Source organism: Pseudonocardia cypriaca (genome assembly GCF_006717045.1).
Classification (GTDB): domain Bacteria; phylum Actinomycetota; class Actinomycetes; order Mycobacteriales; family Pseudonocardiaceae; genus Pseudonocardia; species Pseudonocardia cypriaca.
In genome coordinates this window covers 736,369-851,711 of sequence record NZ_VFPH01000003.1, presented here as the reverse complement: position 1 = coordinate 851,711, position 115,343 = coordinate 736,369, and the positions used below count along the sequence as shown (strand labels likewise).

General features: G+C 73.1%; 101 protein-coding genes and 1 tRNA gene (2 of these 102 only partly in view). 57 read left to right on the top strand and 45 right to left on the bottom strand.

From position 1 onward, the window contains the following. The 4 genes in view from FB388_RS35745 to sp36 are tightly spaced (at most 34 nt apart) and all read right to left on the bottom strand, a layout consistent with a single transcriptional unit that may run on beyond the window. On the bottom strand, positions 1-1,373 hold the 5' portion of the coding sequence (locus FB388_RS35745) for a hypothetical protein (protein ID WP_142107087.1). It extends 700 nt beyond the left edge of the window; 1,373 of the gene's 2,073 nt are visible here — the first part of the coding sequence; its start codon is at positions 1,371-1,373; its stop codon lies beyond the left edge, outside the window. Positions 1,374-1,405: 32 nt separating this feature from the next. Next, complete coding sequence (locus FB388_RS35740; protein WP_142107086.1) at positions 1,406-1,972, bottom strand: hypothetical protein; 567 nt, start codon at positions 1,970-1,972, stop codon at positions 1,406-1,408. A gap of 34 nt (positions 1,973-2,006) precedes the next feature. Further along, entirely contained in the window at positions 2,007-2,471 is a 465-nt protein-coding gene (locus tag FB388_RS35735) for a RidA family protein (RefSeq protein ID WP_142107085.1), read from the bottom strand. Between the two features lie 4 nt (positions 2,472-2,475). Further along, positions 2,476-2,655, bottom strand: a complete 180-nt coding sequence (gene sp36, locus FB388_RS35730; RefSeq protein WP_142107084.1) for a Sp36 family protein — start codon at positions 2,653-2,655, stop codon at positions 2,476-2,478. A gap of 72 nt (positions 2,656-2,727) precedes the next feature. On the opposite strand from sp36, the gene bagA reads away from it, so the two are divergent. Then, positions 2,728-3,756 (top strand): ATPase BagA, encoded by a 1,029-nt coding sequence (gene bagA / locus FB388_RS35725; RefSeq protein ID WP_142107083.1) that lies wholly within the window; start codon positions 2,728-2,730, stop codon positions 3,754-3,756. Next, complete coding sequence (gene bagB / locus FB388_RS35720) at positions 3,753-4,904, top strand: ATPase BagB (RefSeq protein WP_142107082.1); 1,152 nt, start codon at positions 3,753-3,755, stop codon at positions 4,902-4,904. The genes bagA and bagB overlap by 4 nt, the downstream gene beginning before the upstream one ends. A gap of 72 nt (positions 4,905-4,976) precedes the next feature. Here bagB and FB388_RS35715 read toward each other — a convergent pair whose 3' ends face one another. Beyond that, positions 4,977-5,336, bottom strand: coding sequence for a WhiB family transcriptional regulator (locus FB388_RS35715; RefSeq protein WP_142107081.1), 360 nt, complete (start codon positions 5,334-5,336; stop codon positions 4,977-4,979). 150 nt (positions 5,337-5,486) lie between these two features. Here FB388_RS35715 and FB388_RS35710 point away from each other — a divergent pair, with 150 nt between their 5' ends. From FB388_RS35710 to FB388_RS35685, 6 genes are all read left to right on the top strand, one after another. Continuing rightward, on the top strand, positions 5,487-7,868 hold the full coding sequence (locus FB388_RS35710; protein WP_246122697.1) for a transglycosylase domain-containing protein: 2,382 nt from the start codon (positions 5,487-5,489) through the stop codon (positions 7,866-7,868). A gap of 251 nt (positions 7,869-8,119) precedes the next feature. Beyond that, positions 8,120-8,293: a hypothetical protein gene (locus FB388_RS35705; RefSeq protein ID WP_170225990.1), complete on the top strand. Its 174-nt coding sequence runs from the start codon at positions 8,120-8,122 to the stop codon at positions 8,291-8,293. A gap of 110 nt (positions 8,294-8,403) precedes the next feature. After that, positions 8,404-10,422 carry a bifunctional MFS transporter/dTMP kinase gene (locus tag FB388_RS35700; protein WP_142107079.1) on the top strand — a complete coding sequence of 673 codons (2,019 nt, stop codon included), beginning with the start codon at positions 8,404-8,406 and terminating at the stop codon, positions 10,420-10,422. Next, positions 10,419-11,570 (top strand): DNA polymerase III subunit delta', encoded by a 1,152-nt coding sequence (locus FB388_RS35695; protein ID WP_142107078.1) that lies wholly within the window; start codon positions 10,419-10,421, stop codon positions 11,568-11,570. The genes FB388_RS35700 and FB388_RS35695 overlap by 4 nt, the downstream gene beginning before the upstream one ends. Before the next feature lie 32 nt (positions 11,571-11,602). Continuing rightward, positions 11,603-14,368, top strand: coding sequence for an ATP-binding protein (locus FB388_RS35690; RefSeq protein WP_142107077.1), 2,766 nt, complete (start codon positions 11,603-11,605; stop codon positions 14,366-14,368). A gap of 95 nt (positions 14,369-14,463) precedes the next feature. Further along, complete coding sequence (locus tag FB388_RS35685) at positions 14,464-14,667, top strand: hypothetical protein (RefSeq protein ID WP_142107076.1); 204 nt, start codon at positions 14,464-14,466, stop codon at positions 14,665-14,667. Here the strand turns inward: FB388_RS35685 and FB388_RS35680 are convergent. Further along, positions 14,640-15,599: a helix-turn-helix transcriptional regulator gene (locus FB388_RS35680; protein WP_142107075.1), complete on the bottom strand. Its 960-nt coding sequence runs from the start codon at positions 15,597-15,599 to the stop codon at positions 14,640-14,642. The genes FB388_RS35685 and FB388_RS35680 overlap by 28 nt on opposite strands. 55 nt (positions 15,600-15,654) lie before the next feature. Here FB388_RS35680 and FB388_RS35675 point away from each other — a divergent pair, with 55 nt between their 5' ends. Further along, entirely contained in the window at positions 15,655-16,782 is a 1,128-nt protein-coding gene (locus FB388_RS35675; RefSeq protein WP_142107074.1) for an epoxide hydrolase family protein, read from the top strand. Here FB388_RS35675 and FB388_RS35670 read toward each other — a convergent pair. Beyond that, the gene (locus FB388_RS35670) at positions 16,770-17,474 is read right to left on the bottom strand and encodes a class I SAM-dependent methyltransferase (protein ID WP_142107073.1); all 705 of its coding nucleotides are present in this window, start codon (positions 17,472-17,474) and stop codon (positions 16,770-16,772) included. The two genes, FB388_RS35675 and FB388_RS35670, sit on opposite strands and share 13 nt — an antisense overlap. A gap of 115 nt (positions 17,475-17,589) precedes the next feature. On the opposite strand from FB388_RS35670, the gene FB388_RS35665 reads away from it, so the two are divergent. Continuing rightward, positions 17,590-17,666 (top strand) — tRNA-Thr (locus FB388_RS35665). 310 nt (positions 17,667-17,976) lie between these two features. After that, positions 17,977-18,915 (top strand): GlxA family transcriptional regulator, encoded by a 939-nt coding sequence (locus tag FB388_RS35660; RefSeq protein WP_170225989.1) that lies wholly within the window; start codon positions 17,977-17,979, stop codon positions 18,913-18,915. A gap of 721 nt (positions 18,916-19,636) precedes the next feature. Here FB388_RS35660 and FB388_RS35655 read toward each other — a convergent pair. The 3 genes from FB388_RS35655 to FB388_RS35640 all read right to left on the bottom strand — a co-directional run bounded on the left by FB388_RS35655 (position 19,637) and on the right by FB388_RS35640 (position 25,068). Next, entirely contained in the window at positions 19,637-22,357 is a 2,721-nt protein-coding gene (locus FB388_RS35655; RefSeq protein WP_142107071.1) for a hypothetical protein, read from the bottom strand. A 1,016-nt stretch (positions 22,358-23,373) separates the two neighbouring features. Beyond that, on the bottom strand, positions 23,374-24,522 hold the full coding sequence (locus tag FB388_RS35645; protein WP_142107070.1) for a hypothetical protein: 1,149 nt from the start codon (positions 24,520-24,522) through the stop codon (positions 23,374-23,376). Positions 24,523-24,597: 75 nt separating this feature from the next. Next, on the bottom strand, positions 24,598-25,068 hold the full coding sequence (locus FB388_RS35640) for a hypothetical protein (protein ID WP_142107069.1): 471 nt from the start codon (positions 25,066-25,068) through the stop codon (positions 24,598-24,600). Here FB388_RS35640 and FB388_RS35630 point away from each other — a divergent pair. Both FB388_RS35630 and FB388_RS35625 read left to right on the top strand, forming a co-directional pair. After that, the gene (locus tag FB388_RS35630) at positions 25,058-30,766 is read left to right on the top strand and encodes a hypothetical protein (RefSeq protein WP_170225988.1); all 5,709 of its coding nucleotides are present in this window, start codon (positions 25,058-25,060) and stop codon (positions 30,764-30,766) included. The genes FB388_RS35640 and FB388_RS35630 overlap by 11 nt on opposite strands. Beyond that, a complete protein-coding gene (locus FB388_RS35625) occupies positions 30,763-31,338 on the top strand; it encodes a hypothetical protein (RefSeq protein ID WP_142107066.1) in 576 nt (191 codons plus the stop codon). The genes FB388_RS35630 and FB388_RS35625 overlap by 4 nt, the downstream gene beginning before the upstream one ends. A 402-nt stretch (positions 31,339-31,740) precedes the next feature. On the opposite strand, the gene FB388_RS35620 is transcribed toward FB388_RS35625, so the two are convergent. Both FB388_RS35620 and FB388_RS35615 read right to left on the bottom strand, forming a co-directional pair. Further along, complete coding sequence (locus FB388_RS35620) at positions 31,741-34,182, bottom strand: ATP-binding protein (protein ID WP_170225987.1); 2,442 nt, start codon at positions 34,180-34,182, stop codon at positions 31,741-31,743. 349 nt (positions 34,183-34,531) lie between these two features. Continuing rightward, positions 34,532-35,527 (bottom strand): NAD(P)/FAD-dependent oxidoreductase, encoded by a 996-nt coding sequence (locus FB388_RS35615; protein ID WP_142107064.1) that lies wholly within the window; start codon positions 35,525-35,527, stop codon positions 34,532-34,534. 91 nt (positions 35,528-35,618) lie between these two features. Between FB388_RS35615 and FB388_RS35610 the strand changes: the two genes are divergently transcribed. From FB388_RS35610 to FB388_RS35580, 7 genes are all read left to right on the top strand, one after another. Continuing rightward, complete coding sequence (locus FB388_RS35610) at positions 35,619-36,197, top strand: helix-turn-helix domain-containing protein (protein ID WP_170225986.1); 579 nt, start codon at positions 35,619-35,621, stop codon at positions 36,195-36,197. Positions 36,198-36,301: 104 nt separating this feature from the next. Then, complete coding sequence (locus tag FB388_RS35605; protein ID WP_142107063.1) at positions 36,302-36,595, top strand: hypothetical protein; 294 nt, start codon at positions 36,302-36,304, stop codon at positions 36,593-36,595. A 58-nt stretch (positions 36,596-36,653) separates the two neighbouring features. Beyond that, the gene (locus FB388_RS35600; protein ID WP_170225985.1) at positions 36,654-37,250 is read left to right on the top strand and encodes a TetR/AcrR family transcriptional regulator; all 597 of its coding nucleotides are present in this window, start codon (positions 36,654-36,656) and stop codon (positions 37,248-37,250) included. A gap of 72 nt (positions 37,251-37,322) precedes the next feature. Then, on the top strand, positions 37,323-38,501 hold the full coding sequence (locus FB388_RS35595; RefSeq protein WP_142107062.1) for an MFS transporter: 1,179 nt from the start codon (positions 37,323-37,325) through the stop codon (positions 38,499-38,501). Between the two features lie 15 nt (positions 38,502-38,516). Continuing rightward, positions 38,517-39,182: a maleylpyruvate isomerase family mycothiol-dependent enzyme gene (locus FB388_RS35590; protein ID WP_170225984.1), complete on the top strand. Its 666-nt coding sequence runs from the start codon at positions 38,517-38,519 to the stop codon at positions 39,180-39,182. 83 nt (positions 39,183-39,265) lie between these two features. Beyond that, positions 39,266-40,210 carry a LysR family transcriptional regulator gene (locus FB388_RS35585; protein WP_142107060.1) on the top strand — a complete coding sequence of 315 codons (945 nt, stop codon included), beginning with the start codon at positions 39,266-39,268 and terminating at the stop codon, positions 40,208-40,210. Positions 40,211-40,299: 89 nt separating this feature from the next. Beyond that, a complete protein-coding gene (locus tag FB388_RS35580; RefSeq protein ID WP_142107059.1) occupies positions 40,300-41,298 on the top strand; it encodes a Gfo/Idh/MocA family protein in 999 nt (332 codons plus the stop codon). 10 nt (positions 41,299-41,308) lie between these two features. Here FB388_RS35580 and FB388_RS35575 read toward each other — a convergent pair whose 3' ends face one another. From FB388_RS35575 to FB388_RS35565, 3 genes are all read right to left on the bottom strand, one after another. Continuing rightward, complete coding sequence (locus FB388_RS35575) at positions 41,309-41,542, bottom strand: hypothetical protein (RefSeq protein ID WP_142107058.1); 234 nt, start codon at positions 41,540-41,542, stop codon at positions 41,309-41,311. Beyond that, positions 41,542-41,793, bottom strand: coding sequence for a hypothetical protein (locus tag FB388_RS35570; RefSeq protein WP_142107057.1), 252 nt, complete (start codon positions 41,791-41,793; stop codon positions 41,542-41,544). The genes FB388_RS35575 and FB388_RS35570 overlap by 1 nt, the downstream gene beginning before the upstream one ends. A 281-nt stretch (positions 41,794-42,074) precedes the next feature. Beyond that, a complete protein-coding gene (locus FB388_RS35565; RefSeq protein WP_142107056.1) occupies positions 42,075-42,374 on the bottom strand; it encodes a hypothetical protein in 300 nt (99 codons plus the stop codon). Between the two features lie 164 nt (positions 42,375-42,538). Here FB388_RS35565 and FB388_RS35560 point away from each other — a divergent pair, with 164 nt between their 5' ends. Together FB388_RS35560 and FB388_RS35555 are read left to right on the top strand one after the other, a co-directional pair. Continuing rightward, positions 42,539-42,889: a response regulator gene (locus tag FB388_RS35560; RefSeq protein WP_246122696.1), complete on the top strand. Its 351-nt coding sequence runs from the start codon at positions 42,539-42,541 to the stop codon at positions 42,887-42,889. A 44-nt stretch (positions 42,890-42,933) separates the two neighbouring features. Continuing rightward, positions 42,934-46,416, top strand: coding sequence for a GAF domain-containing protein (locus FB388_RS35555; RefSeq protein WP_170225983.1), 3,483 nt, complete (start codon positions 42,934-42,936; stop codon positions 46,414-46,416). Here the strand turns inward: FB388_RS35555 and FB388_RS35550 are convergent. Together FB388_RS35550 and FB388_RS35545 are read right to left on the bottom strand one after the other, a co-directional pair. After that, a complete protein-coding gene (locus FB388_RS35550) occupies positions 46,394-47,047 on the bottom strand; it encodes a response regulator (RefSeq protein ID WP_142107053.1) in 654 nt (217 codons plus the stop codon). The two genes, FB388_RS35555 and FB388_RS35550, sit on opposite strands and share 23 nt — an antisense overlap. 69 nt (positions 47,048-47,116) lie before the next feature. Continuing rightward, positions 47,117-48,385: an MFS transporter gene (locus FB388_RS35545; RefSeq protein WP_142107052.1), complete on the bottom strand. Its 1,269-nt coding sequence runs from the start codon at positions 48,383-48,385 to the stop codon at positions 47,117-47,119. A gap of 96 nt (positions 48,386-48,481) precedes the next feature. Between FB388_RS35545 and FB388_RS35540 the strand changes: the two genes are divergently transcribed. Further along, positions 48,482-48,976: a pyridoxamine 5'-phosphate oxidase family protein gene (locus FB388_RS35540; RefSeq protein ID WP_142107051.1), complete on the top strand. Its 495-nt coding sequence runs from the start codon at positions 48,482-48,484 to the stop codon at positions 48,974-48,976. Positions 48,977-49,009: 33 nt separating this feature from the next. On the opposite strand, the gene FB388_RS35535 is transcribed toward FB388_RS35540, so the two are convergent. Then, a complete protein-coding gene (locus tag FB388_RS35535) occupies positions 49,010-50,020 on the bottom strand; it encodes a LacI family DNA-binding transcriptional regulator (protein WP_142107050.1) in 1,011 nt (336 codons plus the stop codon). A gap of 110 nt (positions 50,021-50,130) precedes the next feature. Here FB388_RS35535 and FB388_RS35530 point away from each other — a divergent pair, with 110 nt between their 5' ends. Next, positions 50,131-52,428 (top strand): beta-xylosidase/alpha-l-arabinosidase, encoded by a 2,298-nt coding sequence (locus FB388_RS35530; RefSeq protein ID WP_142107049.1) that lies wholly within the window; start codon positions 50,131-50,133, stop codon positions 52,426-52,428. 57 nt (positions 52,429-52,485) lie between these two features. On the opposite strand, the gene FB388_RS35525 is transcribed toward FB388_RS35530, so the two are convergent. After that, positions 52,486-52,917, bottom strand: coding sequence for a tautomerase family protein (locus tag FB388_RS35525; RefSeq protein WP_142107048.1), 432 nt, complete (start codon positions 52,915-52,917; stop codon positions 52,486-52,488). Between the two features lie 119 nt (positions 52,918-53,036). Between FB388_RS35525 and FB388_RS35520 the strand changes: the two genes are divergently transcribed. Next, the gene (locus tag FB388_RS35520; RefSeq protein ID WP_142107047.1) at positions 53,037-53,978 is read left to right on the top strand and encodes a LysR family transcriptional regulator; all 942 of its coding nucleotides are present in this window, start codon (positions 53,037-53,039) and stop codon (positions 53,976-53,978) included. Between the two features lie 44 nt (positions 53,979-54,022). On the opposite strand, the gene FB388_RS35515 is transcribed toward FB388_RS35520, so the two are convergent. Then, entirely contained in the window at positions 54,023-56,020 is a 1,998-nt protein-coding gene (locus tag FB388_RS35515) for a TPM domain-containing protein (RefSeq protein ID WP_211362434.1), read from the bottom strand. A gap of 13 nt (positions 56,021-56,033) precedes the next feature. Here FB388_RS35515 and yczE point away from each other — a divergent pair, with 13 nt between their 5' ends. Together yczE and FB388_RS35505 are read left to right on the top strand one after the other, a co-directional pair. Then, complete coding sequence (gene yczE, locus FB388_RS39765; protein WP_170225982.1) at positions 56,034-56,660, top strand: membrane protein YczE; 627 nt, start codon at positions 56,034-56,036, stop codon at positions 56,658-56,660. Positions 56,661-56,716: 56 nt separating this feature from the next. After that, positions 56,717-58,129, top strand: coding sequence for an MFS transporter (locus FB388_RS35505; RefSeq protein ID WP_142107046.1), 1,413 nt, complete (start codon positions 56,717-56,719; stop codon positions 58,127-58,129). Here the strand turns inward: FB388_RS35505 and FB388_RS35500 are convergent. Further along, the gene (locus FB388_RS35500) at positions 58,056-59,276 is read right to left on the bottom strand and encodes a multidrug effflux MFS transporter (RefSeq protein WP_246122695.1); all 1,221 of its coding nucleotides are present in this window, start codon (positions 59,274-59,276) and stop codon (positions 58,056-58,058) included. The genes FB388_RS35505 and FB388_RS35500 overlap by 74 nt on opposite strands. Positions 59,277-59,442: 166 nt before the next feature. Between FB388_RS35500 and FB388_RS35495 the strand changes: the two genes are divergently transcribed. Next, a complete protein-coding gene (locus tag FB388_RS35495) occupies positions 59,443-60,435 on the top strand; it encodes an alanine racemase (RefSeq protein WP_142107044.1) in 993 nt (330 codons plus the stop codon). A gap of 3 nt (positions 60,436-60,438) precedes the next feature. Here the strand turns inward: FB388_RS35495 and FB388_RS35490 are convergent, their stop codons facing one another. Next, complete coding sequence (locus FB388_RS35490) at positions 60,439-60,861, bottom strand: pyridoxamine 5'-phosphate oxidase family protein (protein ID WP_142107043.1); 423 nt, start codon at positions 60,859-60,861, stop codon at positions 60,439-60,441. A 49-nt stretch (positions 60,862-60,910) separates the two neighbouring features. Here FB388_RS35490 and FB388_RS35485 point away from each other — a divergent pair, with 49 nt between their 5' ends. Beyond that, positions 60,911-62,074 carry a pyridoxal phosphate-dependent aminotransferase gene (locus tag FB388_RS35485; RefSeq protein ID WP_142107042.1) on the top strand — a complete coding sequence of 388 codons (1,164 nt, stop codon included), beginning with the start codon at positions 60,911-60,913 and terminating at the stop codon, positions 62,072-62,074. On the opposite strand, the gene FB388_RS35480 is transcribed toward FB388_RS35485, so the two are convergent. From FB388_RS35480 to FB388_RS35465, 4 genes are read right to left on the bottom strand one after another with little or no spacing between them, the layout of a single operon-like run. Further along, positions 62,025-63,122, bottom strand: coding sequence for a sensor histidine kinase (locus FB388_RS35480; RefSeq protein WP_142107041.1), 1,098 nt, complete (start codon positions 63,120-63,122; stop codon positions 62,025-62,027). The two genes, FB388_RS35485 and FB388_RS35480, sit on opposite strands and share 50 nt — an antisense overlap. Further along, positions 63,119-63,790, bottom strand: coding sequence for a response regulator transcription factor (locus tag FB388_RS35475; protein ID WP_142107040.1), 672 nt, complete (start codon positions 63,788-63,790; stop codon positions 63,119-63,121). Before FB388_RS35475 ends, FB388_RS35480 begins: the two co-directional genes overlap by 4 nt. Positions 63,791-63,810: 20 nt before the next feature. Then, on the bottom strand, positions 63,811-65,472 hold the full coding sequence (locus FB388_RS35470; protein ID WP_142107039.1) for a serine hydrolase domain-containing protein: 1,662 nt from the start codon (positions 65,470-65,472) through the stop codon (positions 63,811-63,813). A 57-nt stretch (positions 65,473-65,529) separates the two neighbouring features. Then, complete coding sequence (locus FB388_RS35465) at positions 65,530-65,805, bottom strand: helix-turn-helix domain-containing protein (RefSeq protein ID WP_142107038.1); 276 nt, start codon at positions 65,803-65,805, stop codon at positions 65,530-65,532. Between the two features lie 33 nt (positions 65,806-65,838). Between FB388_RS35465 and map the strand changes: the two genes are divergently transcribed. Beyond that, a complete protein-coding gene (gene map / locus FB388_RS35460; RefSeq protein ID WP_142107037.1) occupies positions 65,839-66,618 on the top strand; it encodes a type I methionyl aminopeptidase in 780 nt (259 codons plus the stop codon). A 39-nt stretch (positions 66,619-66,657) separates the two neighbouring features. Further along, positions 66,658-67,530, top strand: a complete 873-nt coding sequence (locus FB388_RS35455) for an MOSC domain-containing protein (RefSeq protein WP_142107036.1) — start codon at positions 66,658-66,660, stop codon at positions 67,528-67,530. 26 nt (positions 67,531-67,556) lie between these two features. Here the strand turns inward: FB388_RS35455 and FB388_RS35450 are convergent, their stop codons facing one another. Continuing rightward, entirely contained in the window at positions 67,557-68,813 is a 1,257-nt protein-coding gene (locus tag FB388_RS35450) for an amidase (protein WP_211362433.1), read from the bottom strand. A gap of 72 nt (positions 68,814-68,885) precedes the next feature. Between FB388_RS35450 and FB388_RS35445 the strand changes: the two genes are divergently transcribed. The 3 genes from FB388_RS35445 (at position 68,886) to FB388_RS35435 (ending at position 72,659) form a co-directional block, all read left to right on the top strand. Beyond that, complete coding sequence (locus tag FB388_RS35445; RefSeq protein WP_142107034.1) at positions 68,886-70,484, top strand: acyl-CoA synthetase; 1,599 nt, start codon at positions 68,886-68,888, stop codon at positions 70,482-70,484. 155 nt (positions 70,485-70,639) lie between these two features. Next, the gene (locus tag FB388_RS35440; RefSeq protein ID WP_211362432.1) at positions 70,640-71,632 is read left to right on the top strand and encodes an MBL fold metallo-hydrolase; all 993 of its coding nucleotides are present in this window, start codon (positions 70,640-70,642) and stop codon (positions 71,630-71,632) included. A 58-nt stretch (positions 71,633-71,690) separates the two neighbouring features. Further along, positions 71,691-72,659 (top strand): LysR family transcriptional regulator, encoded by a 969-nt coding sequence (locus FB388_RS35435; protein WP_142107032.1) that lies wholly within the window; start codon positions 71,691-71,693, stop codon positions 72,657-72,659. 18 nt (positions 72,660-72,677) lie between these two features. Here the strand turns inward: FB388_RS35435 and FB388_RS35430 are convergent, their stop codons facing one another. Beyond that, the gene (locus FB388_RS35430; protein ID WP_142107031.1) at positions 72,678-73,700 is read right to left on the bottom strand and encodes a LacI family DNA-binding transcriptional regulator; all 1,023 of its coding nucleotides are present in this window, start codon (positions 73,698-73,700) and stop codon (positions 72,678-72,680) included. A gap of 140 nt (positions 73,701-73,840) precedes the next feature. On the opposite strand from FB388_RS35430, the gene FB388_RS35425 reads away from it, so the two are divergent. Genes FB388_RS35425 through FB388_RS35395 form a run of 7 tightly spaced genes read left to right on the top strand, consistent with a single transcriptional unit; the run spans position 73,841 to position 82,299 of the window. Further along, complete coding sequence (locus tag FB388_RS35425; protein WP_211362431.1) at positions 73,841-74,932, top strand: ABC transporter substrate-binding protein; 1,092 nt, start codon at positions 73,841-73,843, stop codon at positions 74,930-74,932. Continuing rightward, a complete protein-coding gene (locus FB388_RS35420) occupies positions 74,933-76,474 on the top strand; it encodes a sugar ABC transporter ATP-binding protein (RefSeq protein ID WP_342787955.1) in 1,542 nt (513 codons plus the stop codon). After that, positions 76,467-77,462, top strand: a complete 996-nt coding sequence (locus FB388_RS35415; protein ID WP_142107030.1) for an ABC transporter permease — start codon at positions 76,467-76,469, stop codon at positions 77,460-77,462. The genes FB388_RS35420 and FB388_RS35415 overlap by 8 nt, the downstream gene beginning before the upstream one ends. Before the next feature lie 8 nt (positions 77,463-77,470). Further along, entirely contained in the window at positions 77,471-78,448 is a 978-nt protein-coding gene (locus FB388_RS35410; protein ID WP_142107029.1) for an ABC transporter permease, read from the top strand. A 26-nt stretch (positions 78,449-78,474) separates the two neighbouring features. Next, positions 78,475-79,569, top strand: a complete 1,095-nt coding sequence (locus FB388_RS35405; RefSeq protein ID WP_211362430.1) for a mandelate racemase/muconate lactonizing enzyme family protein — start codon at positions 78,475-78,477, stop codon at positions 79,567-79,569. Next, on the top strand, positions 79,566-81,854 hold the full coding sequence (locus FB388_RS35400) for a GMC family oxidoreductase (RefSeq protein WP_142107027.1): 2,289 nt from the start codon (positions 79,566-79,568) through the stop codon (positions 81,852-81,854). The genes FB388_RS35405 and FB388_RS35400 overlap by 4 nt, the downstream gene beginning before the upstream one ends. Before the next feature lie 25 nt (positions 81,855-81,879). Further along, on the top strand, positions 81,880-82,299 hold the full coding sequence (locus tag FB388_RS35395) for a VOC family protein (protein WP_142107026.1): 420 nt from the start codon (positions 81,880-81,882) through the stop codon (positions 82,297-82,299). A 5-nt stretch (positions 82,300-82,304) separates the two neighbouring features. Here FB388_RS35395 and FB388_RS35390 read toward each other — a convergent pair whose 3' ends face one another. Beyond that, the gene (locus FB388_RS35390; RefSeq protein WP_142107025.1) at positions 82,305-83,120 is read right to left on the bottom strand and encodes an NAD(P)H-binding protein; all 816 of its coding nucleotides are present in this window, start codon (positions 83,118-83,120) and stop codon (positions 82,305-82,307) included. 104 nt (positions 83,121-83,224) lie between these two features. Here FB388_RS35390 and FB388_RS35385 point away from each other — a divergent pair, with 104 nt between their 5' ends. Beyond that, positions 83,225-83,620: a winged helix-turn-helix transcriptional regulator gene (locus tag FB388_RS35385; RefSeq protein WP_211362506.1), complete on the top strand. Its 396-nt coding sequence runs from the start codon at positions 83,225-83,227 to the stop codon at positions 83,618-83,620. Here FB388_RS35385 and FB388_RS35380 read toward each other — a convergent pair. Further along, a complete protein-coding gene (locus tag FB388_RS35380; protein WP_142107024.1) occupies positions 83,609-85,552 on the bottom strand; it encodes an acyl-CoA dehydrogenase family protein in 1,944 nt (647 codons plus the stop codon). The genes FB388_RS35385 and FB388_RS35380 overlap by 12 nt on opposite strands. Beyond that, positions 85,549-86,178, bottom strand: coding sequence for a TetR family transcriptional regulator (locus FB388_RS35375; RefSeq protein ID WP_142107023.1), 630 nt, complete (start codon positions 86,176-86,178; stop codon positions 85,549-85,551). The genes FB388_RS35380 and FB388_RS35375 overlap by 4 nt, the downstream gene beginning before the upstream one ends. 56 nt (positions 86,179-86,234) lie before the next feature. Between FB388_RS35375 and FB388_RS35370 the strand changes: the two genes are divergently transcribed. From FB388_RS35370 to FB388_RS35355, 4 genes are all read left to right on the top strand, one after another. After that, positions 86,235-87,524 (top strand): acetyl-CoA C-acetyltransferase, encoded by a 1,290-nt coding sequence (locus FB388_RS35370; RefSeq protein WP_142107022.1) that lies wholly within the window; start codon positions 86,235-86,237, stop codon positions 87,522-87,524. Next, on the top strand, positions 87,521-88,843 hold the full coding sequence (locus FB388_RS35365; protein ID WP_142107021.1) for a 3-oxoacyl-ACP reductase: 1,323 nt from the start codon (positions 87,521-87,523) through the stop codon (positions 88,841-88,843). Before FB388_RS35370 ends, FB388_RS35365 begins: the two co-directional genes overlap by 4 nt. After that, positions 88,843-89,715, top strand: a complete 873-nt coding sequence (locus FB388_RS35360) for a MaoC/PaaZ C-terminal domain-containing protein (RefSeq protein WP_142107020.1) — start codon at positions 88,843-88,845, stop codon at positions 89,713-89,715. The genes FB388_RS35365 and FB388_RS35360 overlap by 1 nt, the downstream gene beginning before the upstream one ends. 84 nt (positions 89,716-89,799) lie before the next feature. Beyond that, entirely contained in the window at positions 89,800-91,350 is a 1,551-nt protein-coding gene (locus FB388_RS35355) for an adenylate/guanylate cyclase domain-containing protein (protein WP_142107019.1), read from the top strand. A 4-nt stretch (positions 91,351-91,354) separates the two neighbouring features. Here FB388_RS35355 and FB388_RS35350 read toward each other — a convergent pair whose 3' ends face one another. Further along, complete coding sequence (locus tag FB388_RS35350; RefSeq protein ID WP_142107018.1) at positions 91,355-92,260, bottom strand: LysR family transcriptional regulator; 906 nt, start codon at positions 92,258-92,260, stop codon at positions 91,355-91,357. A 122-nt stretch (positions 92,261-92,382) separates the two neighbouring features. Between FB388_RS35350 and FB388_RS35345 the strand changes: the two genes are divergently transcribed. Both FB388_RS35345 and FB388_RS35340 read left to right on the top strand, forming a co-directional pair. Further along, positions 92,383-93,204 carry an NAD(P)H-binding protein gene (locus FB388_RS35345; RefSeq protein WP_142107017.1) on the top strand — a complete coding sequence of 274 codons (822 nt, stop codon included), beginning with the start codon at positions 92,383-92,385 and terminating at the stop codon, positions 93,202-93,204. A 7-nt stretch (positions 93,205-93,211) separates the two neighbouring features. Next, on the top strand, positions 93,212-93,721 hold the full coding sequence (locus FB388_RS35340; protein ID WP_142107016.1) for an anthrone oxygenase family protein: 510 nt from the start codon (positions 93,212-93,214) through the stop codon (positions 93,719-93,721). 57 nt (positions 93,722-93,778) lie between these two features. On the opposite strand, the gene FB388_RS35335 is transcribed toward FB388_RS35340, so the two are convergent. Further along, positions 93,779-93,985 carry a DUF397 domain-containing protein gene (locus FB388_RS35335; protein WP_142107015.1) on the bottom strand — a complete coding sequence of 69 codons (207 nt, stop codon included), beginning with the start codon at positions 93,983-93,985 and terminating at the stop codon, positions 93,779-93,781. A 21-nt stretch (positions 93,986-94,006) separates the two neighbouring features. Further along, positions 94,007-94,852: a helix-turn-helix domain-containing protein gene (locus FB388_RS35330; RefSeq protein WP_142107014.1), complete on the bottom strand. Its 846-nt coding sequence runs from the start codon at positions 94,850-94,852 to the stop codon at positions 94,007-94,009. A gap of 310 nt (positions 94,853-95,162) precedes the next feature. Here FB388_RS35330 and FB388_RS35325 point away from each other — a divergent pair, with 310 nt between their 5' ends. Further along, positions 95,163-96,062, top strand: a complete 900-nt coding sequence (locus tag FB388_RS35325) for a DMT family transporter (RefSeq protein WP_142107013.1) — start codon at positions 95,163-95,165, stop codon at positions 96,060-96,062. Here FB388_RS35325 and FB388_RS35320 read toward each other — a convergent pair. The 7 genes from FB388_RS35320 to FB388_RS35290 all read right to left on the bottom strand — a co-directional run bounded on the left by FB388_RS35320 (position 96,059) and on the right by FB388_RS35290 (position 102,446). Continuing rightward, positions 96,059-97,180 carry an epoxide hydrolase family protein gene (locus FB388_RS35320; protein WP_142107012.1) on the bottom strand — a complete coding sequence of 374 codons (1,122 nt, stop codon included), beginning with the start codon at positions 97,178-97,180 and terminating at the stop codon, positions 96,059-96,061. The genes FB388_RS35325 and FB388_RS35320 overlap by 4 nt on opposite strands. Positions 97,181-97,216: 36 nt before the next feature. Beyond that, entirely contained in the window at positions 97,217-97,999 is a 783-nt protein-coding gene (locus FB388_RS35315) for a putative hydro-lyase (protein WP_142107011.1), read from the bottom strand. Then, positions 97,996-98,874, bottom strand: a complete 879-nt coding sequence (locus tag FB388_RS35310) for a 5-oxoprolinase subunit C family protein (RefSeq protein ID WP_142107010.1) — start codon at positions 98,872-98,874, stop codon at positions 97,996-97,998. Before FB388_RS35310 ends, FB388_RS35315 begins: the two co-directional genes overlap by 4 nt. Further along, complete coding sequence (locus FB388_RS35305; protein WP_142107009.1) at positions 98,871-99,476, bottom strand: 5-oxoprolinase subunit B family protein; 606 nt, start codon at positions 99,474-99,476, stop codon at positions 98,871-98,873. The genes FB388_RS35310 and FB388_RS35305 overlap by 4 nt, the downstream gene beginning before the upstream one ends. Further along, positions 99,473-100,243, bottom strand: coding sequence for a LamB/YcsF family protein (locus tag FB388_RS35300; RefSeq protein ID WP_142107008.1), 771 nt, complete (start codon positions 100,241-100,243; stop codon positions 99,473-99,475). Before FB388_RS35300 ends, FB388_RS35305 begins: the two co-directional genes overlap by 4 nt. Next, entirely contained in the window at positions 100,240-101,457 is a 1,218-nt protein-coding gene (locus FB388_RS35295) for an NRAMP family divalent metal transporter (protein WP_142107007.1), read from the bottom strand. Before FB388_RS35295 ends, FB388_RS35300 begins: the two co-directional genes overlap by 4 nt. A 416-nt stretch (positions 101,458-101,873) precedes the next feature. Continuing rightward, positions 101,874-102,446: an SACE_7040 family transcriptional regulator gene (locus FB388_RS35290; RefSeq protein WP_142107006.1), complete on the bottom strand. Its 573-nt coding sequence runs from the start codon at positions 102,444-102,446 to the stop codon at positions 101,874-101,876. 86 nt (positions 102,447-102,532) lie between these two features. Between FB388_RS35290 and FB388_RS35285 the strand changes: the two genes are divergently transcribed. Next, positions 102,533-104,347, top strand: a complete 1,815-nt coding sequence (locus tag FB388_RS35285; RefSeq protein WP_142107005.1) for an ATP-binding protein — start codon at positions 102,533-102,535, stop codon at positions 104,345-104,347. Here FB388_RS35285 and FB388_RS35280 read toward each other — a convergent pair. Further along, entirely contained in the window at positions 104,323-104,997 is a 675-nt protein-coding gene (locus FB388_RS35280) for a response regulator transcription factor (protein WP_142107004.1), read from the bottom strand. The two genes, FB388_RS35285 and FB388_RS35280, sit on opposite strands and share 25 nt — an antisense overlap. A gap of 25 nt (positions 104,998-105,022) precedes the next feature. Continuing rightward, positions 105,023-106,273, bottom strand: a complete 1,251-nt coding sequence (locus tag FB388_RS35275) for an MFS transporter (RefSeq protein WP_142107003.1) — start codon at positions 106,271-106,273, stop codon at positions 105,023-105,025. Positions 106,274-106,338: 65 nt separating this feature from the next. Here FB388_RS35275 and FB388_RS39760 point away from each other — a divergent pair, with 65 nt between their 5' ends. Further along, positions 106,339-106,770, top strand: coding sequence for a hypothetical protein (locus FB388_RS39760; RefSeq protein ID WP_170225981.1), 432 nt, complete (start codon positions 106,339-106,341; stop codon positions 106,768-106,770). Between the two features lie 75 nt (positions 106,771-106,845). Here the strand turns inward: FB388_RS39760 and FB388_RS35260 are convergent, their stop codons facing one another. Then, positions 106,846-107,391, bottom strand: coding sequence for a three-helix bundle dimerization domain-containing protein (locus FB388_RS35260; RefSeq protein ID WP_142107001.1), 546 nt, complete (start codon positions 107,389-107,391; stop codon positions 106,846-106,848). Positions 107,392-107,525: 134 nt separating this feature from the next. On the opposite strand from FB388_RS35260, the gene FB388_RS40100 reads away from it, so the two are divergent. The 5 genes from FB388_RS40100 (at position 107,526) to FB388_RS35235 (ending at position 114,263) form a co-directional block, all read left to right on the top strand. Then, a complete protein-coding gene (locus FB388_RS40100) occupies positions 107,526-109,070 on the top strand; it encodes a carboxyl transferase domain-containing protein (protein ID WP_142107000.1) in 1,545 nt (514 codons plus the stop codon). A gap of 86 nt (positions 109,071-109,156) precedes the next feature. Beyond that, complete coding sequence (locus tag FB388_RS40095) at positions 109,157-111,136, top strand: ATP-binding protein (RefSeq protein ID WP_142106999.1); 1,980 nt, start codon at positions 109,157-109,159, stop codon at positions 111,134-111,136. Beyond that, entirely contained in the window at positions 111,136-112,284 is a 1,149-nt protein-coding gene (locus tag FB388_RS35245) for an acyl-CoA dehydrogenase family protein (protein ID WP_211362429.1), read from the top strand. The genes FB388_RS40095 and FB388_RS35245 overlap by 1 nt, the downstream gene beginning before the upstream one ends. A gap of 115 nt (positions 112,285-112,399) precedes the next feature. Further along, positions 112,400-113,848 carry a fused MFS/spermidine synthase gene (locus FB388_RS35240; RefSeq protein ID WP_142106998.1) on the top strand — a complete coding sequence of 483 codons (1,449 nt, stop codon included), beginning with the start codon at positions 112,400-112,402 and terminating at the stop codon, positions 113,846-113,848. Between the two features lie 25 nt (positions 113,849-113,873). Next, positions 113,874-114,263: a hypothetical protein gene (locus FB388_RS35235; RefSeq protein ID WP_142106997.1), complete on the top strand. Its 390-nt coding sequence runs from the start codon at positions 113,874-113,876 to the stop codon at positions 114,261-114,263. Between the two features lie 26 nt (positions 114,264-114,289). On the opposite strand, the gene surE is transcribed toward FB388_RS35235, so the two are convergent. Further along, positions 114,290-115,090, bottom strand: a complete 801-nt coding sequence (gene surE, locus FB388_RS35230; RefSeq protein ID WP_142106996.1) for a 5'/3'-nucleotidase SurE — start codon at positions 115,088-115,090, stop codon at positions 114,290-114,292. A 124-nt stretch (positions 115,091-115,214) separates the two neighbouring features. On the opposite strand from surE, the gene FB388_RS35225 reads away from it, so the two are divergent. After that, positions 115,215-115,343, top strand: partial view of a MaoC family dehydratase gene (locus FB388_RS35225; RefSeq protein WP_142106995.1) — the 5' end (the start) only. Its footprint extends 324 nt past the window's final position; 129 of the gene's 453 nt are visible here — the first part of the coding sequence; it begins with the start codon at positions 115,215-115,217; its stop codon lies off the right edge, out of view.

The following is a 115,343-nucleotide window of genomic DNA, read 5'->3' as shown; positions in this document are numbered from 1 at the left end:
TCTTCGACGGGGCGGAGCGGCGGGCGGTGGTCCGCGACCGGCTGCGGAGCCGAGTCGGGCCCGGTTCGCCTGCCCAGCGGGATCGGGTGGGACGCTGCCCGCGAGATCGGTGTGACGGTTGGCCGGGGCCGGCTGCCACGCGACGGCAGTGGCGTGGGTGGAGGCGTCGAGCGGGACTCGTCGCGCACCGGGAGTGGCCGGGGCGCCGCGAGCGGGTGCGGCGAGGGCGGTTCCGGGAACGCCTCTTCCTCGGTGCGAGCCGCCGGGTCGTCGTCGCCGTCGTCACCGTCGTGCCGGTCGACCTCGTCGTCGGTGTCGTCGTCGGCGTAACGGCTGCTGCGCGCGTAGCCGCCCGGCAGGTCGTCCTCGTCGCCCTCGTCGTCGGTGTCCTCGTCGGCGTGGTCGTCGTCGTGCTCGTCGTGCTCGTCGTGCTCGTCCTCGTCGTGCTCGTCGTCGAGCAGGTGCCCGTTCTCGGAACCGAACGGCGCGGCGGGCGCCTCCTCCGGCTCCCGCTCGCCCGCGGCCTGCAGCCGGGCGGTGGCGGTGGCGGAGTCGTCGGTGGGGGTGGCGTCGTCGTCCCGGGGCTCGCGCTCCTCGGTTCGGACCGGCTCGCTGCGGTACCGCGCTGACGGTGCGGGCGGCTCGGGCGCGAGCGGGTGGGGTTCCGGGACGAACCTGCGGGGCGGCCGGTCGGCCGGTGGGGCGAACGCGTGCCGTTCCACCGGGGGCGCGAGCTGCGGCTGCGCCTGCGGTGCAGGCCGCCACGGCCGGTCGTCGGTCACCTCGCTGCGCAGTTCCACGGCGGCCTGGAGCGCTGCGGCGTGGTAGGCGGGCGCCGGTCCATTGGCCGGGAGCACCTCGACCGACGCGGGTGCGCCTGCCCGCTCGAGGGCCGCGCCGAGCTGGTAGGCGAGAACGTCGGCCCGGCGGGTGTGGTCGTGCACCCGCACCACGACGACCGGGTGCGGGAGCGGCCCCGGTGCCGCGCCGGCGGGCGTGAGGCGCCGGGCGAGCAACACGCTGCAGCCGGTGAGCGGACGGGCCGGGAAATCGCGCACCGCGCCTGCGACGGGATCGTCGTGGCGGGGTGCGGCGAACCGGTGCTCGGTGCCGGTCTCGGGCTGGGGCGGCGGGAGCGCGGCGGCGGGTCCGAGGTCGGTGCGGGCGGTGCGCGCCGCAGCGACCAGGGCGGACCGGACCTGCGGCGGCAGCACGGCTCTGGCGGCGACGAGGCTCGCGGTGAGCATCTCGACGGCACGGGCGTCCTCGCCGAGTGCGACGAGCTCGCGTGCCCAGCGCAGCAGGTCGTCGTCGACCCGCCCGGCCAGTGCCAGCAGCAGGTCGTGCGTCGTGTCCGACGTCGGGTCCTCCACCTGGCCTCCTCCCGTAGTGCCGGACGCTCCCCTCACGCGCCGACCAGCGCCGTGGCGGATCGCCACAGCGACCTGGATCCGATGATGGCTGCCTCGTGGTAGGAGGAGCGCTGCCCGTGCGGTGGGAGCACCTCCACGCACGGTGTGCGGTCGCCGTGGGCGCGCATGACCCGCTGGAGCGTCCCGGCGAGCGCCCACGGCCGTTCGCCGCCGATCACCAGCAGGATGCGTTGCGATTCGCGCCACGACTGGCGGACCTCGACGCAGCCGGGGTGGCCGCGGACGACCGCCAGCACGGCGAGCGCGGCCGTGTCGACGGCGCCGTCGCCCGGCTGGAACGTGGCGCGCGTCGGCGGCGGTTCCGGGGCGGGCAGCACCGCGTCGAGCAGCGGGTGCGCCGAGCCGACGGCCGTCTCGAGCAGCTCGCGCTCGGGGTCGGTGATGCCGACGCGGTGGCGCAGCAGCTCCCGGGGCAGGGTGGAGCCGAGCACCTCCCGCCCGTCGTCGGCGAGCCAGTCGCGCATCCGCCACAGCAGCTCGTCGGGGAGCCGGCCTGCGAGCCGCAGGAGCAGCTCGTGGCACGCCGCGTCCGCGTCCATCTGCCTCAGCTCCCCTCCTGCGCGCCCACGGAGCTCACGAGTCCGCCAGCTCCACGACCAGCTCGACCTCGACCGGTACGCCCAGCGGAAGCTCGGCCACGCCGACGGCGGACCGCGCGTGCCTACCGGCGTCGCCGAAGATCTCGCCCAGCAGGTTGGACGCGCCGTTGATCACCTTGGGCTGGTCGGTGAAACCGGGCGCCGACGCGACGAACCCGACGACCTTGACGACGCCGGCGACCGCGTCGATGCCCACGAGCGCATCGATCGCGGCGAGCGCGTTCAACGCGCAGATCCCCGCCAGCCCGGCGGCCTCCTCGGTGCTGAGCTCGGCGCCCACCTTGCCCAGCGCGACGGGCTTCCCGTCGACGAGCGGCACCTGGCCCGCGGTGAACACCAGCGAGCCGGAGCGGCGGGCGGGGATGTAGGAGCCCGCGGGTGCGGGCACGGCGGGCAACGCGATGCCCAGCTCGTCGAGGCGCTCGCTCGGCGTGGTCACGGCGTCAGCCCCGCGCCGGGCGCTTGAACCACGCCACGAGCTGTTCGGGGTTCGCGCCGGTCGTGACGGTGACGAGCTCCCAGCCGTCCCGCCCGAAGTTGTTGAGAATGGCCTGGGTGCTGTGGATGAGCACGGGGGCGGTGAGGTATTCCCACCTGACGTCCGACGAACCGGGGGAGGTCATGACAGGTCACTGTAGCCAGCGCCTCACCCGCTCGAACCGGCCGGTCGCGCCGGGCCTACGTAACCTGGAACGGTGACCTCATCCGGGTGGCAGTCGGCGCTTTCGGAGGCGCGCCTGCACGTCGTGTCCGGCAAGGGCGGTACCGGCAAGACCACGGTGGCCGCCGCGCTGGCGCTCGCGCTCGCCTCCAACGGCAGGCGCACCCTGCTCGTCGAGGTCGAGGGCCGGCAGGGCATCGCGCAGCTGTTCGACACGCCCCCGCTCCCGTACGAGGAGCGCCGGATCGCGATCGCGCCGGGTGGCGGCGAGGTCAGGGCGCTCGCCGTGGACGTGGAGGCGGCGCTCCTGGAGTACTTCGAGCTGTTCTACCGGCTCGGGATGGCGGGGCGGACCCTGCGCAGGATGGGCGCCGTCGAGTTCGCCACCACCCTCGCCCCCGGGCTGCGTGACGTACTGCTCACCGGCAAGGTCAAGGAGTGCGTCAACCGGCGCGACGCCGACGGGCGCCCGGTGTACGACGCCGTGGTGCTCGACGCGCCGCCCACCGGCCGGGTCGTGAAGTTCCTCGACGTCACGAAGGCGATGGCCGACCTGGCGCGCACCGGCCCGATCCACAGCCAGGCTGCAGGCGTGGTGCAGGTGCTGCACTCCCCGCTCACCGCCGTGCACCTGGTCACGCTGCTGGAGGACCTGCCGGTCACCGAGACCCTCGAGACCGTGGACGAGCTCACGGCCGCCGGGTTCCCGGTGGGCGCGGTGATCGTCAACCGGGTGCGCCCGCAGTGGCTCCCCGACCGGTCGGTGGCCGCGGCGGCGGGCGGCCGGGTCGACTCCGGTCGCATTCGCGCCGGTCTCGCGGCTGCCGGCCTCGACCTGCCGGCCGACGTGATCGACGGGCTCGTCGCCGAGACCGTGGAGCACGCGGTGCGGGTGCACGGCGAGGCCGCGGCGCTGGCCCGGTTGGAGGAGGCCGCCGCGCTCCCGCGGCTGGAGCTGCCCCAGCTCGTGGAGGGCCTCGACCTCGGGTCGCTCTACGAGCTGGCCGAGGCGCTGTGCGAGCAGGGCGTGGGTGGTCCGGCGCGCTCGGAGGTGCGCTCGTGAGCCCCCGCCCCGCCCCCGCGCTCGACGTCGACACGCTGCTGGACGACCCGGACACCCGCATCGTGGTGTGCTGCGGCTCCGGCGGCGTCGGCAAGACCACCACGTCGGCCGCGCTCGCCATCCGGGCGGCCGAGCGGGGCAGGCGCACCGTGGTGCTCACCATCGACCCGGCGCGCAGGCTGGCGCAGGCCCTCGGCATGGAGGCCCTCGGCAACGAGCCCGGCCGCGTGGCGGGTGCGCGGGGCGACCTGCACGCGATGATGCTGGACATGCGCCGGACCTTCGACGAGATGGTCCACACGCACGCGGAGCCCGAGCGCGCCGAGGCGATCATCGCCAACCCCTTCTACCAGACCATCTCCTCCTCGTTCTCCGGCACGCAGGAGTACATGGCGATGGAGAAGCTGGGGCAGCTCGCGGCCACCGGCGAGTGGGACCTGATCGTGGTCGACACGCCGCCGTCCCGGTCGGCACTCGACTTCCTCGATGCGCCGCAGCGCATGTCCACCTTCCTCGACGGCCGGATGATCCGGCTGCTCTCGGCCCCGGCGCGGGCAGGCGGGCGAGGGCTGCGCAAGCTGGTCGGCGCGGGGTTCTCGCTGTTCGCGAAGGCCGTCTCGACGATCCTCGGCGGGCAGATGCTGGCCGACGCCTCGGCGTTCGTGCAGGCCTTCGACACGATGTTCGGCGGGTTCCGGGAGCGGGCCACGGCCACCTACGCGCTGCTGCGCTCGCCCGGCACGGCGTTCCTCGTGGTGGCCGCCCCCGAACCGGACGCGCTGCGCGAGGCCGCCTACTTCGTCGACCGCCTCGCCGCCGACGACATGCCGCTCGCGGGGCTGGTGCTCAACCGCACCCAGCCGGTGCTGGCCCACCTCTCCGCCACGAAGGCCCGCGCCGCCGCCGAGGGGCTGCGCTCAGCGCCGCTCGCGGCCGCCGTGCTGCGGCTGCACGCCGACCGCGTGGACCTCGCCGACCGCGAGGAACGCCTGCTCTCCCGGTTCACGGGCGCCCACCCCGGTGTGGCGGTGGCCCGGGTGCCTGCGGTCGCAGGCGACATCACCGACCTGGACGGCCTGCGGGAGGTCGGCGAGCGGCTGGCGGGCTCGGCGGACTCCTCCGCCGCGCAGCTGCGCTCGGCCCGCTGACGCACCTGCCGTCCGCCGACGCACCGGCGAAGAGGTGCGCCGGCCGGCTGAAGGCCCAGCTGACCTGGGACCTCAGGCCGTTTCGTCCAGACCTCGTTGGTGCCGTTCGTGCTCCGCCGCCCTCGCCAGCTGCTCGGCCGTCTCCTCGGCCACCGACTCGTAGTGGGCGGTGCGGGCGTCGTGCAGCAGTGCGGCCCACGACGAGACGTCCGGCCGGGCGCGCAGCAGCGCGCGGCGCTCCCGTTCCGTCATACCGCCCCACACTCCGAACTCGATGCGCTGGTCGAGCGCGTGGGCGAGGCACTCGGTGCGCACGGGGCAGGCTCGGCAGAACAGCTTCGCCTCCCGCTGCCGCGCCCCTGCTACGAAGAGACCTTCGGCGTCGGCCGTCCGGCACCGTGCAGCCCCCCGCCAGTTCCACCGGCCCGTCATGGTCGCCCCTTCCCCGATCCCGTGCACGTCACGACCTGCACAGACGGATTCTCGGAGCCTGCGGTTCCACCGGAAACCGAGCAAAACTACTCAATCGCGGTCGGGTGATCTCCACTGCTCCATCCGGAGGCCCGCGTACCCTGGCGCTCCGTGAGCTTCCCGCGCCAACTCGCCCGGCCGATCGGCCTGCTGCTCGGGCTCGGGCTGATCGCCGGTGTCGTGGTCGCAGGGATGGCCTTCCCGGTCACCGCAGGGGTCGGGCTCGTCATGAGCGACACGGGCGACAGCGTCAACACGGTGTCGGCCGACCTCGTGGACGGTCCGCTGCCGCAGACCACCACCGTCACAGACTCGTCGGGCGCTCCGATCGCGCGGTTCTTCGAGCAGGGGCAGAACCGCCACTCCGTCACGGCGGACCAGATCTCGCCCGCGATGAAGGCGGCCATCGTCGCCATCGAGGACCGGCGGTTCTACCAGCACAACGGGGTCGACTGGCAGGGCACGCTGCGCGCGCTCGCGGCCAACTCGGCGTCCGGCACGGTCGTACAGGGCGCGTCCACGCTCACCCAGCAGTACGTCAAGAACTACATGCTCTACGTCGCCGCCGAGTCCGAGACGGAGCGGCTCAAGGCCACCGAGCAGACTCCCGCGCGCAAGCTCAAGGAAGCGCAGATCGCACTCCAGATGGAGCAGCGGCTCTCCAAGGACGAGATCCTCACGCGCTACCTCAACATCGTGTCGTTCGGCAACGGCGCGGCCGGGATCGCGTCGGCGGCGCGCACGTACTTCGGCACCACACCCGACCAGCTCACGGTGCCCCAGGCGGCGCTGCTCGCCGGGATGGTCAACAGCACGTCGGCGTTCGACCCGGTGACCAACCCGCAGGCGTCGATGGAGCGGCGCAACCTGGTCATCCAGCAGATGCGCGACCAGCAGATGATCGACGACGCGCAGGCAGAGGCGGCGCTCGCCAGCCCGCTCGGGGTGGTCAACCCGCTCAACACCCAGCCGAACGGCTGCATCGGCGCCGGCGACGCGGGGTTCTTCTGCAAGTACGTCGCCGAGTACCTCACCGAGGCCGGCTTCTCGCTCGAGCAGCTCAACCGGGGCGGCTACACGATCAAGAGCACGCTCGACCGCAACGTGCTCGACCGCATGAAGGCCTCGCTCGACGCGGAGGTCCCGCCGAAGCAGCCGAACGTCGCCAACGTGATGTCGGTGGTGCAGCCGGGCACCGACAAGCACCGCGTTCTCGGGATGGCGTCCAGCCGCACGTTCGGCCTCGACGCCGAGGAGGCGGAGACGAGCTACGGGCTGCCCTACGAGCCGGTCAATCTGGGCGCCGGCTCCACCTACAAGATCTTCACGGCGGCCACTGCCCTCGAGAAGGGCATGGGCATCAACTACGAGCTCAGTGTCCCGCCGAGCGGGTACGCATCGCCGATCTACGTCGATGGCGCCGGTCGGCCGCTGCCGGTCCGCAACTCCAACGAGAACATGCCGGAACGCATGTCCCTCACCGACGCGCTGGCGCAGTCGCCCAACACCGCGTTCATCAAGCTCGAGGAGTTCACCGGCGTCCCGCCCGTCGTCGACATGGCGGTCCGGCTGGGCATGCGTTCGCTCGCCACCACGCCGTTCGTCGACCCGCGCACGGGCCGGCCGACCGACCGCTCGATCGCCGAGGTCACCAAGGCGCAGAACCTGGCCTCGTTCACCCTCGGCGTCAGCCCCACCAGCGTGCTGGAGCTCGCGAACGTCGGCGCCACGCTCGCCAGTGCGGGCAAGTGGTGCCCGCCCAGCCCCATCGAGTCGATCACCGACGTCACCGGCAAGCCGGTCGCGGTCACCGAGGCGCCCTGCGAGCAGGCCGTCGAACCGGGCCTGGCCAACGCGATGTTCAACGCGCTCAGCAAGGACGACCTGCCCGGCGGCACCGCCGCGGGCGCCGCCCGCCAGGTGGGCTGGAACCGGCCGATGGCCGGCAAGACCGGCACCACCCAGCAGCACAAGTCGGCCGCCTTCATCGGGTTCGTCCCCCAGATGGCCGGCGCGGTGATCACGTTCGACAACTCCCGCTCGCCCCGCCCGCTCTGCGACGGCGCCGGCTCGCCGTTCCCGTGCCGCAGCGGCAACATCTTCGGCGGCAAGACACCGGCGGAGACGTGGTTCGGCGCGATGAAGCCGCTGCTCGACCCGCTGCCGCCGCTGGCGCTCCCGCCCGTCGAGGACAGGTTCCTCGAGGGCGGTGAGGAGTCCCGCGTGCCCGACGTCATCGGCGACTCCGAGAACGAGGCGCGCGAGGAGCTCGAGCGCGCAGGCTGGAAGGTGTCGGTCCGCCAGGTCGACAACGCAGCCGACCGGGGCACGGTCGTCGGCCAGAACCCGCGGGAGTCGGCGCTGCCCGGCGAGACCGTCGAGCTGAGCGTGTCGAGCGGGGAGGCGCCGCCCGCTCCCGAGGCACCCGGCGAGGACGATGACGACGGAGACGACAACGGGGACGACGGCGGCGACGGCGGCGACGGCGACTGAGCCGCGAAGTTCAGGAAAGCCACGTTCAGGGCTTTGCAGGCCCGGAATGTGGCTTTCCGGAACTTCCGAGAGCCGGGAGCCGCTTCGCCTGTCGGGGTGAGTGCCGCACCGGTACGTGCGGCGTTCCTCGATCGGGGTGGCGTCCGCGCCTAACATCCGGCGGCGTGACTGCCTGCTCGGATGGCTCGTCGTCCCCCCGGGACGTGCCAGCCGACGGCTCGCCCCCGGAACGCAGGCCCGGGTCACCCCGGTTGCCGCCCGATCCGCCGCCACGCCCGCGGATCGTCGAGGAGCCCGGCATCCTCGGGCTCTCCCGCCTGACGCGCGGACGGTTCGGCTCGCGGCTGTTCAACCTGTTCTTCCTGCTGGTGTTCACCGTGATCGTGATCCAGATGATCTCGGCGATCCTCGACCATCCCTGGTGAGAGGGTTGCCCGCCGGTGTCCCGGCTACCCTGGCCGACGACAGCGGCAAGCGCGGGAGGAGGTGAGGAGCGATCGCCACCGAGTCCGCTCCGCCCCACCCCGCGGTGGGGGTGCCGCAGCTGTCGGCGTCCACCTCCCAGCGCGTCCGCAGCGTGCTCGCCATCCCGGCGTTCCGCAGGCTGTGGCTCGTCACCTCGGTGGCGGGTGTCTGCGACTGGATGAGCCTGCTCGCGCTCTCCGCGCTCGCCACCCAGCTCACCAGCGGCTACACGGCGCAGAGCTTCGCGCTCGGCGGCGTGGTGGCCACCAAGCTGTTCCCGGCGCTGGTGCTCGGGCCGCTCGCGGGGGCGCTGGCCGACAAGTTCGACCGCCGCCGCGTGATGGTGGTCTGCGACCTGCTCCGGTTCGCGCTCTTCGTGTCGATCCCCCTCGTCGGGTCCCTGTGGTGGCTGTTCGTCGCCACGTTCCTGATCGAGATCTGCGCCCTGTTCTGGATCCCGGCCAAGGACGCGTCGGTGCCGAACCTGCTGCGCAGGCCCGACCAGGTCGAGACGGCCAACCAGCTCAACCTCGTGATGACCTACGGCGTCGGCGTGATCACCGCGGCGAGCCTGTTCGCCGTGGTCACCCGGGTGGGCGGGGTCGTCGGCGGCAGCGGTTCGGCGCTGCCGACCGTGTTCGTCACGCTCGTCATGAGCGGGGCCGCGTACCTCGTCATCGCGCTCACGGTCTGGTTCCGGATCCCGGAGATCTCGGGGCGCCCCACGGAGCGCAGGGCGGCCGGCCCGAGCTTGGTCGCGATGCTCCGCGACGGCGCGTCGTTCGTGGTGCGCACGCCGCTGGTCCGCGGGCTGGTCATCGGCATCGTCGGCGCGTTCGCCGCGGGCGGCACAGTGGTCGGCTCGGCCACCCTCTACGCGGCCAGCCTCGGAGGCGGCAACGCCGCCTACGGCGTGCTGTTCGCGTCGGTGTTCGTCGGGCTGGCCTTCGGGATGGGCGCTGCGCCGCGGATGGCCCGCCGCATCCCGCACAACCGCCTGTTCGGCGCGGCGATCGTCGCGGCCGGCCTGGCGCTGGTGCTGGTGTCGATCGCGCCGCACCTGTTCGTGGCGATCGGGGCGGTAATGCTGGTCGGCGGTTTCGCCGGCATCGCCTTCCTCACCGGTCTCACGATCATCGGATCGCAGGTCGCCGACGAGGTCCGCGGCCGGATCGTCGCGTTCGTGCAGTCGATCGTGCGGCTCACGCTGCTCGGCTCGATGGCGCTGGTACCGGTGATCGTCGGCCTCGTGAGCGCCCGCCAGGTCGACTTGTTCGGCTACCCGATCCTGGTCGACGGCACCCGTGTCGTGATGCTGGCGGGCGGTGGCGTGGCCGCGGTCGTCGGGATGCTCGCGTACCGGCAGATGGACGACCGACGCACCGAGCCGATCCTCCCCGACCTGCTGGCCGCCCTGCGCCGGGGCGAGCCGCGCCACGGCGCAGGCGTGCTGATCGCCGTGGAAGGCGCCCCCGCCGAGGAGACCACCGAGCAGGCGGCCCGGCTCGCGCAGCGGCTGCGTGCGGCCGGCTACCTGGTGGTCGAACCCGATGGCGGGGAGCGCGACCGGGAGCGGTGGACGGCCGCCACGCGGGAGGCGGCGCTCTCCGGCGAGCGGGCGCATGCGCTCGCGGCTGCCGCCGTGCAGGCCGACCAGGTGGAACGCGTGATCCGGCCTGCGCTGGCCGAGGGGGCGGTGGTGGTCGTCGACAGGTTCCTGCTGAGCCCGCTGGTGCAGTTCGGGGTGGCGGCCGACCGCGCGTCGTCCGACGGCGCCCAGCCCCAGCTCGACCCGCGGGAGCTGGAGAGCCTCGCGGCATGGGCCACCGGCCGGCTGCGCCCCGACGTGTCGGTGCTGCTCGACCGCGCACCTGTGGAGTCCGCACCGCAGGTGGGTGGCCTTGCGGGTGAGGAGCACGTCCGCGTGCAGCGGCTGCTCACCCGAATGGCGGCTGCCGAGCCGCACCGCTACGTGGTGGTCGACCCCGACGGCTCGCCCGACGAGGTGGCGGACCGGGTCTTCTCCGGGCTGGCGGCGATGCTCCCGGAGCCGCCCACCCGCTCCGGGGACCCGGCGGTGGCGTGGTGACCGTCTGGGACGAGGTGGTGGGGCAGCCCGCCGCCGTCGCCGAGCTCTCCGCAGCGGCGTCCGACCCCGCGGCGATGACCCACGCGTGGCTGTTCACCGGGCCGCCCGGTTCGGGACGGTCCGTGGCGGCCCGCGCGTTCGCGGCTGCGCTGCAGTGCCCGCTGCACGGGTGCGGGCAGTGCGCCTCCTGCCACACGGTTCTGGCGGGCACCCACTCCGACGTGCGGGAAGTGGTGCCGGAAGGCCTGTCGATCTCGGTTCGGTCGATGCGCCTGCTCGTGCAGTCCGCCGCGCGCCGCCCCGCTACCGGCCGGTACCAGATCCTGGTCATCACCGACGCCGACCGGCTCACCGAGAACGCCGCCAACGCGCTGCTCAAGTCGATCGAGGAGCCACCGGAGCAGACGATCTTCCTGCTCTGCGCGCCGTCGGACCACCCGGAGGACGTCGCCGTCACCATCCGGTCGCGGTGCCGGCCGGTCCCGCTGCGCACGCCGTCGGCGCCTGCCATCGCCGACGTGCTGGTCCGCAGGGACGGGATCGACCCGGAGACGGCGAGCTGGGCGGCGTCCGTCGCCGGCGGGCACGTCGGGCGGGCGCGCCGGCTCGCTCGCGACCCCGCCGCCCGCGCTCACCGCGAGCTGGTGCTGGGGCTGCCGCTGCGGGTGCGCAACCTCGGTGACGCGTTCTCCTACGCCGCCGACCTGGTGCGCGACGCCAAGGCGGAGGCCACCGAGCTCAGCGAGAGCCGCGACGCCGTCGAGCGCGAGGAGCTCGCCGTCGCGATGGGCGCCGGGGGCACCGGCAAGGGCGCCGCGGCGGCCGCGCGCGGGGCGAAGGCGGCGGAGCGCGACCTGGAACGCCAGCAGAAGTCGCGCAACACGCGCACCCAGCGGGATGCGCTCGACCGGGCCCTCGTCGACCTGGCCGGATTCCTCCGGGACGCGCTCGTGGTGGGCAGCGGGGCCGGGGTTCCGCTCACCCATCCCGACCGCGACGCCGACGTGCGCCGGGCCGCAACCGACTGGTCCCCCGAGTCGGTGCTGCGCCGGCTGGAGGCCGTGCTCGCCTGCCGCTCCGCGCTCGACCAGAACGTGAAGCCGGAGATCGCGGTCGAGGCGATGATGACGGTGCTGCAACGCGGCTGAGAGTGTCGTCGCCGTCCGGCAGAATCATCCGAGTGGGGCACCCGGCGGACACGGTCATCTCGGCGCGCGAGGCCGAGGTGCTGGCCGCCGTCGGTGAGCACCTGAGCAACGCCGAGATCGCCGCCCGGCTGTTCATCTCCGTCCGCACCGTCGAGAGCCACGTCTCGTCGCTGCTGCGCAAGCTCGGCGCGGAGGACCGCAGGGCGCTCACGCTGATCGCAGGTGAGCGCTCCGGAGCCCCCGTCGCGCCCCGGCGGGTGCCTGCGGCCCTCCCGCCCGCGCTCACGTCGTTCGTGGGGCGGGTCCGGGAACGCGCGGAGCTGGCGGCAGCACTCGACGGGCAGCGGCTGGTCAGCGCGGTCGGGCCCGGTGGGGTGGGGAAGACGCGGCTCGCGCTCGCCGTCGCGGCCGACGTCACCGACCGGTTCACCGACGGCGTCTGGTACGTCGACCTCGTCCCGGTCACCGACGCCTCGATGATCGCGTCCACGATCGCGGCAGCACTCGGCCTCGACGAGCAGCAGGGCCGCACCCGGCAGCAGACCGTGCTCGAGTGGGCCGCCGGCAGGCGCGCGTTGCTGCTGCTGGACAACTGCGAGCACCTCCTCGACGCCGTCGCCGATCTCGTGGAGCGGCTGCTCGCCCACGCCCCGCAGGTCACGGTGCTCACCACGAGCCGGGCCCGGCTGCTGCTGCCGTTCGAGCGGGTGTTCCCGGTGGAGGGGCTCGCGGTCGGCGCCGACGCGGGGGAGGCGGTGGCGCTCTTCGAGGAGCGGGCCGCGGCGGCCGGTGTGGTGCTCGGCCCGGAGGAGCGGCGGCGCATCGCCCGCATCTGCCGTGGTCTCGACGGGGTGCCGTTGGCGATCGAGCTGGCGGCGGCGCGGCTGCCCGCCCTCGGCGTCGACGGGCTGGAGGCCGGCCTCGCCGACCGGCTGCAGCTGCTCACCGGCGCCCGGCGCGTCGACAGCAGGCACCGGTCCCTCCGCTCCACGCTCGACTGGAGCTACGCCCTGCTCGACCCGCAGGCCGGGGAGGTGCTGCGCCGGGTCGCGGTGTTCGCGGGACCCTTCCGCGCGGAGAGCGCGGCGGCGGTCGCGGGGATGAGGGCGCGCGAGGTCGCCGCCCACCTGGCTGCGCTCGCCGACCACAGCCTCCTGGTGCCCGTCTCGGCGGCCGACGGCACGCGCTACCGGGCGCTGGAGACCGTGCGCCAGTACGGCGTGGAGCTGCTGGAGGACGAGGGGGAGCTGGCTGAGTGCCGCTCCCGGCACCTGAGCTGGGCGTGGGCCGCGGGAGTGGAGCTGCTCGCCGACGAGGTGGTCGACAACCCGCGCTGGCGGGCCCGGTTCGACCGGCTCGCCGACGAGCTGCGGGCCGGCCTCGGCTGGGCGGTCGCCAGCGGCTCGAAGGACGCCCACGAGGGCAAGATGCTGCTCGCCACGCTGTGCCACCGGCGCGGAATCGCGAGCGAGGCGCAGTGGCGTTTCGAGCAGGCGGCCGCGCTGGCGCCCGACGACCGGCGCGCAGCGGACGCCCTCCACCTCGCGGCCGGGGTGGCGGCCAACAGGCTCGCCGGAGACGATGCGCTCCGGCTGCACCGGGAGGCAGCCGACCTCTGCCTCCGCTCCGGCGACACCGCGGCGGCGGCCCGCAACCTCGCGCGGGCCGCCGAGCTGTGGAACCGGGCGGCCGGCACCATCACCGGCCGCCCCCACGAGCTCGTGCCCCGCGAGCTGCTCGACGAGGCGTGGCGCCTGGCAGGCGACGACCTGGTCACGCGGGCCCGTCTCGGGGCGGCGGAGGCGTTCGCGATCCCGGAGACCGACGAGACGAGCGCCGATGTCGTCGCAGCCGCACTGGCGGCCGCGCGCCGGTCGGGCGACGTGATGGCCGAGAGCTCCTCGCTCGACCGGCTCACCACGATCCAGCTCTCCCGCGGAGAGGGCCGGGCCGCCCTGGCGAGTGCGCTCCACCGCATCGAGCTGCTCACGCCGCAGGTGCTCGACCCGTGCATCGGGTTCGAGCTGTCCGACGCCCACGTCATGGCCGTCGAGTCGGCGATCGCGGCGGGCGACCTCGCCGAGGCGCGCAGGCTCGCGGAGCGGATCCGCGACCTCCCGCTGCACCGCGAGGACGCCCACGTCGCGGTGGCCCGGTTGATCGTGGTGTGCGCGCTGGAGGGCGACTGGCAGCGGGCGCTCGCCGCGGGCGACCGGTTCCGCGAGGGCTGGGAGCGGGCCGGGAGCCCCCGCGTGCCCACGCTGCGGCGTGCCGCGCGGGCGATGGCCATGGTCCACGGCATGCGCGGCGACACCGCTGCCCGCCTCGAGTGGATGCGGATCTTCACCGCGCTCGTGCCCACCGCCCGCCAGAACCACGACCAGCACTCCAGCGCGTTCTTCGAGTCGTTCATGCTGCTGCACCTGGGCCGTGCGCGCGAGGCCGTGGAGTGCCTGAGGATCCCGCCGCACGAGCTGAGGCGCTGGTACCAGAGCATCTGGCGGCCCTGGTACGCCGCCGCCTGGGCCGAGGCGGGCGTGCTCGCGGGAGAGCCGGACGCCGCCGAGCGCATCGAGTCCGTCCGGGCCACCACGGCCGAGAACGCGGTCACGGCTGCTCTGGTCGAGCGGGCGGCAGCGCTCGCCACCGGCGATCGGGCCGGCATCGTGGCCGCTGCCGAGGCGCTAGACGCCGCGGGCTGCCGCTACCAGTGGGCCCGCAGTCTCGTCCTCGCAGGTGGGGCCCACCGGGAGCGGGGTGCGGCGGTGCTGGCCGAGATGGGCGCCATCGTGCCCTGAGCGGGGCCTACGTGCCACGCACGGACCCGGAATCAGTGGCGGCTCCGTGGTTCGCACGGATGTTGCGGAGGCGGCGGCGGACGATCGTCTGATGCATGCTGAACCAGCTCCACACCGCCGCTGACCTCGCCGCCGACCACCGCCGCACCTTGCAGGCCGAGGCGGACGCCTACCGGCTCGCCCGCACGGCCCGGCTCGCCGCGCCGGCCACAGGCACTCGGCCCGCCGCCCGTCGCGGCTGGCTCCATTTCCTGCGGCCGCGCGGCGGAGCTCAGCGGGTCGGCAGGGCGCCCGCGTAGCGAGCGGCGAGCGTCCGAACGTGGTCGACCAGCTCGGGAGGCTCCGTGACGTGGAAGCCGAGCCCGAGCATCCCGATCCACACGGCCACCATCTCAAGACTGTCACCGCCGGTGACGAGCACGCTGCGGTGCTCGTCGACGGTCTCCACCACCCCGACGGTCGGGTTGATGCGGGCGAGCACCTCCTCGGCGGGCGCGTCCACCTCGATCCGCGCGTGCACCGCCCAGCCGGTGAACGCGACCTCACGCAGCACGAACGCGGTGTAGTCCCCACCCGGGAGCGGGTCGGGAGTGAACCGGGCACCGCCGGGCACCTTGAGCCGCAGCCAGTCGGCGCGGTAGGTGCGCCACTCGCGCGTGCGCCGCTCCCGCGCCACCACGTACCACCGCTGCTGCCAGCTCACCAGCCGGTACGGCTCCGCCTCCACGTGCTCGTCATCGCGGTACACGAACCGGATGCCGGTGCTGTCGCGCACCGCCACCGCCAGCTCGGTGAGCAGCGCGGGGTCGACGGGCGGGGCGGCCACGTTCGTCGCGGTGTCCGCCGGACCGGTCGACGTGCTGTCGTGCAGGGCCCTGACCCGGCGGCGCAGCCGGGACGGCAGCACGTGCTCCAGCTTCGCCAGTGCCAGCGCGCTCGACTCCTCGATGCCGCGCACCGCGGTGACCGCCTGCAGGCCCACGGCGATCGCGACGGCCTCGTCGTCGTCGAGCAGCAACGGCGGGAGCTTGCCCTGGTGGCCGAGCCGGTACCCGCCGCGCGGCCCGCGGAAGGTGTCGATGGGGTAGTCGAGCGCTTTCAGCCGCTCGACGTCTTTGCGGACGGTCCGTTCGCCCACGCCGAGCCGCGCGGCCAGGTCCGCGGCCGGCCACGTGCGAGGCGTCTGGAGCAGCCCGAGCAGGGCCAGCAGGCGGCCGGAAGTTTCTCGCACAACTCCTCCGAGTACAGGAACGAACCGTGCCGGTACTGCCGATAGCGTAGCCAACATGACGAACACCGAGACGCTCTCCACCCGCTCCTTCGAGGTTGCGATCCCCCAGGCCGACCTCGACGCCCTGCAGCACCGCCTCGAGATCACCCGCTTCCCGGAGGCGGCCCCGGGCGACGACTGGACGTACGGCACGCCGGTCGCCTACCTGCGCGAGACGGTCGAGCACTGGCGCTCGGCGTTCGACTGGCGGGCGCAGGAGAAGCGGATGAACGAGTTCCCGCACTTCCTCACCGAGGTCGACGGCCAGACCGTCCACTTCGTGCACGTGCGCTCGGCCGTCGAGGACGCGACCCCGATCGTCCTCACCCACACCTACCCGGGCTCCTTCGCCGACTTCCTCGACGTGATCGGCCCGCTCACCGACCCCGAGGCGCACGGCGGTCGCCCCGAGGACGCCTTCCACGTGGTGATCCCCTCGATCCCCGGCTTCGGCTTCAGCACCCCGCTGGCCGAGGGCGAGTGGACGATGGCCCGGGTGGCCCGTACCTGGGACAAGCTGATGCGCGGGCTCGGCTACGACTCCTACGCCGCGCACGGGAGCGACGGCGGAGCGATGGTCTCGCGCGAGCTCGCGATCCTGAACCCGCCCGGGTTCCTGGGCGCCCACGTGCTGCAGCTCTTCTCGTTCCCGTCCGGCGACCCCGCGGAGTTCGAGAAGATGACGCCTGCCGACTACGCGGCCCTGGAGTTCGCGGGCTGGTTCCAGACCGTCAACGGCTACGCGCTGATGAACGCCTCCCGTCCGCAGACGATCGCCGCGGCGCTCTCCGACTCGCCGGTCGGCCAGCTCGCCTACAACGAGCTGTTCGAGAACTTCGGCAACGGCACGAGCCTGGTCAGCCGGGACCAGGTGCTGATGCAGGTGACGCTCTACTGGCTCACGAACACCTCCGCGACGGCGGTGCGCTACCACCACGCCGAGCGGAACGCCCAGCCCGTCGTCAACCACGGCCCGATCGGCGTCACGGTGTTCGCCGACGACTTCAAGTCGATCCGGCCGTTCGCCGAGCGGGACAACACCAACATCGTGTCGTGGACCGAGCGGCCGCGCGGCGGCCACTTCGCGGCGATGGAGGTGCCGCAGGACCTGGCGGAGGAGATCCGCGCCTTCTACCGCGCCTGAGGCATCCGGAAGAAGATCATGGGGTTGTCGCCGGGCCCGCGTACCGGCGACAACCCCAGCTCCTCGCGCAGCCCGGTGAGCGTCTCGTAGACGCCCCGGGCCTTCGCGCGTGACGGGGTGAAGAACGGTACTCCCCGCCCGTCCAGCCAGCGCACCACGACCCTGCCCTCGTGCAGTGGGAGCGTGGTGCGGAAGTGGTAGACGTCGTGCACGCTCACGGGGACGCCGGACGGGACCCGCGGGAACAGGTGCTCCAGGTACCAGCGGGCGAACCGGCTGCTGTGCGCGGCGTCGACGAAGAGGTAGCCGGTGTCGGCCGGCACCCGGTCCAGAGTGTCCTCGATGGCGCCCTGCACGAACGTCCAGCGCCCGTCGGCCAGCTCCGGCGGCACGTTATGAACGACGTTGTCGATCCGGTCGAAGCTGTGCAGCGCCCCCGACCCGTTGTCGCGCAGCGCGCTCAGGATCCACGACGTCGACCAGCCGTGGAACGTGCCCAGCTCCACCACGACCGCGGGCCGGGTGGCCCGCAGCAGCAGGTAGGTGATCTCCGCCTCGAGGTCGTCGAGCTGCGGGGTCATCCGCGAGCCCATCGACTCCGCGTACTCCCGCTGCTGCTTCCCCACCGCCGCCAGATCGCCCGCGTACTCGCGGTACAGCGCGGCGACGTACGCCAGGTCGATCTTCTCCAACGGACGGCCTCCAGCGCTCGGTACCGGCCCGCCACTGTATCCGCCGGTCAGCGGGTCACCGGGCCGGGCGACAGGGCGCCGGAAGCCGGTCGCTACACTGGGCCGCGCACCACCCGCCGCCTTAGCTCAGTCGGTTAGAGCGACGCACTCGTAATGCGTAGGTCTGGGGTTCGACTCCCCAAGGCGGCTCCACAGCAGGGCCTCGCAAGAGGGTCTTGATGACTTCAGGTGGACCCAACACACGCTTATCCTGGCTTCAAGGCCTGGGCATCAGGGTCACACAGCCACCGACAAGAACGGCGACGTTCGGACGGCGCTGTCGGAGCTCGCGCTCCTGCGCTCCACGCATGCCGTTTCATGCCGAGCGTTCAATGCGTCGCCGGGTACGCGCAGGCTCCGCGCAGATCGCGTATGTGACACGCTCCGAGCCCCGCATCCGATGGCCGGTAGCTGGCCGGGGGATGGCCTGGCAGCAGTTGATCACGTCCCGCACAGTCGGTCCGTGCTGGGGGAAGAACACACTCGGCAACGCCCGCCGGCCGGTGCCCGGCACGTGGTGGCGATCCTGGCGACGCCGACCACATCGCTCGTCGAGCTGGCGACGCCCACCGACGTGTTCACAACGGGACGGGCCCGCGGGCGCTACGAGGTGCGCATCTGCGCGATCGAGCCGGGCCGGATCGAGCTCGGGTCCGGCTTCTCGGTCGAGGCACCACACCCTCTGGACGATCTCGCTGCGGCCGACACGGTCATCGTCCCGGGTGGCCCGGACCGTCCACACGATCTGCCGCCCGCTCTCACGCGCGCCCTCCATGCCGCGGCCGCCCGCAGGGCTCGGATCAGCGCAATCGGCTCCGGCACCTTCGTCCTCGCCGCGGCGGGATTGCTCGACGGGCGCAGTGCGACCACTCGCCTCGATCTCGCCGACGACCTGCGGCAGAAGTTCCCGCAGGTCCACGTCGACGCCTCCGCGCCGATCTCGGCCGATGACGGCATCAGCACGTGCGCAGGGGGCGCCTCGACCGTCGAAATGTGCGTCGGGCTCGTGCGACAGGATCACGGCGCGGCCACGAGCGACGGTCGCGTCCACGTCGACGACCTCGCCGAACTCCTCGAATGGGCAACCGCACGCCTGGACAAGCCGCTCACCCTCGCCGACATGGCGCGGGCCGCGCGGGTGAGCGCACGAACGCTCGCCCGACGATTCGCGGCGGCGTTCGGCACGACCCCGACGCAGTGGCTGCGCACCCAGCGACTGCAGCGCGCCCGGCACCTCCTCGAAACGACCTCCGAGCCGGTCGAGCGAATCGCCCGGCTGACCGGCTTCGGCAGCACGAGCAACTTCCGCCTGCAGTTCGCGAAATCAACGGGTCTGTCTCCGCAGGCGTACCGCCGCCGCAGGCGAGCCCGGCCACACGACGTTTCGAGCCCTGTCGAGTAGGGCCCAGCTTCAGCCGATCCTCATCAGGGAACGCGCGGTCACAAGTATCGCCGATCGGGTCGCCGCCGGACCCAGCCGATTCTGATCTCCGGAGGTCCTCGGGCGTACGGCGATGAGGTGACATTCACGGTCTGATTCCGCGACCGCGAGGACGGATACGCCGGGGTGACCTGGCCGGCCTGGCATTGTGCGCACATCTCCCCGGAGAAGCCGGGAGCGGCTCGCGAGGAATGTCGGACCGCGGGGTGACGACCCGGGATTCGTGCAGGAATCCGGGCGGGCGGGGCCCCGCCGTCGCGGTCGTGGGCACGGACGCGGTTGGTTCGCCCGGCAGGACACGGTGTACACACCTCGGGCATCGGGTGGCGGCATCCGGTACGGCTCATTCGGAAGATTCCGGCATGCGGTGATTGATCGAAGGTCGGTACGGCGACGAAGCATCGCTGAATCGCATCCAACGCGTCGCCCGCGTGGCGCGGGCGCGTGCCGGGCATCTGTCGCGATCGGTCGTATCCCCTCGGATCGGCTGGCGTGGTCTTCGCACGCACTTCAACCGGTCGGCGGCCGATCCGGCCGGCTGCGGGGACCGTCGGTCGCCGGTCCGTGATGTCGGGAACCCGGCGATGGCTGTCCAGATTCTGCCTTCCGGGGCCACAGGGCCGGCGGTAGCCTCGGCGTCACTTCCACCTGCTCAGCAGGGTGTTGGGCCAGCGTTGCAGACTCAGTCGCAACGCACACGGGTTCCAGCCACCGCGGTGTCGCAGGCCGGAAGTACGGGTTTCCGTCGACCGTTGATGTCCCGCGGTCGAGGGGCCTCTGAGGCCGGTTGTCTCGTTGCTCGACTCAGTCGCAACGAGCGAGGCCCGCTGTCGCGCCGTTTCCGGCCGCGACACAGGAACGTTCGGGTTCCTGCTTTCTTCTGCTCTCCGCGATCTGATCGCGATCCATCTCCCGCGAACCCCGCGGAACCTCCGATCCAGGAAGTAGGTCCGGCATGTGGCGCCAGTCCGCACACGACGGTGAGGCCTCGGGCCTCCCCGTGTGCGCCGGCGTCGTGGTGCGGCTGCGGTTCTCGTGGCGGGACCGGCTCTGGGGCGCGTTCCGCTGGACTCTCGGGTTGGCCGGAGCCGTCGTGGTGCTGTGGCTGGGTGCGGCATTCCTCGCCGCGACTCCGGCCGCCGCCGCGGTGACCGTTCCGGCGGTGATCGCTCAGCAGGGCCTGGTGAAGGGAGGTGGCATCAGGCCCGCCGGTGGAGGCGACGGTGACTCCGATTCCGGCTCGGGCTCCTCGGACGGCGACTCCGACTCTTCTGGCAAGGACAGCGAGAAGAAGGAGAGCGACTCCGGGAAGAAGTCGGAGAAGAAGGACTCGGACGAGAAGAAGTCCGACGAGAAGGACTCGGACGAGAAGTCGTCGGAGAAGAAGTCGTCGGAGAAGAAGTCGTCGGAGAAGAAGTCGTCGGAGAAGAAGGCGTCGGAGAAGAAGGCGTCGAAGGAGAAGGAGTCCGACGAGGAGGACTCGGACCGGAAGAAGTCCGAGAAGAAGGACTCCCAGAAGAAGGACTCGCAGAAGAAGAACTCCGACGAGGACTCGAACGAGAAGAAGTCCGAGAAGGAGCACTCCCGGAAGAAAGCGTCGGAGAAGGACGCGGAGTCGGAGGAGCGTGAGTCCGGCAAGAAGGATGGCGAGGGCCGGTCCGAGGGCGCCGGCGCTCGCGAGGACGACTCGCGCGACGGCCGTCGCGATGGTGAGAACGAAGAACGGTCCGAGATCCGGCGCGAGAACAAGGACGATCAGCCGCGGCGGCAGAACGCACAGGAACGCCCCGAAAAGCGCGACGCCGAGAGCAACGAGGACGGGGAGCGGACCGATCAGGACAAGGGGCGGGACGGCGATGACACCGTCGCCAAATCTGCGGACGACTCCGCCCGGAACGTGAGTCGGAGCCCGCGCCCCCGCGCCGGCGACGACGGCCAGGACGGCCGTGCCGCCGACACCGAACGCGCCGACGACGACGATCGGGCCGGCGACGACTCGGACGCGGTGAACGGTGAGCAAACCGGCGCGGACGACGACGATGACGTGTCCGTCCGGAAGGCCGCCGACGACGACACGAGGAGCGGCCGGGCTGCCGAGAAGGCCCGTGCGGGGCGCGGGGTCGAGGAGGCGCTGGCGCGGATCAGCGACCGGGTGACCGAACGGCGTGATCGTGAGGAGTCCGATCGTGCGGACGACGATGACGTGTCCGTCGTGGACATCGACGCCGGAGCAGCACGGGACGAGAGCGGCTCCCGCGACGGCAACGAGGAGAAGCGTCGGCTCCGCGACGGATCGCGGAAGTCCGTCGGCGGCGAGCGCGCCGACGACTCGGGCGAGAAGCGGTTGCGGTCCGCGATCGAGGATCGCGTGCGCGAGGCCGTCCGGGAGGCGGAGTCCGACGAGGGGGACGAGGACGACGCGCCCACGCGCCGGGAGGACGAGGAGTCGGCGGAGCGTGACGTGGTTCGTCTGGTCGCTGATGCCGTCGATCGGGTGAGCGAGCTGGCGGACCGGGCTCGCGAGGACGGCGACGACTCCGAGGACCGTGACAGTGCCGGCGCGCGGGAACTCGTGGACGACGCCGTGCGCTCGGCCGCGGACCGGTCCGAGATGTCCGAGGACGACGTCCGCAGGATCGTCGACACCACGCGTGAGGAGTCCGCGGGCGCAGATCGGGACCGCACCGGCGAGGACGAGCGCGTCCAGCCGTTGGCGGACACCGCCGGGCTCACCGACGACCACGAGGAGACGTGCGGCGGCGGCGAGGAGTGCGCGGCCTCCGGCTCGGAGCTGCAGGCGGTCTCCCTCCTGAGCGCTCGCGACCCGCCGGCGGAGCGCCGGGAGGCGGATGACGAGGACGCCGACGACGATCGGGACGACGACGATTCGGCCGAGCGGACCGAGCGGGTGCTCGAGGACCGGATCGAGGTCGACAAGAGCGAGGAAGAGCTCGCCGAGGAGGGGAAGAAGCTCGCCGCGGGCAAGTCCACGAAGGCCGACTACGACAAGAAGGCCGCCGAGCACGCGGAGCTGGAGAAGCGGGCCGCGGAGAACCGCGAGGAGGCCTCGGACGACGAGGTCGAGCTGGTCGACGAGGTCGTCGACGGCCACCGCGAGCTGTCCCAGCGGGAGAAGGAGCTGGCGGCCGAGGAGAGGAGCGTCGCTTCGGGCGCGGTCGACCGCGACACGCACGAGGAGAACGTCGCCGACTTCGAGGAGCGGCGGGACGACGTATACGAGGCCACCGAGGAGTTGATGGAGGCCACCGACCGCGAGGTGCGGACGGTGTCCGAGGACGACCTCGACGGTGAGGGCGCGTCCGCCGGCTGCGACTCCGATGGGGCGTTCGTCGGCTGCGGGTCGGCGAGTGAGTCGGCGGATGGTGAGCGGGACTCGGAGCAACGGCTGTGCCTGTCCGGGGTGTCGAGCTGCGGGGCGTCGTCTTCGTCCGGGGGGTCGAAGGCGGAGGCATCGTGTGACGACTCCGGTTGCGGGAGCAGCGCGACCAGTCGCGGCGCCGATGGTGAGGTCACCAGCGCGTCCGCCAGATGCGACGGGAGCGCGCGCGGGTGCTCGCAGTCGAGCACGGCGACCCGCGAACGAGCGAGCGCGGACTGTGAATCGGACGGCGGCTCGTGTCGGAGCGGGTCCGGAGGACCGACCAGGGACACAGGTGCGCCCTCCCCGGGCTCGGAGCGCAAGACGGCGGCGTCGGCATCGTGCAGCGGCAAGTGCGGTGTGACGACCGCTGCCGACCGCGACGGGGCCGAGGCCTCCTGTGAGACCGCGGGTGGCAGCTGCGACAGTCGCAGCAAGGGCTCGGCCTCCGACAACGGCTCCCAGGATCGGGACGTGCGCGCCGTCAGCATGACCGACGTGAAGGTGCGTGCGGAAGGCGGCGGAGCGGCCCGCTGCGAGGGCAGCGGCGGCTGCCGCACCTCCAGTGCCGTGGACCTGGGCGAGGACGGCGAGACGGTCGTCGCCGACGCCGAGGTCCGGTGTGAGAGCGGCTGCACCGGAGCGGCCAGCACCACCGGCGACGCCCATGAGGCAGGCACGACGAGCGAGGCGGGTCCCGAGACGGCCGGCGCCGCCGACAAGGACACTGCTGCCCGGGTCACGACCGCCGAGGCCGTGACGGCGGAGGCGACCAGCAGCGGCAAGGCCGGATGCACCGTCTCCGGCGGGGCGTGCGCGGCGGGGAGCGGGGCCGAGGCCGGCGCCGACGCCGACGCCGCGGTCGAGGTCGACTGCGGGGCGGGCTGCACCGGCCGGGGCACCGCCGTCACGAGCGGCGGGGCGTCCGAGAAGCCGTCCGGCACGGTGCGGCAGAGCAATGCGGCGGCCAGCTGCGTCGCCCGGGGCGGGTCCTGCGAGGCAGCAGGCGAGACCCGGCTCGACGGCGGTACGGCTGCGGATCAGTCGGACCTGGCGGCGGCGAGCACGGCCAGCGCGAGCGTGGACTGCGGCGATGCCGGCGGCTGCTCGGGCGAGGCCGGCGCGAAGACCGGCGGAAAGGTGACCGGCGTGCCCGCCCTCGCGGGCGGGGCGGCGCCGGTGCGCGAGACCAGCGCGGCGTCGACGTGCGCCGCCGCCGACGGTGGGTGCGTCACGGACTCGGCGTCCCACGTGAGCGACGCTGCTGCGAGCCCCACCCCTCGGTCGCAGCAGTCGCGCGAGGCTTCCGGCCGGACGGTCCCCTCCGCCGGCCGGGAGCTGAGCGCGGGCAGCGAGGCCGGGGCGCGGGTCGAATGCGCGGCGGCGACCTGCACGGGCCGCGGGTGGAGCACCACCTCTGGCGCCGCCTCGGGCGACGTGGCCGGAGTGCGCAGCAGCACGGGATCGTCGTCCTGCACCGCACGAGGCGCCGGCGGTGGCTGCTCGACCGCGACCGACACGACGGTCGCCGACCGCGAGCCGTCCTCCGACGGCGTGGTCGCAGCCGTGTCCGGTCCGGTCAGCGTGTCGCACGCGACCGCGTCCGTGGAGTGCAGCGGCGGCACCGGCGAGTGCGGCGGGACGGCGGCGTCGTCGACGAGCGCGCGGGACACCGGGATTTCGCCGCACGCACGTGGCACGTCGGCCACGGCCGAGTGCACGGTGAACGGTGGCGGCTGCTCCGGCCAGACGAGCTCCGCGGCGTCCAGCGCCCCGGACTTCGTGGTGACCGACCCGAACACCGGCCTGCCGGTGGCGGGCCAGCCGACGGCCGGTCCCTCTTCGACGTCCTCCTCGAGCGCGAGCGTGGTGTGCGCGGCGGGCACGGCCTGCTCCGGCTCGGTGCGCACGAGCACGACGGCGTGGGACGGCGCGGTCGCGAACGGCACGCCCCGCACTTCGGAGGGCACGGCGTCCTGCACGGGCGCGACCGGCGGCTGTGAGGTCCGCTCGGCGTCGAGTGCCTCCTCGGGTCCCGGTGCCGCGCTCGCGCTGGCCGGGGATGGGCAGCAGGTGAACGCGGCCCGGCTGCCGGCCGGCCCGTCCGCGGCGTCCGCCGCCGGTGCCGCCATGACGTGTGCGGGCGAGACCGCCTGCACCGGCAAGGTCGCGAGCGCCGCGACCGCCACCGACCCGGTGGTTTCGCCCGACCCGCGTGGCTCGCACTCCGAGGGGTCGTGCGAGGGCGTGTCGGGTGGGGTGTGTCAGGCCGTCACCAACTCCGGTGCCTCGTCCGGCCCGGACGCGAACGTGATCGTGCCGCTGGTGGCGGAGCGCTCCACGGCGAACGCGACCGTCACCTCGGGCACCACGGGTGAGCAGGCGCCGGCGGAGCAGCCGCAGGACGGCACGCCTGTGCAGGACCAGCCTGCGACGCTGCCGGTGCCGACCGCGCCAGGGTCGAGCGCGAACTCCGGTGCGCCGACGGTGCCGGGCGCCTCCAGCTGGACGATGGCGTCGGCGACCCTGGACTGCGCAGCCGGCACCGCCTGTTCCGGCACGGCACGCACCTCGGCCGCCGGCAGCGACGGCCCGATCTCGGTGACCGGGGCGAACGGGGCGCGCGGTCCTCCGGAGGGCAGGTCTACCACCAGCGCCACCTGCGCAAGCAGTTCGTCCGGCTGCCAGGCGCAGACCAGTTCCACCGCGGCGAGCGGCCAAGTGGTGGCCGACATCGTCGCCGAAAAGCAGAACGCCATCGTCGAGCAGCTGGCCGACCAGGCCGCGCAGGCGACATTGGTGGCCGCCTACGCCGCCCGCATCGCCGCGCAGGCAGGCGCCACCCCAGAACAGAAGAAGGCAGCTGCCGACGCAGCCGCAGCCGCGCAGCTGGCCGGGAAGGCCGCCGCCCAGGCCGCCGAGGTGGCCAGGAAGCCGGTGACCGGCGCCCCCGCCGCCGTGTCGGAGTCCTCGGCGGCCGCGCTGTGCGCCGGGCAGGGCTGCACCGCCGGCACGACCGGAGCCACATCCGGCGCGCCCGGCACGTCGACCACGAACGGCACGTGCACAGCAGCGGCCTCGGGCTGCATGGCAGTGAGCGACGCCAGCGCCTCCGTCCACCGTGGCCCACGCCAGGCCGGCGCGCCCGCCCCGGGTGTTTCCGGCAGCGGCCAGGCCGGGTCCCGCCTCACCTGCCCCGAGGCCGGCTGCACGGGCACGGTGACCAGCAGCGCGTCCGCGCACGCCGCCTCGGGCCGGATCAACGCCACGGCGACCGCGACCTGCGCGGTGACCAGCGGCTGCCAGGCCGATGTCAGCGCCTCGGTCGGGGCGGGCTTCGTCGACGTCACCGCGGGTTGTGCGGGCACCGGCTGCCAGACCCACACCGCCGGCAACGCCCGTGCCGCGTGGCTCGGTGGGCACAACACGGCCGATGCCCGCTCCGACTGCACGGCCGGGGCGAACGGGGAATGCGCGAGCTCTGTGCAGGTCGCGGCGAACGCGGACTACGCGCTGGCCGGTGCCAAGTGCGCGGGTACGCCGGGTTCGAGTTGCAGCCACAGCTGGTCGGTGGTCGCGTCGGATCACGCGGCGCACACGTCGGGATCGTGGGCACGGGCCGCCGCGCGCGACTCCGGCGGCGGTGCGACTGGCGCCGGCGGCGGCTGGGTGTATGCGCAGGCGGACGCCGGTGACGGGTACTCCATCGCCGGAGTCGGCTGCTCCAACCAGGCACGCTGCACGAAGTTCTACGCGGCACACATCGAGTTCGACATCAGCTGGGGCCAGCAGCAGACATACGAGCAGGACGGCGGAATCTGGAACGCCCGCCGGCTCGGCGACTGCGCCGGATCGCGGGGCAGCGGGTGCGGCCTCTTCCGCAACGGCAACAACGTGCAATGCACGGGCGACTGCTCGAACTTCCGGCAGACGGTCTCGAACCCCAGGTTCACCCTGCTCGTCCCTGCGGGCTGGAAGATCCAGGCCGCCGAAGCCGCATACCCGATTGCGAAGCTCGACCCCGCCACCCAGCGAAAGGCCGAACAGACCGGCCGTGACCTGCGCGTGTACGACCGGACCAAGACGCGCGACGTCCCCGACAACCAGATCATCAAGGCGCACCGGCACACCGAGAAAGCGAAGCAGCGGATGGAGGCCGAGGCGGACCAGACCGCCGCCACCGCGCGCGAGCAAGCCGTGGCCAACGGAGCCAGCCCGGCTCGGGCCGACAAAGCCGCCCAGAACTACCGGGCCAGCTACTTCGACGCGGTCGCGGGGACAGCCGTGGATCCCCGCGGCCACGTTCCCGCCGTGGTCGCCAAGGGGCAGGCGGGCGCGATGGGCGAGCTCAAGGCGGCTGTCGATCACAAGCTCCGGTTCGACGCCCTCCAGGCGGCGGGCGACAGAGCGGCGGAGGCCTTCGAGGCCAAGTACACGGCCGCGCAATCCGACGACAGGGACGCGCGCACCGTCGTCAACACCGCCGCGGCCGCGAATGCCAGCATGCAATCCGCGCTGGAACTGGCCGGTGAAGCCGCTGCCCTCGGTCGCGACTTCGCAATGCGACACGGCGCGACGGCGGGACAAGCGGACAAGTCCGGCCGGCTGTTCCAGAACGACTACATCGACGTGGTCAACGCCGCTCCGCAGCGGGGCAAGCTCAAGATGCTGGCGGCCCAGAACCACAGCGCCATCACCCGAGCCGCCGAGGACGTCTGGCGCGGTGCCGGTGTCGGGCTCAACCGGCCCGATGTGCCCGACAACCACCTCCAGCCCATCCTCGACCACGAGGAGGCGGAGGCGGCCGCGACCGTTGCGGCCGGTGTTCAGCGAGCCGGCGAGCTCGCATACCAGGAGGCTCTGCTCAGCGGCATGAGTGCCGGCGAAGCAGAGAAGGCCCGATCCACTGCCGTCGAGGATTACCGGACCGATCTCGGTCTCGAGATCAGCAAGATCGGGGTCGAGACGTTCGGCAAGGCGGTCGCCCCGTCCTACGTGATCGATCGGGCCGGCGGCGGAACCGGGGCGATCGAGCCTGCAACGACGGACATCCTCGCCCACCCCGCCCTCGCCGACGGGCAGGTCGACGGTCGTGAGGACGACGGTCTCACAGCGGCCGTCGACGCCGTCGTAGCCGCGTCGACGGGCCCTGCCGATGCGCTCGCCGACCTGGCGCCCTACATCCCCTACGACCCGATGACCCGCCACGGAGACCGGCGAACGGAGCTGCTGTCCGACCCGCGGGTGGTCGACGCACTCGTCCCGGGCGGGACCGCCGAGGAGGCCCTCGACGAGCTGAAGAGCCGCCAGGGCTATCTGGCCTTTGCGCGCGGGCAGCAGGAATCGGTCCACGCCATGGTCGGCGACTTCAACGACTTCGTCAGCGACTACGACGCGAAGGTCGCCGCGGCCCGCGAGCGCGGAGGGGCGAGCCCGGACGAGGCTCTGCTGCTGGACATCCAGTACGGGCAGATCGTGGCCGCGCAGGCGCAGCTCAACTCGGAGATCCTCGAGAACCGGGCCGACGTGCGCGAGAAGATGGGTGCCCTCATCCCCGTCGACATCGCCATCGCCGAGGCCAGCGGGAACGCCGCGGCCGCGCAGAACCTGAGGGCGGCCGCCGCGAACCTGGACAAGATCCGGGCGATCGAGTTGGCGGTACCCCGAGGAGCCGGCGCGGAAGATCTGAACCGCGCTTCGGACCTGGTCATCGACCTGGGCACGCTGGGAGACCTCGGCTACGCGGACGTCCGCGACTCGCTTCTCACGAGCCGCCCGGCCGGCGGCATGCGACTGCCCTCCAGCGGTGCCCCGGACGCGCAGCTTGCCGCGGTAGCCGCCATCGCACTGCCCGACTTCGCGGAGCGGATCTCCGGCAACCCGGAGAACCGAGTCCGTCAGGTCTTCGAGGCCCAGAACCGTGACGAACGTGCGCGATTGGCCGCGCACTACACGTCGGCCGAGTTCGAACGGCTCGTCGCCGGTGACGTGGAGAGCCTCGTCGGCCTTTATTTCCCGGCATCTCCCAACGAGACGCCGGAACAGAAGGCGAAGCGGCACGACGATTTCATGCTGCTCGTCGAGAACGGTCAGATCAAGGACTTCGAACGTGTCACGAGGTTCCTGTCCGCCAAGGACAAGGAGATCCTCGAAGACGTCAATCCGGATGCGGGTGTGCGCTTCTACCTGCGCCTTGGCGAGAAGGCCACAGGGCTGGCCGACAGCACGGCCTCCGGGATCGAGGAGAAGCTCGGCGTCACAACGAAGGACACAGTCTTCGGCAATGCCATCCGGGACGTCGGGTCGATCGCCGGTTATGCGCCGGTCGGAATGATCCGGATGGGCGAGTGGGCCGTCCAGTCCGGGCAGTACTACGCCGGTGTGCAGCGAGCGGCATTCGACCCGACCGGCCCTCACTTCGACGCCGTGACCGAAGCACGGATCAAGCCACGGCCCGGTGACACCTGGGACAAGTCCTTCACCCGTCGGGATCCGTTCCTCGGGAACATGTTCGTCACGCCGACGGCGAACATGGCGCGCCGCTGGGGGCCCGCGATCTTCCAGGGCGACTTCGACAAGGTCATCAACGGGGACCCGAGTACCGGCCTGATGGGATACCGGGATCACCCGATCCTCGCGTTCTTCGAGGACATCACACCCTTCTCGGTCGTCGGCGGGGCCGCATCCACGGGTCTGCGCATACCCGCTATGGCCGCGACCTCGGCGGCACGTACGGCCGCCCGAGCCTCGACCGTCGCCCGTGCCGGCGCCCTGCATGCGGTCGAGCTGGCCGAGAGTGGCGTGAAGAAGGTCCGGACCCATGGTGTGGAGGTCGAGCTCGACAGTCTCCGGCCTTCCGAGCGCGCTGCTGTCGCGGCACACGACGACCCGCTCGTAGCCGCTCTCGAACGTCTTTCGCAGAAGCGCGACGGGCGACCGGACGGCGCGACCGACTACTTCGGTTCGCAGCTGTACCGGATCCAGAACCTGGACCACGCCGCGGACGTGGCCGCTCGGCGCGCCGCCGAACACGGTCGCAGCACCTCACGTGCTGGCCTGCCAGGGCGTCCGGCGGATTCCTCGCACGGTCTCCTCTCGGCCGACTACACGGTGCGATGGCCTGCGAATGTGCTGCGCCTGGCCGATCGACCTGACTTCGACCTCGAGAGGCAGGTCAACGACGCGCTCTCCGGTTTCCGGATCGCTACTGACCGCCAGCTGGAGCTGAGCCCCTCTGCCGGGGGTGGGCCCGGGACCGGCGAACGGTTCGGCGCCCGCCGCGATCACCCGAGCGATCGATATGAGCGCCCTCCGCCCCTCGGGGCCGACGCTCCTGACTCCGGGCCGGAAGCGCCCCTGCGGGCCGGCGGCCAGGACGACTCCGACGAACGTGGTGTCCAGCGAGCCGGCTCGTCGCCGATCCCCGACGGTGCGGTCACGTCGCTCGAATCGGACCCGTCACCACCGCGCCCCGATGGTCACCGGCAGGTCGGTACTGCACCCAGCGGCGACCGGGAAGCGCAGCCGCTCGATGGCGTCCGCTCCACCGGTGTCGAAGACCGAAGCGTCCCCGACGGTCATCACCACCCGGACACGACAAACCGCACCACCACCTTCGACAAGTCCAGCCCGGAGTACCAGCGGATTCGCGAGCAGGACTTCGACGAGCTCGTCGAGCAGAACAAGGTGCTCCGTAATGAGGGTGCTGAGCAGGTCAGGGCGATGAACGGTGGCCAGGATCCCGACCTCGACAAGGGGCGACGTCCGAACAACCGGGCCCTCACCACGCTTCGATATCGCGCGGACAACGGGCAGATCATCGACCTCCACGGTTACAGTGGCGGCCCGGGTGATTGGTCGCCGTCCGACGCGACCCCGAAGGCTCCGCAGCAGCGCTGGCGCCTGTTCGAGACCAAGACGGCGGCGCCGTACGACGGGAATTCGCCGACCAAGCGAGGAAGCAAGGAGTGGGACCGCGACAAGGACTCCGAGGCGGCCCTGCTCGAGGAGCTGGCTCGACGGCAACTCGAGGCGGCGAGCGGGCTCAGCCGACGTGAAGTCGACGCAGCGATATTCAAGGCTGTCAGAAGCGTCGAGAACGACATCAAGTTCCGTCGGAAGGAATATTCCGATGGCACTCCGGGGGAGGCAGAGCGAGCGAGGGACCGCGTCGAGAAGACGATCGAGATCCTGAACAGGAACGCTCGTCGCAATGCCGAGCGCAATGGAGTTGATTACACTCCGTTCACCGTGGACGACATCAAGGGCGACGTCCGGCTCGTCGTCGACCTTCCCTCGGGTCGTCCGGATCCACCCGGCACGCAGATCTGCGACTCCTGCACCAGTGTCATGTTGTCCTACGAGGAGGCATTCCCGGGCGCGAAGGGGCGCTTCGAGGTCCGCGACCTCGCCCAGGAGAAGCTCTACGGATGAGCATCGAGGAGCAGGCTGCAGTCGAGGCGATCCGCGCCGCGTTCCGTCGTGTGATCTCAGAGGGCTTGAAGCCGGAGTTCATGGCGGGCGCGTCGGACGACCAGATCGACGCCATGGCGGCCGCACAAGGTGTCATGCACGTCCCCGCAGCCGTACGGGAGGTCCTGCGGTTGATCGGTCTCCAGCACGGCTTGTGGTTGGCTGGGAGTTCGATCGGTGTCACGGTGGTCGGGGAGAGTGCGAAGCGGAACGCGCTGGCCACGCTCCGAGGTCTCGAGGACAACCCACTGGCTGACGCGGAGCAGATGCTCGTCCTCGTGGAGCACCAAGCCTACAGCTATCACGTGGTGGACGGTGCCGACCTCAATGAGCCCGACCCGCCGGTGTGGCTGATCGTCGAGGGCGATGAGGCTCGGAAGTTCTGGTCCAGCGTCACCGACTGGTTCGACGGCACGGCGCCGGACGCCGACGAGTACCGCGCGAAGCTCCGGATGATGCGACGGTTCGGCCACAGCTCGACGCCGCCGTGGGCGCAGTACATCCGGCTCGACGAGGACCAGCAGACGTCGTGACCGGGCCCTCTCCATCTCCGCCGTGCGCTGAACCTGGTGTTCCTCACCGGCTTCGCGCTGTTCGCGCACGTCAGCGCGACGGCCTTGGCGTGCATCCTCGGGATCGGCCTGGTGGGCGTCACGATGAACCCGGCGATGGGCGTGCGGGTGCAGCGGGCAGGCAACGTCGGCCCGCTGGTCACACGATCACGGCTCGTTCGTCACCGGCGGGGCCATCGTCAGCTCCGCCGTCGGCGCGCTCCCGATCGACGGGTTCGGGCTGCGTGCGCCGCCCTGGCTCGGGGCCGGGCTCGCGCTGCTCGGGATCCTGACGCTGGTGCCCGACCTCGCCCGGCCGGCATCCCGGACGTGCGTCAGGGCCAGGTCGTGGCCTGAGCGCCGCCTTCCGGCGGTGCCTGTCGGTCAGGCCACGCAATCGTCGAGGCGGGCACGGATCTCGGCGGTGCTGAACTCCTCGTCCACGGTGATGTCCGAGCCGAGGTCCGCGAGGATCTCCAGCGCGGCCTGCCAGTGCCGGCGTGCCTCCCCCCGCCGGCCCAGCGCGAGGTGGGCGCGGGCGATGCCGTCGTGGGAACGGGCCTGGTCGATGGGTTGTCCGAGGTCGGTGGCGAGCTCGAGGGCCCTGCTGTGGCGGGCCAGTGCCTGCTCGACCCGCCCTGCGGCGCAGTCGAGCCGTCCCGTTCCGTCCAAGGCCTCGAACACGCCGTTGACGTTGCTCAACCGTTCGGCCAGGCGGAGGCCCTCCGTGTAGGCGTCCTCGGCCGGTCCGTGGTGGCCCAGCACCCGGTGGACCCATGCCCGACCGAGCAGGGCGTGGAGTTCGCCGAGGGAGTTGCCGGTCTCACGAGCGAGCGCATGCGCCTGCTCGAAGAAGCCGGCCGCCCGCTCGTACCTGGTGCCGGGGTCGGACCCGTCGGGCGCAGCAGGCTCGCCTTGGGTCAGATGCAGCCAGCCGAGGCGGTACAGGGCGTCCGTTTCTCCGCTTCGGTGCGCGATCCGACGACTGATCTCGAGCGCCCGGCGGACGTGGTCGATGGCGGCCTCGTGGCCGCCCTGCAGGCTCGCGAGGAAACCGACGCCGAGCAGCGCGTCCACCTCGGCCCGGCGGTTGCCGATGGAGCGTGCGATGGCCAGCGCACTCCGGTAGTGGCCGGCCGCCACGGGGGTCCGGCCCCGCCGGCGGTCGACGTGGCCCAGGCTGGTGAGCACGTCCGCCTCGCCTGCCGCATCGCTGTTGCGGCGAGCGATGGTCAGCGCCTGCTGGTGCAGTACTTCCGCCTCGGCGTAGCGGTCCCGCGTGCGCAGATACCGATCCAGGGTGGTCGACAGGTGCACGGGGTGGCCGCGTGGGCAGAACTGGGCGGCATACCGGGCAGCGGTGAGCAGGTTGGGCAGTTCGAGGTCGAGCCACGCGGCGGCCTCGACCGGACCGGGGAAGTCGGGTGTCGGGGTGGCGGACGGGGGTGTCGGTGGGCGCCGTTCACGTTCGTAGGGGTACAGCACGTCCATCGCCACCGATGCGGTGTGGCTGTAGTAGTCGAACATCCGGCCGAACGCGGTCATGCGATCCGGCTCCTCGCGTTGCGCCGCCGCTGTGGCGTGGGAGCGGACCAGGTCGTGGAACGCGTACCTGCCCGGCACCAGCTCCTGCAACAGGTTCACGTCGAGCAGGTCGTCGAGCAGCCGCGCGGCTCGGCCCTCCGTGACGTCGACCAGCGCCGCGGCCACGTAGACGTCGAAGCTGGATTCCGGGAGGGGGCCGCACAACCGGTACGCGCGTTGCAGCTCGGGGTCGAGCTGCAGGTACGACATGTCCAGCGCCGCGGTGACGCTTCGCTCCCCCAGTTCCAGCTCGCCGAGCCGTTCCTGCCGATCACGTAGCCGCTCCAGCAGGTGCCCCACCGCCCACGTCGGACGCGACCGCAGCCGAGCGGCCGCGATCCGCAGAGCCAACGGCAGGCGCCCGCACAGCTCGACGACATCGTCGACCCCCGCGTCCTCGGCGTCGACCCCCGCGGAGCGTGCGAACAGCGCGACCGCATCCGGTTGCGGGAGCACATCCAACGAGACCGTCAGTGTGTGATCCAGCTCGACCAGCCGGCGTCTGCTGGTCACCAGGGCCAGCGATCCAGGGGTGGCCGGCAGCAGCGGACGCACCTGTGCCTCGCTGAGCACGTCGTCCAGCACGACCAGCATCTTCCGATCGGCCAGCCGGCTGCGGTACAACGCGGCCCGATCCTCCGTGTGCGCCGGGATCTGTTCCGCCGGCACTCCCAGCGCCCGCAGCAGCCGGTCCAGGGCCTCGCCCGGCTGGACGGGGTCCACACCCTGCGTGTAGCCGTGCAGGTTCAGGAAGAGCTGCCCGTCGGGGTACTCGCCCGACAACCGATGCGCAGCGTGCAGCGCCAGGGCGGTCTTCCCGATCCCGGCCATCCCGTCGATCGTCACGATCACCACCGAGCCCATGTCGTGAGCTCGTTCGAGATCACTCAGCTCCAGCGACCGGCCGGTGAACAGCGGAGGCGCCGCCGGCAACTGCCGCAGCACGGGCATCCCGACCCGCTCCGACGGCTCGCCGTGTGCCGGAGACGGCGAACACGGTCGGGCCGCCTCCGCCGGTTCGCCCCCGGCCGGTTGCGCATGTGCTGCGGCGGCAAGCTCCTCCAGCTGGGCCGGCCCCAGGTTCAACGCCTCGATCAGCCGGCGGAGCGTGAAACCCTGCGGCCGCATCGCCGCGCCCGTCTCCAACCGGCGGACCGTGCGCACGCTCAGCCCCGCCCGGTCGGCGAGCTGCTCCTGGGTCAGCAGCGCCCGCGCTCGCCAAGCCTGCAGCAGCGCTCCCACGCCGGCACCGCCGTCCGGCGGGGGAGAAGGGTTCGTGGTCACCCCCCACCCCAAACTCTCGATCGGGCCTCCAGCTCGTGATCTATGGCCCACCATATCTTCGGGCGCAGGTCACTGATCCATGCAAGGCAACGGCGAGATCCGGCTGCGCGACGTTCAACCCGGTCACCGAGGAAATCACGGCCATCAACGCGATGCAGACCGCGATCAGGATCGAGCGGCGCCGCCGCGCGTCCGTGACCGTCGGGCCGGTCCTCGAATCGGGGTCGACCGGCGTGAGGAGTTCGTGTCCACGGCGTCCTCACCGATGGCGCGCGGCAGCGACGCCGGAGCGGGAACGCTGCGGCGGTCAGGTCGGGGTGGTCGCGCGCTGTGCAGCGGCCAGTGCAGCGTCGGTGTCGGCAGCGGCGAGGTCCGCGTTCATGTGGGCGCCGGCCAGGGCTCCGGCCGCGGCGGAGGCGCCGACCTGCGCTGTCAGGTCGGTGGCGTTGCCCGCGACCCACACCCCCGGTACGGCAGTGGTGCCGGCCATGCCGCTCACGAGGCGGCGACCCATGCCGGCCGGCATGTCCTCCATCGGCAGCCGGAGGTCCTCGAGACCCTCGGTGCGGGCCAGCATCGTGGTGGCCACGGCCAGGATGCGCCGCGGTACGAGGTGCCCGTCGTCGAGTCGCACGCCGGTGATGCCGTCCTCGTCGGACTCGACGCCGGAGACCGGCGTGTCCACGATGCGGATGTTGCGGGCGGCGAAGCGGGCGCGGGTGTCGCGATCCAGGTCGGTGGCGCCGGTGAAGTACACGAGATCGTCGGTCAGCTGGCGGAAGAGCAGGGCGTGGTGGATCGAGGGCGGCCCCACCGCGAGGATGCCGATGGGCTCGTCCCGCACCTCCCAGCCGTGGCAGTACGGGCAGTGCACGAGACCGCGACCCCAGTGCCGGGCCAGGCCGGGGATGTCCGGGAGTACGTCGCGCAGTCCGGTGGCGACCAGCGTCCGGCGTGCGTGCACGGTGCTGCCGTCGGCCAACTGCACGATGAAGCCCGGGTCTCCTTCGCCGTGGTCGCCCGGGGACGCGGAGATCACCTCACCCGTGACGACCCGGCCCCCGTACCGGCGCACCTCCTCCCGCCCGCGGCGCAGCAACTCGGCGGGAGGTGTTCCGTCCATGCCGAGCAGGCCGTGTACGCCCTCGGCCGGCGCGTTGCGCGGGCTGCCACTGTCGATGACGACCACCGAGCGGCGGGAGCGAGCCAGCACGAGTGCGCCGTTGAGGCCTGCGGCTCCGCCGCCGATCACGACGACGTCGACGATGCCACCCGGCAGTGTGTCGGTGGTTTCCGCAGGCATGCCGCGCTCCTTCGCCTCGGAGGGGGTTCGCGAGATTCGAGCCACGTCGAGACGTTAACGCCGCTTGCCGGCCAGGCATACGATCCTGCTCATGACGCAAGAGGATGACGATCTGGACGGCCTGGTGCGCAAGCGCATCCGTGCCCTGCGGGTGGCGCAGGGCTGGTCGCTGGACGAGCTGGCCGCCCGCGCACGACTGAGCCCGTCCTCGCTCAGCCGGATCGAGAACGGCCACCGGCGTCTCGCTCTTGACCAGCTGGTCACCCTCGCGCGGGCTCTCGACACCTCGCTCGACCAGCTGGTCGAGACCGCCACCGACGACGTCGTGTCGCAACCGATGATCGACGGCACCCACGGGTTGATGCGGTGGCCGATCAGGTCGGAGCCCGGCATGATCGTCATGCGTCAGCGCCTGACCGATCCGCCACCGGACAACCCCGCCCGCATGCGCGCGCACCCCGGCCGCGAGTGGATCGTCGTCCTCTCCGGCACCGCCGTACTGCTACTGGGCCACCGCCGGTTCCGCGTCGAGACCAACCAGTCCGCGGAGTTCCCCACCATGCTCCCGCACGCGATCGGCGCCGAAGGCGGGCCGTGCGAAATCCTGGGCATCTTCGATCGGGACGCGCGGCGCGGGCATCGCGCCGACAAGGGCGCTCCACCTGGGTGAACGCCGTCGGCGGGTGCGCACTCCGTGCTCTGCGCCGGGTCCGTCATCCGGTCGGGGCGCTCCGCAGCCGTGGTTGCTCGCGCAGCAGCTCCACTGTCGCGAAGGTGAACTTCCACGTCGATGTTCCGCTCGACGCAGTCGACGACCGCTTGATCGGCGTGGTCTGCCCGGTGAACGTGCCCGTGCTCGTCGGGGAGTCGGGCGGCTCCGCGGCCATGCTCGACGCGCCGAGGCGGGGCACGTCGGCCGAGGAGACCCAGCAGTTCGTACGCGTCCTGATCGCGCACGATCAGCTCGCGTTCGACTCGGGGGCGGCCCCGCAGCGGCACCCCTCCCACGTCGTTCGGGACAGGGATGACGGGCAGAAGGAGCTGCGTCGCGTCGCTTTCGCCTGCTGACGCCGGGGGGCCCAGCTGTTTTGAACTGGGCATTACAGAACGTGTTAGGGTGCTCCCCGTGCCCCGACCCAGGACGTTCGACGAGGACAGTGCGGTCGATGCCGCGATGCGCACGTTCTGGGCCAACGGCTACGAGGCCACCACCACGGAGGACCTCTGCGCCGCCACCGGCCTTGGGCGCAGCAGCATCTACAACACGTTCACCAGCAAGCACGAGCTCTTCCGCAGGGCGCTGCTGCGCTACGTCGAGATGACCACGACCGCGCAGCTCGCCCTCGTCGAGGACGAACGACGCTCGCCGGTGGAGCGGCTGCGGGCCCTGTTCACGGCGGTGATCGACGGTGAGGTCGCCACGCGGCGGGACGGACGCAGCCTGGGCTGCCTCACCGTCAACACCACGGTGGAGCTCGCCGGTCGCGACCCGGAGGCCGCCGAGATCCTCGAGCGCGACAGCGGGCGGCGGGTCGCCGCGCTGCGCCTCGTCATCGGTGCCGGGCAGCGCGCCGGTGAGATCACGTCCGGGCGCGACCCGGAGGCGCTGGCCCGCTACCTGACCGCAGTGATCGGCGGGATGCGCGTGGCCGGTCAGGGTGGCGCGAGCCGAGCCGACCTGCAGTCGATCGCCGACGCCGCCATGGATGCCCTGACCGGCTGATCGTCGCACCCGCAGCGGGACGACGCTGCACGCCCAAGTTATGGATAGATCAGTACAAAATGAGGAGGAATCGTGCCCCGTGCCGTGTACGTGCTGGCCCTCGGCATCTTCGCCATGGTCACGAGCGAGTTCGTGGTCGCCGGGCTGATGCCGCAGATCGCGGTGGGCCTGGACGTCTCGATCCCCCAGGTCGGGTACCTGATCACCGCGTTCGCCGTTGCGATGGCCGTCGGCGGCCCCGTGTCGACGATGCTGGTCGTGCGGCTGCGCCCGAAGCCGGCGTTGCTGCTGCTGTTCGGGCTCTTCCTCGCCGGCAACGTGGCGGCGGCCACCGCATCCGGCTACCCGATGATGCTGCTCGCGCGCCTGGTCAGCGGTGCAGCGTCGCAGGCGTTCTTCGGCGTCGCGATGTCGGTCTGCGCCGTGCTCGTTGCACCCGAGGTGCGCGGCAGGGCGATGTCGGTCGTCCTGAACGGGCTCATGCTGGGCACGCTGCTCGGGTTGCCGCTGGCCACGTTCGTCGGTGAGGCGTACGGGTGGCGCGCGGCGTTCTGGGCGATCTCGGCGCTCACGGTGTTCGCGGCGCTGTGCACGGTCGGTGGGGTACCCGCACTCGGGAAGATCGCGAGCGGCCCGCTGCGCCAGGAGATGGCCGTCTTCCGTCGGCGCAGGCTCTGGCTGAGGCTGTCCACCAGCCTGCTGGTGATCGGGGCGACCTTCTCCGCGTTCACCTTCCTCAACCCGATCCTCACCGGGATCAGCGGCTTCACCACGGGCGCCGTCCCGCTGCTGCTGGTGGCGTACGGCGCCGCCACCGTCGTGGGGAACACGATCGTCGGGCGCCTCGCCGACCGGCACGCGCTCACCGTGCTGCTCTGCGGGCTCACGCTGAACCTCGCGTTCCTCGCAGGGTTCGCGCTGTTCGCACACGTCGGCGCGGCGGCGGTGGTGTGCATGCTCGGGGTCGGGCTGGTCGGCGTGACGATGAACCCGGCGATGGTCGTGCGGGTGCAGCGCGCCGGGAACGTCGGGCCGCTCGTCAACACGATCCACGGCTCGTTCATCACCGGCGGCGTCATGGTGAGCTCGGCCGCCGGCGGGCTCGCGATCGACGGCTTCGGCCTGCGCGCGCCGCTGTGGCTCGGGGCGGGGCTCGCGTTGCTCGGGATCCTCACGCTCGTGCCCGACCTCGTCCGGAGGGCCGCGCCACGGGCGCAGCACGACGCGGTTGTGGCCCGGGTGGGGAGCTAGGTGCCACACTACGGCGTGGCTGACGTCGGGCCGCTCGTCGCGACGGAGCGCCGGGCGCTGGCTGACTTCCTCGACACGCTGGCGCCCGCAGACTGGGATACCCCGTCCCTGTGCCCCGCGTGGCGGGTGCGGGACGTCGTGGCGCACATCGTGCACGGCCCCACCGAACCGCACGCCGCGACCCTTCTCGCCGTGGCGCGCGGCGGGTTCCGGGTCAACCGCGTGGTGGCCGAGACCGCGCGCCGGTGGGGACAGCAGGAGCCGGCCGCGCTGGTCCGGCGCCTCCGGGAGATCGTCGACGACACGCGCTCGCCGGTGTTCGTCACGGGCACCCACGTGCTCGCCGACCTCGTCGTGCACGAGCTCGACATCCGCAGGCCGCTCCGCCGAACCCGGCCCATGACGCCGGAGGCGTTCCGGATCACCGCGGACCTGATGGTGGGGACCGGTGGCCCACTCGCTGTCGTGTTCGCCCACCCCCCGCGCCGAACGGTTCGGGGCCTGCGCCTCGTCGCGGAGGACCTCGACTGGTCCCACGGTGAGGGGCCCGAGGTGCACGGGTCGGCCGAGGCCCTGCTCCTGGCGATGACGAGCCGCCCGGTCGAACGGGGCGAGCTGACGGGGCCCGGGGCGTCGACGCTCCTCGATCGGCTCTCGCACGCCCGCCGTGACCACGTTTGATCTCCCCGGCGAGCTCGAACAGCACCTCTCGTACGAGGAGGAGTAGTTGGTTCCCGCGCTGGACGCGGTCCTACGCTGATCTCGTGACGGGGGACGTGCTGATCCGCCAGCTCGAGTACCTCGTCGCGCTGGCCAGGGAGCGGCACTTCGGGCGGGCCGCGCAGGCCTGCCACGTGAGCCAGCCCGCCCTGTCTGCCGCGATCCGCAGGCTGGAGCACGAGCTGGACGTCCCGATCGTGCTGCGCGGACAGCGCTTCGGCGGGTTCACCGCCGAGGGGCAGCGGGTCGTGGGATGGGCGCACCGCATCCTCGCCGAGCGGGACGGGTTGCGCAGCGACGTCGACCGGATGCGCGGTGGGCTCAGCGCCACGCTGCGGATCGGGGCCATCCCCACCGCCGTACCGGCGACGCCGCTGATCACGGCGCGGTTCGAGGCCGCGCACCCACGGGCGCGCGTGCGGATCGAGGCGCTGTCGTCCCGGGAGATCGCGCGCCGGCTCGCCGACTTCGAGCTCGACGTGGGCTTCACCTACCTCGACGACGAGTCCGCTGCGTCGATGCGCGTGGTGCAGCTGTACCGGGAGCGCTTCCTGCTCCTCATGCCCGCCGACCACCCGCTGGCCCGGCAGCGGGTGGTGGAGTGGGCCGCGGCGGCGGAGCTGCCGCTCTGCGCCCTCACGCCGGACATGCGCAACCGGCGGATCCTCGACGCGGCGATGGCGACGGCGGGCACCCGGCTGGCGCCGGTGGTGGAGACCGACAACGTCGGCGCGTTATACGCGCACATCGCGACGCGCGGGCTGTCGAGCATCGTGTCGCACGCGTGGGTGCACGCGTTCGGGGTGCCGGCGGGGAGCTGCGTCCGTCCGCTGGCCGACCCCAACCCGAACCCCCCGGTCGGGCTCGTCGCGTTGCCGCGGGAGCCCTCGTCGATCCTCGTGGACGGGGTGTGGACCGTGATGGAGGGCGCCGACCTCTCCGCGGAGTTCGAGCGCTCGCTGGCCGGGGTGCTCGAGCCGGAGGGCTAGGCCTCGAACGCGCGTTCGGATCCTTCCACGGGGTTGTCCACAGGGTGTGGGTGGATGGCTGGACGGAGGGAGTGCGTGAGGATGGGGCCATGACGAGCGTTCGTTGGGGAGTGGTGGGTCCGGGCCGCATCGCGGCGAAGGTCGTGCGCGACTTCGTGCACATGCCGGACGCCGAGGTGGTCGCGGTGGCGTCGCGGTCGGCCGAGCGGGCACGGGCGTTCGCCGACGCCAACGGGATCGTGCGGGCACACGACTCGTACCGCGCGATCGTCGACGACGCCGACGTGGACGCGCTCTACATCGCCACCCCGCACCCCCAGCACCGCGCCGTGGCGCTCGCCGCGATCAAGGCGGGCAAGGCGCTGCTGGTGGAGAAGGCGTTCACGGTCACCCCGGCCGCCACCAGGGAGATCGCGACGGCTGCTCGCGACGCGGGGGTGTTCGTGATGGAGGCGATGTGGACCCGCTTCCAGCCCGCGATCGTCCGGCTGCGGGAACTGCTGGCGGACGGCGCGATCGGCGAGGTGCGCGGCGTGCAGGGCGAGCTCGGGGTGAACGCGCCGACCGACCCGCAGGACCGGTTCTACAACCCGGCGATCGGCGGGGGTGCGCTGTTCGACCTCACGGTCTACCCGGTCTCGTTCGCGCAGATGGTGCTCGGCACGCCGGACACGGTCGTCGCCCACGGCGTACTGGCGCCGTCCGGCGTGGATGTGGAGGAGGCCGTGCTCCTCGGCTGGGCCGATGGGCGCACGGCGTCACTGTTCACCTCGCTGCGCTGCGCCACGCCGGGCCAGATGCGGGTGTACGGCACGGAGGGCTGGATCGACGTCCTGCCCCGGTTCCACCACCCCGACGCGATCGTGCTCCACCGCACGGGCCGCGAGCCCGAGGAGATCATGCGCCCGCACACCGGCGGCGGGTACGTGCACGAGCTGCGCGAGGTCACCGACGGCGTGCTCGCGGGCCGGACGGAGAGCGCGGTGATGCCGCTGGCCGACACGATCGCCGTGCAGGACGCGCTGGGCGCGATGGCCGACCAGCTGGGCATGCGGCCGCAGGAGGGCCCCGCCGAGCTGGACGGGTGAGGGCGAGCGGTCAGGCCCGGTCGCGCCAGTCGATGGCCTCGCAGGCGGCGACCACCGGCCACGCGACGACCGCGCCGGCCACCCAGAGCGGACCGCAGGCGACGAGGGCGAGTCGGCCCCGAGTACGCAGGGCGCGCAGGTCGTGGCGGAACGCCGCGGTGACCGTGGGACCTTCGAACCCGGTGAGCACGATGAGCAGGACCGCGCCCACGACGAGGTAGACCATCACGAGCGGCGTCACCATCAGCGGGCCTCCATGCGGGCCGCCGCGGCCAGGATGGAGGCGGCGAGCGCGCGGGCGTCGTCCGGGTCGTCCAGGGTGCGGCCGGGGACAACCAGGATCCCGCCACCGAGCAGGTGGACGCCGCCCGCCCACGTCTGCTTGTACGGGGCCCCCTCGGCGTACCCGGCCGGCCGGATCGGTTCCGGCAGCTCGACGATCGCGCGCACCGGTTCGTACGGGCGCTGGTCGCTCGCCAGGCGCAGGGGGGTCACCCGGCCTCCCCTGGCAGCTCCACCCAGCAGGGACAGCAGCCGTGCCCCGCGCCGGAGTGGGTGAGGGGTGCCGCGCTGGGGGAGAGCGCGGCACCCCTCGGCCTTCCGAGGAGACGCCGGCTGAGGCGGAGCAGGCGGCGGATCGGGTCGGTGTGGAGGGCGGCCGGTACGGGCATCGGGGCTCCGATCGGGATCGGGCTGCGCGGAGTCGGATCGCGTTGTGTTCGCGAGGCCGCCCGGGACGCAACGGAGTGGCCGGTCCGTGGGGCGGCGGCCGGTCATCACGCCACCCGGCGGACGTGGGGGGCGGGGTGGAGAGCGGCGAGGACCTGGCGCACGACGGCGCGCCGGTCGTCCTCGTCGGCGCACGACTCCCAGTCGATCAGGGCGGCGATCCGGGCGACCAGGTCCTGGTCACCCGGATCGACCGGCCCCGTGACGGGGAGGCGGACGATGTGGTACCCCCTGGAGTCCAGCCACGACGCGATGTGGGGCGGGGCCAGGGTGGCGGGAGCCTTGTTCGTGCCGTTGGCGAGGAAGTAGTCGGTCATCGCGCTACTGATCACTGCCGCCGTGTTCACGTTTCAAGCGTGACGGCTCGGAGGGCGCGCGTCGTCAGGGCTCGCGGCCATCTCCGGTACCGGCTGGCCGGAACCCGGGCTCACGTCAACCTCACCTTCCGGCTACCTTCAATGTGCGCCGGTTGCGCCGCTGCGATCCTTTGCCCGTGGGGCGGTGCATGATCGTGGACGACAACGAGCGATTCCTCGCGGTCGCTCGGGATCGCCTCGTGCGCGACGGGATGGACGTCGTCGGCACGGCCACCTCGCAGAAGGAGGCCCTCCAACTGGCGGAGGAGCTGCATCCCGACGTCGTCCTCGTCGACATCAGCCTGGGCACCGAGAGCGGCTTCGAGGTCACCAGGCGCCTCGTGGCGGACTTCCCGGATCTCGCGTCCCGCGTCGTCCTCATCTCCACCCGCGACCAGGACGACTTCGCCGAGCTGATCGCGGCGAGCCCGGCCGCGGGTTTCCTGCCGAAGAACCTCCTCTCCGGGCGCGCCGTGTGCGACCTCGTGCCAGCCGGGGACTGCTGATCGTCGCCCCGACCCGGTAGCTTTCTGGCCGGGAGCGGATGACGATGGCAGATGCCCGGGTCGCACCCGTGCTGCGCCGCTGGTTCGGTGGCTTGCTCGTGGGTGCAGTGCTGGTGGCTGCCGCATCCGGGCTGATCGCGCTCCTCGAGCCGTCCGTGCCGCAGCTCGCCGGCCTTCCGTCGGTGTACCTGCTCGCCGTGCTACCGGTCGCCGTCCGGTGGGGAACGGGCCCCGGGCTCGCCACCGCGGCGGCGAGCATCGCGGCGTTCGCGTACCTGTTCGTCCCGCCGCGGGGTTCGATCACGATCGCCGACGCCCGGTACGGCATCACGCTGGGGTTCTTCATGGTCACCGGGATGGCCGTAGCCTGGCTGGCCGCCCGCACGCGCCGGGAGGGGGGCGAGTCCGCCCGGCTCTCGCTCGAGCAGGCGGGGCTGCGCCGGGTGGCCACGCTGGTGGCAGGCGGCGCGCAGCCGCGGGAGGTCTTCGCCGCCGTCAGCGACGAGACGGCCCGGCTCCTCGAGCCCGACCTGACGACGCTGGTGCGCTTCGAGCCCGACGGCGCGGCCACGTTCCTCGCGGGTGCCGGCTGGCGGGGCCCGGGGATGGCCGTCGGCCGCACCATGCCCGTGCCCCCGTCCCTCGAGCCGTTGCGCGACGGGTCCGTGGTGCGCATCGACGACCTGCGGCAGCGCCCGGACATGTCCGAGACGGTCGAGAAGCAGGGTCTGCTGGGGGTCGTCGGCTGTCCGATCGTCGTCGAGGGCCGGGTGTGGGGCGCGTTCGGGGTGGGATCGCGCGCAGGCGCCTTCCCGGCCTCGACGGAACGGCGGCTCGTCGACTTCACCGAGCTCATCGGCGTCGCGATCGCGAACGCCGAGAGCCGCGCCGAGATCGGGCGGCTCCTCGACGAGCAGGCCGCGCTGCGCCGGGTGGCCACGCTGGTGGCGCGCGGGGTCGCATCCGAGCGGGTCTTCGGCACGGTGACCGACGAGATCGGCCGGTTGCTCGGCGCCGACGTCGCGGTCCTGATGCGCCTCGAGCCCGACGGTGTGACGACCGTCGTGGCTAGAACGGGCCGTCTGGACGAGATGCCGGTGGGGAGTCGGTGGGAGCTCGATCCCCACCTGGCCGCAGCGGAGGTGCTGCGGACCGGAAGACCGGCCCGTCGCGACGACTTCCGGGACGTCGAGGGTGCGTTCGGCGACATGGTCGAGCGGATCGGGACGAGTTCGTCGGTCGCGATCCCGATCGTCGTCGAGGGGCGGCTCTGGGGTGTGCTCGGCGTGGGCAGCAAGGGGGAGCGCTTCCCGGCCGACACCGAGGGCCGCGTCGCCGGGTTCACCGACCTCGTGGGCACCGCGGTCGCGAACGCGGAGCGCCGGGCCCAGGTCGCTCGTCTGCTGGAGGTGCAGGCGGCGCTGCACCGGGTGGCCACGCTGGTGGCACGCGAGGCCACGCCCGACGAGGTGGTGCCGGCCGTCACGGAGGAGGTTCGGCGAACCCTCGACGCCGATGCCGCACTCGTGGCCCGGCTGGATCCGGACGGGCAGTGCACGATCGTCGCCCAGCACGGCTCCCACCCGCCCGAGCTGCACGTGGGCCGGCGTTGGACGCCCGACGCGGGCCTGGCGATGGCCGAGGCCCTGCGGACGGGGCGGCCGGCCGTGCGCGACGGCTACTCGAGCCAGCCGCTCGCCGAGGGGGACGCCGAGATCATCCGCGCCATGGGTGTCAGCCACGCGATCGCGTTCCCGATCGTGGTCGACGGGAACGTCTGGGGCGCTATGGGCGTGGCACGCACCCGGGACGAGCGGTTCCCCCCGGACGTCGCGGAGCGCGTCCCGGGCTTCGCCGAACTGCTCTCCACGGCGCTGCGCAACAGCGAGAACCGCGCCCAGACCCGCCGCCTGCTCGAGGAGCAGGCGGCCCTGCGGCGGGTGGCGACGGTCGTTGCGCAGGGCCGATCGGCGCAGGAGGTGTTCACGACGGGTGCCGACGAGATCGCTGCCTTGCTCGGCACCGACGTGGTGCTGCTGTTCCGGTTCGACGGGGAGGCCGGCGAGGCGGCGACGCTCATGGGACTCAGCGGATGGGCGGACGGACAGGTCGGCCGCACCATGCCGACCAACCGGGAGGCGATCAAGGTCTTCCGGTCGGGCGAGCCGCTCCGCCTCGACGACATCGCCGCGATGCCGGAGGCGATCGACGCGCTCGACGGATCCGGCGTCGCTGCGTGCGTCGTCGCCCCGGTCGTCCTCGGGGACCGGGTGTGGGGTGTGGTGGTCGCAGGCTCCCGCGACGGCGCGCTTCCGGCCGGGTCCGAGCAGCGGCTCGCCGGCTTCGCCGAGCTCATCGGCACAGCGATCGCGAACACCGAGGACCGGCGCGAGATCGTTCGCCTGCTGGCGGAGCAGGGTGCGCTGGAGCAGGTGGCCACGCTCGTCGCCACCGGGCCGACCCCGGCCGAGGTGTCCCGGGTGGTCGCCGAGGTGGTCCGCGAGCTCCTCGGAGCGAGCGACGCGGGCGTGTGCCGCTTCGACCCCGACGGCGCCTCCGTCCTGCTCGCCGGGGCCGGGGAGCACCTCGGGCAGTGGCCCATGGGCACCCGATGGCCGCTCGACGACGTCGACAGCAGCTCCGAGGTGTGGCGCACCGGGCGGCCCGCCCGGCTCGTCGGCGACCACGTCGCGGCGCGGCTGCGCCGGATGGGCGTGCACTCGGTGGTCGCCTGCCCCGTCACGGTGGACGGGCGGCGCTGGGGCGCCGTGACGGCGTGGTCGACGGGAACCTCGCTACCGGCCGACGCGGAGCAGCGGATGGCCCGCTTCACCGATCTCGTCGCGATGGCCATCGGCAACGCCGACAACCAGGCCCAGCTGGCCGCGTCCCGGGCCCGGGTCGTCGCCGCGTCCGACGACGCGCGCAGGCGCATCGAACGGGACCTGCACGACGGTGCCCAGCAGCGGATCGTCTCGCTCGGCCTGGAGCTGCGCGTCGTCCAGTCGGGTGTGCCCGACGAGCTGCCCGAGGTGCGGGACGGGCTCGGACGGATCATCGAGGAGCTCGGCCAGCTGCTCGACGAGCTGCGCGAGACCGCACGGGGCATCCACCCGGCGATGCTGGCCGAGGGCGGGTTGCAGCCCGCCCTGCGCACGCTGGCGCGCCGCTCCCCCGTGCCGGTCGAGCTCGACGTCGCGACGGACGCCCGGTACCCGGCGCCGGTCGAGGTGGCGGCGTACTACGTGCTGTCGGAGGCGTTGACCAACGCGGCGAAGCACGCGGCGGCCTCGCACGTCGCCGTCTCGCTCGCCGAGCGGGAGGGCACCCTGCGGCTCTCGGTGCGCGATGACGGGGCAGGCGGGGCCGATCCACACGGTGGCTCCGGCCTGGTCGGCCTGCGGGACCGCGTGGAGGCGCTCGGCGGGGCCATCGAGGTCGAGAGCCCGAGGGGCACGGGGACGACGGTTGCGGTCACCTTCCCCATCGACGGGCGCGGCTCGCTCACCGCTTCTCGAGGTAGGTGAGCACTGCGAGCACCCTGCGGTGGTCGTCGTCGGTGTCGGACAGGCCCAGCTTCGTGAGGATGCTGCGCACGTGCTTCTCGACGGTGCCCTCGGTGATCCACAGCCGGCGGGCGATCCCGGCGTTGGACCGGCCCTCGGCCATCAGCGAGAGCACGTCGCGCTCCCGCTCGCTGACCACCGCCAGTGGGTCGTTGCGTTTGCGGGCGGTGACCAGCTCCTGCACGAGCGCCGGGTCGACGACCGAACCGCCCCTTGCGATCCGCTCGAGGGTCTCGATGAACTCGGCCACGTCGCTGACCCGGCTCTTGAGCAGGTAGCCGATCCCCCGGCCGCTGGCCAGCAGCTCCATGGCGTGGTCGACCTCGGCGTGCGCGGACAGGACCAGGATGCCGACCTGCGGCCAGTCCCGGCGGATCTCCTTGGCCGCGTCCAGCCCCTCGGTGCTGTGTGCCGGCGGCATCCGGATGTCGACGATCACCAGCTCGGGATCGGTGTCCCGCACCAGCTCCAGGAGTCGCGCAGCGTCCCCGGCCTGGCCGACGACCTCGAACCCGCTCCGATCGAGCAGGCTGGCCAGCCCCTCCCGGAGCAGGACGTCGTCATCGGCAACGACAACCCGCACCGCGGTCATGCCGCGATTATCGGCGCCCGCGTCCGGACTGCCCACACTGAGGCTGAGCTGTGTCCATTCGGCGATCCCTCACTCGGCCGTCCGCTCGTCCGTCGGCTGCTCCTGCCCCCGCCGCGCGACGAGCGCCGTCAGCGCAGCGGCCGCGAGGCAGGCCACCGCTCCGAGCGCGAGGCCGGCCCGTCCGCCGAACTGCTGGCTGACGAAGCCCGCGATCGGGCCGCCGATCGGCGTCGAGCCCAGGAACGCCACGGCCCACAGCGCCATGACGCGGCCCCGCATGCGCGGGTCCGCGGTCAGCTGGAGGGTGCTGTTGCCCGCGGACTGGAACGCCACGCTCGCCGCTCCGACGAGCCCCATGCCGAGCAGCGCGAAGCCGAGGGTCGGGGCGAGCGCGGTGGCGAGCATCGCCAGGCCGAACGCCGCCGCGGAGGCGGCCAGGGCCCACAGCCCGGTGCGGCCCCACGCGGCCATGCACAGTCCGCCGATCACGGCGCCGACGCCCATGGCGGCCGTCAGGAAGCCGTAGGTGCTGGCGTCGCCGGCGAACGTCTCGCTGGCGACGATCGGGAGCACCACCTGGAACTCGAATGCGAGGCACCCGACCAAGGCCATCACCAGCAGGGGCACCGCGAGCCCCGGTGTGCGGCGGACGTAGTCGAAGCCCTCCCGCAGCTGGCCGGGCGCGCGGGGAGCGGGCGTCGTCGGGGTGAGGGCGGCGAGGTCGAGCCGCAGCAGGGAGGCGATGACCGCGGCGAAGCTGACCGCGTTGAGCAGGAAGCAGAGGGCGATGCCCCCGGTGGCGATCACGATCCCCGCGAAGGCGGGCCCGACCGCGCGGGCGACGTTCACGAGCACCGAGTTGAGGCTGACCGCGTTGCGCAGGTTGACCGGCCCAACCAGTTCGAGCACGAACGTCTGTCGTGCCGGGTTCTCCAGGCTGCTGACGGCGCCCAGCCCGAAGGCGAGCGCGTAGACGTGCCACAGCTGGACCGAACCGGTGGCGACCAGCGCGCCCAGCACGAGGGCCTGCGCGCCCATGGCGGACTGCAGGCCGATCATCAGCCTGCGTTTGTCGAGGCGGTCGACGACCACGCCGCCGTAGGGCCCGAAGAGCAGGATCGGCAGCGTCTGCAGCGCGACGACCAGCCCCACGGCGGTGGCCGAGCCGGTGAGCTGCAGGACCAGCCAGGACTGGGCGATCGTCTGCATCCAGGTGCCGGCCATCGAGACGGCCTGGCCGGTCATGAAGCGGCGGTAGTTCGGGGTGGAGAGGGAGGCGAAGGTCTGGCGGCGCAGTGCGTCGAGGGGGGCGAGCGCTCGCTCGCCGATCACTGCCATGTGGTCTCCGTATAGTTGCTTGCCAGTAGGCAACTATACTCCTTCTTCCATCCTCGTGCCCTGTCGATGTGATCGCGAGCCGTTCGTCGTCAGGGCATGAGCCTTCCCCAGGGAGACCTGCGCCTGCTCGACTCCGCGCCCGCTCGCCGGCTGCTGGCGTCGTCCATACCGGCCCGCCTCGCCCTCGTCTGGACCGACGGCACGCCGCGGGTGCTCCCGACCTGGTTCACCTGGACCGGTACCGAGATCGTGATGTGCACGTTCCTGGCCGGTCCCGGGGTGCGCCATCCGACTCGGCGGGTCGACGTGCTGCGGCGGAACCCGGACGTGGCAATCACGATCGACACCGACGACGCCGTACCGGACGTGCTGCTGATCAGGGGACGAGCGGTCGTGACGGAGGTCGACGGTCTCGCCGCCGAGCACGTCGAGGCGGCCCGGCGGTACCTCGGTGAGGAGGCGGCAGCGTCGTTCGTCGCGTCGGCCCAGCAGCCCGGCACCCGGACGGCCCGGATCGGGGTCCGCCCGAGCTGGGCCGGCCTGATCGACTTCGAGACCCGGCTGCCCAGCCCCCGCGGCGGGGTCCGGTAGCCACCCGCCGACGTCCGGTGGTCGAGTAGCGCCTCAGCGCGCGACCGGCCCCGTGCTCCCGCGCACGACGAGGTGCGTCGCCAGCTCCACGCGCCGCGGCGGGCCGGGCATGCCGTCGCCCGCGTCGAGGAGCAGGCGGACCGCTTCCGCGGCCATCCGGGCCAGCGGCTGGCGGACCGTCGTGAGCGGTGGGGTCGTCAGCTCGCTGAACGCGATGTCGTCGAAGCCCACGACGCTGAGGTCCTCCGGGATGCGCAGCCCGCGCGCCGCCGCCTCCTTGTAGACGCCGAAGGCCTGCATGTCGGAGCCGGCGAAGATCGCGGTCGGCGGGTCGGGCTGGTCGAGAACCGCGCGGGCGCCTGCCTGCCCGGCACCGGTGCGGAAGTCGCTGAAGTGCACGAGGCGTTCGTCAACGGGGATGCCGGCCCGGCCGAGCCCGGCGCGGTAGCCCTCCACCCGTTCCTGGCTGCACGCCAGCCGGGGGTGTCCGGAAAGCGCGGCGATCCGGCGGTGGCCGAGCGAGACGAGGTGCTCGACGGCCGAGAGGCCGCCAGCCCAGTTCGTGGCCCCGACCGTGGCGTAGGAGGGGTCGCTGCCGCCCACGGGATCGAGGAGCACCACTGGCGTGCGCAGCGCGGCGAGCTGCTCGACCGTTTCCGGGGCCGCCTCGCTGACCACCAGTACGAGCCCGTCGGAGCGGCGCGTGGCCAGCCGGTCGAGCCACCACCGGTCGCCTGCGGGCGCCCTTTCCGTCGACGTGACGACGATCTGGCTGCCGGCCTTGCGGGCCTCGGCCTCCGCGCCGCGCAGCACGTCGACGACCCATGGCGAGTCCAGGCCGGGCACGGCCATGTCGATCAGGCCGACCGGACGCTGCCCGCCGGACGTCCGGCGCTGGTACCCGCGGTCGATCATGACCTGCTGCACGCGCCTGCGTGTGGTCTCCGACACGTCCGCCCTGCCGTTGAGGACCTTCGAGACGGTGGGTACCGACACGCCCGCGGAAGCCGCGATCTCGGCGATCGTCACGCGACGGCTGGGCATCGCTGTCCTCCCCGGACGAACAAGTGGCTTGACGCGCGGCCGGCCCGAACCTACCGTCGGCGCCGCGAATCGCAAGTGTCGGAAACTTTCGGATCCGAGGAAGGGTGTCAATGAGCACCGAGGCGTCCCCCCGTGCCTCCCGGGTCGCCGAGCTCATCGCGGAGATGACGCTCGAGGAGAAGCTCGCCCAGCTGGTCGCGCTCTGGGAGGGCCGCGGCGGGTCCGGCGACGGCGGCGACGTCGCCCCGATGCAGGACGCGATGCAGACCGACGAGGTCGGGCTCGAAGCGTTCGCGGCCCACGGCCTCGGCCAGCTCACCCGACCGTTCGGCACGGCCCCCGTCGACCCGGTGGACGGGGCGCGGGCCCTGGCGGCGAAGCAGCGCTGGCTGGTCGAGCACACCCGCCTCGGGATCCCGGCACTCGTGCACGAGGAGTGCCTCACCGGGCTCGCCGCGTGGAAGGCGACCACCTTCCCGGCGCCGCTGTCCTGGGGCGCCGCCTTCGATCCTGCGCTCGTCGAGCAGATGGGCGCCGCGATCGGCGCGTCCATGCGCAGCCTCGGCGTGCACCAGGGGCTCGCCCCGGTGCTGGACGTGGTGCGCGACGCGCGGTGGGGCCGCGTCGAGGAGTGCATCTCCGAGGACCCGTACGTCGTCGGCACGATCGGCACCGCGTACGTGCGCGGTCTGCAGTCCACCGGCATCGTCGCCACGCTCAAGCACTTCGTCGGCTACTCGGCCTCGCGGGCCGGCCGCAACCTCGCCCCGGTGCACGCCGGGCCGCGCGAGGTGGCCGACGTGCTGCTGCCGCCGTTCGAGATGGCGGTCCTCGACGGCGGCGTCGGCTCGGTCATGAACTCCTACGCCGAGATCGACGGGCTGCCGGTGGCCGCCGACGCCAACCTGCTCACGGGCGTGCTGCGGGACCGGTGGGGGTTCACCGGCACGGTGGTGGCCGACTACTTCTCCGTCGCGTTCCTGCACACCCTGCACGAGGTCGCGGCCGACCTCGGCGACGCCGCCGCGCAGGCCCTCGCCGCCGGCATCGACGTGGAGCTGCCCACCGGCAACGCCTTCCTCGAGCCCCTCGCCGAACGGGTGCGGTCCGGGGCGCTGCCGGAGTCGCTCGTCGACCGGGCGCTGGAACGGGTGCTCCGCCAGAAGGCGCTCCTGGGCCTGCTCGACCGCCGCCCGGAGGACTACGCCGAGGTTGGCGCCATCGACCTCGACCCACCCGAGCACCGTGCATTAGCGGCCCGCCTGGCCGAGGAGTCGGTGGTGCTGCTCTCCAACGACGGCACGCTGCCGCTCGCGGCGCCCGCCTGGGTGGCCGTCGTCGGACCGAACGCCCACGACACGGCGGCGCTCTTCGGCTGCTACAGCTTCCTCAACCACGTGCTCTCGCTGCACGAGGGTGTCGAGCCGGGCCTGGAGATCGCGAGCGTGCTGGACGCGCTGCGCGCCGAGCTGCCGGCCGCCGCGATCATGCACGCGCGCGGCGCGGACGTCGACACCGCGGATACCAGCGGTTTCGCCGAGGCCGTCGCCGCCGCGCGGGACGCCGAGCTGTGCGTGGCAGTCGTCGGCGACCGCGCGGGCCTCTTCGGTCGCGGCACCTCCGGCGAGGGGTGCGACGCCGACTCGCTCGACCTGTCCGGCGTCCAGCGCGGGCTCGTCGAGGCGCTGCTGGAGACCGGCACCCCCGTGGTGCTGGTCCTCCTCACCGGCCGCCCGTACGCAGTCGACTGGGCGCTGGAGCGGTGCGCCGCGGTCGTGCAGGCGTTCTTCCCCGGCCAGGAAGGCGCCGCCGCCGTGGCCGGCGTGCTCTCGGGGCGGATCAACCCGTCGGGCCGGTTGCCGGTCAGCATGCCGCGCTCGGTCGGCGCCCAGCCCTACAGCTACCTGCACCCGCCGCTGGGCGGGGCGAGCTCGGTGAGCAACCTCGCCACCGCCCCGGTCCGGCCCTTCGGGCACGGGCTGTCCTACACGACGTTCACCCACACCGACCTGCGGGTCGCGGCGTCGCAGGTGCCCACCGACGGGGCGATCGTGGCGAGCTGCCGCGTCACCAACACCGGCGACCGCGCCGGTGCCGACGTCGTGCAGCTCTACGCCACCGACGTCGTCGCCTCCGTGACCCGTCCGGTGGCGCAGCTGCTCGGCTACGCCCGCGTGCACCTGGAGCCGGGGCAGAGTGCCGACGTCGAGCTCGACGTGCCCACCCAGCGGCTGGCCTTCACCGACCGGAGCATGGTGCGGGTGGTCGAACCGGGCACCGTCCGCCTGTTCGTCGGGCGCAGCTGCGCGGACCCGGTGCTCACGGGCGAGGTGGAGCTCACGGGCCCGGTGCACGAGGTCTCGCCCGCGGACCGGCGGGTCGTGGGGGTGCGGGTCACCCCGGTGTGATCGCCGAACGGCCGGCCACCGGGGCCGGGGCGGGGACCGCGACCCGGACCAGCGTGTTCAACCGGTCTGGCCGGCTGCCATTGCCTCGGGGCTCATCCGGATGTCGAAGCCGGTGTCGGGATCGACGATCCGACCGTGCACCCACCAGTTCTCCGCGGCGGTCTCCAGGACCGTCATCAGGATGTCCTCGCGGCGCATCCCCACGGCGGCCACGAGGCGGTCGGCGACGGTTTCGAACAATGCCGCCTTCTGCGCCGGGGGCCGCCGGTTGAACGTCATGCGGATGATCACGGTGTTCGCACTGCGCTCGATGCCGAAGAACGTGGGCGGATGCAGCATGTCGCCAGGCTCCAGGTCGTGGACGACGTGGAAGAAGTCGTCCTCGGGGATCTGGAACACCTGCCGCATCGAATCGTGTACCGCCTCGGAGACGGCTTTGCGGTATTCCGGCGTCTTTCCCTTGCGAAGGTAGATCTCGACGAACGGCATGAGGAGCTCCTGGTGAATGGGGAATTATGATCGCGCGCTCATCGATGCGCGCCTGATGCCATTCACGCTAGGTCCCGACACCCCATGCGGCTAGCGAGAGTCTGGAACACGGGGTATGCATGAACGTCATGGAGCCGTCGCTGATGGGTCTGCGGGTGCTGCGCGAGGTGGCCGAACGCGGCAGCTTCACAGCCGCCGCCGCAGAGCTCGGCTACACCCAGTCCGCGGTCTCGCGGCAGGTCGCTGCACTGGAACGTGCCGCTGGGCTGAAGCTGTTCGACCGCCGGCCCGGAGGTGTCGCCCTGACGGCGGCCGGCCTGACCCTGCTGCGGCACGCAGCGGTGGCGCTGGACGCGGTCGCTGCAGCCGAGCGCGAGCTCAGCGGCCTACCATCCGACCGCGGCGTCGTCCGGCTCGGCACGTTCCCCAGCGCCGGCGTGCTGATCCTGCCCCGTGCGTTGGCCGCCCTGCGCCGCACACACCCCGCTATCAGGGTCACGACACGCGAGGCGTCGACCCCGGCATTGGTGCGCGCCCTGCGGGCGCGCACGATCGATCTGGCGATCCTGGGGTCTCGGCCACCGCATCGCCCGCTCGACGAACAGACCCCGCCCCTGGAGTGCCTGACCCTCCTCGACACGGAGCTGCTGCTCGCTGTTCCGGCTGGCAGCGCCTTGGCGGCCGCAGGCGTCGCGGACATCCAGGCCCTGGCCGACCAGGACTGGATCGCGAGCCCGTCGAGCGCCGGCGAGCCGGGGATGGGGGTGTGGCCGAGCTTCCCGGGGCGGCCGCGCATCGCTCACACCGCTCGGGACTGGCTCACCAAGCTCCAACTGGTGGCCGCGGGCTGTGGGATCACCACCGTACCCGCGGGAATGGCCGAGGCAGTCCCGGCGAGCGTGCGACTGGTCGAAGTGCAGGGCCCGGTCGAGCACCGACGGGTCGTCCTGGCCCGTTTCCCGGGGCCACAGCCACCCGCCGTCGCGAACATCGTCCGCACACTGCGCCGGGAAGCGGCTCGCCAGGCCGGGGGAGCGGATCCGACGAGAGCGGGAAGCTGAGCTTCGCAAGCGCGCGGGCGGCGATCGGCCTTCGTCGGCAGGCCCTAGAAGCGCCCGCCGCCTCCCCGCCGCCCACGGCTGGCCGAGCCGCCGAAGCTGCCCGGCGAGAACCCGCCCCCGCCGCGCCGGTGCCCCCGGTAGCTGCTGGTCGCGCCGGAGAGGATCCCCCCGAGGACGAGGCCTGCTAGGTCGACGCCCGCGCTGCTGGTGGCGCCGGGTGGGGACCACTGCGACACGTCCGCCTGGGCCAGCGCCAGTGCCTCCCGGGCGAGCGCATCGGCGTGCTGGGCCTCCCGGAGCGCGGCCACCGGGTCGGCCCCGCCGGCCTGCTCGAGGTGCCGGCGGGCCTCGGCGAGCCGGGTGCGGGCCCGCGTGCGGATCGCTCCGCGCCGGGTGGCGACGAAGTCCTCCGCCGCGCTGACGCTCGACCGCGCGGTGAGCACGGCCTGCTCGAGCGCGGCGGCGGCCTTCCGGTCGCGTTCGGCGTCCTCGCGGGCGTCGGCGATCCCCTGGTCGAGGGCGGTCCCGGCCTCGACCAGCAGTCGCAGCGCCGCTATGGGGTCCGGCTGCGGTCCGGCGGCCGCCTGGTCGGCCGCGGTCACCGCGGCCTCCGCCCTGGCGACGACCGGGGCGATCGCCTCTCGGGACAGCGCCCGTGCCTCGGCGAGGTCCATCTGGACCTCTGCTCGGGCGGCCGGCACCTTCTCCGCGGCGTCCGCCAGCTCGGACTCGCGGCGCCCGATGCCGTCGAGCAGGGTCTCGGCCTGCGTGATCGCGTCCTCGGCGGCCCGGCCGGCGACGACGGCGGCGGCCGGGCCGCTGCCTGCCACGCTCTCCTGCGCCTCGACGAGCTCGGCCTCCGCGGCCGTGAGCAGCTCCCGCGCCCGGTCGACGTCGCCTGCCACCGGCTCGAGGGCGGTGGCCGCGTAGCGCAACTGCAGCGCCTCCCAAGCCGCATCGACCTGCGGCAGCCGGGCGCGGACGCCGTCGAGCCGGGTGCGCAGCTCGCCGACGTACTCGGGAGCGCGCGCCTCCAGGCCGCGCAGGGCGTCGAACGCCTCCACCTGCTCGTCCAGCCGGTCGTCCGCGGCGGCGGCGATCCGGATGATCTCGGCGTTCATGGCGCGGGTCGCGCGCTCGTCCTCCGGCTGGTCGTCGTCGAGCTGCTGGCGAAGCGTGAAGGCGCGCATCATGTCGGCGCGCGACTGGTCCAGCGCGGCGGCGAACGCCGCCACGGCGTCCGCGCCGAAGTGGGTGCGCGCCGCCGCGAGCTCCTGCTCGGAGGTGCGCACGGCGTCGTCGACCTCGATCAGGGCGGCGCTGGCCCGGTACGCGAGGTCGGCGGTGGACACGTCGGCGAACTCGTCGGGCGGGAGGTCCGGGGCCGGCGGCGCCTCTGCGGCACGGCGCCGCCTGCGGTGCAGTGCATAGGCACCGGCCCCGACGACGGCGGCGCCGCCGACCACGGCCAGCCCGAGGCCGAACCCGCCACCGCCGCTGGAGCGCAGCCCGTCGGCCATGGCGATCGCCGCGCCGTCCCACGCCTCGGCGGAGAGCCGCGGTTCGACGGCCTCGGTGCGGATCTCGTCCACCCGGGACTCGTCGATCGGGAAGCCGTCCGCCACCGAGATTCCGTAGGCCCGATCGCCGACGGCCACGGCGAGCAGCGCGTCCTCCGTGCCCAGCTGGGAGCGCCGCGCGGTCTCGTCGGCCCACTCCTGCCCGTCTGCGCCGTCGAACGACCTGACGAAGACGACGAAGAGGTCCACGCCGTTCTCGGCCCGCAGCTGCTCGACCGCGTCCTGGACCCGCGCGACCTTCTCCGGCGAGAGCACGCCCGCCCGGTCGGTGACGCGGTCGGCCAGGCGCAGCGGAGGTTCCGCCCCGGCGCTGCCGACACCCAGCACGAGCCCGGCCGGAATCCCGATCAGTACCCCGATCAGCACGAACAACCTGCGCACGGTGACCTCCATCGACAGGAGGGCCATCATCGCGCGCCGGTCCACCTGCGCGGGATTGGCCATCGGCAGCGGCGCGCCCATCACCCACGATGGGATGGTGGCTGTCGTCGACCTCCGTCCCATTCCCGTCACCCGCAACCCCGGCCGCCGGCTGCCGCAGCTGATCGGCGGGCTCGCGCTGTACGCCGTGAGCATGGCGATGCAGATCCGCAGCGGCCTCGGGCTGAACCCGTGGGACGTGCTGCACGAGGGGCTCACCCGGCAGACCCCGCTCAGCTTCGGCGCGATCACCGCGATCACCGGCGCGGTCGTGCTGCTGCTGTGGATCCCGCTGCGGCAGCGCCCCGGCATCGGCACGGTGGCCAACGTCGTCGTGATCGCCGCGGTCGTCGACGTCGCGCTCGCGGTGCTGCCCACCCCGGACGCGCTCGTGGCGCGGATCGCGCTGCTCGTGGGGGGCATCGTACTGAACGGTGTGGCGACCGCCGCCTACGTGGGGGCCCGGCTCGGACCCGGCCCGCGGGACGGGTTGATGACCGGGCTGTCCGCGCGCACCGGGTGGTCCGTCCGCCTGGTGCGGACCTGCATCGAGGTGGCCGTGCTGGCGTGCGGGTGGCTGCTCGGGGGCACGGTCGGGGTCGGCACGGTGCTCTACGCGCTGGCGATCGGCCCGCTCACGCAGGCCTTCCTCCCGCTGTTCGCGGTGCGCACGCGATCCTGACCTTGTTTCCGGCATAAGCAAGTTTGGCGGTAACAGACACCGGGGAAGGCCCGGGCATGGTGGTCGCGCTGCTCTGCATCGCCCAGTTCGTGGTCGTCCTCGACGTGACGATCGTGGCGATCGCACTGCCGGCGATGCAGGCCGATCTCGGCATCACGACCACCACGCTCAGCTGGGTCGTCACCGCCTACACGCTGACGTTCAGCGGGTTCCTGCTCGCCGCCGGCCGCTGGGCGGACCGGGCGGGGCGGCGCCGGGCGTTCACCACGGGAATGGTCCTGTTCGGTCTGGCGTCGCTGGCCTGCGGGCTGGCCCCGACGGCGGGCGCCCTGCTGGCCGCCCGCGCCGTGCAAGGTCTCGGGGCCGCGCTCGTCGCCCCGCCCGCGCTCGCGCTGCTGCTCACCGTCCGTCCGGACGGCGTCGCGCGGGCGCGGGCGCTCGGCTGCTGGGCCGCGACGGCCGCCGGCGGCGGGGCCAGCGGCTGGGTGCTCGGCGGGCTGGTGAGCGGCTGGCTCGACTGGCGGTGGGTCTTCCTCGTCAACGTGCCGGTGTGCGCCGCGGCGGCGCTCCTCGCACGGCGGCTGCTGCCCGAGGGTCGCTCACCCGCGTCGGGGTCGGCGGAGGTCATGGGTGCGGTGCTGGCCACCGCGGGCCTTGCCGCCCTCGTCCTCGCGCTGACCTGGGCCGAGACGGTGGGGCTCTCGGCCGCGACGGTCGCGGTGGCCGCCGTCGCGACCGGGCTCCTCGCGGCGTTCGCGCTCGTCGAGCGCCGCGCCGCGGACCCGTTGCTCGGTGCGGCGCTGCTGCGCAGGCCCGGCCTGCTGAGCGCAGGTGGCGTGGCGCTCGTGCTCACGGCGGCAACCACGCCACCGATGCTGTTCTGCACGCTGCACGCCCAGGGGGTGCTCGGCCTCGGCCCGGCGGTCGCCGGTCTGCTCTTCCCGCCGTTCAACCTGGCGGTCGTCGCCGGCTCGCTGTCCGGTCCGCGCGTCGTGGCGGCGCTGGGCACGCGGCGGGCGATGGCGGGCGGGCTGCTCGTCATCGCCTGCGGGGCGCTCGCGCTGCGGGCGATCGGCCCCGACGCCCCGGCCCTGCCGTCGATGCTCGGCGGGTTCGTGCTGCTCGGCGCCGGCCTCGGCGTGGCGTCGGTGGCCGCGACGACGCAGGGCACCGCCGCGTCCGACCCGGGCCGGCGGGGCGTCGCGTCCGGCCTGCTGGTCACGTGCGAGCAGGTCGGCAACGTGCTGGGGATCGCGGTGCTCGTCCCGCTCGCGACGGCCGCGGGCGGCGACGCGGCGGTGCAGGTCGCGGGCTACGAGCTGGGCTTCGTCGCGGCGGCCGCGATCTCCGCGTCCGCCGCCGGGTGCCTGGTGACCGCCGCCGTGCTCCGGCGGTTCAGGACGCCGTCGCCGCCACCTCATCGGGCGCGGTGTCCAGGTCCGGGAGCCGCCACGGGCGGACCACGGTGACGAGCACGATCAGCGACAGCACCAGCCCGCCCGCGATCGACGTGCCCATGGCCACCGCGTCGTTGCCCAGCACACCGACCATCGGTGAGATCAGGGCGCCGACGCCGAACTGCGTCGCACCGAGGAGTGCGGCCGCGGTGCCCGCCGTCTCACCGTGCCGCGAGAGCGCGACCGCGGGAGCGTTCGGCAACCCGAAGCCGACGGACAGCAGCACCAGCCAGAGCGGGAGCAGCACCCCGAGCAGGCCGCCCACGCCCGAGACGGCGACCGCGACCAGCAACAGGCTCGCCGTCGCGGCCATGGCGATCGCGCCGAGCAGCAGCTGGCGCGGCTCGAAGCGGCGCAGGAGCACCGGGTTGAGCTGGCTGGCGAGGATCAGCCAGATGGCTCCGCTGGAGAACGCGAGGCCGAACTGCTGCTGGTTCAACCCGAACTGCTCCTGGAACACGAACGACGCGCCCGAGACGTAGCTCATCACGGCTGACATCGCGAGACCCGCGACGAGCACCAGCCCGACGAAGGTGCGGTCGCGCAGCAGCCCGCGGTAGGTGCGCAGGGTGCCCACGACGCCCGAGGTGACGCGGCGTTCCGGGGGCAGCGTCTCGGGCAGCGCGCGGGCCGCGATCGGCATGAGGATGAGGCTGTAGAGCGCGAGGACGGCGAACACTCCGCGCCACGAGGTGAACGCGAGCAGCCAGGCCCCGAACGTCGGTGCGAGCACCGGAGCGGTTCCCATCACCAGGATGAGCCGGGAGAGCAGGGTGGCTGCGGCGCGGCCCGTGTAGAGGTCGCGCACGATCGCCATCGCGATCACGGAGCCCGCGGCGGCGCCCAGGCCCTGGAGCAGGCGGAGCCCGCCGAGCACTGCGACGTTCGGCGCGACGATGCACAGCAGCGATGCGAGCACGTGCACAGCGGCACCGGCGATCAGCGGCCGTCTGCGGCCGAACCGGTCGGAGAGCGGGCCGATCACCAGCTGGCCGAGCCCGAGCCCGAGCAGCGTGCCGGTGAGCGTCAGCTGGACGTTCGCCGAGGTGGTGAGCAGTTCCCCGGTGATCGTAGGGAGCGCGGGGAGGTACAGGTCGATGGTCAGCGGGCCGAGTGCGATGAACGCGCCGAGCACAAGGACGAGCCGGAGGCGATCCACCCGGGTGTCCGGAACGGCGGTTTGGACACGGTCGGGAGCAAGCGTCACTGATCGATCAAGAAGAAAGGTCGTCGCGGCATTCCGGGTCGGCGACTTCTGTGGGACAGGACACCAAGTGCCCCCCGCCGGAAGTCCGCAGCGGACTTCCGGCGGGGGACACTAGACCGTGCTGATCACCGATCTCACCACGCCCGCCCTGCTCGTCGAGCGCGACGTCCTCGACGCCAACCTCGCCACGATGAGCGCCGCCCTGCCCGGCCCGCGGCTGCGCCCGCACGTCAAGGCTCATAAGACCGCGGCGCTCGCGCGGCGGCAGGCGGCGCACGGGCACGAGGGGTTCACGTGCGCGACCGTCCGGGAGTGCGAGGTGATGGCGGCCGCCGGGCTCGGCGCGGACCTGCTGCTCGCCAACGAGGTGCTCGACACCCGCCGCCTCGGCGCGCTGGTGGCCGACGGGGCGCGGGTGACGGTGGCCGTCGACTCACCCGAGACGATCGCCGCGGCCGCCGCCGGTGGCGTCCGCGAGGTGCTCGTGGACGTGAACGTGGGGCTGCCCCGGTGCGGCTGCCCACCCGAGAAGGCCGGTGACCTGGCCGCTGCCGCGCGGGACGCCGGACTGCAGGTCCGCGGCGTGATGGGCTACGAGGGGCACCTCATGCTCGTGCCCGACCCGGCCGACCGCGCCCGGATGACCGGCGACGCCATGGCGGTACTGGTGCGGGCCGCCGAGGAGGTGGGCGGGGAGATCATCAGCGCCGGCGGCACCGGCACCTACCTCGACAACACCTGGGCCACCGAGATCCAGGCCGGCTCGTACGCGCTGATGGACACCGCGTACGGCAGGATCGGCCACCCGTTCGGCCAGGCGCTCTCGGTGCTGGGCACCGTGATCTCGGTGTCGCCGGGCCACGCGGTGGTGGACGTCGGCCTCAAGTCGCTCGGCATGGACCACGGCCTCCCGACGATCGAGGGCGCCCAGGTGTGGTTCTGCTCCGACGAGCACACGACGTTCGCGCCCGAGGAGCCGGTGCGCGTCGGCGACCGGCTGCGCGTGCTCCCCGCCCACGTCGACCCGACCGTCGCCCTGCACGAGCGGATGCACCTCGTGGGCGGCGAGACGGTGCTGGAGACGTGGGCGGTGGACATGCGCGGCTGGTGAGCCCTAGCCGGTGAGGTCGGCGGAGAGCCACCGTTCCGGCCGGACGTGGTAGACGACCTGCTCGCCGTGCTCGGCCATCGCGAACTCGAGGTAGGGCTCCACCCGTTCCGCGGGCAGGTACCGCGCCGTCATCGCGCGCACGTCCTCGTAGGTGCCCGGCTCGGTGCGCACGACCGGGCCTTCCACCGACACGTACCGGACCCGGGCCCCCGCCTCGTCGACCATGAGCGAGACGCGGCCCGCGGCGTCGATCAGCTTCGCCTTGCGCGAGCCGACCGCCGTGTGGAACCAGATGTCGCCGCCGGGCTCGTACTGGTACCAGATCGGCACGACCAGCGGGGCGCGCTGCGGGCCCGCGGCCACGGACAACGCCGCCACGTGCGGCTCGGCGAGGAACTCCTGACGCTCATGTTCGGACAGCGGCATGTCCGGAGGGTATGAGCGCACCCCGACAGCTCGCCGTAACGTGCACCCCATGCTGGTCGAACGCATGCGGTCCCACACCTCCACCATCTTCGCCGAGATGTCGGCGCTCGCACTGCGGACCGGCGCGATCAACCTGGGCCAGGGCTTCCCCGACACCGACGGCCCCGCGTCGCTGCTCAGCGACGCAGCGGCGAACATCCAGGCCGGGATCAACCAGTACCCGCCGGGGATCGGGGTGCCCGAGCTGCGCGCCGCCGTCGCCGAGCACCAGCGCCGCTTCTACGGGCTCGACGTCGACCCGGACTGCGTCCTCGTCACCACCGGCGCCACGGAGGCGATCGCCTCGGCCGTGCTCGCGCTCTGCGAGCCGGGCGACGAGGTCGTGACGTTCCAGCCGTACTACGACTCGTACGCCGCCACGATCGCGCTGGCCAACGCCGTGATCCGGCCGGTGCCGCTGCGGCCGTCCGGGCTCGGCTTCGCCTTCGACCCCGACGAGCTGCGCGCCGCGTTCTCGGCCCGCACCCGGCTCGTGCTGGTCAACACCCCGCACAACCCGACGGGCACGGTGTTCGACCGCGAGCAGCTCACGCTGATCGGCGAGCTGGCCGCCGAGCACGACGCCGTGGTCGTCACCGACGAGGTCTACGAGCACATGATCTACGACGGCCGCCCGCACGTGCCGATGGCGACCCTGCCCGGGATGGCTGAGCGCACGCTCACGATCTCCTCGGCGGGCAAGACCTTCTCCGTCACCGGGTGGAAGGTCGGCTGGGTGCACGGGCCGGGTCCGCTCGTCGCGGCCGTCCGCGCGGCGAAGCAGTTCCTCACCTACGTCAGCGGCGCGCCGTTCCAGCCGGCGATCGCCGCCGCGCTCGGCCTGCCCGACTCCTTCTACTCGCAGCTGGCCGGGGACCTGCAGCGCAAGCGCGACCTGCTGTCCGGTGGGCTGCGCGATGCCGGGTTCACCGTGTTCGAGACCGCCGGCACCTACTTCGTGGTCACCGACGTCACGCCGCTCGGCTTCACCGACGGCGCCGAGTTCTGCTGGAGCCTCCCCGAGCGGGTGGGTGTGGCCGCGGTGCCGGTGTCGGTCTTCTGCGCCGACCCGGAGCTGGGCCGCTCGCTCGTCAGGTTCGCGTTCTGCAAGCGCGACGAGGTGCTCACGGAGGCGGCGTCCCGGCTGGTCGCGCTCCGGTCGACCGCGGGCTGACCGGCTCCGGCTCCGGAGGGCCGGTCCGCAGCGTGAGGCGGAAGACGCACCCGTCACCGGCCGGGCCCGGCGAGGTCACGGTGAGGTCGCCGCCGTGGGCCAGCGCGATGTGGCGGGCGATCGGGAGGCCGAGCCCGGTGCCGGGCCGGTCCGGGCGGCCGCGCCAGAACCGCTCGAAGACGTGCCCGAGGTCGTCGCCGCGGATCCCGTCGCCGTGGTCGGTCACGGTCACCACGGCCTCGTGGCCGGTGACGTCGACCTCGACCTCGACGGCGGAACCGTCGGGTGCGTGGCGGATCGCGTTCTCGACGAGGTTCGAGACCGCGCGGCGGATGCTCGTCCCGTCGACGGCGCACGGAGCGCTGGCCGGCCCGGTGACGGACAGCAGGATCCCCCCGGCCGCCGCCTCGTCGCGCACGCTGCGGACGATCGCCATGAGATCCGTCGGCCGGCGGTCGATGGTGCGGGCGCGGCCGCGTGCGTCGATCAGCAGCTCGTTGATCGTCGCTTTCAGGCGCGTCGCCGCGGCTCGCGACCTCTCGAGGCCCTGCCGGTAGGCGGCAATGGTCGGGTCGGGGTGGGCGAGGAGCACGTCCGCGTTCGTCATCAGGACGGCGAGGGGGCGGCGCAGCTCGTGGCTGATCTCCTCGATCAGCCTGCGCTGCTCGTCGGCCCCGCGTTCGACGCGCTGGAACATCGCGTCGAAGCTCGCGGCGAGCGCCACGACCTCCGCAGGGCCCCGGGTGAGGTTGATCCGACGGCCCAGGTCGGTGCCCTCGATGTCGTCGGCGACGGCCCGCACGAGGTCGATGGGGCGGACGGCCCGTCCGGCCCACCACCACGCGAGGGCGGCGGCCGCGGGTGCCAGCGCGATCACGGTCCACCCGGTCCAGGTCAGCGCGCTGCTCGAGAGCTCGTGCGCCGCTTCGGTGCCGCCCTCCTCGACGACCTCGACGTCAGTGGCCCGGCTCACCCCGAACAGCAGGAGCGCGGGGAGGTAGATCGCGAGGAAGCCCGGCACGGCGAGCCGCACGCGCAGGGAGCTCACGACGGCACCCGGAGCCGGTACCCGACCGACGGCAGGGTCTCGATCAAGCCGGGTTCGCCGAGCTTCCTGCGCAGGCGGCTGAGGATCACCCGGACCGAGGCGGTGAACGGGTTCGCGTGCGCGTCCCAGACGTGTTCGAGCACCTCCTCCGCGGAGAGCACCTTGCCGGGGTGGTGCATGAAGTAGCGCAGCAGCGCGTACTCGCGCGCCGTGAGCAGCAGTTCGGTGTCCGCACGCCAGGCCCGGTGCGTCGCGAGGTCGAGCGTGAGCTCACCGACGCGCACGACGGCACCCGTCTCGTCGCCGCGGCGCGCGAGGGCCCGCAGCCGCGCCACCAGCTCGGCGAAGTGGAACGGCTTGACGAGGTAGTCGTCGGCGCCCGCGTCGAGGCCCGCGACGCGGTCGGTGACGGCGTCGCGCCCGGTCAGCGCGAGCAGGCGCCGCGGTCGCTGCAGGTCGGGGTCCCCCGAGAGGCGCCGGATCAGGTCGAGCCCGTCCCCGTCGGGCAGGTTGAGATCGAAGCAGGCCGCGTCGTACGCGGTCAGGCGGAGCAGCTCCTCGGCCTCGGAGCAGCCGGCAGCCACGTCGACGGCGTACGCCTCGTTGCGCAGGCCGAGGGCGACGAGCTCGGCCAGCTCGGGATCGTCCTCGACGACCAGGATCCGCATGCTGCCTCCCGCGACGGCCGTCAGCCCGCCGCCCGGGTGGCGGTGGCCGTACCGGCCGGCCCGAGCAGGACGAGCCGGCTGCCCTCGAACCGGACCGTCACGTCCGGCCCGGTGCCGGTGGGGTCGTCCGGACGATATCCACCGCCGGCTGCCGCCACGAACCGCAGCGACGGCGGGTCGGCGGGCAGCTGGGCTCCCTCGATGCCGCCCTCTGCGTTCACCGCGTACCAGGCGAGCACCGAGCGCCCGCCCGCCTCGACCGTGACGTAGCTGCGCAGCTCGCCGTCGTCCACCACGGTGCCGGCCGGCGAGACGCCGGTGACCCGCCCGAGGTCCGACTCGATCGCGGCTCGTTCCTCCCGGCCCTCCTGGCTCCGGCCGGCCAGCAGCGCGAGCACGCGCTCCTCGTGGGCGCGCAGCTCGCGGTCCGGCGTGGTGGGACGCGGGGGGAGCAGCGCGGCGACCGCGTCGGCGCCACCCGCCGAGATCACGAGCCCGTCCCCGTCGGTCCTGACCTCCACGGTGCCTCCGCCGTCGAGGCGGTACCTGCCCATGGCCGCGGGGTCGACGGGACCACCGCCGACGGGCCGCGGATCCGGTGCCGGCAGCGGGTCACCGGCGGCCAGCGCCGGGAGGAGCCGCCGCAGCAGCTCCTCGGCGGCGAGCTCCGGGCGGTTCGACGCCATCGCGACCACCTCCTCCCGCCCGGGCAGCCAGGCCACGACCGCGTTGTGGCCCACGTCGCCACCACCCCCCGCGGTGGCGAGCACGACCGCGCCGTTCTCCTCGAGACGCACCCATCCCGGCGTCTCGGAGCGGCCCCCGCCGAGGTCGTGGCCGGGGCCCCTGATCAGGTCCACCGAGGCGGGCGCCACGATCCGGCCGGTGAAGAGGGCGTGCGTCCAGCTCGCGAGCTCCCCGGTGGTCATCGCGAGCCCGCCGTTGCCCTCCACCGCCCAGTGCGGACCGGGGAAGCCGCCGCGGTGCCCCGGCCTGCCGTCGTCCAGGTAGCCCGTGGCGCGGGGGCCGGGAGCGCTCGGCTCGCCGTCCCAGAAACCTCCGGCGACGTCCCCGTCCGGCAGCCGCAGCACGTTCGACACGAGGAAGTCGCGGAAGCCGGTGCCCGACACCGCCTCGACGATCAGCGCGAGGAGCGTGTAGCCCGCGTTCGTGTACACGTAGCCCGTGCCCGGGGCGAACGCCGGTTCCATGGCCGCGATCGCCGCGATCGCCTCCTCCCGGCCGAGCGGCTCGCGGTCGGCGCCGTGCGAGCCGTTCAACCCGCTCGTGTGCTGCATGAGCTGGCGGACCGTCGCGTCGCCGACCGTGCTGGTGATCTCCGGGACGACCGAGCGCACGCGCGTGTCGAGGGACAGAGCGCCCCGGTCGACGAGGCGCAGCGCCGCGGCGGCGGTGAACGCCTTCGTCACCGACCCGATGCTGAAGACCGTGTCCACGGAGTTGGGTGCGCCGGTCGCGTCGTCCGCACGGCCGTAGGCGGCGAGACAGGTCGGCGCGCCCCGTACGGCGATGGCGACCGAGCCGCTGAAACCCGCCGCCGCCCACGCCCGCAGGGTCGTCTCGGTGGTGCTGTCGCACCGGCTCGGTGCCCGCGCGGGTCCGTCCACGCTGCAGGCGGCGAGCGCGACCACCGCAAGGGCCGCCATCCCGATCTTCCTCATGGCGCGGAACGTAGGCGGGCGGTTGCGAACCAGTTGTTAACGAGGGGACGGGCCGCGTCAGGTGGCTGCGGTGCTCGCCACCGTGGCGGCTTCCGGACGGGCGGCGCTCGCCAGGGTGTCGAGGGAGAGGTCGAGCGCCGCCGCGAGCGCCGAGACCGTGAAGAAGGCCGGCGTGGGGATCCGTCCGGTCTCGATCTTGCGCAGGGTCTCCGCCGAGATCCCGGCGGCAGCGGCCACCTCGACCAGGCTGCGGTCGCCGCGCGCGTCGCGCAGGAGTCGGCCGAGCCGTTCGCCGCGCTCGCGGTCGGCTGGGGTCAGCGGGACGCGCACCATGCGGCCAATACTAATACCGGTATAGTTATCGATGTGATCGAGCTGAAGACCGCCTCCGAGGTGGACGCGTGCGAGGCCGCGGGCAAGATCGTGGCCGACGTGCTGACGGCGGTGCGCGCCCACGTCGCACCCGGCGTCACCACGGGTGAGCTGGACCGACTCGCGGCCGACCTGATCGCCGACGCGGGGGCCGTCCCGAGCTTCCTCGGCTACCACCCGTCGTGGGCGCCCACCCCGTACCCCGGGGTGATCTGCGCGAGCGTCAACGACGCCGTCGTGCACGGCATCCCCGGGCGGGAGCGGCTGCGCCGCGGCGACGTCCTGAGCGTCGACCTCGCCGTGCACCTCGACGGCTGGTGCGCCGACGCCGCCTTCACCACGATCGTGGGCGACGGCGACCCCCGCGACGCCGCGCTGGTCGAGACCGCCGAGCGCGCGCTCGCCGCGGGCATCGCGGCGGCGGTGCCCGGTGCCCGGCTGGGCGACATCGCGCACGCCATCGGCACGGTCGCCCGCGCAGGCGGCTACGGGCTGCTGGCCGACCACGGCGGGCACGGGGTGGGCCGCTCCATGCACGAGGCGCCTAGCGTGGCCAACGAGGGACGGCCGGGACGCGGGCTGCCGCTGCGGCCCGGGCTGGTGATCGCCCTCGAGCCCATGCTCCTGGCAGGTGGCCGCGACGCGTACCGCCACGACCGCGACGGCTGGACGATCCGCACCGCCGACGGCAGCCGCGCCGTCCACGCCGAGCACACGATCGCGATCACCGAGGACCGCCCCCGCGTCCTGACGGCGGGGCGTCCGACCGCCTGAACAGGTGCGCGCGCACGCCGGTGCTGCTAGAACGCTGCGATGGCTGTCAGCGCCCTGTTCCGCTACCCGGTCAAGTCGATGCTCGGCGAGGCGGTGGAGCGCTGCCGGATCGACGAGCGCGGGGTGCTCGGCGACCGTTCGTACGCCCTGCTGGACGTCGAGACCGGCACCGTGGCCAGCGCGAAGGTGCCACGTCTCTGGGGTGGGCTGCTCGGGTTCTCCGCGCGCTGCGTCGAGGAGCCGGAGCGCGACGCTGCGCCGTCCGTCGAGATCACCTTCCCCGACGGTTCGGTGCACCACAGCGGCGACGCCGGCATCGACGCCGCGCTGAGCGCCGCCATCGGCCGTGACGTCCGGCTGATCGCCACCCCGCCGGACGGCGCCGGGTTCGAGGAGGTGTGGCCGGAGATCGACGGGCTCGCGCCGGAGGCGGTCATCGCCGGTACCCACGTGCGGAACGAGGGCACCGGGGAGCGCGTGAGCCGGTTCGACCTCGCCGCGATGGCGCCGCACCCGGCGTTCTTCGACCTCGCCGTGCTGCACGTGCTCACCTCGGCCACGCTGCAGCGGCTCCGCGAGCTCGCGCCCGGCGCCACGTTCGACGAGCGCCGCTACCGCCCCAACATCGTGCTCGACGGGGCGGGCGACGGTTTCGTGGAGAACGACTGGGCGGGCCGGGTGATCGCGTTCGCGGGCGGCGCCACGGTCGCCGCCACCATCCCGACCATGCGCTGCGTGATGACCACGCTCCCGCAGGGTGACCTGCCCCGCGACCCCGACACGCTCCGCGCCATCGCCAAGCACAACCGCGTGGAGATCCCCGGCCTGGGCACCTGGGCATGCGCAGGCGTGTACGCAGACGTAACGGGCTCGGGCGAGCTCGCGGTGGGCGAGGAGTACGAGATCCGGTGATCGACGAAGGGGGCGTTCGTCGGAACCTATCCGACAAACGCGCCGCTCGTCGGATCGTTCAGGGCTTCCGCGATGCCCGGTGCCCACGCGAGCAGCCGCTCGTCGGCCCCTGGGCGGCCCACGCACTGCAGCCCCACCGGAAGCGCAGGGCCGCCCGGCTCCCGCGCCACCGTGCCCGCCGGTAGCGACAGCGCCGGGAGGCCCGCCTGGGTCCACGGCACGCTCATCGCGGGGCTGCCGGTGGTGTCCAGGCCGCGCCGGGCGGGGCCGGTGGCGGACGGGCAGATCCAGACGTCGATGCCCGCGTCGGCCATGAGCTGGGGCATCGTGCGCCGGAAGGTGTGCACCCCGTCGAGCGCCGTGGTGTAGGTGGCGGCGTCGGTCGAGCGGCCCTCCCGGATGCCCGCGGCGGTCTGCGGGCGGTAGCGCTCGGCGTACCGGTCGAACCACGGCTCGTGCGTGCGAGCCAGCTCGACGAGGTTGACCACCATGTGCTGCCGGTTGACCTGCGCGATGTCGTCGAGCGCCGCGACATCGCGCACCTCGTACCCGGCCGCGCGCAGGGCCGCGACCTGCGTCGCGAACCCGTCACGTGCACGGGTTTCGGCCTGGTCGAGGTAGGGGCCTGCGGGGACGCCGAGCACCGGCCGGTCGGCGGGCACGTCCACCCGGCCGTGGACGAGGGCCGCGGTGGCGGCCGTCACGAGCGGCAGGTGGGCGGCGAACAGCCCGACCGTGTCGAACGTCGGCGCGTTCGGGATCACGCCGTCACAGGGCACGCGGCCGTAGGTCGGCTTGAACCCGATGCACCCGCAGTAGGCGGCCGGCCGGATGACGGAGCCGACGGTCTGCGTGCCCAGCGCGAGCGGTACGAGCCCGGCGGCCACCGCGGCCGCCGACCCGCTGCTCGACCCACCAGGCGTGTGCTCGGGGTGGTGCGGGTTGCGGGTCGGGCCGGGCGCGAAGTAGGCGAACTCGGTGGTGACCGTCTTGCCTGCCACGACCGCGCCGGCGTCGCGCAGTCGCGTCACCGCGGCGGCCTCGGGCCCGGCGAACTCCTCGGCGGGGAGCTCGGAACCGGCGCGGGTGGGCAGTCCGTCGACCCGGAAGATGTCCTTCACGCCCAGCGGGACGCCGTGGAGCGGCGGGCGGCGCTCGGGGTCGGGCCAGCGCCGTGCGATCTCGTCGACCTCGGCGGCGACCCGCTCGGCGCGGCCCGGCTCGTCGACGAAGGCGCGCAGCTCGGTGTCGGCGTGCGCTATCCGGTCAACGATCGTGGGCATGGCCTGACCGTAGAGCGCGTGGCGACGATCCGACAGGTGCGCCGCCCGCGGACGGTCCGGCATCATCCGGACATGTCGTTCACCCCTGACACCGCCGCCGCGATCGCCCGCGCCCGCCAGCACGGTGTCGGCGACCTGCTGCGGCGCACCGCCTCGCGGTACCCGGACAAGCTCGCGGTGGTGGCCGGCGAACGCCGGTTCACGTACGCGGAGTTCGACGCCGCGGTGAACCGCACGGCCAACGCGCTCGCCGCCCGCGGCGTGGCGAAGGGCGACCGGCTGGCGTTGCTGTCGCGCAACTGCTGGGAGTTCGGGGTGCTCGCGTTCGCCACGGCGAAGCTGGGCGTGGTCCTCGTGCCGGTCAACTTCATGCTCGGTCCCTCGGAGATCGCTTTCATCCTCGGCCACTCCGGGGCCACCGGGATGGTCGCGCAGGACGCGTTCACCGCCACCGCGGAGCAGGCGCTGGCCGAGGCCGGGCTGACCGGGGGCGTGCGCGGTCGCATCGGCGGGGTGGCAGAGGGCTGGGAGGACGTCGCGGACTGGTGGACGGTGGGCCCGGCGGACGACCCCGAGGTGGCCGTCGCCGACGACGACCCGCTGCGGCTCATGTACACCTCCGGCACCGAGTCGCGGCCCAAGGGCGTGATGCTCTCGAGCCGGTCGCTGATCGCCCAGTACGTCTCCTGCGTGATCGACGGCGGGATGAGCGCCGACGACATCGAGGTGCACTCGCTGCCGATGTACCACTGCGCCCAGCTGGACTGCTTCTTCTCCGTCGACGTCTACCTGGGCGCGACGAGCGTCATCCTGCCCGGGCCGGACCCGGCGGCGCTGCTGGCCACGATCGAGTCCGAGCGGGCCACCAAGCTGTTCTGCCCGCCGACGGTGTGGATCTCGCTACTGCGTCATCCGGACTTCGACACCCGCGACCTGTCCAGCCTGCGCAAGGGCTACTACGGCGCGTCCGCGATGCCGGTCGAGGTGTTGAAGGAGCTGCAGCGGCGGCTGCCCGACGTCGAGCTCTGGAACTTCTACGGCCAGACCGAGATGGCCCCGCTCGCAACCATCCTGCGGCCCCACGAGCAGCTGTCGAAGGCCGGTAGTGCGGGCCGCGCGGCGATCAACGTGGAGACGGTGCTGGTCGACGAGGCGGGCGAACCGGTACCGCCGGGCGAGATCGGCGAGATCGCGCACCGCAGCCCGCACGCCGCGCTTGGCTACTACGCCGACGAGGAGAAGACCGCCGATTCGTTCCGCGGCGGCTGGTTCCACTCCGGCGACCTGGGCGTGATGGACGCCGACGGCTACCTGTCCGTCGTCGACCGCAAGAAGGACATGATCAAGACGGGCGGCGAGAACGTGGCGAGCCGGGAGGTCGAGGAGGCGATCTACCTCCTCGACGGGGTGGCCGAGGTCGCCGTGTTCGGGATCAGCCACCCGCACTGGATCGAGGCGGTCACCGCGGTCGTCGTCCCGAAGCCGGACGCGGCGCTCACGACCGACGCCGTGCTCGCCCACGCTCGGCAGCACCTCGCCGGCTACAAGTGCCCGAAGTACGTGGTGTTCGCCGAAGCGCTGCCCAAGAACCCCAGCGGGAAGATCCTCAAGCGGGACCTGCGCGCCCGGCACGGGGATCTCGCCACCCGGGACGGCGCGACCACGTCCTGACGTTCCCGCTCGTCGTTGCTCCGCCCGCACCGTGAAGCGGTGCTTGACGGTCGTTGCCGCATCCGCCGTTGTTCGCCTTCCGCGCGCCTCGAATGCTGGTCGGGGGCGGCGGTTCGGCCGTCCCGCTCCCGTTCCGAGGAATGCAGGTGGTGCGCGTGCCCAGCCGTCGTCGACCGATCAACCCCCGTCCCCTGGTCGCGGTGCTCGCGGCGGCCGTGCTCACCGGGTGCACCGGTGCGGCGGCCACCGCGGTGGACGAACCGGTCGAACGGCCCGTCGGCAGGTACGCATCGGCGAATCCCGGATCGGTCAACACGCTGTGGATGGAGGGGCCGCAAGGCCTCGTCGTCGTGGACGCGCAGCGGTCGATGACCGACGGCCGGCGCGCGGTCGCCGAGGTGCGGCGCACCGGGCGGCCCGTCGCCGCGATCCTGATCACGCACGCGCACCCGGACCACGTCGGCGGTATCGGAGTGTTCAGCGAGGCGTTCCCGGAGGTGCCCGTGTACGCCTCCGGAGCGACGGCGACGACGATCGCGACCGACGGCCAGGGCTTCTACGAGCTGACGCGCGGGCTGCCGGGGGCGGACTACGCGGCGGAGATGACGGTCCCGGACCGGCTGATCGCGCCGGGCGAGGTGCTGGAGGTCGGCGGACTGCGGGTCGAGACCGCCGAGTTCGGGCCCGGTGAGAGCGAGTCGGCCACCGCGTTCTACGAGCCGGCGTCCGGAGCGCTCTTCGCCGGCGACCTGGTCGCAGCCGAGATGACGCCGGCCCTGCTGGAGGGGCACAGCTGCGGCTGGCTGACCGACCTCGACCGGCTGGAGGCACGCTTCCCCGACGCCAGGACGATCCACCCGGGGCACGGCGACCCGGGTCCGGCCGACGAGCTCGTCGCGGCCCAGCGCGACTACCTCCGGGAGTTCCGGGAGCTGGTCCGCACCGCGACCGCTGCGGGCTCGCCGGGCGGCGCGGCCGTCGACGAGGCGGAGCGGTCGAGCATCATCGCCGGGACCGAGCGCTCCTACCCGGGCTTCCCGTCGGTGGCGTCGCTGCCCACGCTCATGGACGAGAACGTGCGGGCCGTGGCCGCGGAGATCGCCGCGGAGGACCTGGCGACGCTGCCACCGAGCTGCCGGGGGTCCTGACGTCGAACGGGCACCCGAGCGGTAGCCGGGAGCCGCGGGAGTCGGCGAGACTGCAGCGGTGCTGGCGGCGGGCGTGGAGATGAGGGACATCGAGACGGTGCTCGTGCTCGCCGAGGAGCTCCACTTCGGCCGGACGGCCGAGCGGCTGAAGGTGTCGACCGCTCGGGTGAGCCAGGTGGTCCAGGCGGTCGAGCGCCGGATCGGCGCCCCGCTGTTCGAGCGCACGAGCCGCCGCGTCGGCCTCACGCCGCTCGGGAAGTCGCTGGTCGCCGAGCTGCGCCCGGTCGTCGCCGCGCTCGACCGGGCCATCGGCACCGCGAAGGACCGGTCGCGCACCACCCGCACCGCCGTGAGCATCGGGCACTCGGTGACCGTCAACGACGTCCCCGAGCTCGACGCCCTCATCAGCGCCTTCGAGTCCCGCTGCGCGAACCGGCGCGTGCTGCGCCTGCGGTTCGACAACTTCACCTACTTCCAGTCGATGGTCCGCGGCGAGCTCGACCTGTGGATCACCTGGTGGCCCGGCGCGTTCCCCCCGGAGGAGGAGGGGCTGCGCGGCGGACCGCCGATCGCGCTCCGCGACCCCGTGCTGCTCGTCGGCCGGCGGCACCCGCTGGCCACGCGGACCTCGGTCGCGCTCGACGACCTGGCGGTCCACCCCGTGCTGGCCATGCCGTCCACGCAACCGGCCCTGTTCCGGAAGTGGTGGGTGCCGCGGACGGCGCCGAACGGGCGTCCGATCGCCACCGTCGAGGGTTCCTGGAGCGTCGGGACCTTCCAGGAGCTCGCCTGGCACCTCGAACCCGGTGACCTGGGCTGGTTCACGGCCGCCAGGACACCGGAGCGGATGGCGATGCCACCGGGCGTGGTGGCCGTGCCGGTGCGCGACGCCGCGCCGTTCGCGCTGCTGCCGCTCTGGCGCCCCGCTGCCGAGACCCCGGCGATGCGGGAGTTCATCGACGCGATCTCGTGGCGGGCCCGCGCCGACCAGCCCGCTGTGTCCGCGGTCCCGGGGGGCGCCGGCTGAGCCGGCGACGCCCCGGGTTCACGGCAGGCGCCGGACCGACCCCCGCTCGACGATCGCCGGTGGCACGCGGATGGCGACGTCGGCCGCGGGCCCGCCCGCGAGCTGCTGCAGCACGGCGTCGACCGCCGCGGCCCCCAGCTCCAGCAACGGCATCGCCACGCTGGTGAGCGGCGGGTCGAGGTAGCCGGCGAGCGGGAGGTCGTCGTAGGTGACCACGGAGACGTCCGCGGGCACGTGCAGCCCCCGGGTGCGGATCGCGTGCAGCGCGCCGACGGCCTGTCCCAGGGTGCTGCAGTAGACGGCGGTCGGCCCGGGCTCCCGGTCGAGCAGCCGGCCCGCCGCCGATGCGCCGCCCTGCTCGCTGAACTCGCCGCGAGCCACCAGTTCGGACGGCAGCCCGAGCGCGCGGACCGCGTCGACGAACCCGCGCTCGCGCAGCCGGGCGGGTTGCAGGTCCGCCGGCCCGGACACCATGGCGATCCGGCGGTGGCCCATCCCGTGCAGGTACCGGACGGCGGTGGCGCTCGCCGCCGCCAGCTCCATCGCCACGTTGCGCCCGGACCCGGGGACCTCCCGGTTGACGAAGACGTGCGGGATCCGCGCCAACCGGGCCGAGGAGAGCAGCCGGTGGCCGGGCCGGGCCGACGCGATGAGGAGCCCGTCCACCCGCCCGGCCTCGACGAGGTCGGCGAACGCCTCGTCGGCGCCGTCGTCGGCGGTGTCCTCGGCCAGCAGCACGACGTACCCGTGCTCGCGGGCCCGGCGGTAGGCGCCGCGGATGATCCGCGAGTACACGGGGTTGGCGAGGTCGGGGATCAGCAACGCGAGTGCCCGCGTCTCGGCGCCCGCCAGGGCGCGAGCACCGGCGTGTGCCCGGTAGCCCAGCTCCAGCGCGGCCGCGCGGATGCGCTGCCGCGTCTCCGGGCGGACGTTCAGCGACGGGTCGTCGTTCAGGACCCGGGATACGACCGACTTGGTGACCCCGCAGCGGCGCGCCACGTCGATGAGCCGGACGCGGTCGCCGGCCGACGGGTCGTCCACCCTGCCCTCCCCGAGAGGTCGCCCTGCTGGAAAACCGGTTTCCACCAGGAAGGTACGGGTTGACGCCGGAGGGTCGGAAGGGCACCGTGGGCAGGTCGGAAAACCGGTTTCCCGGATCCCAACGACGGGATGGAGACGGCATGCGAGCCAGGTCGACCGCGGTGCTTGCCGGACTGCTGACGATGGCCCTGAGCGTGGCGTGCTCGAACGACGCCGCGGCGCCGGGCTCAGGGGGAGGCGGGCCCGCGGCGGCCCCGGCTGCGGCCGACTGCCCGCTCGCGAGCGCCCCCGATCCGGGCAACTCGGCTCCCCCGCAGAACGTCCCCATGGCCACCGCCGCCCCGAAGGTGCAGGTGAAGGACACCTACCGCGTGGCCTTCAGCCAGAACGCCAGCAACAACCCGTGGCGGCTCGCGGAGACCGCGAGCATGCAGGCGGAGGCGGAGCGGCTCGGCTACCAGCTCACCGTCACCGACGCCAACAACGAGCAGACCAAGCAGATCCAGGACATCAGGGGCCTGATCGCCCAGCGCCCGGACGCGCTGTTCATGGCCCCGATCACCGAGCAGCTCGGCAACGTGGTCGCCGAGGCCGCGGACGCCGGCATCCCGGTCTTCCTGCTCGACCGCGACGTGGACACGAGCGTCGCGAAGCGCGGCGAGGACTACGTCACCGTGATCGTCTCCGACTTCGTGCAGCAGGGCAGGCGCGCGGCCTGGGCGATGGCCAAGGCCACGGGCGGCAACGCCACGATCATCGAGCTGGAGGGCACCACGGGCTCGTCGCCCGCGATCGACCGGAAGACCGGCTTCCACGAGGCGATCGGGCAGTGCCCCGGTATGCGGGTGGTGGTCTCGCAGTCCGCGGACTTCACCCGCGCCGAGGGGCAGAGCGTCGCCGAGACCCTGCTGCAGTCGCACGCGGACGCCACCGCGGTGTACGCGCACAACGACGAGATGGCGCTCGGCGCGATCTCCGCGATCCGCGCCGCCGGCAAGGTGCCCGGCCAGGACATCAAGGTCGTTTCCATCGACGGCTCGCGGGACGCGCTCACCGCGGTCGACTCAGGGGAGCTCTTCGCCACGGTCGAGTCGAACCCGCGGTTCGGCCCGCGGGCGTTCCAGGCCCTGCAGCGATACGCCCAGGAGGGTCAGGTGCCCGTGCAGCAGATCCTCGAGGACCGGCTGTTCGACTCCTCCAACGCCGCCGAGTTCATCCCCGAGGCCTACTAGGTGGACGTGCCTCTCCTGGAGATGCGGGGGATCTCCAAGGCCTTCGCGGGCGTCCCCGCGCTGGTGGACGCGTACCTGGCCGTCGAGCCGGGCGAGGTCCGCGCCCTGATCGGCCAGAACGGCGCCGGGAAGTCGACGCTGATCAAGGTGCTCACCGGCGTCCACCACCGGGACGCCGGGGAGATCGAGTTCGCCGGACAGGTGGTCGACTTCGCCTCCCCGCAGGACGCCCAGCGCGCGGGCGTCGCGACGATCTACCAGGAGGTCAACCTCATCCCGTACCGCTCGGTGGCGGAGAACGTGTGCATCGGGCGGGCACCACGGCGGTTCGGCCTGATCGACTGGCGGGCGGTGAACGCCGAGGCGACACAGCGGCTCGCCGCGCTCGACGTGCACGTCGACGTCACGCGGCCGCTCTACGAGTTCCCGATAGCGACGCAGCAGATGACGGCGATCGCGCGGGCGCTGTCGTTCGACGCCCGGCTCGTCGTGATGGACGAGCCCACCTCGTCGCTCGCCGAGCACGAGGTGGCGATCCTGCTCGACGTCGTCCGCAGGCTGCGCGCCGACGGGGTGGCCGTCCTGTTCGTCTCCCACCGCCTCGAGGAGCTGTACGCCGTTGCGGACACGATCACCGTGCTGCGCGACGGGCGGGTCGTCGCCGACGCCCCGATCCGGGAGCTGTCCCGCTACGAGGTGGTGTCGAGGATGCTGGGGCGCGCGCTGACCGAGTCGGAGCGGCGCGGCCAGCACGTCGGGGCCATGCGCGGCACGGACGCCCCGACCGTGCTGGAGGCCCGTGACCTGCGGCGACCGCCCGTCCTGAACGGCTCGTCGGTCGCGCTGCGGGCAGGCGAGGTGGTCGGGCTCGCCGGGCTGCTCGGATCGGGCCGCTCGGAGACCGTGCGGGCGCTGTTCGGGGCCGATCCGGTGGCCGATGGCGAGATCGTCCGCTCCGGGCGGCCGGTGGCCTTCGGCTCGCCGCGGGACGCGATCGAGGCGGGCATCGGTTTCTGCTCGGAGGACCGCAAGGCAGAGGGGATCATCCCGGACCTGTCGGTGCGGGAGAACCTCACGCTCGCCCTGCTCCCGCGCCTGACCCGGCGGGGGATCGTCGATCGGGCCCGGCAGCAGGAGATCGTCGACCGGTTCGTGCAGCGGCTCGGGATCCGGCTAGCGAACCCGGACCAGAAGGTGAGCGAGCTCTCCGGCGGCAACCAGCAGAAGGTGCTGCTGGCCCGCTGGCTCTGCACGCAGCCCGAGGTCCTGCTGCTCGACGAGCCGACCCGCGGCATCGACGTGGGCGCGAAGCAGGAGATCCAGGAGCTCGTGGGTGAGCTCGCCGACGGCGGGGTGGCGGTGCTGCTGGTCTCCGCCGAGCTGGAGGAGCTGATCGACGCGTGCGACCGGGTACTGGTGCTGCGCGACGGCACGACCGTGGCCGAGCTGGACGGTTCCGCGATCGGCCAGGAGGCGATCCTGCACGCGATGGCCGAGGGCTCGGCGGCGGGCGACGCCCGCGAGGAGCGCGCCGATGGCTGAGGTCACGACCTCCCGCCCGCCCGAGCCGGCCGTCCCGCCCACCCGGCCGTCCCGCGGGCGGTCGTGGGCAGGCGTTGCGCGCGAGTACGGCGCGGGGATCCTGCTGGTGCTGCTGTTCGCGTTCAACGTGGCATTCACGCCGAACTTCCTGACGGTGCAGTCGCTGGTCGACGTCCAGCTGCGGCAGGCGGCGCCGGTCGCGATCGTCGCGCTGGGGATGGCGCTGGTGATCGCGGTGGCCGGGATCGACCTGTCGGTCGGGTCGGTGATGGCGATCGCCGGTCAGGTCGGGGCGCTCATGCTGCTCGCGGGCGCCGGGCCTGCGGTGGCGGTGCTGCTGGCGGTGCTCGCGGCCGCGGTGTGCGGGCTGGCCAACGGCACGCTCGTCGTCCGGTTCGCGGTGCAGCCGATCATCGCGACGCTGATCCTGTTCATCGCCGGGCGGGGCATCGCGCAGCTGCTGTCCGGCGGGCAGCTCATCGGCTTCCGCGACCCGTCCTTCCAGTTCCTCGGGCTGGGCCGGATCGCGGGCATCCCGATGCCGGTGGTGCTGATGGCCGTCGTCGCGGCAGCGCTGTGGTTCGTGGTGCGCTACACCGCGTACGGCCGCACGCTGCTCGCCACCGGTGGCAACCCGGCGGCGGCCCGGCTGGCGGGAGTCCGCACCGGCCGGGTGCGGATGGCCGCGTACGTCACCTGCAGCACGCTCGCCGGGCTGGTCGGCCTCGTCGTCATCGGCATCACGAGCGCGTCCGACGCCAACAACGTCGGGCTCGGCGTGGAGCTGGACGCGATCGCGGCGGTCGCCGTGTCCGGCACGCCGCTCACCGGCGGCCGGATCTCGGTGATCGGCACGCTCGTCGGTGCCGTGATGCTGCGGCTGCTGCAGAACACGCTGGTCGCACAGGGCGCGCCGCGGGAGATCGCGCAGATCGTCACCGGGGTGGTCATCGTGATCGCCCTGTTCGTGCAGCTGCGCAGCCGGTAGGAGGATCGATGTCCACCCGTTCGCTCGCCCGGCTGCTGCAGCAACAGGGCGCGCTGATCGCACTGGTCGCCCTCGTCGTGTTCGGTGCGCTGCGCTACGGCGAGAACTTCGCCACCGGCTTCAACGTGCAGAGCGTTCTCGCCGACGACGCCAAGTACGCCCTCGTCGCGCTCGGGATGTGCTTCGTGATCATGACCGGCGGGATCGATCTGTCGGTCGGGTCGGTGGTCGCCCTCGGCGGGGTCGTGGCCGCGCAGCTCAGCGGGGCGGGCCTGCTGCCCGCGATGCTGGCGGCACTGGCCGTCGGGGCCGCGGTGGGGGCGGTCAACGGCGTGCTCGTGGCCCGCTACCGGCTCGCCCCGTTCCTGGTGACGCTCGCGACCCTGCTCGTCGCGCGCGGGTTGGCGCTCTACCTCGCCGACGCGCGCTCAGCGGTCGCCGACCCGTCCGCGGGGTTCACCGACTTCGGGGCGTGGCGCCTGTTCGGGGTGCCGGTCGCGTTCTGGCTCGTCGCGGCGCTGTTCGCCCTCGGTGCGCTCGCGCTGCACAGCACCGACTTCGGCCGCAACGTGCTCGCCACCGGTGGCAACGAGGAGGCCGCCCGGCTGATGGGCCTGCCGGTCGACCGCACCAAGTTCGCCGTCTACGTCCTGTCCGGCGCGCTCGCCGGCATCGCGGGCGCCTTCCTCGCCGCGCAGAGCGCCTCCGTGGACGCCGCGGCCGGGCAGGGCTGGGAGCTCACGGCGATCGCCGCCGTCGTGGTCGGGGGCACGCTGCTGACCGGCGGCGTCGGGTCGGTGTTCGGCACGCTCGTCGGTGTCCTGCTGCTGCAGCTGATCTTCAACCTCATCGTGTTCGAGAACAGCAGGGGCGGGATCCAGATCAGCTCGTACTGGGAGTCGGTGATCCGCGGCGCCTTCCTGCTCGCGGTGGTGCTCCTGCAGGTGCGACTCACCCGCCGCGGCCGCACGTCCGCGCCCGCCTGACCTAGCGAGGAGCCCAGTTGCCCGTCGTGGCCACCGTCTCGACCGACTTCTACCAGGTGCCGCTCCCGGTGGTGCTCACCGACTCGACGCACGGGGTGATCCCCCACTTCGAGCTGGTCACCGTGCGCGTCGAGGACTCCGACGGCGCCACCGGGCTCGGCTACACCTACGCGGTCAACTCCGGGGCCGAGGCGTTCGCCGTGCTGGTCGACCGCTACCTCGCGCCGGTCGTCACCGGCGAGGACGTCGACCGCACCGAGCACGTCTGGCAGCGGATGTGGTGGGCGCTGCACTACGCGGGCCGCGGTGGGCACGCCACCTCGGCGATCTCGGCCGTCGACATCGCGCTGTGGGACCTGCGGGCCCGCCGCGCCGGGCAGCCGCTGTGGCGCTTCTTCGGCGGCTACGACCCGCGCGTGCCGGTGTACGCGGGCGGGATCGACCTGGACTTCCCGGTGGAGCAGCTGCTGGAGCAGGCCGACCGGTTCCGCGAGCACGGCTTCCGGGCGATCAAGATGAAGGTCGGGCGCGCCGACTGGCGCGAGGACGTCGAACGGGTGCGGCGGATGCGCGAGCACCTCGGCGACGGCTTCCCGCTGATGGTCGACGCGAACATGAAGTGGTCGGCCGACCAGGCCGTGAAGGTGGCCAGGGCGCTCGCCGGGTTCGACCTGGTGTGGCTGGAGGAGCCGGTCATCCCCGACGACGTCGCCGGGCACGTTCGCGTGCTGCGCGACGGCGGGCTGCCGGTTGCGGCGGGCGAGAACCTGCACACGCTCTACGAGTTCCGCCACGTCATGGAGGCCGGTGCGGTGACCTTCCCGGAGCCGGACGTGTGCAACGTCGGCGGGATGACCGTGTTCCGCAAGGTCGCCGCGCTCGCCGAGGCGCACAACCTCCCCGTCACCTCGCACGGCGCGCACGACCTCACGGTGCACCTGATGGCCGCCGCTCCGAACCGCACGTACATGGAGGCGCACGGGTTCGGGCTCGAGGCCTACCTCGCCGAACCGATGCGGGTCGAGGACGGCGTCGCGGTCGCGCCCGAACGGCCGGGCCACGGCCTGGAGTTCGACTTCGACGCCCTGCGCCCGCACCGGATCGGCGGCACCGCGGCATGACGGTCGACCCGGACCGTGACGGGCTGGTCAGCCTCAACCCGTACGAGGCCCGCACGGTCGCCGCGGTGTTCGAGCGGATGTTCCCGCCGGGCGAGGACTGGCCCGGCGCGGTGGCGCTGGGCGCCGTCACGTACCTGGACCGGGCCCTCGCCGGGCCGGATCAGCACCTGCGCGATGCCTACCACCTGGGGCTGGCGGCGCTCGACCGCGCGGCCCGCGGCGCCCACGGCCGCGGCTTCGCCGACTGCGCGCCCGAGGAGCAGGACGAGCTCGTCGCCGGGCTGGAGGCCGCGCGCCTGCCCGGCTTCCACGTGCCCGAGCAGCACGGCTTCTTCTGCCGGCTGCGAGCGCACCTGCAGGAGGGCCTCTTCGCCGACCCGGCGCACGGCGGCAACCGCGACCGCGGCGGCTGGCGGTTCCTCGGCCACCCCGGGGTCTGGCTGGAGCACGCGGCCGATGACCACCTGAGCCCCGAGCCCGTGACGAGGGGCGGCGAGGTCAGGGCGCTCGCCGACGCCGGCTACCGGCTCGGCGGGGCGGCCGAGGAACCGCCGCCGGAGATCCCCGGCTACGACCCGCAGCGCGCGGCCGTCGAACCGCCTGGGCCCGCGGACGTGGTGGTCGTCGGGATGGGCGCGGTGGGCGCGTTCGTGTCGGCGCTGCTGGTGGACGCCGGGCTGCGGGTCGTGGGGTTCGAGGCGGGCGGCTGGCGCCACCGCGGCGACTACCACCCCGACGAGCTGTCGGCGGCCTACTACTGCCGCGGCGACATGGGCCCGAAGTACCTCGCCGAGGCCCCGACCTGGCGGCGCGACGAGGGAGGGCCGACCCGGCCGATCCCGTTCAGCCTCGGCCGGATGATGAACGGCGTCGGCGGCTCGATCGTGCACTGGGGCGGGGCGCTGCGCCGGATGCACCCGCACCACTTCGCGTTCCGCACGCACGTCCTGGAGCGCTGGGGCGCGGACGTGCTGCCCGAGCACTCGACGCTCGTCGACTGGCCGGTGACCTACGCCGACCTCGAGCCGTACTACGACCTCTGCGAGCGGATCGCGGGTGTGGCGGGCGACCGGCACGGCAACCCGTTCGTCCCGCGGTCCACCGACTACCCGATACCGCCGCTGCGCCCGACGACCAAGGGCCTGCTGTTCACCGAGGCCGGCCGTGCGCTGGGACTGCACCCGCACCCGACGCCGGTGTGCGTCAACAGCGTGCCCTACAACGGCCTGCCGGCCACCCGCTACCACCCGTGGAGCGCGGGGTTCGGGTCGTTCCACGACGACCGCTGGAACCCGGGGCTGACCTCGGTGCCGCAGGCGCTGGCGACCGGCCGGCTGGACCTGCGCACGCACTGCCGCGTGCTGCGGCTGCTCACCGACGCGGACGGCCACGCGGACGGCGTGGAGTACGTCGACCCGCTCGGCGTGGTGCGCACGTTCCGCGCCCGGACCGTGATCGTCGCGGCGTACACGTTCGAGACGGTGCGGCTGCTGATGCTGTCCGGTGGACTGGGGGGTTCCACCGGACAGCTCGGCGCGCACTTCATGGTCAAGCAGTGGGGCGACGTGTACGGCTGGTTCCCGGACACGGTGTTCAACGCCCACACCGGCCCGGCCGCGCAGATGGTCACGCTCGACGACTTCGACGCGGTGGGCTTCGACGGCGTGGCGCACGGGTTCGTCGGCGGGGCCAGCCTGAACGTCGAGAACCAGCAGCTGCCGCTGCAGATCGCCCGCGACCCGCTGCCGCCCGGCGTCCCGAGCTGGGGGCCGCGCTACCAGGAACACCTGCGCGGCTGGCAGCACGTCGCCGCCGTGCGCATCCAGCCCGACTCGCTGTCGTACACGACCGACTTCCTCGACCTCGACCCCCGCCACCGCGACCGCAGCGGCCTGGGCCTGCCGGTGCTGCGGGTCACCACCGACATGCGCGAGAACGAGCACCGCCTGCAGGACTTCATGCAGCAGCAGTGCGACCGGATCCTGCGGCGGATGGGCGCCACGCTCACCTGGAACGGCCCCCGCTACCGCGGCGTGGCGAGCAGCCACGACCTCGGCGGCGCGCGGATGGGCGAGGACCCGCGCACCTCCGTGGTCGGCCCGGACCTGCAGGTGCACGACACGCCGGGGCTCCACGTCTTCAGCGGCGCCGTGTTCCCGACCTGCGTCGGCGTGAACCCGCACCTGACGCTGATGGCGCTGACGGCGCGCGCCACGGAGCAGCTGGTGCGCGCACTGGGCGGCGCGGTCGCGCAGGCGGCGGTTCGGATTCAGGACGGGAAGTGACCGTTGCGGACGAGATCGTCGGTGCATGACCGAGACGACCACCCGCCCCGCCGACCTGCACGCCTACCTCGGCTACCGCGACGCGCCCGCCGCGGTCGCCTGGCTGGAACGGGCCTTCGGCTTCACCACCACCATGTCGTTCCCGGACGACGAGGGCGGCATCGCCCACGCGGAGCTGCGCCGGGGCGACGCCGCGATCGTGGTGTTCAGCGACCGCGACGGCTACGAGCGGCCGCCGCGCAAGGGCGACACCTGCGGCATCGGCCTCTACGTCACCGTCGCGGAACCGGCCGACGTCGACGCCGTCCACGCGACCGCGGCCGCAGCGGGCGCGACGACCGTGTGGACGCCCGATGGGAACGAGTGGGGCAGCTACCGCTGCCGGGTGGTCGACCCCGAGGGGGTGGAGTGGACCTTCGGCACCCACCGCCCCGGGGAGTCCTGAACCCGTCAGGAACCCAGCGCGGCCTCGACGGCCGCGCGCAGTCCCACTGCTGGGCGGCCGAGCAGCTTCTCCAGGTCCGCGGACGGTTCGGAGAAGAGCCCCGAGGCGATCAGCTGGTGGACGAAACCCGCTTGGCCGAGCTCCTCGACCGGGACCGGCCGGTAGGCGACGTCCTTCCCGGAGACCTCGGAGACGGTGCGGGCGAGGTCGGCCAGCGTCCAGACCGGGCCGCGCAGCTCGTAGACCGCGCCCTCGTGACCCTCGCCGTCCACCGTGACGGAGGCGGCGACGCCGAGGTCGGCGATGGTCGCGAGGTTGACCGGCACGCCGTTGTCGGCGCCGAGCAGCTCGCCCGAGTCGGCGGCCGCGCGAAGACCGGGGTTGACCAGCACCTCCATGTAGAAGGTGTTGCGCAGCAGGGTGTGCGGGAGGCCCGACTCGGCGAGCAGCCGCTCGGTGGCGGTGTGGTCGGCGAGGAACCCCTGACCGTCCTCGGCGCCGATCGCGCTGGTGTAGACGATCCGCCCGACCCCGGCGGCGACGGCGGCGTCGATCGCGTTGCCGTGCTGGCGGGCGCGTGCGCCGGGGGTGATGTCCGGCGAGGAGACGAGGAGCAGGACGTCGGCGCCGCTGAACGCCGTGCGCAGGGAGGTGGGGTCCTCGTAGTCGCCGCGGCGGACGTCCACCCCGCGCTCGGCGAGGTCGGCGGCCTTGCGCGGGTCGCGGGCCACCGCGACGACCTCGGCGGCCGGCACCCGCGTCAGCAGGTCCTCGACGGCCACGCGGCCGAGCTTCCCGGTCACCCCGGTGATGACGTACATGCAACTCCCCGTTCGCTGGTGTCTGGAACGGTACTGACCGTATGCTCGGTACTCTCTCTTGGTAAGTACGTACCTCGAGGTGAGCACCGGAGGTCGACGTGAGCATGCAGGTCATCGAGGCCATGAGCATGGGCCGGGGTGACGTGTTCGACAGCCGGTGCCCGGCGCGCGGCGTGCTCGACCACGTCACGAGCAAGTGGGCGGTGCTCGTGCTGGTCGGCCTCCGGGCCGGCCCGCTGCGCTACAGCGCGCTGCGCCGGGCCATCGGAGGGGTGAGCGAGAAGATGCTCGCCCAGACGCTGCGCACGCTCGAGACCGACGGCTTCGTGCACCGCGAGGTCGCGCCCACCACGCCACCGCAGGTGACCTACGGCCTCACCGGCCTCGGGCAGGAGGTCACCGTCCACCTCGCCGGGCTGCTGGAGTGGATCGACACCCACATCCCCGACGTGCAGCAGGCGCGCGCCGACCGGGCCGCAGGGGATGTCTCAGCCCACTGAGGCGAGGTCGCTCGGCTCGTCGCGGGACGGGGCCGGCATCGGGCTGCCCGGCTCGCGCTCGCCGTTCAGCAGCGGGCAGTCCAGCCACGTCTCCGGGATGCCGAAGCCGTCGACGAGGGTGCGGGCGTGCGGGCGCAGGCGCCCGCAGAGGGCGTTGACCGCCTGCGTGACGGCCTTGGTCCGCCCAGGCGTCAGGTATGCGTGCTCGATGAAGAACGCGCGGTCGTTCTCGATCACCGACAGCGCGTAGAGCCGGAGCACGTCCGCGAGCAGGCCGCGCACGGCCGGGTCGGTGGTGCGGTCGACGGCGGCGGCGAAGGAGTCGAACACGATCCGGTCGACGTGGGCGCGGGCGGCGACGAGCAGGTGGTCCTGGGCGCCGTTGAAGATCCCGAACTGGTCGGCGCCGGGCGCGAGCGCCTTGCGCATCCGCTGCGCCGCGTTCGCGAGCAGGTGCTGCTCGCGTTCGACGAGCAGCCACCGCTGGTAGCCGCGGTCGCGGATGTCGCCGCGGCGGACGACGGCGCGCAGGCCGGTGCGCTCGGCCACGGCGCCGGCCACCAGGCCGGCGGCGAAGCGGGCCTTGCCGGCCAGGTCCAGCCGGCGGATGCGGCGGCCGTAATCCGACAGCAGCGTCTTCGCGACGAGCTGCAGCAGCACGGTGTTGTCGCCCTCGAACGTGGTGAACACGTCGGTGTCGGCCTTGAGCGTCGGCAGCAGGTTCTCGGCGAGGTAGCCGGCGCCGCCGCACGCCTCCCGGCAGGTCTGGATCGTGGCGGTGGCGTGCCAGGTGGCCACGGCCTTGATGCCGGCGGCGCGGGTCTCCAGGTCGCGCTGGCGCCACTCGTCGCCCTCGGCCCCGGGGGTCTGCAGGTCGTGCATGTCGGAGACGAGGTCGCTCTGCGCGAAGTGCAGCGCGTAGGTGGTGGCGAGCGCGGGCAGGAGCTTGCGCTGGTGCACGAGGTAGTCGAGCACCACGACCTCCTCGCCGGTGGCGGGATCAGCGAACTGCCGCCGCACGGCGCCGTAGCGGATGGCCAGCGCGAGCGCCTTCTGCGTGGCGGTGCCTGCGCCCCCCGCCACGCTGATCCGCCCGCGGACGAGCGTGCCGAGCATCGTGAAGAACCGGCGGGTCTCGTTGGCGATGGAGCTGCTGTAGGTGCCGTCCTCGGCGACGTCGCCGAACCGGTTGAGCAGCGCATCGCGCGGCACGCGCACGTGGTCGAACGTCAGCCGGCCGTTGTCGACGCCGTTCAGGCCCGCTTTCCGGCCGCAGTCGCCGATCGTGACCCCTGGCAGCGCCGCTCCGCTCTCGTCGCGGATCGGCACCAGAAGCGCGTGCACGCCGTGCGACTGCCCCTGCGTGACGAGCTGCGCGAAGACCACGGCCATCCGGCCGTCCCGGGCGGCGTTGCCGATGTAGTCCTTGCGGGCGCCCGGATCCGGGGTGTGGATCTCGAACTCCCGCGTGGCCGGGTCGTACGTGGCGGTGGTGCGCAGGTGCTGCACGTCCGAGCCGTGGCCGGTCTCGGTCATCGCGAAGCAGCCGAGCAGCTCGCCCTCCATGATCGGCTTCAGGTAGCGGTCGTGGTGGCGTGGCGTGCCGAGCACCTGCACCGCCCCGCCGAAGAGGCCCCACTGGACACCGGCCTTGACCAGCAGTGACAGGTCGCCGTACCCGAGCATCGCGAACGCGGTGACGACACCCCCGACGTCGCCCCCGCCCCCGTACGCCGGGTCGAAGCCTTGCCGTGGCCGCCCGGTGTCCGCGAGCAGGCGCAGGTTCTCGGTGGTGAGGGCGCGGTACTCCTCGGTGGAGAGGTTGGGGTCGGGGTTGAACGCGAGCTGGTCCATCTGGGCGCGGATCTCGTCGCGGACCTGCGCCCACCTCCCGTCGAGGACGCGCTGCAGCGCGAGCGGGTCGACCGTCATGACGTCTCCTCCTCGGTGCCGGCGGCCACCCCGGACAGCCCCGCCCAGGCGAGAGCGGTCAGGTGATCCGCCAACTGGTCCCTTGTCATACCCGCCGGACGGGCGATCCAGTTGTCGGCCGCCGACCGGACCATGCCGACCACTCCGTGTCCCCACGGCACCGCCGGCGCGGGATCGGCGCCCGCGGCGGCCAGCTGCTCTGCGATCACGTCCGCGACGTGGTCGCCGATCAGGGAGACGAGGTCGGCGACCAGGTCGGCGTCGGCCAGCGGCCGGTGCACCACGAACCGGTACACCTCCGGGTCGTGCTCGATGAGCCGCAGGTACGCCGCGATGGCGGCAGCGGTCTTCGCACGCGCGCCGGGGGCACCGTCCATCGCCGCGCGGACCTGCCCGAGCAGCACCTCCGCCACCCGTTCGCAGACCGCGACGTAGAGCTGGGTGCGATCGGCGAAGTGCCGGTAGACCGCGGTCTTGCTCGTGCTTGCCGCCGCGGCCACGTCATCCATGCCCGCGCCCGCGCCGTGGGCGCGGATGGCGGCGATGGCGGCGTCGGTGAGCTCGGTACGCCTGGTGCGCCGGTGGGCGTCCCACCGGCTGGCGCGCCGATCCCGTACCGACTTCACGACACTGACGGTACCGGGTACTTTGGGTACCGGCTACTCGTGGGTAGGAGACCGACATGCCGGAGACCCGGAGGAAGGCCGCCGTGATCGGCGGCAACCGCATCCCCTTCGCCCGTGCGAACGGCGCGTACGCCCGCGCGTCCAACCTCGACATGCTCACCGCCACGCTCGACGGACTCGCGGCCCGCTTCGGCCTCGCCGGACAGCGGCTCGGCGAAGTGGCCGGGGGCGCGGTGCTCAAGCACAGCCGCGATCGGGACCTCACGCGCGAGGCCGTGCTCGGCAGCACGCTCTCGCCGTACACGCCCGCCTACGACGTCCAGCAGGCCTGTGGCACCGGTTTTGAGACCGTCGTCCTGGTGGCCAACAAGATCGCGCTCGGGCAGGTGGACAGCGGGATCGCCGCGGGCGTCGACACCGCGAGCGACGCGCCGGTGGCGCTGAACGACGACCTGCGCCGCGTGCTCATGGCCCTCAACGCCGCGAAGACGGTCGGGGCGCGCCTCGCAGCGCTGCGCGGGCTGCGACCGGGCCAGATCGTGCCGGAGATCCCGCGCAACGCCGAGCCGCGCACCGGGCTGTCGATGGGCGAGCACGCCGCGATCACCGCCCTCGACTGGCAGGTCGGGCGGGAGGAGCAGGACGGGCTCACGGTCGCGAGCCACCGCAACCTCGCCGCCGCCTACGACCGCGGCTTCTTCGACGACCTGGTGACGCCGTTCCTGGGCCTCACCCGGGACCAGAACCTGCGCCCGGACACATCGGTGGAGAAGCTCGCCAAGCTGAAGCCCGTCTTCGGCAAGGGCGAGGGCGCCACCATGACGGCGGGCAACTCCACCCCGCTCACCGACGGCGCCTCGGCCGTGCTGCTCGGCTCCGACGAGTGGGCCTCCGAGCACCGGCTGCCGGTGCTCGCGCACGTCGTGGACGCCGAGACCGCTGCCGTCGACTTCGTCCATGGACATGACGGGCTGCTCACCGCGCCCGTGTACGCCGTGCCGCGGCTGCTCGAACGCAACGGCCTCACCTTGCAGGACTTCGACTTCTACGAGATCCACGAGGCGTTCGCGTCCACCGTGCTCGCCACCCTCAAGGCGTGGGAGGACCCCGCGTTCGCGAAGGAGCGCCTCGGCCTCGACGCCCCGCTCGGGTCGATCGACCGGTCGAAACTGAACGTCGCGGGCTCTTCGCTCGCCACCGGCCACCCGTTCGCGGCCACCGGCGGCCGGATCGTCGCCACGCTCGCGAAGCTGCTGCACGAGAAGGGCGCCCCGGCCCGCGGTCTGATCAGCATCTGCGCCGCCGGTGGTCAGGGCGTCGTCGCGATCCTGGAGGCGGCCCGATGAAGGACACGCTCCGCGACCTGTCGCAGTACCGGCTCGTCCAGCGGCTCGGGGTGCCGCGCATCCCGGTGCTGCGCCGCTACGCACCCGGTCAGCCGCTGCTGGACGGCCCGGCGCTCGTCGGAGCGGTCGGCAAGGGTGGGCTCGTCGACGACGTCCGCGCCCTGCTCGCGGAGGCAGGCGTCGCCGAGGCGGGCGAGGAGGGCAAGGTGGCGGCGGCCGTGCTGGACGCCACCGCGGCGCGAACCCTCGACGACCTCGCTGCCGCGAGGGAGTTCCTGACGCCCGCCGTGCGCCGGCTCGCCCCGTCCGGGCGGCTCGTGCTGCTCGGCCCGGTCGGCTCCGCCGATGACGTGGAGGCCGCGGCCGTGGCGCAGGCGTTCGAGGGGCTGGTGCGGTCCGCCGGCAAGGAGGTGCGGGCCGGGGCCACGGCCAACCTGCTCGTCGTCGCGCCCGACGCAGGCGCGGACGCGCTGGCCTCGACGCTGCGGTTCTTCCTGTCCGGGCGCTCGGCGTTCGTGTCCGGGCAGGTCGTGCGGGTCGGGGCACCGGTCGGGCCGGTGGAGCCGGGCGATCCGGCACAGCCGCTCGCCGGGCGGATCGTCGTGGTCACGGGGGCCGCGCGCGGGATCGGCGAGGCCATCGCCGACACCCTGCACCGCGACGGGGCCACGATCGTCGCCGTCGACGTGCCGGCGGCTGGCGACGCGCTGGCCCGCGTCGCCAACCGCACCGGCGGCACCGCGCTGCAGCTCGACATCACCGCCCCCGACGCACCCGCCAGGCTGCTCGCGCACCTGCGCGAGCGGCACGGCCGCGTCGACGTCGTGGTGCACAACGCCGGCATCACCCGCGACAAGCTGCTCGCCAACATGGACGCCGACCGCTGGAACGCCGTCCTCGCGGTCAACCTGCGCTCCCAGCTCGCGATCAACCAGGCGCTGCTCGCGGACGCCGACCTGCTCGGCGACAGCGCCCGCATCGTCTGCATCTCGTCGATGAGCGGGATCGCCGGCAACCGCGGGCAGACGAACTACGCGGCCAGCAAGGCGGGCGTGATCGGGATGGTCCGCGCGCTCGCGCCGCAGCTCGCCGGGCGGGGCGCCACGATCAACGCCGTCGCGCCGGGCTTCATCGAGACCGCGATGACGGCGAAGATGCCGCTCGCCACCCGGGAGGCGGGCCGGCGGGTCAACAGCCTCCGGCAGGGCGGGCTGCCCGTCGACGTCGCAGAGGCCGTCGGCTGGCTCGCCCAGGCGGCGACGGCGGGCGTCACCGGCCAGGCGGTGCGCGTGGACGGCCAGAACATGCTGGGGGCCTGATGCCGACCGTCGTCGAGCGGCCGCCGCGCCTCGGCGGCCTCTACGCGAAGGCCGCGCTCGGCGCCGTCGGGCGCCGAGGCCGCGAGCTGCCGAGCACGGAGCTGCTGCGCGAGAACGTCACCGTCGACCGCGATCACCTCGCCGAGTACGCCCGGGTGTGCGGGTTCCCGGTGGCGGACGCGCTCCCGGTGACCTACCCGCACGTGCTGGCGTTCCCGCTGCAGGTCGCGCTCATGGCGCAGCGGTCGTTCCCGCTGCCGCTGCCCGGTCTCGTGCACCTGCGCAACCACATCACCGTCCACCGCGGGATCGACGCCGCCGAGTCCCTCGCCGTGCGCGTGCACGCCGAGGGGCTGCGGGCGCACCCGAAGGGCGCGCAGGTCGACCTCGTGGCCACGATCGATGCCGCGGGCGAGGAGGTGTGGGAGGGCCGCAGTACCTACCTCGCCCGCGGCGCCACCGCACCGGAGGGCGCGCCCGAACCGCCGGAGCTCCCCGGGGTTCCGGACGGCCCGCCGGTGGCGACCTGGCGCGTCGACTCGGGTACCGGTCGCCGCTACGCCCACGCGAGCGGTGACGTCAACCCGATCCACCTGCACCCGTGGACGGCGAAGGCGTTCGGCTTCCCCCGGGCTATCGCGCACGGCATGTGGACGGCCGCGCACGCGCTCGCCGCACTGCAGGGCCGGCTCCCGGGCGCGCTCACCTACGACGTGGTGTTCGGCAAGCCGCTGCTGCTCCCGTCGACGGTGCAGCTGCACACGAGCCCGACCGAGGACGGGTGGGCGCTGGAGGTCCGAGGCCGCAAGGGCCCCCACCTCACGGCGCGCATCGCACCCGACGTCCCGACGAACGGCGCGTTCGTCGGATAGGTACCGACGAACGCGCCGCTCGTCGGAACGTGGGCGCGGCTTTGCCTGCGAGGGGTTCGTCCGAACGGGCTAGGCTCGGCGCTCATGGCGCGCACGAGGCGGGTCCGGCGATGGGTCATCGACTGGCCCGCCCGGATCGCGCTCGCCGTCGTCGTGGTGTTCGCGAACCTCGGCGGCGCGGTGGTGGTGTTCGCTCTCGCGGCCTGGGTGCTGCCGGAAGGGCCGCTCGTCGACCCGGGGCGGGTGCGCACGCTCAACGTCGTCGCGTTCGGTCTGTACATGGCCGTGGCGGTTCCCATCGGCCTGCTTTGGGGCAGGCGGCGGTTCCGGCTGCGTCCCGGTGAGGCCGACGCCGAGCAGCGCCGGGCACGGCGGATGGTGCTGTACGGGCCGCTGCGGCTCGTCACCGTGCAGGGTGCGCTGTGGGCGCTGGCCGCCATCGTGTTCCTGCTGCTCAACCTGCCGTACTCGCTGCGACTCGCGGCGTCCGTCGGCGAGACGATCGTGCTCGGCGGCGTCACGACGTGCGCGCTGGCGTACCTGCTCAGCGAGCGGATCCTGCGGCGCACGGCGGCGAAGGTGCTCACCGCGCACCCGCCGCAGCCGCGGCGCGGGCTGCCCGGGATCGTCGTGCGGTCGCTGCTGTTCTGGGCGCTCGGTACCGGTGTGCCGGTGGTCGGGTTGATGGTGATGGCCGTGTCGGCGCTCGCCCACGGCGACGTGCCGGCCTCCCGGCTCGCAGTGATCATGCTCGCGCTCGGCGGTACCGCGCTGGGCGCGGGCCTGCTCGTGACGGTGGGAGCCGCTCGCGCGGTGGCGGACCCGGTGAACGCGGTGCGTCGCGGGATGGTCAAGGTGCAGCACGGCGAGCTCGACGCGACCGTCACGGTCTACGACGGCACGGAGCTCGGGCAGCTGCAGTCCGGCTTCAACACGATGGTGGCGGGCCTGCGCGAGCGGGAGCGCATCCACGACCTGTTCGGTCGCCACGTCGGCCGTGACGTGGCGCGGGCGGCAGCCGCGGCGGGCGAGGTGCGCCTCGGCGGGGAGGTCCGTTGCGTCGGCGTCCTGTTCGTGGACCTGGTGGGGTCCACGGCGCTCGCCGCCGAGCGGCCGGCCGAGGAGGTCGTCGGCCTGCTCAACCGGTTCTTCGCGGTCGTCGTCGAGGTGGTCGAGGAGCACGACGGCTGGATCAACAAGTTCGAGGGTGACGCCGCGCTCGCCGTCTTCGGGGCGCCGGCGGACGGGACCGACCCGGCGGGCTGCGCGCTCGCCGCCGGGCGGGTGCTGGCGGCCCGCCTCGCCGCGGAGGTGCCCGACGTCACCGCGGGCATCGGGATCTCGGCGGGCGACGCGGTGGCGGGCAACGTCGGCGACGTGCGCCGCTACGAGTACACCGTGATCGGCGACCCGGTCAACGAGGCTGCCCGGCTCACGGAACTGGCCAAGGCGGTGCCCGGCCGGGTGCTGGCCTCGGCGCGGGCCGTGGAGATGGCCGCCGACGAGGAGGCCTCCCGGTGGGAGCTCGGCGATGCCACCGTGCTCAGGGGCCGCACCGCCCCCACGCGCCTCGCCACCCCGCGGGACCACGGCTCGCTGCAGCACGACGACACCGCGACCGCAGGCGCTCGCTGACCCGTCACCCCTGGAGCGGGTTCGGGGATCGCGCGACCACGTCCCGTGCCACCTGCGTGAACGCCCGGATCCGGTGGGTCTCGGCCGTGGTGCGCCAGATGAACCGGCGCTCCCTCGGCAGCCCGTCGCGGATCGGGACGTATGCGATGTCCGGCCTCGTGTCGAAGCGGGCCGCGTGCTCTGGGACCGGGAACATCCCCTGGCCGGCGCCGATGAGGGACAGCATCTCCTGCACCGTGCTGAACTCGTGGCCGCGCTCGATCGGCCTGCCGCCAGGGGTCTTCGGCGGCACCAGGCTCTCGTCCAGGTAGCCGGGGAACGAGCGGGGCCGCAGCACCTTGTCGCGGGCCAGGTCCTCGAGCGACACCGACGCGTGCCGCGCGAAGGGGTGGCGGGCCGAGACGGCGAGCACCGTGGGTTCGGAGAACAGGACCGGGCTCACGGCGATGTCGGGTTCGGCGACCTTCACGGGAACGAGGACGAGGTCGACCTCGTCGCCGCGGAGCAGGTCGAGGAAGTCGCTGTAGCGGGCTTCCTGCACCTGCACCCGGCAGGCGGTGTGCACCGCGTGGAACGCGGCGGCCACCTGGTGCAGGAACTGGCCGACGGCGGTGCCGATGAAACCCACGCGCAGCTCGCCGTCGATGCCGCGACCCGCGGCGATCGCCCGGTCGATGCCCTCCAGGATCTGCAGGTGGGCGGGCCGCAGGTCCGCCTCCAGACGGCTGCCGATCGGGGTCAGGGTGACCCGGCGGCTGGTCCGCTCGAACAGCGCGGCGCCGATCCGCCGCTCCAGCTTGCTGATCGTCTGGCTGACCCGGGCGGTGGAGACGTGCAGGCGCTCGGCGGTGCGGCCGAAGTGCAGCTCATCGGCCAGCGTCAGGAAGATCTCGATGTCGCGCCGTTCCACCGTGAACCCCGAATCGTGAACCCGTGGGTTAACGACCGTTCCACACATGGTCGTTGTTGCCAATCCCGTTCCGGCCGATCGTCGAGTCGTACAGGAACGGCGAACAACCAAGGAGCGACGACATGACCGAGAACTTCACCCTCGTCATCGGCGGCAACGGCAAGACCGGCAGGCGCGTCGTGCAGCGGCTGACCGCCCAGGACCGGCCGGTACGCATCGGCTCCCGGTCCGGCGGCGTCCCCTTCGACTGGGAGGACCCGGCCACCTGGGCGCCCGCGCTGGAGAACGTGGACGCCGCCTACGTGTCCTACTACCCCGACCTGGCCGCACCCGGGGCGCCCGCGGCGATCGGTGCGTTCGCCGAGACCGCGCTGAAGTCCGGCACCCGGCGGCTGGTGCTGCTGTCGGGCCGCGGCGAGGAGGAGGCCCAGGCCAGCGAACAGGAGCTGGCGGCATCGGGCGCGGACTGGACGGTCCTGCGCTGCAGCTGGTTCAACCAGAACTTCGACGAGAGCTACCTGCTCGACCCCGTCGTCGCCGGACACGTGTACCTGCCGGCGGGCGACGTCGGAGAGCCCTTCGTGGACGCCGACGACATCGCCGACGTCGCGGCCGCGGTGCTCACCCAGGACGGTCACGTCGGCCGGATCTACGAGCTGACCGGACCCCGGCTGCTCACCTTCCCCGACGCCGTCGCCGCGATCTCCGCGGCCACCGGCCGCACGATCGGCTACACCCGGATCCCGGTGGAGGACTTCGCGGCGTCCATGATCGCCGACGGCGTGCCCGCTGACGTCGTCGAGCTGCTGAAGTACCTGTTCACGTCCGTGCTGGACGGCCGCAACGAGAGCCTGTGCGACGGCGTCCAGCAGGTGCTGGGCCGGCCCGCCCGGGACTTCGCGGACTGGGCCCGCGCCACGGCCGCGACCGGCGTCTGGAACTGAGGCCGACATGAGAGTGCTCCAGACCGTCGTGCTCCTGACGGCCACGATCAGCACGGGCGCCATCGCGGGGTTGTTCTACGCCTACGCCTGCTCGGTGATGCCGGGACTGGCCCGATCGTCCGACCACACCTTCGTGGAAACGATGCAGAACATCAACCGGGCGATCCTCAACCCGGTGTTCCTGGTGCCGTTCGTCGGCTCGATCCCCCTGGTCGGACTGGCGGTGGTGCTGGCATGGGGCATGCCGGGGAGCCCGGCACTGCCCTGGATCATCGCCGCGCTCCTGGTCTACGTGGTGGCGTTCCTCATGACGATGGTCGTCAACGTGCCGCTGAACAACGCGCTCGACGTGGCCGGGGACCCCGACGGCATCAGCGACCTCGCCGCGGTCCGCGCCCGCTTCGAGGACAGCTGGGTCCGGTGGAACAACCTGCGCACCATCGCCCACACCGTCGCCTTCGGCCTCCTCGCATGGGCCCTCGTCGCGCACGGGGCGCTGAGCAGCGTGGAAGCCTGAGCGCGCACGTACTCGCCGGTCGTGCCGACGAGAACCTGGGACCGCCTGCCCGCGAGGTCAGCGTGACGTGAACTCGCCGCAGCGCACGCCTGACAGGAAGGCGGCCCAGGCCGCGGCGGTGTGCACGTGGGGCGGGCGGCGGCGGGCCTTCGTGTCGCGCACCGCGACCCGGCCTTCGGGGAGGAAGGCGACCTCGACGCAGTTGTTGCCGCCGTCGCTGTTGCTGAAGCTGCTGGTGCGCCACCGGATGCCGGTGCGGTCCACGGCGCACCTCGTTTCCGTCCGCTACGTCTCCGCGGCCACCCGCTCGATCAGCGCCACGGACTCTTCGACGTCGAGCGCGAGTGACCGCAGCCGGTCGAACGTGAGTGTAGCTACGGCGACCTCGCTCTCCTTGTTGATGTGGACGGCGCCGACCGGATGCTCGACGTAGACCATGTCTCCGAAGTCGATGTCGCCGAAGGTGAGCAGGGTGAACGGGGCGGAGAGCCCGGGGTGCGCGCCGAGGCTCAACGGCAGGACCTGCAGCGTCACCCGGTCAAGAGCCGCTGCCTCGGCGAGGTGCGCGAGCTGCACCCGCATCACCGCCCGCCCGCCGACGGGGCGACGCAGGACCGCCTCGTCGACCACCGCGATCAGCTCGAGCGGGTCCTCGTCGGAGGTCAGCCGTTCCTGACGCCTCCCGCGGATGGCGGTCAGGTTGGCCAGCTCGGTCTCGCTCCTGCGGTGCAGCGTGGCCGCGAAGACGGCCTTGGCGTACGCATCCGTCTGCAGCAGTCCGGGAACGAAGGCAGCCGTTGCCTCGCGGATGAGGGTCGCCTCCGCTTCGAGCGGGACATAGCCCTTGTCGTCCAGGCCGTAGGCCCGCCACCAGCCCTTCTCGGAGGCCGCTCGGGTGAGGTCTAGCAGCTCTTCCCACTGGGGTCCGACCACTCCGTAGACGTCCATCATCGTGCGCACGCCGTGCACGTCGACGCCCTGGCGCCCGTTCTCGATCCGGCTGAGCTTGCTGCTCGACCAGTCGAAGGCGGGCGCCGCGATCTCCAGCGACAACCCCGCCTGCTCCCGCAGCTCCCGCAGGATGCGGCCGAGATGCAGCCGCCGTACAACTGCCCCGTTCGGTCCGGCCACGTCGTTCCGTCTCCACTCCACGACGCTTGGTGATCGCCGCAGTGTGCCAGGCGGGCGAGCGGAGGTGGGTTGCCCACATCCGGCACCCGGACCCGGCTGATCGGCGCGAGACGCACACCACGGCGCTGCCGACCGCACGGAAGTACTCCTCGGGCCGCTCGGCCGCGGATGTTCACGACGAGCCGCACGTCACAGCGGTTCGTCCAGCGCAGTCGAGCTTCTCGCAACGATCATCGTCCGCCGCGGAACCGGCAGTGCGATGTCCGAAAACCGCGTGGTTCGGTCGGTGCGTGGAGTTAGCGTTCCGACCATGACCACTCTGCCCACGCGACCAGCCGTGCCCGCTTCCCGCTACCGGTGGAGCGCACTGGTGGCCGTCGCGGTCACGGTGCTCTCGTGGGCGGCGGCTTTCGTGGCGATCCGGGCGGTCGGAGCGTCCTACGAACCGGGCCCGCTGACGCTCGGCAGGCTGCTCGTCGGGTCGCTCGCGCTCGGCGCCGGGCTGCTGGTGACCCGCCGCTGGGTGTGGCCGACCCGGCGGGAGTGGGCCCTCGTCGTGCTGTGCGCGCTGGCGTGGTTCGCCGTCTACAACGTCGCCCTCAACGCGGGCGAGCAGCGCGTCGACGCCGGCACGTCCGCGATGCTCGTCGGTGTCGGGCCGGTCCTCATCGCGCTGTTCGCCGGGCTGTGGCTCGGCGAGGGCTTCCCGCGCTGGTTGGTGATCGGCGCGATCGTCGCGTTCTGCGGTGCACTGCTCGTCGGCGCGGCCACCGCGGGCGCGGCGGAGTCCGACGTGCTCGGCGTCGTGTTCTGCCTCGTCGCCGCCGTCACGTACGCGGTCGGGGTGCTCGCGCAGAAGCCGGTGCTGCGCAGGCTGCCCGGGCTGCAGGTCACCTGGCTCGCCTGCACGATCGGTGCGGTCGCCTGCCTGCCGTTCGCGCCTGGCCTCGTCAGCGAGCTGGCCGCCGCACCGGCCGGGGCCACGGCCGGGCTCGTCTTCCTCGGCGCGGTGCCCACCGCGCTCGCGTTCAGCACCTGGGCCTACGCGCTCGCTCGGATGGACGCGGGCCGGCTCGGCGTGAGCACCTACCTCGTGCCGCCGGTCGCGATCCTGCTGTCCGCTGTGCTGCTCGGCGAGGTGCCGCCGCTGCTCGCGCTGGTCGGGGGCGCGATCTGCCTCGTCGGCGTCGGGCTGTCCCGCAGGCGCTAGCGGAGCTTCCCGAAGAACTCCTCGATGTCGGCCGCGAGCCCCGCGGCGTCCACCATCGCCACCATGTGGCTCGCGGCGTCGCGGCCCGACCACTGCACGATGTCGTTGTTCCGCTCCGCGATCCGCCGGAAGGCGTCCGGTCCGCCGTGGGACACGCCGGTCGGCACGACGGCCTGGTCGATCGGCATACCGGCGGCACCGTCGTAGTAGGTCCACGACGACGAGCCACCGGTGCCGGTGAACCAGTACAGCGACGCGGTGGTGAGCAGCTGGTCGCGGTCGAGGTGGGGAAGCAGGGGGTCGGTGCCTGCCGGCCAGCCGTCGAACTCGGCGAGCCGCTCCACCAGGTAGGCAAGCTGCACGACCGGCGAGTCGAGCCAGCCGTACGCGAGCGTCTGAGGGCGGTTGGCCAGGTACGTGCCGTACCCGCTGCCACCTGCGAACAGGGCGGCCATCCGCTCCAGGCCGGCGCGGTCCGCGTCGGTCAGGCCCTCCAGCTCGGCGGGGTCACCGGTCGGGATGCCGACACCGGCCGTCATGTGCACCCCGACGAGGTGCTCGGCGTCGACGAGCGCCAGCTGCGGAGACACGACCGCACCCGCGTCGTTACCGTGCGCCCCGTACCGCTCGTAGCCGAGGCGCGCCATCAGCTCCGCCCAGGTCCGCGCCACGCGCTCCGCGGTCCACGGCCGCTCGTCGGCCGGCTCGGGGAACGTTGAGTAGGCGAAGCCCGGCAGCGACGGTGCCACCACGTCGAATCCGCTCTCGGTGAGCGGCCCGACGAGCGCCGTGAACTCGGCGATCGAGTTGGGCCAGCTGTGGGTGATCACCAGCGGGAGCGCGTTCGGCTCGGGGGAGCGGATGTGCAGGAAGTGGACCTGCTGGCCGTCGATCTCGGTCAGGAACTGCGGGAACTCGTTCAGCCGCGCCTCCTGCGCGCGCCAGTCGAAGCCGGTGCGCCAGTACTCGGCGAGCTCCCGCAGCTGCGCCACCGGCACGCCGCGACCCCAGCCGCCGGGGAGCTGGCGCGGCCAGCGGGTGCGGGCGAGCCGGTCGGCGAGGTCGTCCAGGTCGGCCTGCGGGACGTCGATGCGGAAGGGGCTGATCTCGTCGCTCATGACGGTGACGGTATGAGCGATGTAGGTCAGGTCCCGTCACACATGCCGGATGCGGTAGTGCTCGTCCTCGGCGTCCGTGATCAGCATGTGCCCGGGCGCGTGCGAGATCGCGAGCGCAGGCTTCGACTCGACGACCGCGGCCTGCGGCGTGACGCCGCAACCCCAGAAGACGGGCACGTCCCCCGGCTCGAACCGCACCGGGTCGCCGTAGTCGGGGGCGTCGAGGTCGCGGATGCCGAGCTCGCGCGGATCGCCGACATGCACGGGAGCGCCGTGCACCGCCGGGTACGCAGCCGTGACGCGCACGGCCGTCTCGACGAGCGCCTGCGGAACCGGCCGCATCGACACCACCATCGGCCCGCTGATCGCACCGGCCGGCCGGCAGCGCACCGATGTGCGGTACATCGGCACGTTGACGCCCTGCTCGACGTGCCGCACCGGCACGCCCGCTGCGCCGAGCGCGCGCTCGAAGGTGAAGCTGCAGCCGATGAGGAAGCCGACGAGGTCGTCCCGCCACCACTCGCGGACGTCCGTCGGCTCGTCGCTCAGCTCGCCGTCGACGTAGACCCGGTACCGCGGGATGTCGGTGCGGATGTCGCCGTCGAGCAGCGGGCCGGACACGGAGCCCGCCTCCAGCACGTCCAGCACCGGGCACGGCTGCGGGTTGCGCTGGGCGAACAGCAGGAAGTCCCACGCGATGTCCTGCGGCACCGCGATCAGGTTGGCCTGCGTGTAGCCGTCGCACCAGCCTGCGGTCGGCGTGACGAGCCCGGCGCGGAACTTCTCCCGCGCGGCGGTGGGGGTGTCGGAGCGGCTCACGGGTTCTCCTGCCACGGCGGCGGAACGAGGACGAACCGCACGTGCTGGCCGGGGCGCACCTGCGCGGCCCGGTCGACGTCGGCGTCGAGGACGACAGCGGCCACCGGGTAGCCGCCGGTGACGGGGTGGTCGGCGAGGAACAGCACCGGCTCGCCGCCGGGCGGCACCTGAACCGAGCCGCGGATGATGCCCTCGCTCGGCAGCTCCCCCGAGTCGGCGCGTTCGAGGGGGTCGCCCTCGAGCCGCATGCCCACCCGGTCGCTGCGGCTGGAGGCCGTCCAGCTGGTGCGGGCGAGCGCCCCGACATCGGTGAAGAACTCGGCGCGCGGGCCGGCGACGGCCCTGAGCACGACCTCGTCACCCGTGGGCAGCGCCACCGGCGCGACGTCGATCAGGGGCAGCGCGTCGGGCTCCGTCCCGATCGGGAGCATCGTCCCCGGCGTCAGCTTCTCGGGCCCGAGGCCGGACAGGATGTCGGTGCTGCGCGACCCGAGCACCGGATCCACCGCGATGCCGCCGCGGACCGCGAGGTAGGTCCGGAGGCCGGTGGGGGGCACCCCCAGCCTCAGCACCTGGCCCGGATGCAGCGTGACCAGTGCGTGGTGCCCGACCGGTGTGCCGTCGACGTCGGCGGGGGCGGGCGCACCGGACAGCGCCACCGTGAGCAGGCCGTGGGCCCGCACGGCGAGCCCGCCGAACACGACCTCGATGCCCGCGGCGCCCTCGGGGTTCGCGACGAGCCGGTTGGCCAGGCGCAGCGCCCCGCGGTCGGCGGCACCCGAACGACCCACCCCCGTGGCGGCGAGGCCTGGCCGTCCCAGGTCCTCCACCAGCGCCAGCGCGCCGGTGGCGACCACCTCGAGCTTGCGGGTCATCGGACCGCCTTGAACTCGACCGTGCACCCTGGCTGTAGTAGCGCACCGCGGTCGATGTTCCAAAGCTCCGCGTGGGTGCGGCCGATCAGCTGCCAGCCGCCGGGCGACGAACGCGGGTACACGCCGCTGAACTCGCCTGCCAGCCCGACCGATCCGGGGGGCACCGACGTGCGCGACACCTGCCGCCGGGGAACCTCGAGCCGCGGGTCGCCGCCGACCAGGTACGCGAACCCGGGAGCGAACCCGCCGAACGCGGCCCGCCACGGGGTGCCGGTGTGGGCGGCGACCACACCGTCCGCACCGAGCCCGGTGAGCTCACCGACCTCTTCGAGGTCGGGGCCGTCGTAGACGACCTCGATCTCCACCCGCTCCCCATCGGACAGCCCCGCGCCCGCTCCGACGTCGAGGTCCAGCACGGCACGCCGGACCTCGGTGAGGTCGGTGCCCGGCTCGACGCAGAGCAGCACCGTGCGCGCGGCCGAGACGACGTCGAGGACGCCGGCCGGCGGCGCCGCCCGCACCGCGTCGGCGAGCGCGAGCACCTCGGGCAACCCGTCGACCTCGACGAGCAGCCCGCTGTCCCCACACGGCAGTACCTTCACCCCGACTCCTCCACGAACGGGCGCAGCTGCACGCCCGCGGCCTCCAGCCCGGCGCGCACCGCCTCGGCCATCGCGACCGCACCCGGCGAGTCCCCGTGCACGCACGCCGAGTCGGCGTTCACGTGCACATCCGTGCCGTCGACCGCGGTGACCTTCCCGTCGGCGACCATCCGCAGCACGCGGGCGGTCACCTCCTGCGGGTCGTGCAGCAGGGCGCCCGGCTGCGATCGGGGCACGAGCGTGGCCTCCGGGGTGTAGCCCCGGTCGACGAAGAACTCGCGCACCGTGCGCAGCCCGACCGCCTCGGCGGCGGCGAGGAACACCGAGCCGGGGAGCCCGAGCACGGGGAGGTCCGGGTCGTAGGCGCGGACGGCGGCCACCACCGCGGCCGCCTGCGCCTCGTGGTGCACGATCGCGTTGTACAGCGCTCCGTGCGGCTTCACGTACCTCACGCGGGTGCCGGCCGCCCGGCAGATCCCGTCGAGCGCCCCGATCTGGTAGACGACGTCGTCGGTCAGCTCGGTCGGCGTCACGTCGATGAAGCGCCTGCCGAACCCCGCGAGGTCGCGGTACCCGACCTGTGCCCCGACCGCGACCCCTCGCTCCGCGGCCAGGGCACAGGTCCGTCGGAGAGTCGTCGGGTCGCCCGCGTGGAAACCACACGCGACGTTCGCCGAGGTGACGAGCGCGAGCATCGCCGCGTCGTCCCCCAGCTCCCACCGGCCGAACGACTCTCCGACGTCCGAGTTCAGATCCACCACGCTCATGCGAACAGCTTGCCCAGTCCCGACAGGGACGAGTAGCCCATGTAGAGGGTGAGCAACCAAGCGGCCACGCCGATGCCGAGCAGCCACGCCGGGTACTTGTAGCCGCCGAGCAGGTCCCGCCTGCGCCACGCCACCCAGAGCACCACGGTGAAGCCGATCGGCAGGATCAGCCCGTTGAACGCGCCCGCGAACACCAGCAGCGCGGCCGGTGCGGCGCCGAGCAGCAGGTAGATCACGGCCGAGAGGGCGATGAAGCCGATCGTGAGCAGGTTGCGCGTGCGGTCGCTCGTCGTGGAGCGGGTCAGGAACGAGACCGAGGTGTATGCCGCCCCGATCACGGAGGTGATCGCCGCCGCCCACAGGATGATGCCGAACAGCCGGAGTCCGACCTCGCCCGCGGCGGCCTGGAAGGCGCTGCCCGCCGGGTTGTCCTTCGCCAGCGCCACTCCGCCTGCCACCACGCCGAGCACCGCGAGGAACAGCACCACGCGCATGATCCCGGTGACGATGATGCCGATGACCGAGCTCTTGGCGATGCTGTCCGCGTGCTCGGGCCCGGTCATGCCGGAGTCGAGCAGCCGGTGCGCTCCCGCGTAGGTGATGTACCCACCGACGGTTCCGCCGATGAGGGTCGTGATGACCAGGAAGTCCACCTGCTCCGGCAGCACGAAGTTGCGCAGCGCGTCGCCGACCGGCGGTTGCGAGACGATCGCGACGTAGGTCGTCATGAGGATCATCAGGGCGCCCAGCACCACGACGATCCGGTCCAGCGCGACGCCGGCCTTCTTGCTGAGGAAGATCGCGATCGCGATCACCGCGGAGATCACCCCGCCGATCCGGGCGTCGACCCCCAGCATCGCGTTGACGCCGAGCCCGGTGCCGCCGACGTTGCCGATGTTGAACACCAGCCCGCCGATGACGACGAGTGCCGCCAGCACCCAGCCGACTCCGGGGAGGATCTTGTTGCCCAGCTCGTGCCCGCGCTGACCGGACACGCCGATCACCCGCCAGACGTTCAGCTGGACCGCGATGTCCACCAGGATCGACGCGAGGATCGCGAACGCGAACGCCGCCCCGAGCTGCGCGGTGAAGGTCGCGGTCTGGGTGATGAAGCCCGGGCCGATCGCGCTCGTGGCCATCAGGAACATCGCGCCGAGCACCGCACTGCGACTCGTTGCCGAGCCCACCGCGGTCACCGCCTTCGTATCGCTCATCACTGGCTCCTTCCAGGATGGGTGACCCGCGGCACACCGCCGCTGGCTTGGATGGGAGCGTAAGGATTGTTCAACGATGGAGCAATACCTCAAGAAGAACTTCTTGTTACGAAGGGCGGGGCCGGCCCATCTCGGCAAACGGCCCCTGTACATCGCACCGGCACCGGGCGGACACTGTGCGCGACCGCGCTTGACACGCGGTACGGGTGTGCCCGCCCGACCCGATGCGCGGTCAAGGGCCGTCGACCGATCCCCCCTCCTCGGTCGACGGCCCGTCCGCCTCAGCGTGCGCGTGCGCAGAAGCCGCTGCAGACCGAGCTCGTAGCGGAACACCTGGCCGGTCTCGACCGTGTCGCGCATGGCGGTCAGTGCCGCTGCGCTGGTGAGCTCGCCACCGAGCAGCGCGGAGAAGTGGGTCAGGACAGGGCGTGCAGCGCGGCCAGGGCCATCTTGCGCAGCAGCGCCGCGGCCTCCGGGGTGCGCCCGGCGTGCGGTGTGGAGTTGAGCAGCCCGAACGTCGCGTGTGCCGCGGTGCGGGCGGCGTCCACCGGCAGGCCGGGGTGCGCGCGTCGGAGCGCGTCGACCCAGATCTCGACGTAGGTGCGCTGCAGCCGGCGCACCCTCCTGCGGTCGGGGGTTGGCAGGTTGGCGAGGTCGCGGTCCTGCACGACGATCAGCTCGGGCTCGCGCTGGGCGAAGTCGGCGTGGAACTCCACGAGAGCGGCGAGCAGCTCGTCCGGGTCGGCGGTCCGGTCCGCCCGGACCTGCCCGCCGGCCAGCAGGTGCTCGCTTATCCCGACGAGCAGCTCGGCGAGCAGCGCTTCCTTGCCGGGGAAGTGGCGGTAGAGCGCCGGACCGCTGATGCCGACGGCTGCTCCGAGGTCGGCGATGCTCACCCCGTGGAACCCGTGGCGAGCGAAGAGCTGCGCGGCCACCGTGAGGATCTGCTCCCGCCTGCTGCCGGCAGGGGTCGCGGCGGGCGTGGCCATGCGCCGTAGCCTAACCGCGGGTTAACGCGCGCTAACAGGCTTTGCGATCTCAGCCCGGCCACAGTCGCGGTCGATACCCTGTATCGATGCCCCGGCCGCTGGGATGGCTGCGTGCGCGCATGGGCGTGCGCGCGGTGTCGGCGCTGTCCGCGGCCATCGTGGTTGCGCTGGCGCTGCTGGTGGCGGGCGCCGCGCTCGTGCTGCTCGTCCGGCAGTCGCTGTACCAGCAGGTGAAGGCCGACGCGAAGGCCCAGGCCCAGGTGATCGTCGCTCGGCTCGAGGGCAACTGGCGGGGCGCGGCCAACGAGAACGCCCGCGAGGCGCTCGACGCGCTGATCAGGCAGTCCGACCTCGCGCAGGTGCGGGTCAAGTACGGCGACGGCGATGACGGCGACACCCCCACGTGGACCATCGAGGCCGGCACCGACGCGGTGGGCCGGAACGTCCTGATGTCGGACGTCCGGCCGGCCGACGACGAGACCGTCGTCCAGTCGAACGTGCCCGTGCGCAAGGTCGACGGCACCGTCGTGGACACGGTGCTCGTGGCGAGCGGCACCGGCTCGGCCAGCCGCGACGTGATCCTCCTGTACGCCGCGCCGCTCACGGCGGTCGACGCCACGACCCACACGCTGCTGTTCTACCTGATCTGGGGCGTGCCCCTGCTCATCCTGGTCGCCGGGGTCACCACCTACCTGTTCTCCGGCCGTGCGCTGCGCCCGGTGGAGGCGATGCGCAAGCAGGTGTCGGCGATGACCGAGAAGGAGCTCGGGCAGCGAGTGCCGGTGCCGCCCGCCCGCGACGAGGTGGGCCGGCTCGCCGAGACCATGAACGACATGCTGGCCCGGTTGCAGGACGCCCAGGGCGTGCAGCGCAGGTTCGTCGCCGACGCGAGCCACGAGCTGCGCAGCCCGCTCGCCACGATCGCCACCGGCCTCGAGCTCATGCAGAACGGCACCGTCGACGGCAGCACGATCACCGCGCTGCGCGGCGAGGCCGCGCGGTTGAACAACCTCGTCGACGGGCTGATCCTGCTCGCCCGCGCCGACGAGCGCGGGCTGCAGCCCCGGCGCGAGGAGGTCGACCTCGACGAGGTCGCCGAGCTGGAACGCGGCCGGCCAGCCGAAGGGGCGGTGGTCGCCGAGGTGCGGGCCGTTCCCGTGCGAGTCATCGGCGACCGCGGGCAGCTGGCGCGGGTGGTGCGCAACCTGGTGGACAACGCCCGCCGGCACGCCCGCTCCCGGGTGCTCGTCACGGTCGGGCGCGACGGCGACACGGCGGTCCTCGAGGTCTCCGACGACGGTCCGGGCGTACCCCAGGCCGACCGCGCCCGCGTCTTCGAGCGGTTCGTCCGCCTCGACGACGCCCGCGCCCGCGCCGACGGCGGCTCCGGGCTCGGGCTGGCGATCGTCGCCGAGGTCGTGGCCGCCCACGGGGGCACCGTCGAGGTCGCCGACGGCCCCGACGGCGGCGCACTGTTCCGGGTGCGGATTCCTGCTGCTCCCGCCCCCGAAGCGCAACCGGACGAGGCCCCGTCCGCCGAGGTCGCGTCGCCCGGCACGCCGGAGCAGGCAGCCGCACCCCTCGCGAAGCGCACCGCTTCGCACGACTGGTTCAGCGCCCCTGCGCCCCCGGGTGACGCCGGGGCGGGCGATGCGGCCTGGACCGGCGAGGCCGTGTGGTCCGGCGGATCACCGGAGGGCCGGTCCCGGGCTCCGCGGGCTGCCCTCCCGCCGGACGCCCAGCGGCAGCCGGTGCGGGACGAGGAGGCCCGGCGCGACCCGGCCACCTCGCCGACCGGCATCCCGGTCGTCGAGCCGGCCGAGCCCGCCGAGCCGAAACCGGCGCGCCGCCCGCACCGGTTCCCGTCGCCGCGGCCTCAGCCCGGCTCGGCCATGCGGTAACCGACCCCGCGCAGCGTCTCGATGCTCCTGGTGCCGAACGGCGCGTCGATCTTGCGACGCAGGTAGCCGACGTACACCTCGACGACGTTGACCTCGCCCTCGTAGTGGGCGTCCCATACGGCGCGCAGGATGTCGGTCTTGGTGACGACCTCGCCCGCGTGTCGCATCAGGTGCTCGAGCACGCCGAACTCGCGCGGCGTGAGCGTGATCTCGACCTCGCCGCGGTGCACGCGGTGCCGCGCGGGGTCGAGCTTCAGGTCGCCGACGGTCAGCACCGTCGGCCGGGCCTCGCCCGCCCGGCGCAGCAGGGCGCGCAGCCGGGCGAGGAGCACGACGAACGAGAAGGGCTTGACCAGGTAGTCGTCTGCGCCGAGGTCGAACGCGTCGGCCTCGTCGTACTCGCCGTCCTTGGCGGTGAGCATGAGCACCGGCGTCCACACCTCGGCCGCGCGCAGGTGCTGCAGGATCCGGTACCCGGACAGGCCGGGGAGCATGATGTCGAGGACCACGACGTCGTGCTGGCCGGTGCTCGCCGCAGCGAGCCCCGACATCCCGTCGTGCACGACCTCCACCGAGTGCCCCTCGGCGGCGAGCCCGCGCCGCACCATCTCCGCGAGCGGCACCTCGTCCTCGACCAGCAGTACCCGCACGCCTAGACGGTATCGGCCCGGCTGCTCACGGGGCCGCGCCGGTGAGCTCGGCCCCGCGGGTCTCCGGCAGCAGGAGCGAGCAGAGCGCCATCACGAGGTAGGCGATCCCGGCGAACACGGCGATGGCGACCCCGATCGAGATCGCGTCGGCCAGCAGGCCGACGAGCAGCGGGAAGATCGCGCCGATCCCGCGGCCGAAGTTGTAGCAGAAGCCCTGGCCGGAACCGCGCAGCTCGGTGGGGTACTGCTCGGTGAGCAGCGCGCCGAGACCGCTGAAGTACGCAGACGACACGAAGCCGAGCGGCAGCGCGAGCGCGGTGAACACCGCGGTGGGCAGGTTCAGCAGCGTCATCGGCAGGACGATCACGAACGCCGCCACCGCGCACACGACGAGCGCGGGCCTGCGACCGAGCCGGTCGGTGAGCCAGGCGCCGAAGAGGTAGCCGGCGAGTGCCCCGACGATCACCAGGAGCAGCGTGCCGCCGATGCCGAGGACGTCGAGGCCGCGTGCGCTGCGCAGGAACTGCGGCAGGAACGTGGTGAGCGAGTAGTAGCCGCCCTGAGCGCCGGTGCACAGCAGCGCGCACACCACCGTGGTGCGCAGCAGGCCGGGGCGGAAGATCCCCAAGAAGGAAGGGCGGCCGTCGGGCCGGTCGGTGTGCCGGACGAACACGTCGGGCTCGGGCACGTGCCTGCGGACCCAGAACACGCCCAGCGCGGGCAGGACGCCCAGCGCGAACAGCACCCGCCAGCCCGTCTCGGGCGGGAACAGCGACTGCGTCAGCACGAACAGCCCGACCGCGACACCCCAGCCGACGGCCCAGCCGCTCTGCACGGTGCCAACCGCCCGCCCGCGGTACTGCGCCCGGACCGTCTCGCCGATGAGGATCGCCCCGACCGCCCACTCGCCGCCGAACCCGAACCCCATGAGCCCGCGGAAGATCAGCAGCTGGGTGGCGTCCTGGGCGAACGCGCACAGCAACGTGAACACCGAGAACCACGCCACCGCGATCTGCAGCATCAGCGCCCGGCCGTAGCGGTCGGCCAGCACGCCCGCCGCCCATCCGCCCACCGCGGAGCACAGCAGGGTGACGGTGCCGATCAGGCCCGCCTGCGCGTTCGACGCCAGCAACCCGATGGAGAGCAGCACCGGGATCAGGAGGCTGTAGATCTGGACGTCCATCGCGTCGGTCGCCCAGCCCCCGAAGCAGGCCCAGAACGTCCGTCGCTCGCGCGGTGACATCGACCGGTACCAGCGGCCATCGGTGGCGGTCATCCGCCAGGCGTACCACGCCCTATGATCATCCGCGACTAACCCGATCGGGTGAACGAGAGGTTAACGTGGGCTGGGACGAGATCCGGGATCTGCACGTCGAATTCCTCGCTGAGCAGGGCTTCCGGCCGAAGGTCGACGACGAGGGCGACATCCACTTCCGCTACGAGGGCCGGCACCACTTCATCATGGAGACGCAGGACGAGCACTACTTCCACCTGCTGTTCCCGAACTTCTTCCCGCTGTCGAACGAGGCGGAGGTCGAGGAGGCGGCGCTCGCGGCCTCCGCGGCGTCGCGGGCCACCAAGGTCGCGAAGGTGTACCTCAACCCGGCGCAGGACAACGTGAGCGCGTCGGTCGAGCTGCTCGTCGCCGGCCCGGCCGACGTCCACGCCCACCTCCTGCGCTGCCTCGGCATCCTCGGCACCGCGACCGGGAAGTTCCTGGAGGAGATGAGCGCGCGGCTGGCGGCGGTGGCGCCGGCGGACAGCACGCCCTAGTCGCGGCGTCAGCAAGGTGGCTTTGCTGGCACGACACGTCAGCAAAGCCACTTTGCTGACGTCCGGGCCGCCTCCTCAGCTCGGGCGCACCGTCTCCTCCGGGTCCAGCAACCGCCGGACGGCCTTGTCCACGAGGACGGGCAGGTAGTCGCGGACCGTCGCCGAGTCGAGCTGCTGGCGCTGCTCGGCGATGAGCTGGAGCACCCGGTCCGCGTCGGAGCCGCCGTCCGGTGCGAAGTCGCGCAGCAGCCGCGCGGTGACGTCCTCCCACTGCTTGGCCATGCGCTCCGCCCACGCCTTGGCCAGGAAGTCCTCCTCCTCCGGCGGCGGTGCGGCCGCGGGAGCGGCCACCGCGGAGCGCGCGGGCGCTTCGACGCCGCCGGGGCCTGCCGTCGCCAGCTGGACGACGCGGGCCATGAGGCTCGGCGCTCCGGGCAGGCTGATCCGCCGGGACTCCGGGTCGAGGCGCGGGGCGTTTTCCACGAGCGGGCCGGACTTGAGATTGCGGTCGATCTTCCGGTGGACGTGCTTGAGGTTCTCGTCCATGCGGCGCGGGATGGGCTGCGCCCAGCGGGACGAGGAGTTCGACCGCTCGGGAGCGGATCCGGTCGGCGAGGTCACGGGCGGGATCCTCCGGTCGGCGTCGGGCTGATGATCAACCGATCGGGAGGCTATCGCCTCGCCCGGGTGGGCGTGCTGGCGCCGTTGGTTAATGAACGTTAACATCGCGATGGCGCCGACTCCAGGAGGTCCCGATGGCCGTCGCCACGTCCGGCACCACGCCACGGGGTGCCGTGTCCCACCACGAGCTGGTCGCCGACCTGAAGGCCCGGCTCGCTGCGGCCGCACTCGGCGGGTCGGAGCGCGCCCGGGCGCGGCACGTCGAGCGCGGGAAGCTGCTGCCGCGGGACCGGGTGAACGCCCTCCTGGACCCGTCGAGCCCGTTCCTCGAGCTCTCCCCGCTCGCCGCGAACGGCATGTACGGCGACGAGGCGCCGGGAGCGGGCGTGATCACCGGAGTCGGCCGGGTGGCCGGGCGCGAGGTCGTGGTCGTCGCGAACGACGCCACCGTCAAGGGCGGCACCTACTACCCGATGACGGTCAAGAAGCACCTGCGTGCGCAGGAGGTGGCCCTGCACAACCGGCTCCCGTGCATCTACCTCGTGGACTCCGGCGGCGCCTACCTCCCCGAGCAGGACTCCGTGTTCCCCGACCGGGAGCACTTCGGCCGGATCTTCTACAACCAGGCGCAGATGTCCGCGCACGGGATCCCGCAGATCGCCGCTGTGCTCGGCTCGTGCACCGCAGGCGGTGCGTACGTGCCTGCGATGAGCGACGAGGCCGTGATCGTCCGCAACCAGGGCACGATCTTCCTCGGCGGCCCGCCGCTGGTGAAGGCCGCCACCGGCGAGGTCGTCACCGCCGAGGAGCTGGGCGGGGGCGACCTGCACTCCCGCGTCTCCGGGGTCACCGACCACCTCGCCGAGGACGACGCGCACGCACTGCGGATCGTGCGGGGGATCGTCGGCACGCTCGGGCCGCGCGCGCCCCGACCCTGGGACGTCGTTCCGACCGAAGCGCCGCTCGCCGACCCGGACGAGCTGTACGACGTCGTGCCCACCGACACCCGCACGCCCTACGACGTGCGCGAGGTGATCGCCCGGATCGTCGACGGCTCGCGGCTGCACGAGTTCAAGGCCGAGTACGGCACCACGCTCGTCACGGGCTTCGCGCGCATCCACGGGCACCCGGTCGGGATCGTCGCGAACAACGGGATCCTCTTCTCCGAGTCGGCCCAGAAGGGTGCGCACTTCATCGAGCTGTGCGACCAGCGCGGTGTTCCCCTGGTGTTCCTGCAGAACATCTCCGGCTTCATGGTCGGGCGCGAGTACGAGGCGGGCGGGATCGCCAAGCACGGCGCCAAGATGGTCACCGCGGTCGCCACCACGCGCGTCCCGAAGCTCACCCTGATCATCGGCGGCTCGTTCGGCGCCGGGAACTACTCGATGTGCGGGCGGGCGTACTCACCCCGGTTCCTGTTCATGTGGCCGAACGCGCGGATCTCCGTGATGGGCGGCGAGCAGGCGGCCACGGTGCTAGCGACCGTCGGTTCCGGGGTGGACCCGGACGCCGTCCGCGCCCAGTACGAGCACCAGGGCAACCCGTACTACTCCACGGCCCGCCTCTGGGACGACGGCGTGATCGACCCGAAGGACACCCGCACGGTCCTGGGCCTGGCTCTGAGCGCAGCGGCGAACGCGCCGCTGGAATCACCCGGCTTCGGAGTCTTCCGAATGTGACCCCCTTCGACGAACGGCGCGTTCGTCGGTACCCATCCGACGAACGCGCCGCTCGTCGGAACCGAATCGGAACCAGGGAGGCGCGCGTGTTCGACACCGTGCTCGTCGCGAACCGCGGTGAGATCGCCGTGCGCGTGCTGCGCACGCTGCGGCGCATGGGGATCCGGTCCGTCGCCGTCCACTCCGACGCCGACGCTCGCGCTCCGCACGTCCGCTTGGCCGACACCGCGGTACGGATCGGGCCTGCGCCCGCGGCGCAGAGCTACCTCTCGATCCCCGCCGTGCTGGAGGCCGCTGCCGCGACCGGGGCCGACGCGATCCACCCCGGCTACGGGTTCCTCTCCGAGAACACCGCGTTCGCCGCGGCGTGCGCGGATGCCGGGATCGTGTTCGTCGGGCCGCCCGCGGCCGCGATCGAGGCCATGGGCGACAAGATCGCCGCGAAGGCCACGGTGGCCAAGGCGGGGGTGCCGGTCGTCCCCGGTTCCGACGGGGCGGGCCTCACCGACGACGAGCTCGCGGCAGCCGTCGAGGAGATCGGCTACCCGGTGCTGCTCAAGCCGAGCGCGGGCGGTGGCGGTAAGGGCATGCGTGAGGTGCACCGACCGGAGGACCTGCGTGACGCGATCGTGTCGGCGCGACGAGAAGCGCGCGGCTCCTTCGGCGACGACACCCTGCTCGTCGAGCGGCTCGTCGCGACCCCGCGGCACATCGAGATCCAGGTGCTCGCCGACACCCACGGCGACGTGGTCCACCTCGGCGAGCGCGAGTGCAGCCTGCAACGGCGGCACCAGAAGATCGTGGAGGAGGCGCCGTCCGCGCTGCTCACCGACGAGCAGCGGGAGGCGATGGGCGCCGCGGCGGTCGAGGCGGCGCGGGCGGTCGGCTACACCGGCGCCGGAACCGTCGAGTTCATCGTCGGGGCGGACGACCCGGACCGCTTCTACTTCATGGAGATGAACACTCGCCTGCAGGTGGAGCACCCGGTCACCGAGGCCGTCTACGACGTCGACCTCGTCGAGGCGCAGCTGCGGATCGCGGCGGGCGAGGCGCGGCCGTGGCCGGCGCGCATCCGGCCGGTCGGGCACGCGGTGGAGGCGCGGATCTACGCCGAGGACCCGGCAGCCGGCTTCCTGCCGACCGGGGGCCGCGTCCTCGCGCTGCACGAGCCGTCCGGCCCGGGGATCCGCGTCGACTCCGGGATCGCTTCGGGCAGCGTGGTCGGCAGCGACTACGACCCCATGCTCGCCAAGGTCATCGCGTACGGCACGGACCGTGGCGAGGCGCTGCGCCGGCTCGACGCCGCGCTCCGCGACACCGTGCTGCTCGGGCTCGACACCAACATCGGCTTCCTGCGCGCCCTGCTCGCCGACCCGGACGTCCGCGCCGGGCGACTGGACACCGGCCTCGTCGGGCGCAGGCTCTCCGACTGGACGGCCGCCGACCTCCCGGCCGGCGTGCTCGCCGCGGCCGCCGCGCACGCCCTGCTCGCGCTGGAGCCTGCGGGGCCGGTGGTCGACCCGTTCGACGTGCCCGGTGGCTGGCGCGTCGGGGAACCGGCGTGGGCGACGTGGCGGATGTCGGTCAGCGGCCACGAACCCGTCGCCGTGCGCATCAGGGGCCGGGCGACGGCCGCGGAGGTCGCGGTCGGCGACGCCGAGCCGGTGCCGTGCACCGCGTGGCGCGACGGGGGCGACCTCGTCGTGACCCTCGACGGGCTCACGCGCCGCTACGCGTGCGCGCTGGACGGCGAGACCCTGTGGCTCGGCCGGGACGGGCGGGCGTGGGGGGTGCGGGAGCAGGCGCCGCTCGACGCCGCGGCGTCCGCCGACGCCGGGGCGGGCGGGCCGGTCCTCTCGCCGATGCCCGGCACGGTCACGGCGGTCGAGGTCGTGGACGGGCAGCAGGTCGATGCCGGAACCCGGCTGATCGTCGTGGAGGCGATGAAGATGGAGCACGTGCTCAGCGCCCCGGTCGCCGGGGTGGTCCGCGACCTGCGCGCGCGGGCGGGCGACACCGTCGCGAAGGACGCGGTTCTGCTGGTCGTCGACCCGGAGGTGGACTGATGGACCTCGAGCTGAGCGAGGAGCACGAGGCGCTGCGCGCCACCGTCGAGGACTTCGCGCGCAAGGAGGTGGCGCCGGTCATCGGCGAGCTCTACGAGCGCGGCGAGTTCCCGTACCAACTGGTGGCCCGGATGGGCGCGATGGGCCTGTTCGGGCTGCCGATCGACGAGGAGTACGGCGGCATGGGCGGCGACTACTTCGCGCTCTGCCTCGCCCTCGAGGAGCTCGCGCGCGTCGACTCGTCGGTGGCGATCACGCTCGAGGCCGGCGTCTCGCTGGGCGCCATGCCGCTGCACCGCTTCGGCACCGAAGAGCAGAAGCGACGGTGGCTGCCCGCGCTCGCGACCGGGGAGAAGCTGGGCGCGTTCGGGCTCACCGAGCCCGGCGGCGGCTCCGACGCGGGCGCCACCCGCACCACCGCCCGCCTCGACGGCGACGAGTGGGTGATCAACGGCTCCAAGGCGTTCATCACGAACGCGGGCACCGACATCACCTCGATCGTCACCGTCACGGCCATCACCGGCACCGGCGCCGCCGGGCGCAAGGAGATCTCGGCGATCGTCGTGCCCGCGGGGACGCCGGGGTTCCGGGTCTCGCAGAAGTACTCGAAGGTCGGGTGGTCCTCCTCGGACACCCGCGAGCTGTTCTTCGACGACTGCCGCGTGCCCGCGGAGAACCTGCTCGGCGAGCGCGGCCGCGGCTACGCGCAGTTCCTGTCGATCCTCGACGAGGGCCGGGTCGCGATCGCGGCGCTGTCGGTCGGGCTGGCGCAGGGCTGCGTGGACGAGTCGGTGCGCTACGCCCGCGAGCGCGAGGCGTTCGGCAACCCGATCGGCAGCTACCAGGCCATCCAGTTCAAGATCGCCGACATGGAGGCGCGGGCCCACACCGCCCGCCTCGCCTACTACGCGGCCGCGGCGAAGATGCTGCGGGGCGAGCCGTTCAAGAAGGAGGCGGCGATCGCCAAGCTGGTGGCGTCGAACGCGGCGATGGACAACGCCCGCGACGCCACCCAGGTCTTCGGCGGCTACGGCTTCATGAACGAGTACGCGGTCGGCCGCTTCTACCGCGACGCCAAGATCCTGGAGATCGGTGAGGGCACGAGCGAGGTCCAGCGCATGCTGATCGCCCGCCACCTCGGGCTGTAGGACCCGTCCCGGAGGTTCAGGAAAGCCACATTCAGGGCGTTGCAGGACCGGAACGTGGCTTTCCTGAACCTGGGGCGGAGTACGCCGGCCGGGCACCGGGGGCGAGGATGGTGGGGTGAACGCCCTGTTCGCCCGGATCGTCGTACTCGTGAGCGGTGCCGCGATCCTGGTCGTCGAGACGCTGGCAACGCGTCTCGTGGCGCCGTACGTGGGGTTGACGCTCGAGTCGACGTCGGCCGTGATCGGTGTTGCGCTCGCCGGCATCGCGATGGGGGCGTCGCTCGGCGGGCGTTGGGCGGACGTGCTTCCGCCGCGGCGGGTGGCCGCGGGTGCGCTCGCGGTGGGCGGGCTGGGGGTGCTCGCGGTCCGGCCCATGGTGCGCGTGCTCGGCCCTGCGCTCGGCCCCGGGCCACTGGCCGCGATCGTGCTGGTGGCGGCGTCGACGCTGGTGTCGGTCACCGCGCTCGCGATGGTGACGCCCGCGGTCACCCGAGCGCGCCTCGCGCACGTCGAGGGCTCCGGCGCCGTGGTCGGCGGGCTGTCCGCCGCGGGTACGGTCGGGTCCCTCGCCGGGGTGTTCCTGACCGGGTTCGTCCTCGTCGCCCTGCTGCCGGTGGCGATGATCCTGCTGGTCACGGCCGCCACCTGCCTGGCACTCGCCGTGCTCACCGCAGTGGTGCCCGGGCGAAGGGCCGTCACCGGCACGGCCGTCGCCGCCGCGGTGCTGGCCACCGCCCTCGTCGCGGTGCCGGGCCGGTGCGACGTCGACACCGCCTACTACTGCGCGAGCGTGCGCACGGACCCGGCCGACCCGGATGTCCGCGTGCTCGTGCTCGACGACCTCGACCACTCCGCCGTGGACCTGGCCGATCCCACGCACCTGCGGTTCGCCTACACGCGGCGCTTCGCCGACGCGATCGACACGGCGTTCGCGTCCCACGCGCCGCTCGACGCGGTGCACGTCGGCGGCGGCGGGTTCACGATGCCGCGCTGGCTCGCCGCCACCCGTCCCGGCTCGGCCTCCACCGTTCTGGAGGTGGACGAGGCGGTCGTCGACCTGGGCCGCAGGGAGCTGGGCGTGGGGCAGATCCCCCGTACCGACGTCCGGATCGGTGACGGGCGCAGCCTGCTCGCCGCGCTGCCCGCGGCGTCCGCCGACGTCGTGGTCGGCGACGCCTTCGGTGCCCGCTCGGTGCCGTGGCACCTCGCCACCGCCGAGTTCGTCGCCGACGTCCACCGCGTGCTGCGCCAGGACGGCATCTACGTGCTCAACGTGATCGACCACGATCCATGGCACCTGCTCGCCGCCGAGGTGGCCACGATCGCCCACAAGTTCCCGCACGTCGCGCTGCTGGCGCGCCCCGAGCAGCTCGCCCCCGGCGGCGGGGGCAACGCCGTCATCGTGGCCTCGGACCTCCCGATCGACGTCGCAGGCCTGGCCGAGCGGGCCGCGTTGCGCGGCGAGCCGGCGTCGGTGCTCGACGGTGAGGCCGCCCTGCGGTTCGCCGGGGACGCCCCCGTGCTCACCGACGACTGGGCACCGGTCGACCAACTCATCAGCTGAGGCCACCGGGCGGTACGGTCCGCGGGTGGCTGAATGGGACGACCTCGTGGCGTTCGTGCGGGTGCGCTTCGAGATCATGCGGCAGTCCGAGGGCGAGCTGTGGTTCCGGTTGCCCACGCAGGCCGACCGCGCGCAGCTCGTGGTGGTTCGGCGGGTCACCGGCGAGGACGACCACCCGTGGGCGGAGATCAGCTCGCCGATCGGGCGCGTGGCCGAGCTCGACCTCGCCCGGATGCTCGAGCGCGCGGGCCAGAGCGTGGCGGGCGGCGTGGTCGCCGTGGAAGGTGTGGCCTTCTTCCGCCACTCCATCCCGTTCGGCGACACCGCGCTCGACGGCTTCGACCGGCCGTTCCGGCTCGTGGTGGACGTCGCCGACCGGCTGGAGCACGAGCTCACCGGCGCCGACGAGCACTAGACGCCAGCCAGGAACCGGAGGGGGCTTCAGCTGGCGCGCCTGCTCAGGGTGCCGCCGTCGAGCAGCCCCGGCCGGTCGGTCACGGACTGCAGCTCCGTGAGGGTGGGGTGCCCGGCGGCCAGCAGTGCGGTGTCGGTGCCGGGCTCGGGGTCGCCCGTCAGCTCGGCCTCGTGCGTGTGCAGCAGGTCGCCGTCGTCGCCACTGACGTGGTCGACGCGCGACCGGACCGAGCCCCAGTGCGCGAGCCGCGCCTCACGCAGCTCGCCGAGCTCGCGGACGGGGAGGTCCGGGACGTTGAGCGAGAGCACGGTGCCGTCCGGGGCCGCGAGGAGCACGTCGAGCACGTCGGGGAGCACCGCGAGCGCGGACTCCCAGTGCGGGCGCTCCGGCTCGACCAGCGGGATGCCGAGGGACACCGCGAGGCCCCGCCACCCGTGCAGCGACGCCGCGAGCGCGGCCCCGATGGTGCCGGAGTGCAGCACCGCGTGCCCGAGGTTGGCGCCGATGTTGATGCCGGAGAGCACCACGTCCGGCTCCGGGTCCAGCCAGCCGCGGCCCGCGGAGTGGACGATGAACGCGGGGTGGCCCTCGACGGCGAACGCCGGCACGTCCGGCAGGTCGGGCAGCTCCCTGCTGTGCACCCGGACCCGCTTGCCGTCCCGCACCGCCAGCACCGAGCCGCCCACGCCGCTCGCGTCGACGTGCGGGGCCGCGACGACCACGTCGAAGCCGGCGTCCCGGGCTCCGGTGGCCAGTGCCAGCAGGCCGGGCGAGTCGATGCCGTCGTCGTTGGTGATCAGGGCGCGGAGACGTCGGGAGGAGGCCACGGCTCCACCGTAGGCGAGACAGGTGGCCGCAGGACGGCCGCGCGATGACGCTCACGCGCAGCCTGTAGGCACCGGTGTGCTGTGGCAGGGTGGCCGGCAGGGTCGCGGACGATCGGAGCGGAGCATGCGCGTCTTCAACGGTGTCGACGAGCTACGTGCGGCGGTGGGGTCCCAGCTCGGGGTGAGCGACTGGGTCACGGTCGATCAGTCCCAGATCGACACGTTCGCCGATGCGACGCTCGACCACCAGTGG

Excerpts from the sequence above, each read along its gene's own strand:
- FB388_RS35545 (WP_142107052.1), bottom strand. The coding sequence starts at position 48,385 with ATGGCAGTGATCGGCGAGCGAGCGCTCGCCCCCCTCGACGCACTGCGC.
- FB388_RS35275 (WP_142107003.1), bottom strand. The coding sequence starts at position 106,273 with ATGACCGCCACCGATGGCCGCTGGTACCGGTCGATGTCACCGCGCGAG.
- FB388_RS35535 (WP_142107050.1), bottom strand. The coding sequence starts at position 50,020 with ATGCCCAGCCGTCGCGTGACGATCGCCGAGATCGCGGCTTCCGCGGGC.
- FB388_RS35580 (WP_142107059.1), top strand. The coding sequence starts at position 40,300 with ATGACGAGCGTTCGTTGGGGAGTGGTGGGTCCGGGCCGCATCGCGGCG.
- FB388_RS35540 (WP_142107051.1), top strand. The coding sequence starts at position 48,482 with ATGAGCCTTCCCCAGGGAGACCTGCGCCTGCTCGACTCCGCGCCCGCT.
- FB388_RS35465 (WP_142107038.1), bottom strand. The coding sequence starts at position 65,805 with ATGGTGCGCGTCCCGCTGACCCCAGCCGACCGCGAGCGCGGCGAACGG.
- FB388_RS35490 (WP_142107043.1), bottom strand. The coding sequence starts at position 60,861 with ATGCCGCTGTCCGAACATGAGCGTCAGGAGTTCCTCGCCGAGCCGCAC.
- FB388_RS35515 (WP_211362434.1), bottom strand. The coding sequence starts at position 56,020 with ATGGGCGCGCCGCTGCCGATGGCCAATCCCGCGCAGGTGGACCGGCGC.
- FB388_RS35290 (WP_142107006.1), bottom strand. The coding sequence starts at position 102,446 with ATGGCCACGCCCGCCGCGACCCCTGCCGGCAGCAGGCGGGAGCAGATC.
- FB388_RS35300 (WP_142107008.1), bottom strand. The coding sequence starts at position 100,243 with ATGAGCGTGGTGGATCTGAACTCGGACGTCGGAGAGTCGTTCGGCCGG.
- FB388_RS35640 (WP_142107069.1), bottom strand. The coding sequence starts at position 25,068 with ATGTCGGCCACCACTTGGCCGCTCGCCGCGGTGGAACTGGTCTGCGCC.
- FB388_RS35325 (WP_142107013.1), top strand. The coding sequence starts at position 95,163 with ATGACCACTCTGCCCACGCGACCAGCCGTGCCCGCTTCCCGCTACCGG.
- FB388_RS35470 (WP_142107039.1), bottom strand. The coding sequence starts at position 65,472 with ATGAGGAAGATCGGGATGGCGGCCCTTGCGGTGGTCGCGCTCGCCGCC.
- FB388_RS35425 (WP_211362431.1), top strand. The coding sequence starts at position 73,841 with ATGCGAGCCAGGTCGACCGCGGTGCTTGCCGGACTGCTGACGATGGCC.
- FB388_RS35625 (WP_142107066.1), top strand. The coding sequence starts at position 30,763 with ATGAGCATCGAGGAGCAGGCTGCAGTCGAGGCGATCCGCGCCGCGTTC.
- FB388_RS35390 (WP_142107025.1), bottom strand. The coding sequence starts at position 83,120 with ATGTACGTCATCACCGGGGTGACCGGGAAGCTCGGCCGCGTGGCCGTC.
- FB388_RS35380 (WP_142107024.1), bottom strand. The coding sequence starts at position 85,552 with ATGACGGTCGACCCGCTCGCGCTGCAGCGCGTCCTCGACGGGAGGTGG.
- FB388_RS35455 (WP_142107036.1), top strand. The coding sequence starts at position 66,658 with ATGGCTGTCAGCGCCCTGTTCCGCTACCCGGTCAAGTCGATGCTCGGC.
- FB388_RS35530 (WP_142107049.1), top strand. The coding sequence starts at position 50,131 with ATGAGCACCGAGGCGTCCCCCCGTGCCTCCCGGGTCGCCGAGCTCATC.
- FB388_RS35675 (WP_142107074.1), top strand. The coding sequence starts at position 15,655 with ATGACGAACACCGAGACGCTCTCCACCCGCTCCTTCGAGGTTGCGATC.
- FB388_RS35575 (WP_142107058.1), bottom strand. The coding sequence starts at position 41,542 with ATGGTGACGCCGCTCGTGATGGTCTACCTCGTCGTGGGCGCGGTCCTG.
- FB388_RS35415 (WP_142107030.1), top strand. The coding sequence starts at position 76,467 with ATGGCTGAGGTCACGACCTCCCGCCCGCCCGAGCCGGCCGTCCCGCCC.
- FB388_RS35385 (WP_211362506.1), top strand. The coding sequence starts at position 83,225 with ATGCAGGTCATCGAGGCCATGAGCATGGGCCGGGGTGACGTGTTCGAC.
- yczE (WP_170225982.1), top strand. The coding sequence starts at position 56,034 with ATGGTGGCTGTCGTCGACCTCCGTCCCATTCCCGTCACCCGCAACCCC.
- FB388_RS35285 (WP_142107005.1), top strand. The coding sequence starts at position 102,533 with ATGCCCCGGCCGCTGGGATGGCTGCGTGCGCGCATGGGCGTGCGCGCG.
- FB388_RS35355 (WP_142107019.1), top strand. The coding sequence starts at position 89,800 with ATGGCGCGCACGAGGCGGGTCCGGCGATGGGTCATCGACTGGCCCGCC.
- FB388_RS35450 (WP_211362433.1), bottom strand. The coding sequence starts at position 68,813 with ATGCCCACGATCGTTGACCGGATAGCGCACGCCGACACCGAGCTGCGC.
- FB388_RS35555 (WP_170225983.1), top strand. The coding sequence starts at position 42,934 with ATGGCAGATGCCCGGGTCGCACCCGTGCTGCGCCGCTGGTTCGGTGGC.
- FB388_RS35685 (WP_142107076.1), top strand. The coding sequence starts at position 14,464 with ATGCTGAACCAGCTCCACACCGCCGCTGACCTCGCCGCCGACCACCGC.
- FB388_RS40100 (WP_142107000.1), top strand. The coding sequence starts at position 107,526 with ATGGCCGTCGCCACGTCCGGCACCACGCCACGGGGTGCCGTGTCCCAC.
- FB388_RS35485 (WP_142107042.1), top strand. The coding sequence starts at position 60,911 with ATGCTGGTCGAACGCATGCGGTCCCACACCTCCACCATCTTCGCCGAG.
- FB388_RS35740 (WP_142107086.1), bottom strand. The coding sequence starts at position 1,972 with ATGGACGCGGACGCGGCGTGCCACGAGCTGCTCCTGCGGCTCGCAGGC.
- FB388_RS35610 (WP_170225986.1), top strand. The coding sequence starts at position 35,619 with ATGACGCAAGAGGATGACGATCTGGACGGCCTGGTGCGCAAGCGCATC.
- FB388_RS35715 (WP_142107081.1), bottom strand. The coding sequence starts at position 5,336 with ATGACGGGCCGGTGGAACTGGCGGGGGGCTGCACGGTGCCGGACGGCC.
- FB388_RS35320 (WP_142107012.1), bottom strand. The coding sequence starts at position 97,180 with ATGAGCGACGAGATCAGCCCCTTCCGCATCGACGTCCCGCAGGCCGAC.
- sp36 (WP_142107084.1), bottom strand. The coding sequence starts at position 2,655 with ATGACCTCCCCCGGTTCGTCGGACGTCAGGTGGGAATACCTCACCGCC.
- FB388_RS35400 (WP_142107027.1), top strand. The coding sequence starts at position 79,566 with ATGACGGTCGACCCGGACCGTGACGGGCTGGTCAGCCTCAACCCGTAC.
- FB388_RS35410 (WP_142107029.1), top strand. The coding sequence starts at position 77,471 with ATGTCCACCCGTTCGCTCGCCCGGCTGCTGCAGCAACAGGGCGCGCTG.
- FB388_RS35345 (WP_142107017.1), top strand. The coding sequence starts at position 92,383 with ATGACCGAGAACTTCACCCTCGTCATCGGCGGCAACGGCAAGACCGGC.
- FB388_RS35295 (WP_142107007.1), bottom strand. The coding sequence starts at position 101,457 with ATGAGCGATACGAAGGCGGTGACCGCGGTGGGCTCGGCAACGAGTCGC.
- FB388_RS35475 (WP_142107040.1), bottom strand. The coding sequence starts at position 63,790 with ATGCGGATCCTGGTCGTCGAGGACGATCCCGAGCTGGCCGAGCTCGTC.
- FB388_RS35505 (WP_142107046.1), top strand. The coding sequence starts at position 56,717 with ATGGTGGTCGCGCTGCTCTGCATCGCCCAGTTCGTGGTCGTCCTCGAC.
- FB388_RS35245 (WP_211362429.1), top strand. The coding sequence starts at position 111,136 with ATGGACCTCGAGCTGAGCGAGGAGCACGAGGCGCTGCGCGCCACCGTC.
- FB388_RS35370 (WP_142107022.1), top strand. The coding sequence starts at position 86,235 with ATGCCGGAGACCCGGAGGAAGGCCGCCGTGATCGGCGGCAACCGCATC.
- FB388_RS35360 (WP_142107020.1), top strand. The coding sequence starts at position 88,843 with ATGCCGACCGTCGTCGAGCGGCCGCCGCGCCTCGGCGGCCTCTACGCG.
- FB388_RS35340 (WP_142107016.1), top strand. The coding sequence starts at position 93,212 with ATGAGAGTGCTCCAGACCGTCGTGCTCCTGACGGCCACGATCAGCACG.
- FB388_RS35310 (WP_142107010.1), bottom strand. The coding sequence starts at position 98,874 with ATGACCCGCAAGCTCGAGGTGGTCGCCACCGGCGCGCTGGCGCTGGTG.
- FB388_RS35365 (WP_142107021.1), top strand. The coding sequence starts at position 87,521 with ATGAAGGACACGCTCCGCGACCTGTCGCAGTACCGGCTCGTCCAGCGG.
- FB388_RS35525 (WP_142107048.1), bottom strand. The coding sequence starts at position 52,917 with ATGCCGTTCGTCGAGATCTACCTTCGCAAGGGAAAGACGCCGGAATAC.
- FB388_RS35550 (WP_142107053.1), bottom strand. The coding sequence starts at position 47,047 with ATGACCGCGGTGCGGGTTGTCGTTGCCGATGACGACGTCCTGCTCCGG.
- FB388_RS35445 (WP_142107034.1), top strand. The coding sequence starts at position 68,886 with ATGTCGTTCACCCCTGACACCGCCGCCGCGATCGCCCGCGCCCGCCAG.
- FB388_RS35615 (WP_142107064.1), bottom strand. The coding sequence starts at position 35,527 with ATGCCTGCGGAAACCACCGACACACTGCCGGGTGGCATCGTCGACGTC.
- FB388_RS35395 (WP_142107026.1), top strand. The coding sequence starts at position 81,880 with ATGACCGAGACGACCACCCGCCCCGCCGACCTGCACGCCTACCTCGGC.
- FB388_RS35520 (WP_142107047.1), top strand. The coding sequence starts at position 53,037 with ATGAACGTCATGGAGCCGTCGCTGATGGGTCTGCGGGTGCTGCGCGAG.